Source organism: Jeotgalibaca sp. A122, assembly GCF_052266715.1.
Classification (GTDB): domain Bacteria; phylum Bacillota; class Bacilli; order Lactobacillales; family Aerococcaceae; genus Jeotgalibaca.
Genome location: NZ_JBQPRB010000003.1, coordinates 173014 through 288356 on the forward strand (window position 1 = coordinate 173014; position 115343 = coordinate 288356).

Genomic DNA, 115343 nt, shown 5'->3' on the forward strand with positions numbered 1-115343 from the left:
TCCCGCGAAGTCCTGACCAAAACGATTAAAAAACAAATCCAGATCAAAGTAAATGTCATTCCCGACAACCAAATTCCCCAAAGGCCACGCCTCATTAATTCACCCCATGAGCGTAATATCCCTAAAAACATCACTGGTTTGTTCGTGGAGAGCGATACGAATGCCGATATCCTACTGCCACTAGGCACCCATGCTTCCACTGAAGCCATCAAACAATCACTTGAAACGATCGCTGCACTCATCAAAACTTTTGAGAAATACACGGTCAAATACGAACCGACTTACGGCGCACGCATCATGGAGGCGATTCTTTATACTTACACCGCACCTTTTTTATTTGAAATAAAAGCAAAAGCCAGGGGAGAAGAAGAACGCAACGATATCCCACAGTTCCTGTTTTTGGGCGGAACAGCAGGTTCAGGGAAATCCAGTTTGTTGAAAGCATTGCGAAAAATGATAAACATCGCAACCTTCCAGGATTTCAATTCCATTGTTTCGACAGGTGCGCGTCGCAAAAAAGAAACCATCAACGTCCTGGAGAACTGGTTGATGGAAGGGAATGTGGCGCCTTTATTATTGGATGAACTTCCTGAAGATTTTTTCAGTAACCGATCCTATGGGAATGAATTGATCGTAAACACATCGAACCGTTTAGCCGCTAATCTTCAACCTTGTCCCGTCATTATCGGTACGACAAACGCCGACGGGTACACGTTGGAAGAACGAGCCCGCCGGAGAAGCTATTACCTTAAACTGGATAAAGTCTTTGACGAAGCATACCGCAAAGAATCACAGCCAGCCTATAATAAAGTTTTTTCAAAAATCGATGACCAGCTCTATCTTGATTTCATCGTGCGCTTTGCCACACGTTTGAATGACGATACACTTCGCTGGGATTATTTTCACGAACGCGGCAACTTCGACTTTTTGTACCATACGCGGGAAATCTTCAAAGACTATTATAAAATCGCTGGTCTGCAGCTACCCGAGTATTTTCCTTTAACACGGTACGATGATTCGAAAGAAACGAATGTCGAAAAATGGCGTAAACTCTACCTCGGAACGAGCAGTAAAGAATTCAAATTCGATGAATATACCGGTAACCTTCTTTTCAAGGTCGCCACTCTGGACGAAAACATCTCCCGATATGGAGCCGGAAAACCATCCGAAATCTATAAAAATGCCTTGTCCCCGAAAGTACTTGTTGGCTCCAAAGACAGTGCCGACATTGAACTCAATACCGAATTGTTCTTCCAATGGATTCAACTCGATAATCCCTTTGAGTACCAATACAAAGAGCAAGTGAAAGCATACTACCTCGAGAATCGTAACAAGATAAAAGAAGATAAAGAAACCCGCACAATCAAACTCGATCTGTCCACCTTTATGCAAGGCAAACAGATTGGGGCGATTGAACAATACAAACGCTATGTGCCAAAAGAAATTATCAAGGAAATCAAAGATGACCACTGCATGCTCTTTGATGCGAAAGGACTATACGAATGGCTGGAAATTCCGTATAAAGGACCGGGGATTTTGATGAGATTGTTCAATATGAGAGGAGAATACCAATAAACACCGAAAAAGCTAACACCGCCACCATTTTTTGCCCCACCCCCGGAAAAGAATGAAAACAATAAAGCAGCTCCCCGTGCTACACTGTTATAAACAAATGTTTGGGGGTGAATCTGATGGAAGTACATTTAGAAGCACTCAAATGGCTATTATACGAGAGCACAATCACAATCGGCGCAATAGCCAGGGCATGTCAGATGGATCGCAATTTAATCAAAGATATTCGTCAGCGTAAATTCGATTTCATGCACCTCGAACTGAAGCATGCCATTGACTTAATCGCCTATGCGGAAGCAATCAGAGGGGCGGATTATTATGCTGACCGCCGCTGGGTCGTATGTGAAGATGACCAAATGGAACTTTATGAATACGAAGAACTTTCCACGCTTCCACAACATGCGGAACTCATCTCCGAAGTCCGTTTGACCAACGAAATTGCAAACTTTGAAAAAATCAAAAACATTCGAAAAAAAATCCCCCCTGAAGAAGCGCAAACCTATGTCGACGATCGCTATCACCAAGCCAAAGAAGAGGCGTTTCGCAGTGTCGGCTTCAATGAAAAATCAGAATCATTTGATTAGCAATTCGCATGTCGCTTTCACTTTATCAAAATACTTTTGTTTATTTTTTTCCACCACTTCATCCGTCAGCTGCCGCAATAAACGCAGACGATCATGCATCGCACTGCCATCCATATACAAAACCGGCTGCTCAATCTCCAAAGCAGTTGTTTTTGTCACTATCAACAAATCAAATTGTAGCTTTTCCAAATTTTCTTTGGACAAACAATCGCCAGGCAATACCTCGAATGTATAATGACGGCTGAGTTCTGTTTGGAGAGTAGCCGTTATTGCCTTTGCATGATTCAAGGTTAAATGACTCGACACTAAAATCCGGCACGAATTAAATTTTTCCATAAAATCAAAAGCGAGATTCTCCCACCAGGACAGCTGAATATACAAAAGATAGTCCAGATCATCTTTTTGCAAGACAAGTTCGCGCTCATGACAAATCTGAATCAACATTTGCTTGGCCTCTTGGTAAAACAAGGGGATTTTTTGCTTTACGATGTCATTAAGGCCAACATTGAAAGTGGGAAATAAAAGATACCTTTTCGGGCTAAATCCCGGAGGACACAAACGATAACTTTCCATCGCATTATGGAGTTGCAAAATCAAGTAATGAAAATCTGTCTCTGGTAAATCAAACATTTGCCTCAGCGTTTCCAACCCCACCTGTAATTGCTGGATTTTGCGTTTAAAATCAGCATCTTCTTCCATCCGTAAATGAAGGTAGGGAACAGACATGAAAATGCCCCAATCAACAAATTCATTGAAATAGCGGCGCAATGTCATTTCATAAACAGGACAGAGTTCATCGGTTACGGTCATCATTTTCAAAAAAACGTGATAGATGAACTCCCGAAACTGCTCGCTTCCTTGGTGGGAAGTCGGGGGCGGGTGCCCCCTTAATCCGCGGCTCATATCCACCCCAAAGAAAAAATGATAATGATGGTATCTCATCGCAGTTTCAGGTATTTCGTAACTTTGAGCACAGCGCTCGAGAAACCGTCGCATCAATTCTTGATCCACATTTTCAAATGGCTAATCTTCCATGGTGTACTTTTCACTGAAATAAGCTGTGTAAAAATTCCGGATCAAACCTTCATGACCGACAACGCGGAAAGGTTGCGTTTCAAGTGAGAGGCCATAATCCTGAAGCGCGAGTTTGACGTTTTGAACCAGGCGACGCAATGAAGAATCACTAATATATAGATAGTCTTTCATCTCCGCATAACCCATCGTCTCATCAAAAAATACTTTTTCCAAAAATAAAAAACTGGGTGAAATCCGATACAACTTGCGCTGGAAATAGTCCAAGCCCACTGAAGAGGGCAAATTAAGAAAGACGCCCTCTGAAGACGAAACGATGGCTCCAGCCAACTCTTTCAAGGTTTCATTTATTTCAGCAAGATCATACTTAATGATACGGGCGGAAGAACCGATTGATTTTGCCAACTCACTGATGGTCAGTGGTCTATCGGCTGCATATAGATTCTCTATAATGCGATACTTTCGTTGGTCCTTAGTAGAAATAAGCCGCCACATCGAACGCTACCTCTTCATTTTTTTAAATTTATTATAGCAATATTGTTCTGGAAACGAAAGAGGGGATTGTAACAATATTTGGAAGAAAACGAATAACGTCCCGACCTCATCACGCAGAGCTCCGCAAAAAAACCCATACCTTTGCATACTAATCCCCCTAAACCGGCAAAGGTCCCTCAAAAATGCTGGACCTTTGCGTAAAAAACACAAACCTAACGCAAAGGTCGCTCCAAAACCCTATACCTTTGCGCAAACACCCCTCCATATTGTTTGCAATTGCCCCTCTAACGAACTAAACTAAAGTTGAACGTTCCGGTAAGCGCTTTCTTATTCCGGAATCAAAAAAATTAGGAGGAATCATATATGGCTACGTTCAAGAAAATGTTACTGGGCTCTCTTTCGCTGGCGACAATCGGCTTGCTTGCAGCTTGTGGGAATGACGACGGCACAAACGAATCGGCGACAAGTGGGGGCACATCTTCTGACGAAGTAACGTTCTGGTTTATGGGGGACGGGAATGAACAGGTCCAACCGATCCTGGATGCCTTTACGGAAGAAACGGGGATAGCCGTCAGTGTCCAGAGTATTCCGTGGTCGGCCGCGCATGACCGCTTGCTGACTTCCGTTGCTTCGGGGGAAGGTCCAGACGTGGTTCAAATGGGGACAACCTGGATGGCGGAATTTGTGGATGCGGGTGCCCTGATGGACATCACCGAATATACGGAATCATCAGAAGACTTGAATCCGGACAACTTCTTTGAAGGGAACGTTGCGACAACTCAAATTGATGGCGCTACTTACGCAATCCCTTGGTATACCGAAACCCGGGCCTTATATTACCGGACTGATTTATTGGAAGAAGTAGGTTACCCCGAAGCGCCACAAACATGGGATGAACTAAAAGACGCCGCGACCAAGCTATCCGAACGCGGGGACAACATGTACGGCTTCAACGTGGATGCGGCTGATCAAACCTTCGCGATGATGTTTGCCCGTCAAAATGGCTCCGAACTCCTCAACGAAAATAACGAACCGCAATTCAACCAACCGGAATTCATTGAAGCCATGGAATACCTGAACAGCTTTATCGAAGACGGCGCAGCGCCTGCGCAAGACCTTGGCCTGGACATTTCGCAAACATTCGGGGGCGAGGGAATCGTCCCGATGTTCATCAGTGGTCCGTGGATGATTTCCATCATAAATGAAAACGCACCGGACATTGAAGGCAACTGGGCAACGGCCATTCTTCCAGAAGGACCAGAAAACAACCTCTCCAACACAGGGGGTGCGAACCTGGCTATCTGGAACGAAACCGATAATGTGGACAACGCCGTTCTCCTACTGGAATTCTTGTCCAAACCTGAGAACCAACTCCTCTTCCTGGAAACATCCAGCTCTTTACCAGCCAACATGGCAGCTTGGGACGATGAAGCTTTATCAGACGAGCTAATCGCGACCTTTGGTGAACAACTGGAAAATTCCGAGCATATGCCACTCCTACCTGAGTGGGAACAAATCGCCCAAAGCTTCCTGACGTACTGGGAACAAATCACAGTGGGCGGGGCCGACATTGCGGAACAAATGGAAGCCTTTAACGAAGAAGCAACCGGAATCCTGAATTAACCACACATAGAATCTGAAGAACAAGCCCAGAAACGAGTACGAGTTAAATCGGATTCCTGCTTCTGGGCTTTTCTTTTCATTCTCGCGAACCAAGAAAAGGGTGAAGAAAATGAAATCAAAAAATAAACTGGCACCATGGGTCTTCATTACCCCCGCTATGATTCTCTTGCTTGCGTTTTCGATCTTACCAATTTTTATTGCGTTTTTCATCAGTTTTACCGACCTCAGTCTTTCCGGACTGGCGGACTTTTCCCGGATCGCATTCGTTGGCCTGGAAAATTACCAGGACGTCACGTCTGATGCCGTCTTCTTAAAGTCCATTGGCAATACGCTTTTCTACGTTGTCCTCGGGGTACCACTCATCGTGATGTTATCCTTGACCATCGCGGTTCTCATTCAAATGGGGAATGGCCGCTTCTTTGACATGATGCGCCTGTTCTTTTACTCACCGTCCATCACCAACATCGTCGCCATCGCCATTGTTTGGTCGTTTTTATTCAACCCGAACCAAAGCATCGGACTCATCAACCAAGTGCTCTCCTGGATAAACATCGGACCAATCGCCTGGCTACAAAACCCTCAAATCGCCAAAATATCCCTGGTCATCCTGGCAGTCTGGCGGGGACTTGGAATTAATATGTTGATTTTCTCCGCCGCCCTGCAAAACATTTCCCCAACGCTCTATGAAGCAGCTGATATTGACGGCGCCACCCGGTGGCAACAAATTTGGCATGTCACGATTCCGCAGCTGAAGTTCTCCACTTTCTTCGTCGTAATTACCACAATCATCGGTTGGCTCCAGTTCTTCGAGGAACCGTTTGTCATGACCGAAGGCGGTCCGTTGAACAGTACCATGAGTATCGCCTTGTTTATTTACAGGAACGGCTTCCAGTTCAACCGCTTTGGTTACGCCGCAGCCGGATCGATGATTTTATTTATCATCATCATCGTTGCGACGCTCCTGCAAATGAAAATCCAAAAACGACGGGACGAGGACACGATTTGAGAAAAGAGGAGAGAAATTATGCTTACAGTAAATAGAGGCACCAAGATTATTATCGGTGTGATACTGGGATTATGGGGCATCGTCACCATCGTTCCCTTTGTCTGGATGATTCTGTCCGCTTTCAAAACCAATCCAGAAATCGTCTCGATGGCACCGACATTATTCCCGAACGAATGGACCTTGAATAACTTCCGGGAACTTTTCCAACGCCTGAACTTCGACGTCTATCTCATAAACACCTTGATCATCACCATCTTCAGTTTCGGCGGTCTTCTCATCAACGCCATGGCCGGCTTCGGCTTTGCCAAATACGAATTCAAGGGGAAAGAATTCCTCTTCATCCTCGTCCTGGCAACGATGATGATTCCCGGTCAAGTCACGATGATTCCGGTTTACCTGATCCTGAACCAAGTCGGACTCACCAACACTTACGCCGGCATCATCCTACCCGGTCTGGCAGGCGCTTTCGGAATCTTCCTGTTCCGGCAATTCTTCGCCAACATCTCGGAAGAAATGCTGGAAGCAGCCCGTCTGGACGGCGCGAGCGAGTACTTTATCTTTTGGAAAATCGCACTCCCGCTCTCGCGACCCATCCTGGCTGTCCAAGGCATCCTGACTTTCATCGGCGGTTGGAACTCCTTCCTGTGGCCATTGATCATCGCCAACGACCAAAAATACTACACGCTCTCGGTTGGCCTGCAGCTCCTGCAAGGCCAACACGGCGCCAACTACGCCTTACAAATGGCCGGGGCCGCCTTCATGGTTATCCCGATTTTGATCATATTCTTGATTTTCCAAAAATTCATCCTGCAAGGCTTCGACATCTCAGGCGGAAAATAATAGGCGAAACCGTCCAGCTCACCGGCAACTTTTTCGCCGCCGACAAAGCCACCATCACCGGACCCATCAAGCAGATGAACGTCGCCGCCAACGACCTGACCCGCGTCGGATCCATCCTGGGCAGTACCGGGGCAGCCGATATCCGCCGTATTCAAAGCGATTTTATGAAAGAAACCGGCTTGGTATTCCGTTGTTATTTATGGCGGACGTGATTCACGGTTAACGGACAAATTTTCCGATCCCCTTGGCGTTAGCGAGTTCATGGAACCCGGACCTTATCGCAGATGGTTGACTTGGTGCGCGATGCACGGTGGGCGAAACGCTGAAGATACGCAAATGACTGAAGTTGAACTGATTAAAGAAGGAGATTGAATATGCATGTAATCGATCAAACGAAAACGCCAAAAGTAACTTTGCAAGCAGGGAACCTAAAAGCCGAATTTTTGCCTACCGGTGACTTGTATCGTCTCGGTACCGAAGAGACGATGATCAATCAAGTCTTAAGCAATCCCATCGATGGGGCCTTGAACAATCTTTACTTGCGCGTCTACCAAGAAGATGGTTCCATTTCGTACGCACCCTTGTTGGGTATCCAATCCCACAGCCAGTTTGCGCTTGGGAAGAACCAAGTAAAGTGGACTGGAGTATTTGAAGAAATCAGCTATGCCGTTATTTTCAGCTTGGCCAACTACCAAACCTGGCTGTGGTACATCAAGCTGGAAGGAAAAAAAGAAAAAATCGATGTGATTTATGCTCAGGATATCGGTTTGGCTTCCCAAGCGGCGGTTCAAACCAACGAAGCCTATACCGCGCAATATGTGGACCATAGTGCTTTTGATGGTGTGATTTGTTCAAGGCAAAATATGCCCCAGGGCGAAGGGAAGTTTCCCTATCTCCAGCAAGGTGCCTTTTCAAAAGTGGCCAGTTACAGTACCGATGGTTTCCAGTTTTTCGGCACTTCCTATAAAGAGACCAATGTGGCACAAGCGTTAACGAGAGAAAACCTCCCGTCCCAAGTTTCCCAGTATGAGTTCAGCTACACCGCTCTGCAAATAAAACCGTTCCAACTGGTGGGCAAAGAGACCGTTACTTTCTATGGCTACTTCGAGGAAAATCATCCGGAAGCCGTAACCGCACCGAAAGTGATTGAAGCCAACGGCCTCTTTCAGTCGGAAGAAATGTTCACCCCAATTAAGCAGTTGAAATGCAACCCCTTGATCGGCGAACCCTTGAAGACCATCCCTCTCACCAACGAGGAAATGGCAGCGCGTTATCCCAAGCGAATCCAGGAAGAAAATGAGGGGAACCAATGGCTCTCCTTCTTTACCGAGGACTATGTCCATGTGGTTTCTAAAGCTAAAGAGTTGCTAGTGGAGCGTCCGCATGGTCACATCCTCTTTACCGGTGGGAATCGCAAAGTGGATGAAAGCATCATGACGACAACGTGCTGGATGTATGGGGTCTTCAATGCCCAAACCTTGAGGGGTAACACCGATATGAACAAGTGGTTCACGAATACCCGGAATGCCTTGAATATTTTGAATACTTCCGGGCAGCGACTTTATGTAAAAATAAAAGACACGTACCACTTGTTGGCCATGCCTTCTGTTTTTGAGATGGGTTTTAACTATGCGAAGTGGCTTTACAAAACTTCCGAAGAAACGTTTGAAGTGACGGTTTTTTCTACTATAGGAAACAGTGAAATCCGCCTGCAACTGGAAACGAAGAGTGGGCAAGCCTACGAATATCTGGTAACTAATCAAGTGGTCATGAACCAAAAGGAATATGTAACGCCTGTCTATATGAAGCAAGACAAGCAAGCCCTCACTTTTTATGCGGATAAAAACACGCTTAATTACGACCGCTATCCGGAATTAGCTTATCAGTTGGTAGTGGAGGGAACCGAGTTCACCGTAAAAGATGAAAGCTTGTTTGTTACGGGTGCCGAACCGGGCTCTGCTTCATTGATGGTCTTGCAATTAGTAGAAACGAATCAGTTCCAAATCCGTATGCTCGGAAACGACCAAGCATCAGAAACGACCTTTGGAGAAGAAGTGCGCCAGTTTAAAGCGTACTTCAATGATTTAATGAATGGCTTCAAGTTAACAAAAGGCGAAACACTCCCGTCGGAACTGGAAAAACTGAATATCATCGCTTGGTGGTATACCCACAACATGCTCGTTCACTACTTGGTTCCCCATGGCTTGGAACAATACGGCGGGGCGGCCTGGGGAACACGCGATGTCAGCCAAGGACCGGCGGAATACTTTCTGACCATGCAACATTATGATGTCGTAAAAGAAATCATCAAGACTCTCTTTTCCCATCAATTTGTGGAGGACGGCAATTGGCCGCAATGGTTCATGTTTGATCGTTACCAAGATATTTATTTCCATGAAAGCCATGGGGACATCATTGTCTGGCCCCTGAAACTCGTCGCCGATTACTTATATCGTTCCGGTGACACGAGCATTCTTCAAGAAACAGTCCCATATATGAGTAGGGAAACCAGTACCTTCACAACCGAAACCTTTACGGTGCGTCACCATCTGGAAAAAGAAATAGACTATATCAAGAGTCATTTCCTGTGGGATACGCATTTATCCAGTTATGGGGACGGTGACTGGGATGATACTTTGCAACCACATGGCCAAAGCCTGAAGGTAAACATGGCCAGCAGTTGGACCGTGGCCTTGACCTATGAAGCCTTAACAAGATTTAGTGAAACAATAAAAGAAGTCGAGTCCGAATATGCAAAAGAACTCACTGAATTAGCGACGTATATCAAGGCTGATTACAATAAATACATCCTCTCTGATGACGTCATTCCAGGCTTTGTCTATATGCCGGAACCCGATAAGGTGGAATTCATGATTCACCCAACTGATACGAAAACAGGAATCCAGTACCGGCTCTTGCCGATGATTCAAGGAATCACGAGCGAAATATTCACGAAGGAACAAGCGATTACGCATTTCCAATTAATCAAGGAGCACCTGTCATACCCCGATGGTGTTCGTTTGATGAACCGACCGGCTACTTATCAAGGTGGCGTCAGCACGAACTTCAAGCGCGCCGAACAAGCCGCCAACTTTGGTAGGGAAGTAGGACTGCTTTACGTCCATGCCCAGATTCGCTTTATTGAATCCATGGCAAAAATAGGGAAAACCGCTGAAGTCTGGCATGGTCTGGAAGTCATCAATCCCATCAACATCCAGGATGTTGTGCCAAACGCGGCTAAACGTCAAAGCAATTCTTACTTCAGCAGTTCCGATGGTGATTTTGCATCACGTTACGAAGTAGCGGAAAACTTCGAGAAATTAAAAACGGGCGAAGTGCCCGTGAAAGGCGGTTGGCGCATTTACTCAAGTGGACCGGGGATCTATCTGAATCAATTGATTTCCAATGTACTTGGTATTTCAACTCACAATCAGGATTTAGTGATTGATCCGATTTTACCAGCTACATACAGCGGATTGACGTTACAATTTACTTATTTGGGTAAGGCTGTTACTTTTAAATTTATGCATGATGATAACGAGGTTATAGTAGTAAATGGTAAAGTAGCTAGGGGCGCCAAGTTAATGAATCCTTATAGGACTAGTGGCATGGCTGTTATGAGGGAAGAAATTGAACCGCTGCTAAACAACATGGCTAACGTAATCGAAGTATATTATTAATAGAAGCGAAGCAAGCAGATGCCAGCATTAAGGGGCATCTGCTTGCTTCGTTATGTGTATAAGGCACTCAAAAAACAAAGCTATGATTTTAGGTGAAGTAAGATTGCTTCCAGTTGGAAAGTTTAACGAAGTGGGGAGAAAAAGTAAGGAAATTATTGGATAGATGCTTTTCATACCTTATTGAGTTTTCCTATGAAGCTAACCCAGAGAGAACATTTATCATGTACTCTGAAAGTAAAATAGTAAAACCCACATAGGTGCTTAATCCTTGCCATCTTATAGAAAAAAGGATTTAAGGAAGAAAAATTATTATCATAAAATCTAACTGCACAGCAAAAATTGTTGAAAATGTGAACTCTGTTTGAACAATTTTAAAATGAAAACGTATACGAATGCATTGGAGTTAATGAACCCCAAATTAAATCAACAATATGACAAAAAAATCAATTTATCGGTGCAAAATGTGGATATAAAGTGATATTATGATATAGATATTGAAAAATTTAATAAATCCATTGTTATATTTAGTTATAAAGAAGGAAATTAATATTCTCCATTATCTGGAACGATACAAAAAGGAGGCTGATCAACTGATTATTCGGAAAAGCAACAATTATATTCTGAGTAATTCACACTTCTAAGGATTAAAAAATCTACTTTTTTGGCTTCATTAAATTGCTTAGGAGGGCTTGGCATGTATAAATTTGAAACGAGTGCTTGGGTAAAGCATTTTGATTTTATGGTTATCGATATTATCTTTTTATTATTAGCCTTTATGATTTCTTTTACTTTACGTTTTGGAGGAGTTTCGCCTTTTTCTATCCAACTTTATGCTATATTAGGTGTTCTGATGCCAATCCTGCATATTTTTATCGTCTTCTTCACGGAAGAATATTCCGGCATTTTGCGTAGGGGTTACCTAAAAGAACTCAAGGCTGTATTGAGACATAACAGCATCTTATTGGCATCAGTCGTGTTCTTTATGTTTATGACGCAACAAGCGGAAGAATATTCCCGCATTGTATTGTCCATGATGTGGGTTTTAAGTTGCCTCCTGATGTGGGGCGGACGAATTTTTTTGAAGAGAGCATTGCTACACGCTTATTCCCAAGAAAAAAATCAATCTTACTTGTTGGTAATAAGCACGCAAAATTCTGCAGAAAAAACAGTTGAACAATTGCAGAAAGCATCTTATAGCTCATATAGACTAAAAGGTTTAGCGGTTGTGGATGCGGATATACACGAAGAAGTTGTGAGTGGAATCCCGGTGATAGCCAGTCGAGAGACTGTGATGGATTACCTCCGCTTCAATACCGTCGATGGCGTCTTCATTGATGCAAATGTTTCAGAAGAGGAAATAGACCAAATAACGGAAAATTTGGTTGCTATGGGTATCACGGTTCACATCTCTTTGGATCATATTTCCAGTGAAATGCCGAACAGAGTGGTGGAAGAAATCAACGGTTATTCCGTATTGACTACAAGCATCAAGATGGCAACAACACGTCAACTGTTCATAAAACGCGTCATTGATATTTGTGGAGGTTTGGTCGGCTTAGTAGCAACAGTAATAGCTTTCGTTATTTTCGCTCCAATTATCTATATTCAGTCACCCGGTCCAATCTTTTTCTCACAGGAACGGGTGGGTCGGAATGGTAGACGTTTCCGCATCTATAAATTTCGTTCTATGTATATGGATGCTGAAGAACGCAAGAAAGAATTGATGGCTCAGAATAAAATGGATGGTTTTATGTTCAAGATGGATAACGACCCACGAATTATGCCAATCGGAAGATTCATTCGTCGCGTATCAGTTGATGAGTTGCCGCAAAGTATCAACATCCTGAAAGGTGATATGAGTCTAGTAGGGACAAGACCCCCGACAGTGGATGAATATGAAAGATACGAACTACATCATAAACGCAGACTGGCAGCGAAACCGGGACTTACTGGTATGTGGCAAGTGAGCGGTAGAAGCGATATCACAGATTTTGAAGAAGTTGTGGCTTTAGATACAGAATATATCAGTAATTTTACCTTGAGTTTATATTTTAAGATTCTGTTTAAGACAGTTGGGGTTGTACTAGGAAAAAAAGGTTCAGTGTAAGTGTCATTTTTCATTTAATTAATTTTATGCATTAATAGAATTTTGATTAGTAACGGAAGGACAATAAAATTGGCAAACATTACAGTGGTAGAGACAAGCTATGTTGGTTTATCTAATGCAATTTTGCTTTGCGCAACACAATAAAGTCAATTCTTTTGAAAGTATTGAAAAAGTTGACTTAATCATTAAAAATATCTCTCATTGTGGATAAAGAAATTTAAAAGTATCTGGTAGATAAAAAATTGAGTTTCAATGCTACCGATGAAAAAGAAATGGTATATCAAAATACGGACTTTGTAGTCATCGTTACATCAATGAACTATGACTGAGAAGAAAAATAACTGTAATACACATCTTCAGTGGAATCTATCATTGAAGATGTATTGTCGTATCAGCTGGAAGAAACGTTGCTTATCAAATCAACGATTCTTATTGGCAATACAAAACAAATCCGTGAAAATACAGAAAGTTGAGATATTTATAAAACTACTAGACGAATGTTCAATCAAAAAAATATTTCGGTATTATACATGGACTCCACTGAAGCAGTCAACTTGTTGGCCAATACGTATCTAGATTTGTGGGTAGCGTTTTTTAATGACTTAGATACGTATACTGAAATAAGAGAATTAGATACAAAATCATAGAAGACATTGGGCTGGAACCTCATATTGGAACGCATTACAATAACCATTCATTCGATTTTGGTGGCTACAGCTTACGGCTCGGAGCTATTGTTGAGACTAACCGTACATGGAAAAATCATGCAGCCAATATGGTGTTACCACACAATCCAAAAGTGGTAGGTATCTATAGCTTAGCTATGAAGTCAGGATACGATAATTTCTGTTATCCAAGGAATCTTGAAACGTATTAAAGCGCGAGGGATTGAAGTAGTTGTAGACGAGCCAGTTTTAGAAGATGAGTTGTTTTATAATTCAAAAGTAATCAGAGGTTTGGATGAATTTAAAAGGATATCCTATGACATTCTTTCCAACCGATTGTCTGAAGAGCAATCGGTTGGAAAGAAAGTATATAAGGAAATTTATTCCATAAAAATTAACGTATACAGATAGATAGCTACTTAAACTCTTTCAAGTCAGTATATTAATGAAAAATGTCGACAAGAAATTAGGAAATAAGGTGTGAAAATTTGAAGATGGGAAATGATGAGCAGAATTCTCCGAACGAACAAAAGGATATTAATAAATACAAAAAAAATATTTTCATTTTAAATAGTCATTTTGGAAAGAAAATAATCTCAGGAAAATCCACAAGTAGTATGAAAAAAATTTGTTTCGCAGCATCTTCAGGAGGGCATTTCGAACAATTGCTGATGCTAAAACCTCTAATGGACAAGTATGATGGATTTATACTAACAGAGCAGACTGCCTATGTAACAGAAACTAAAGAAGAAAAAATGTACTATCTTAAGCAAGTAAACCGGAGAGAAAAGTCTTTTATTTCTAGAATGATAGTAAATACAATCACTTCACTTAGGATATTTATAAAAGAAAAACCTGATATTGTTATTTGCACTGGGGTACTTTCTATGATTCCAATGTGCTTGATAGCAAAATGTTTTAGGAGAAAATTAATTTATATAGAATCATTTGCAAAGATTACATCGCCAACGGAAACTGGAAGGCTGCTTTATAAATTTTCGGATCAATTTTACGTACAATGGGAACAAATGTTAGAAATTTATCCAAAAGCTATTTATAAGGGTGGTATTTACTAAATATTCATGCAAGGGAGATTAAATGATATTTATTACATTAGGTTCTCAAAAATTTCAATTTAATCGTTTACTAAAAAAGGTAGATGAACTGATTGAAGATGGAACTATAAAGGACGAAGTGTTTGCTCAGATTGGCTATAGTGATTATAAAGCTTCACATTTTAAATATACTGAATTCCTAAACAGAGATGAATTTTCAAATACAATAGAAAAATGTGATATTGTAATTACTCATGGAGGTACAGGAGCAATTATTAGTGCAGTTAAGAATAAAAAAAAGGTTATTGCTATTCCAAGACTTGTAAAGTATATGGAGCATGTAGACGATCACCAATTGCAGATAATAGAACAGTTTAAAGAGATGAATTTGATTTATGGGTGTAAAGATTGCGATAATCTTGGAATAGCAATTGAAGAATTGGATAATATTAGTTTAAAAGGATATACCTCCAATAAAAAAATGATTATCAACAGTATTGATGAATATATCCAATCAATATAATAACAAGTAGTTTGTACTGTACACATAGTGTAGTGTATCATTGATATTTAGAGTAATTTAAATTTCATTTTACTTTTGACCGGAGTTTATAAATATCATTTGAGGCTATTCTTAGCGTCTTTTAAATTTATTCTTTTGTCAACGCTACACTAGTGTAAAGAGTATAGTATATTTTAAAGGGGAATACATTTTTAATGAAAAGAATACTAATCATAAATACAGTTTTATTTGGATATAATGGTATTACAAATGTATTAATGAATTATTATGAAGCTATGGATAAAAGTGAATTGTGTATAGATTTTATAGCAACCAATCGAAAAGGAATTACCATTGATAATAATATACGTAAGAGATTTGCAGGAGCGAACATTATAGAATTAAGTCATAGAAAGAAACAAACTTTAAGATATCTAAAAGAATTGTCTGAAGTGATGAAGTCGGGATATGATGTAGTTCATGTTAATGGAAATAGCGCAACAATGGCCCTAGAACTTCGAATGGCACAAAAATATAAAATTCCTATTCGAATCGCACATTCTCATAGCTGTGACGAAGGAAAATTTCATAAAATATTCAAATATATTTTTAAACATTCCTACACCAAAGCAGTTGCATGTTCAGATGTTGCAGGAGATTGGATTTATGGTAAGGATAATTTCTTAGTGTTAAATAATGCTATAGATTTAGATAAGTATGAATATAATGAAACATCTAGAGATGAATATAGAAAAATGTTAGGACTTCAGGATCAGTTTGTTGTTGGGCATGTTGGTTTATTCAATAACGGTAAAAATCAGACATTTCTCTTAGATGTATTTTATGAAATAAAAAAAATAAAACCTAATAGTGTACTATTACTTATTAGTGGTAGTGAAAAGGCGCCAGAAGAATTAGTTAATAAAATAGAACTATTGGGACTACGAGATGATGTGAAAATTTTATGCAGGCGAGATGACATAGCTTATTTGATGCAAGCAATGGATATATTCGTTTTTCCATCAAAATGGGAAGGATTGGGCCTTGCGTTAATTGAAGCACAAGCAGCTTCACTACCTTCTATTGCTTCAGCAGTAGTGCCAGAAGTTGCCAATGTTGCAGATGATTTGGTTAAGTATATATCTCTTGATGAGCATCCTAGTGTTTGGGCACAGGAATGCCTAACAATCAATACAAATTTAAGAGGAGATAATATTAATCAGATTAAATCTAAAATAAAAAAATCAGGTTATGATATTAAATACAATGCAGAGTTTTTGAAGGATATATATATGACAGAGGGGTAAAAATGAAGATATCAAAGGACTTAGATGTATTTACTGAAAATAAAAAATACCCTTTTATAACTAAGATATTTGTAATTTTAATTAATCCGTGTTTTCAGTGCGTTGCGCTCTACAGATTTTCTCATTTTCTTTATCAAATTCGTTTATTGCCATTAGCAAAAATTGTATGGTACATCAATAGACTTATATATTGCTGTGATATTGATTATAAGGCGGATTTAGCTGGAGGTTTTAGATTAGTACATGGATTAGGCGTTGTTATAGGAGCAGGTGTACAATCAAAAGGGAAATTGACTGTTTATCAAGGTGTTACTTTAGGTGGAACAGGGAAACACAGGATAGATGATAAAAATAAAAAAATATATATGCCTGTCTTAGGAAGTAACGTAACTATCTACACAGATGCGAAAGTATTTGGTCCAGTACAAATAGAAGATAATGTTGTAATTAAGGCGGGAAGTCTTGTAGTAAGGGACTTGGATTTTGAGGATAAAAGTAAAGGATAAGTGATTATATTATTATGAGAGAATGTCCCTTTGTTAGCATTGTTTTAGTTAATTATAATTCGGCAGAACATACGGTTGAATGTATAGATAGTCTTAAGAATTTAGAATATGACAATTATGAAATATTAGTTGTCGATAATGCATCTAGAAAAGAAGATTATGCCATATTAAAGGAAATTAATAATAAGAAAGTGCACATTATTAATAGCGGAGAAAACCTGGGATTTGCAGGAGGAAATAACTTAGCAATAAACTTAGCTATAAAAAAAAGCGATTATATCATGTTGTTAAATAATGATACAACAGTTGAATCCGATTTTCTAATTAAAATGTTAGAGGTATTTGAAAAAGAAACTAATATAGGAATAGTATGCCCAAAAATATATAATTATTATGATCAGAGTGTCGTGTCATATGCAGGAGGAGATATAAATACACTCAAAGGAGGCGTTTATATAGAAGGAATCAACGGAAAAAATTTAGAAATATATGATATGCCAAGAAAAATAACGTTTGCAACGGGATGTTGTATGCTTGTTCCGATTAATGTTTTTGAAACTGTTGGAGTATTACCAGAAGATTATTTTCTTTATTTTGAAGATACAGATTTCTCCATCAGAGTACTAAATGAAGGTATGTTCTTGTGGTATGAGCCACAGGCTAAAATTTACCATAAAGAGTCTGTTAGTACAGAACGTTTTTCAGCTAATTACCAGTATTATTTTGTTAGAAATAGATTCACATTTATTAAAAGAAATTTTGAATTTAAAAATAAGATTACTGCATATCCAATCTCTTTTCTGTATGTACTAAAAAAAATAGCAAAAAAGCAATTTAGTTATGAAAATTCTGGGTTAGCATTAAAGGATTTTATGATAGGGAAGATGGGAAAGAGAACCTAGGGGGGAATTTATGAAAATACTATATGCAGTAGCCTGGGGAAAATCAAAAGAAAAGACATGGTCTGGTACGGGATACTCTCTTTATAACGCGCTTAGAAAACAAGTTGATGTTGAAGATATTAATGTAGAGCTTAACCGAATGCAAAAAATGGTGATGTGTATCGAACAGTTACGATTAGTAAATGGTAAGTTACGAAGAAATAAATATGATTTTACCAAAATACAGGTTACGCTGAAAAAGAACAAGCTTGAGAAGGCTGTTAGGGAAAAAACAGAGCCCCTAATACAGATTGGAGATTTTCAAACCCAATATAAAAATCAATATATTTATCAGGATTTAAGCTTAGATAGTTTAATTGATTTTAGGGTTCATAAGCCAACGGCTTATAAATATTCCCCATTTATAACGAATTCGATAAAAAATTTACTGTGGCGAGCAAAATTTCAGAAGAAAGTTTATGATAATAGTAAGGGTATATTTACAATGAGCTACTGGTTAAGGGACCATTTGATTAAGTATACAAAAATTCCAGAAAATAAGGTTCATTATGTTGGTGCTGGGATTAACTTAGATATAAATAAAATTACAAATGAAAAAAAAACCAATAATAAAATATTATTTGTTGGCAGGGATTTCTATCGTAAAGGTGGAGATATTGTAGTTAAAGCATTTAATGAATTGAGAAAAGAAATGGACAATGTCGAACTATATATTGCTGGACCTAAAGCAAGGCCAAAAGAGATAATTGAAATGCCCGAAGGAATTATTTTTTTAGGGGATTTAAAATTTGATAAATTAAGTGATTATTTTAATAAATGTGATATTTTTTGCATGCCCTCTAGATTTGAGCCTTTTGGTTTAGTGTATATAGAGGCACTAGTTTATGGAATGCCTTGTATAGTGAGTAATGATTTTGCAATGAAAGAAGTTGTTAAAGATGGAGTAAATGGCTACTTGTTAAATAATGAAAACATTGGAGAATTAAAAGAAAAAATGCGAGATTTATTAAAAAATAAAACAATTAAAAAAAATGTGTTGGAAAGCAGAGAGCATTATATACAGGAATATTCTTGGGATACAGTAGCCACTAAAATGCTCAGAGTAATTGAAAATGATCAATTGCATACTTAGAAACTCCATCATCCCTTTTAGAAATGAGGTAAAGCATGAAATTTAAGAAAATGAATTTGACGTTATCTCAAATAATGGTTTTGGGCGCCCTAATTATAGAATTGCAATTTTTTTATATATTCCCATTGCCAAAAATATTTTGGATTGGGAATAATAGTGATAATAAAACCTATATTCTTATTATTTTGTATATGGCGTTACTGTTAATGCTATTAAAAAAAAGTTTTAAAATCAAAATTACAAAAAAAAATAAATTCCTTGCAATATACCTAATAATTCAAATAATATTATCAATCTTATTAATGTATAGAAGTATGAAAATATATAATCAATCGGCCTTTGATTTATTAATGGCTGCAGATTATTTGATGATGCCAGTAACTGCCTGTGTATTCATAAAAGCGATGAAAGATAAAGTTGGATTTGAAAAGATGATGTCAATCGTATTTAGTATGTTGCTATTTATTCAAATAATTATATTTTTACAAGGTGTTAGTTACTCTCTAATAGGGGTCATTCCTTTTAAGGGAATGTCTAGTACAGGATTGCCTAGATTTAGATATGGGCGGATAAGAGCAGAATGGTCAAGTATAAATTTTATTGGATTTACTTATAGTGTGTCGGAACTTTGGCATCATCATAAAGAGATAACTTCAAAAAAGAAAGTATATTGGATGCTTGGTTTATCAGCTATCAATTTGATTGTTTTTTGTCAAACAAGAGCAATTCTAATTGCTAGCTTACTGTCATGTATGGCTATGCTCGTTTTATCGTCTTCAAGATCAAAGAAAAAATGGATGATGATGATTGTAGCTGTAGTTTGTTCTGTTTTATTAATATCTGGTGGGGCATTAAGTAACTTTATTTCTTCATTTGATATCAACGGTGACTTGGGTGGGAGTACATCAGTAAGGTTACATGAAATAGAGTATTATTGGATGGCTTTTAAAAACAATCCTATTTTCGGGTTAGGGCTTGTGAGGCCAATCAGACCTGATTTAAAACTAGTATATGGGGGACTAGCAGGGGGAACTCCAACGGATGTAGGTCTATTAGGATTAGCAGCGGAAACGGGGCTAATAGGAATTTTATTATTCGTAATTTTATTGTTACGATTTTTCTATATAATAAAAAAAATTTGGAAGAAAAGCACATATTCACTTTTTCTTGTAGGAATAATTTCTTATATTGTGGCTACTTTACCATCTTTAATTGTTACGAATATTACAAGAATTGTTGCATTGCCGCTATGCATCGCGATTTTCGAAAGTGTTTATTATAATGTTAAATTAATGGAGAAAGCTAAAGAATTGAATGAGGTAAAGTGAATGCCAGAAATTTTCCGAAAGTTGATTACTAAAAAACATAGTATTTCTTTAAGCTCTAAGAACATTGTAAAAGTAACTTCTGGGACATTGGTTGGACAAATTATTTCTTTTGCAACATTGCCGATGTTGACTAGAATATATGGTGCTTCTATTATGGGAATATGGGCAATAATTGCATCATTAACGTTCATAATTAAGGCTTTCTCTGATTTAGGAATAGGCAATGCTATTATGGTGAGTAATGATGAAGAAGTTTTAGATTTATATAGCGTAGTCTCTACTATTTCATTGGTAATCACCATTCTCGTTTCGGGGTTGATCTTCATCTATTATAGTTTTTTTCCTAGTAATGAGGGGTTGTCAGCATTCTGGATGGCGTTGATTATTGCTGTAAATTCATGGACTGCTAAACAAGTCGATATTTGTTATGCTTGGTTGAACAGAGATAAAAATTATCAAGTATTAATGAAAAATCCAATTATTAGTCAGGTTTCAATTTTTATTTTTTCTGTTTCATTAGGATTATTAGGATTTAAGGGGTTTGGTTATTTTATTGGATCTATGGCAGGATCTTTTTTTTCTCTTCTAAATATGAAGAGATATTTGCCAACTAGAATTTTTACTATTCAAGTAAAAAAGTATAAGTATGTCCTTCATAAAAATAAGAATTTTATAAAATATCAGATGCCAAGCGATTTGTTAGGAAGAATTAAAGACTCTTTACCAACATTATTAATTAACTTTATTTTTGGGAGTGAAGCGGTTGGATATTACTCTTTAAGCATGAGAATGATTAGTACCCCTGTCAACTTGCTGGGTACTTCAGTTGGACGAGTATTCTTTTCTGATATTGCTGAAAAAAAAAGAAACGGATTAGATTATTGGGATGATATCCATAAAACTATAAATACTGCATTTAAAATATGCATAATCCCTCTAATTTTCATTTTAGCATTTGGAGATGTTTTTACTGTAATATTACTTGGTGAAGGTTGGTATGTTGCAGGACAGATGTTAAGAATTGCTACCATAATAGGACTATTTACATTTATTATGATGAGTACATTGGGAATTGATATTGTACTAGAAAAACAGAGTTATACTATTATCGCTTCAGTCGCACAAATAATTAATGGGATTTTCTCGTTTTTTATCGTTGGAAAAATATTTGATAGTCCATATATTTCATTGGTATTTAATTGTATTTTAACAATGGTAATCCAAACAGTATATTACACCGCTTTATATAAAGTAATGAATAAACCTATATGGATGTACCTGAAAAATGTTTTAACAAATTTAATTATTATTTTCTTTGGATCTTTGATTTTTAGATATATAGGCATATGGTTGGGAATCGTCGATAGTATTATTTAAATTATCATAGCATCAAATGAAAGACAGCAAATATAATTTGAGATTGTAATGGAGGGTCATGATGAAAGGAATTATTTTAGCAGGCGGAAGCGGGACGCGCCTATATCCACTGACAAAGGTTGTTTCAAAACAATTGATGCCGATTTATGATAAACCTATGATTTATTATCCAATGTCAACATTAATGTTGGCAGGCATCAAAGATATTTTGATAATTTCCACCCCAAGTGATATCGGGAAATTTGAGCAATTATTTGGAGATGGAACTGAGATTGGTATAAATATAGAATATAGTGAACAAGAAAGTCCAGATGGACTGGCACAGGCTTTCTTAATTGGTGAAAAATTTATTGGAGACGATTCCGTCTGTCTTATTTTAGGCGATAACATTTATCACGGTAGTGGATTATCTAAAATGATCCAACGGGCTGCTTCAAAAAAAGCAGGAGCGACCGTCTTCGGTTATCAGGTCCATGATCCTGAACGATTTGGTGTTGTTGAGTTTGATGAAGATATGAAAGCTATCTCTATCGAGGAAAAACCGGAAACTCCAAAAAGTAATTATGCTGTAACTGGGCTGTATTTCTATGACAATAAAGTGGTGGAGATTGCGAAGAACATCCACCCCTCATCACGTGGTGAATTAGAAATAACGGATGTCAATAGAGCTTATTTGGAAAAAGGCGAACTAGATGTTGAAGTTATGGGACGTGGTTTTGCTTGGTTAGATACAGGAACTCACGAATCTCTATTGGAAGCATCCACTTTCATTGAAACAATTGAGAAACGTCAAAATCTGAAGGTAGCCTGTTTGGAAGAGATTGCTTATCGCATGGGGTACATTACTCGGGAGCAGTTAATCGAGTTAGCGCAACCTTTGAAGAAAAATGGCTATGGCCAATATATACTTCGTTTAGCAGAATCGGAAAAAATATAGGAGGATGAGCGAGTGAACGTAATCGAAACAAATTTACAGGACGTCAAAATCATTGAAATGGCTGTCTTTGGGGACCACCGTGGCTTTTTTACGGAAAGTTACACTAAAGAAAAATTCAGCGAAGCTGGTATTGATATCAATTTTATCCAAGATAATCATTCTCTTTCCGTTGAACCAGGTGTTTTGAGAGGCATGCATTTTCAGACACCTGCTAAAGCTCAAACCAAGCTTATTCGTGCCACAACCGGTATCATTTATGATGTCTTGGTTGATATACGTATTGGTTCTCCTACTTACGGTAAATGGGAAGGGTATATTTTAAGTGAATATAACCACCGTCAACTATTGGTGCCAAAAGGTTTTGCGCATGGCTTTGTGACTTTGACTCCTAACTGCAATGTACAGTACAAAGTTGATGAGTATTACTCGAAAGAAAACGATGGCGGTATTGCTTTTGACGATTCAGCTATTGGAATAGAGTGGCCGATGCCACTGGACAAACTAGTTTTATCCGAAAAAGATAAGCACCATCCTAAGTTGGCTGAATTGGATAATCCGTTCGTTTATAATGAAATATAAGAGCTAGGAGACAAAAGAATGAAAAATATTATTGTTACTGGTGGGGCCGGTTTTATCGGATCAAATTTTGTTCATTACGTTGTGAATAACCATCCTGAAGTTCACGTTACCGTTCTTGATAAACTGACATATGCAGGAAATGAGGAAAACCTAGCGGGACTACTAGAAGAACGAATAGAACTCGTTGTAGGCGATATTACGGATGCCATGTTAGTGGATCAACTTGTAAAAGATGCAGATGCTGTTGTGCATTACGCTGCCGAATCACATAACGACAATTCACTCAATGATCCCTTTCCATTTGTTCAGACGAATATCATTGGGACGTACACGTTGATTGAAGCTTGTCGCAAATACGGCGTACGCTATCATCATGTTTCAACGGATGAAGTATATGGTGACTTGCCTTTACGTGAGGACTTACCAGGAAATGGAGAAGGACCAGGTGAGAAATTCACATCTGAAACACCATATAATCCTTCCAGTCCTTATTCATCCACGAAAGCAGGTTCTGACTTGTTGGTTAAAGCCTGGGTGCGTTCATTTGGATTAAAAGCGACGATTTCAAGCTGTTCTAATAATTATGGACCTTACCAACACATTGAAAAATTTATCCCTCGACAAATTACGAATATCATATCCGGTATTCGTCCAAAACTATATGGCGACGGTAAAAATGTCCGAGACTGGATTCATACAAATGACCATTCTTCTGCAGTATGGGCAATTTTGACAAAAGGTCGTATTGGAGAAACTTATTTAATCGGTGCTGATGGAGAAGAAAATAATAAGCATGTATTGGAATTAATTCTGGAACTTATGGATCAACCTAAAGATGCCTATGAACATGTAAAAGATCGTGCTGGGCATGATTTGCGTTATGCAATTGACTCTACCAAGTTACGCGAAGAGTTAGGGTGGACACCTCAGTTTACTAATTTCAAGGATGGCTTAGCAGACACCATAGAGTGGTATATCGCAAACAAAGACTGGTGGTCAGCTGAAAAAGAAGCAGTCGAAGCAAACTATGCAAAAAATAATCAGTAATAATTAGTTGTAAAAAGGTAGGATATTCCTACCTTTTTTTATAGGGAGGAATATATATGATTTTAATCACTGGAGCTAATGGACAGCTAGGAACTGAGTTACGTAAATTATTGGATGAGAAAAATATAGAATACAAAGCTACAAGTTCCACTGAGATGGACATTATTGATAAAAGTGCCGTAGATAAAGTATTTAATGAAGTAAAACCGACAATCGTTTTCCATTGTGCAGCTTATACAGCGGTGGACAAAGCAGAAGATGAAGGTAAAAAACTGAATACATTAATAAATGAAATAGGTACAAAAAATGTGGCTGAATCTGCGGAAGTAGCAGGAGCAATCATGTTCTATATCAGTACGGATTATGTCTTTGATGGATTAAACAAGAATAAGTATAAGGTGGATGATTCAGCTAATCCCCAAAATGAATATGGACGTGCTAAATATGCTGGGGAGCAAATTGTCCAATCAATTTCTTCAAAATACTATATCGTCCGGACATCTTGGGTATTTGGAGAATATGGAAATAACTTTGTCTACACCATGCGTCGATTAGCAGAAAATCACCCTAAATTAACTGTAGTAAATGATCAATTTGGACGCCCTACATGGACAAGAACATTAGCAGAATTTATGTTACATTTAAATGACGTTAAAGCAGAGTATGGAGTTTATCATTTATCGAATGAAAATAGCTGTACATGGTACGAATTCGCTCGTGAGATCTTGAAAGAGTCGGATGTGGAGGTGAGTCCCGTGACTTCAGAACAATATCCGCAAAAAGCTCCTCGTCCGAAACATTCTATAATGGATTTAAGTAAAGCAAAAGATACTGGGTTCATTATTCCTTCTTGGCAAGAAGCGCTAACGTCTTTCATTTCAAACATCAGTAAATAGATTTTTATAAGGATTTAACATATTTCATATGAGGTTTTAAAATAATAAAAGTAACTATTGTTTGATGAGGAGGAAGAAATGGAGAATAATCGACTTAATAAAACATTTTTTATTACTGGAGTCGCAGGTTTTATTGGATCATTTCTGTCAAAAAGATTATTAGAACAAGGGTGCCAAGTAGTAGGTATCGATAATATAAATGATTATTATGATATCAATCTTAAAAATGCCCGTTTAGATGATTTGAAACCTTTTGAAAATTTTACGTTTATCAAAGGGGATATTTCCGACAAAGAACTGCTTTTGAGAACATTCGAGGAATATAAGCCTAGTATTGTAGTGAATTTGGCTGCTCAAGCAGGTGTTAGATACTCTATTGAGAATCCAGACGTATATATTCAAAGTAATATCATTGGTTTCTTTAATATTCTGGAAGCGTGTCGATATCATCCAGTAGAACATCTTATCTATGCATCATCCAGCTCCGTTTACGGTTCCAATAAGAAAGTACCCTTCGAAGAATCTGATTTTGTAGATCATCCGGTATCTCTCTATGCAGCAACCAAAAAATCAAATGAACTCATGGCTCATACATATAGTCATCTATACAAAATTCCAACTACAGGATTAAGGTTTTTCACTGTATATGGTCCAATGGGAAGACCTGATATGGCGTACTTTGGATTTACTGATAAATATTTTAATGGTGAACACATCAGTATATTTAACAACGGTGATTTTGAGAATGATCTGTACCGGGATTTTACATATGTGGATGATATTGTTGAGGGAATCGTAAGGTTGATAGATAATCCACCTAAAGAGGAAGTTCCTAGTAAAGTCTATAATATTGGGAACAACAGTCCTGAAAAATTAATGGTGTTTATTCAAACGCTTGAAAAATGTTTGAGTAAATCATTAAATCGCGAAATAGTCTTTGATAAAAAGTTTGAACCTATCAAGCCTGGTGACGTTCCTGCCACGTATGCTTCTACAGATAAGTTACAGGCAGCGATTGCATTCAAGCCGGAAACATCCATCCAAGACGGTCTGCAGAAATTCACCGATTGGTATGTGGAATATTACAACAAAAAGTAGTTGGAGGGAAAACGTTTGTCCGAATTAATCAAAAAGTTTAAAGAGATTTATGATGATAGTGATATCCGGGCGGTCCGTTCTCCATTGCGGATTTGTCCTTTGGGAGCTCATTCTGATCACCAAGCGGGCAGAGTAACGGGAATGACCTTGGATTCCAGTGTGGACATGGTCTACTCTCCAACAGAAGATGGTTATATCCGTGTTCAAAGTCTTGATTTCCCGGATAAGGAATTGTTCCATATCAGTCATGAATCGGAATATATCCCCGGATTTTGGGGGAACTACATCCGCGGTGCTGTTTTGTCCTTGCAACAAGACCATGTCTTGAAAAAAGGATTGAATGCCATTGTCAGTGGCAAGTTGCCAATCGGGGGATTGAGCTCTTCGGCAGCGGTAACGACAGCATATTTAATGGCGTTGTGTGATGTGAATGATATTTCCGTTTCCAAGTTGGATTTGATTCAGTATAGCCACTGGGTTGAAACGAAATTCATCGGCTTGAAAAACGGTATTCTGGATCAGTCTGCCAATATCTTGAGCATGGATAACCAACTGATGATTATGGACTGTAAGACGAATGAATTCAATATGGTTCATAAGGGTGCATCTATGCCGGAATTCGAGGTCGTTGTCGTTTATTCCGGTATTTCTAAAGATTTGATTAGCACTGATTTCAATAGTCGTGTTGATGAAGTACGGGTGGCTGGTTGGTTGCTCCAGGAACTGAGTGGACAGGATTTAACGCCATTAAATCAGCTGCAGTTGCGTGATATTCCAGTCGAAGTTTATGAACAATACAAAGATCAACTTCCGGAACGATTCCGTAAACGGGCGGCACATTACTACACCGAACAAGCACGGGTGGCAAAGGGTGCAGAGTTTTGGGAACAAGGGGATTTGGAATCATTCGGACAATTGATGTTTGAGTCAGGCGAAAGTTCCTTCTATCAATATGAATCTGGTATTCCAGAAATGCAGACAATTTATTACTTGTTACGTAAATGTAAAGGTGTTTATGGTGCACGACCGAGTGGTGCGGGTTACCGTGGTGCGGTCATTGGACTAGTGGATCCAGCTTACAAAGAAGCAATCAAAGCATTTATTGATTCTGAATATCCAAAACACCATCCAGAGTATAAAGATGTCTATGCCGTGAATTTCTGCAAGACAGCTGATGGTGCAAGTTTGGTTGATGATTTAGGGATGGTGAGATAATGAAGGCAATTATTTTAGCAGCTGGTTATGCAACACGTTTGTATCCTTTGACAAAAGACCGTCCCAAACCACTATTGGAAGTGGCTGGAAAAATGATTTTAGATTTTATTGTTGAAAAAATTGATCGGGTTAAAGAAGTTGATGAAATCATAATCGTGACGAATGATAAGTTTGCTGGGCATTTCGAGGACTGGCGCGAAGTTGTCTCTTATTCCAAGTTAATAACAGTGGTGAACGATGGTACATTGACCAACGATACACGATTAGGAGCAATTGGAGATATCCAATATGTTATCGATACAGTGAATATAGAGGACGACTTGATGATTTTGGCGGGGGATAATCTTTTTGATTTCGAACTGACCGATTTTGTCGCTTATTTCAATGAAGTGGGAACAGATTGCATTACTTCATACGTAGAAGAAAATGAAGCCCAAGTGAAGCGGGCGGGAGTTGTCGAGTTGGACGACTCGCAAAAAGTTTTGTCGTTTGAAGAAAAACCTGCAGAACCACGCTCCAATTATTGCGTGCCGGCGTTTTATTTGTATACACGGGAAACTTTGCCTCTTTTCCAAAAATATTTGAACGGGGGAAATAATCCCGATGCGCCGGGACACTTCGTTCCATATTTAATTGATGAAAAAACTGTTCATGCGTTTTTGTTTGAAGGGAAGCGTTATGATATTGGGACAGTGGATAGTTATGAAAGTGTGAAAGAAATATTTGAAAATAAATAATGCGATAAAGTGTTTAAGCTCCAAATGAGGTTTCCTCATTTGGAGTTATTTTTTAGAGGATTAAGAATTTCCAAAAAAATATAAACTAAAGTTATTTTGAAAACAGTTATTTAAAAAAAGGCAGAAATATGCACTTTATTGGGGATTTCAATAGTTTTTTTCATAAACATATAGTACAATTATTAAGTGTTAGAAATACCGGTAAGAAGTTTAGGGAGGATATAATGGAAGAAGAAGAAATAAGTTTAGGCGAATTATTTGCAATTATCAAAAATAAATTAGTACTCATCATATCACTGAGTATTGCAGGGTTACTTTTATCAGCCTTGTATACTTTTTTTGTTGTCACCCCTATGTATGAATCAACTACCCAGTTATTGGTGAACCGTGCAGTCGATGAAAATGTTGGTATCCAACTGAATGATATTAATACCAACGTCCGCATGATTGATACTTATAAAGATATTATCCGTGGTCCGGTCATCCTGGAAGACGTGAAAGCGAATCTGGATACGAATTTGACGGTCAGCGAAATCAGAGAGATGGTCAATATCACCGCGAATGAAAATTCACAAGTGTTCTCATTAACCATCACATCCGAAGACCCAGTCGCTGCCGCTAATATCGCCAACGAAATAGCGACAACGTTCCAGAATAATATCAGTGATATCATGAATGTGGAAAATGTTTCCATCATTTCTGAAGCGAATGTGAATCCCAATGCTGTATCCCCAAATATTCCGATGAACCTCGTTTTAGGGGTGCTTGTGGGCATGATGTTGGGAGTAGGAATCGCCTTCTTGCAACACTTTATGGACAATACCATCAAAGGCTCGCAATTTATCAATGAGCACATCGGTTGGACTGATTTGGGAACGATTTCCGTTCTTTCCCAGGAGGACAAAGAAAGTATTGAAGAGTACCTTCAAAGTCAAACCGCAAAATCAAACAGAAGGAGCAGGGTAATATAGTGGCTAGTAAAGCAAAAAGAAATCACGTTAAAAAAGTCTCCAGTTTAATCACAGTGGCAGATCCCAGCTCAATGGTATCGGAACAATTCAAAACCTTGCGGACGAACATCCAGTTCGCGATGATTGATAAGAAAATGAAATCATTAGTGATTGCTTCGGCAGCACCGCATGCCGGTAAGTCTACCGTTGCCTCCAACTTGGCAGTGACGTTTGCCATGCAAGGGTTGAATGTCCTGTTGGTTGACACGGACTTGAGAAGACCAACGCTGCAGAAATTCTTCAATGTTCCGAATGTGATGGGTTTGACCAATCTGTTGACGAACACCGAAGCTGACATTGAGGAGTACGTTGTTAAAACGCCATCCAATGGTTTGTATCTGCTCACAAGTGGTCCGGTTCCGCCTAATCCATCTGAGCTGCTCGGTAGTGACCGTATGCAACAACTGCAAACGCAATTGGAAAATCAATTCGATTTGGTTATTTTTGACACGCCGCCATTGCTGGGTTTTACCGATGGACAGATTTTGGCTGGTAGAGCAGATGGTACCATCTTTGTCGCGCATCATGGTGTGGCCAAAAAAGAAAATATGCTGAAATCAAATGAAGTTTTGAAGATGGTTAATGCCAACGTATTGGGTGTTGTCTATAACCAAGTACCTTTAAGCGATATTGATAATAACTACTATTATTACTACTCAGAAGAAGACTAAACCAAATAGCCGCTCTCGCATCTTGAATGCGAGGGCGCTTTTTGTATTATCTGAAAAACACAGTAAATATTTAAATATTGAAACCGCAATCAAAAAACAATCATCTCTTTTTCTGATATACTTAATTTTATATTATAAAATTGTGGTTTTTGTATAATGATAAAGATAGAAAGTATATTGAAACATATAAATGAGGTGGATAGTGATGGAAGAGTATATTGAGAAATTTCGTAATGGCACACATTACATGAATATTGTTTCGGCCGTGACGAAAAATGACCTGTATCGTGTTAGTGAACTGTCTGATGAGTATTTAGACTTGGATTGTGTAAAGCTGGTTCCCGCAAGCGGAGCAGCTACCAGAATGTTCAAAGACCTGTATGCCTTTTTGGAAGATGAGAAACCAACCGAATTTATTGACCGGTTTTTTGATCAATTGGAAAACTTCGCTTTTTATGAAGATATCAAAGACAATATCGAAGAAAATAAAATCGATAAAAATACGAGTGCAGGGCGTCTGAAAATCGCCGATAACATTGTAAATAGTGAGTTAGCGTATGGCAGCCTACCTAAGGCGTTGATCAAAATGCACACGTATGAAGACAACACCACTACGCCGATTGATGAGCACATCTTTGAAGGCGAGCAGTATTTAAATCAAGACTTGGTCAAGCTACACTTTACGATTGCTGAAGACCATGAGGATCTTTTTAATCAGTATGTGAGTCAAGCGTTGCAGGAAAAAGATAATATCAATATTACCTATTCCTTTCAAAAGAGTGAGACTAACACCCCGGCAGTAGATATGGATAATCAACCTTTTTATCTAGAGAACGGTGAGATTCTTTATCGCCCAGGCGGTCATGGCGCGTTGCTAGAAAACTTAAATGATTTAGATGCTGATGTTGTCTTCATCAAGAACATCGATAATGTGTCGCACCACAGCCTGATGCAAGACACGATTGAATCAAAAAAAATCCTGGCTTCTGCGGGACTAGAGGTACAAGCGCAAATCAATTGGTATATGAATGATCTTTTAGCTGATGAGTACAATCTAGAAGATATCGCTTTGTTTATTAAAGATAGATTGAACATCACATTGAAGACTGAATTGACAAAAGACAGGGCATTGGAATTATTGAATAGACCGCTGAGGGTATGTGGAATGGTCAAGAACACCGGTGCGCCAGGTGGTGGTCCCTTCATTGTCGATAATGGCGATTACCTGGATTTGCAAATATGTGAAAAAGCGGAAATAAATTTAGCTGATAATGAACAGCAAGCAATCTTTAATGAGTCAGAATATTTCAACCCTGTTGATATTGTTTGTTTTATAAAAGACTGCAATGGTAATAAATTTGACTTGCGGAACTATGCAAACCCGGATCGCTATTTCATTACTGAAAAAACATATCAAGGCAAAAAAATAAAAGCCTTGGAACATCCTGGTTTATGGAATGGCGCCATGCACAATTGGAATACATTATTTATTGAAGTACCTTTAACAACGTTTAATCCCGTTAAAACGGTCAATGATTTGCTTGATGAAGGGCATCGTGATGTGAGTGTTGTGAGGGTCAAGAATGTGGTGAACTGATATTTGAAATTGACAATAGCTAAAATTAAACAGAAGAATATTAAACCCCATACCGCTCTTGCATATTGAATGTAAGGACGATTTTTTTATGAAAATATAAGTATTATCATTAAATTTTTTGACAATCTATGTATCAAAGCAGAATTGGATCGTATTCCAATAAAATGTATCTTTTCAATATTGATGAATAAAAATGATAAATATTGAAATCATATTCCAAAATATTTAAAAAATTGTATAATATAGTTATTGTCGTATTTTGATAATGTAATCGAGTGATGTTGACACATCAAATTAAGAACTCAAGAACGTCAAAATGTTTCCCCGCATAAGCTTTAATAACTGGATAAACATTAAGCGATAGTAATGAGAGTGAATATTTTATGTTAAAATTGTATAATCAGAACTGTAAGGAGATGAAAGTGTGAACATTATTGAAACAAACCTGAAGGATGTTAAAATCATCGAAACAACTGTTTTTGGTGACCATCGCGGCTTTTTCACTGAAAGTTATTCAAAAGAACAGTTTTTCGCTGCGGGGATTACCCACCAGTTTATCCAGGATAACCATTCCTTGTCGGTGGAACCCGGAGTTTTGCGGGGGATGCATTTTCAAACGCCCGATAAAGCGCAGACAAAGATGGTACGGGCCACCACAGGGGTCATTTATGATGTCTTGGTAGATATCCGTGTCGGCTCACCGACGTATGGTCTATGGGAAGGATATATACTGAGTGAATTTAACCACCGTCAGCTCCTCGTTCCCAAAGGTTTTGCGCATGGATTCGTGACCTTGACACCAAACTGTAACGTCCAGTATAAAGTGGATGAACTCTATTCCAAAGAAAATGACGGTGGAATTGCGTTTGATGATCCTGAAATCGGAATTATTTGGCCAATGCAAAAGGATAAATTGATTCTATCGGATAAAGATATGAAACATCCAACCTTGGGAGAACTGGAAAACCCATTTGTTTATGGAGAAATATAATCATAAGGAGATAAGACAGAATGAAGAAAATGATTGTGACGGGCGGAGCAGGATTTATCGGTTCCAATTTTGTACATTATGTTGTAAAGAATCATCCTGAAATTCATGTGACAGTATTGGATAAGCTAACCTATGCTGGAAATGAAGCGAATTTGGCGGGGTTGCCCGCTGATCGCGTTGAGCTTATAGTAGGGGATATTGCCGATGCCGAACTGGTTGATAAATTGGTAAAAGAAACAGACGCTGTTGTGCATTACGCTGCGGAATCGCATAACGATAACTCCTTGGAAGATCCGTATCCATTTCTTCAGACGAATATCATCGGAACTTACACGCTGATTGAGGCATGCCGAAAATATGATGTACGTTACCATCATGTATCGACCGATGAGGTTTACGGTGATTTACCTTTACGTGAAGACCTCCCTGGCCACGGGGAAGGACCGGGTGAAAAGTTCACAGCGGAAACGTCTTATAACCCATCAAGTCCATATTCTTCTACTAAAGCTGGATCGGATTTGTTGGTGAAGGCTTGGGTTCGTTCGTTCGGCTTGAAAGCTACTATTTCAAACTGTTCAAATAATTATGGTCCATATCAACACATCGAAAAATTCATTCCACGTCAAATTACTAATATTCTGTCGGGTATTCGTCCAAAGTTATACGGAGAAGGGAAGAATGTTCGGGACTGGATTCACACTAACGACCATTCTTCGGCAGTGTGGACAATCTTGACAAAAGGGCGCATAGGTGAAACTTACTTGATTGGTGCAGATGGTGAACAAAACAATAAGGCGGTTCTGGAATTGATTCTGGAATTGATGAACCAACCAAAAGACGCCTATGAACATGTAGTGGATCGCCCAGGGCATGATCTACGGTATGCGATTGACTCCACCAAGTTATATCAAGAATTGGGCTGGGAGCCACAATTCACGAACTTTAAGGATGGTTTAGCAGATACCATCCAATGGTATACAGATAATGCATCTTGGTGGCAAGCCGAGAAAGCGGCTGTCGAAGCCAAGTATGCCAAGAACAACCAATAAGTTTGAAAAGCAAGAGGTAGGCATAACCCTACCTCTTTTTTACAAGGGGGATAAGTATTATGATTCTAATTACAGGGGCAAACGGTCAACTCGGAACAGAATTAAGAAAATTATTGGATGAGAAAAAGCTCGCCTATGTTGCGACGGATGCATCTGAGATGGATATTACAAATAAAAGTGCGGTCGATGCCGTCTTCGAAGAAGTAAAACCGACACTCGTATACCATTGTGCCGCATATACCGCAGTCGATAAAGCGGAAGATGAAGGAAAAGAACTAAACGAGAAAATAAATGTTACGGGGACGCGCTATGTCGCGGAAGCAGCGGAAGCTGTAGGGGCGACACTTGTGTACATCAGTACAGATTATGTCTTTGATGGTACAAATCCTACCGAATACCAAATTGATGCAGAAGCAAACCCTAAAAGCGAATACGGTCGAACTAAATATGAAGGAGAACAATTAGTTCAAACTATTTGTTCCAAATATTATATTATACGCACCTCCTGGGTATTTGGAGAATTCGGCCCTAACTTCGTTTACACGATGCGTCGGTTGTCAGAAACGCATCCCAAATTGACGGTTGTAAGTGATCAAGTTGGTAGGCCGACATGGACGCGAACCTTGGCAGAGTTCCTAGTCCACGTCGTGGAAGTTAAGGCATCTTATGGTATTTATCATTTATCTAATGATAATTCCTGTTCATGGTATGAATTCGCACGTGAAATCTTAAAGGATTCCACGGTGGAAATTACCCCTGTTACGTCGGAAGAATACCCACAAAAAGCTTATCGTCCTAAACATTCGGTCATGGATTTAAGTAAAGCAAAAGAAACGGGATTCGATATACCCACCTGGCAAGAGGCATTAGAAAATATTTTGTTGAAAATCGAGCAATAATTTAAGAGATAAGTGAAGCTAGATAATAAACTGTTCCTGGATTTAATACAGGAACAGTTTTTTTGTTTGTGTCGAATTTTTGAACAAAAAAACAAAGATAACGTTTTCAAGATAACGAAATCTAATTAAGCTTTAATAAATCAAATATAATCATCATAAAATGCAATTTACTGTGCAAAATTCGGATAATAAGTGGTAAGATAATGAGGATGTTGAAGAAATTTGTTGTTAAAAAAATTAGAAAATTTGATTTGTCAATTTAAGCTAGACAAAGTAGATTCGTCTAGGTAACTCAAAAATACTTCCAGTGGCGTCTGGTATGCCAAGGAATTTCGTGGGATGTTATTTCGCTTGTTTGCAACCGATGAAACAAAGGCTTGGTCCACTTGGTTGAAGTCCATTTCTTTTGGCAACCCATCTTTTCGCAGCAATCCGTTGGAGTTTTCATTTAATGCACGCTGTGATGGCGTTCCAGGATCAGCGAAGTAAATAGCGATGTCATGTTGGTTGCTTAGGGTTTTCCAATTGGAAAATTCTTTCCCACAATCAAAGGTGATGGACTTAAATAAATGTCTGGGAATCGCTTCAAACCACTTGTTCATCGTATGCTCGATGTCACTTGCCTTCCGCCCATCGGGCTTCAAGGTGATAATGACTTTGGAGAGGCGTTCGACCAAGGTTATGACGGCACTTTTGTGATGGACACCGACAATGGTATCGCCTTCGACATGACCAAATTCTTCCTTGAATGCCGGGTAATCATTCTCCCTTTCAGCGATATTCCGCTTGAAGGCCTGTTTTCCCCGACGTTCCTGATGGCCGTTTGGTTTCCGTTTTCCCTTCATGGGTAAGGTTGTTTCATCGAATACCTTTTCCTTGAAGCGACGATAGAGCGTCCGCATGGAGCATGCGATTGGCATCTCCTGGCGACCGATGATGACATCGGGCGTCCATCCCTGTGCGACCTTTTCAGTGATGTACACCTGTTGTTCCTCGGGAAGGACAATCTTGCGCCGTCCACAACGCGCCTTGTTTTTCTTATATTGTCGGTAATAGTCCAAGGCCGTATGGCCTTTCTTCAGGAAATTGATGACGTTGTAGATTGTCATTCTGGAACGTTTTAACTGAGCGGATATTTTCGTTACAGCGATGTTTTGGCGGTAGTAAGCCTCTATCATCACCAGTTCATCCGTGGTAAGATGGGTGTAGGTCATTCGTGATCACTCCTATGTATTCTTTGGTCGGAATTACAATTTGAGTGTACCACGAATGGCTTTTTTATTTGTCTAGCTTAATTTTACAATCGACGAAATTAAACTTATTTTCCATATGATAGGTTGTTTTAAAGAGATTGGTCTATATGGAAATGGTAAATGAAAAACTGGAGGAGTAGCAGATGTATGTGTACGTGAAAAGAACTACTGATTTTATATTATCATTAATAGGCTTACTGATTCTGTCACCGGTTTTCCTGGTTTTATTCATATTGATAAAGCTGGATTCACCGGGACCCATCTTTTTTAAACAAAAGAGGGTAGGAATCAATAAGTCTTACTTTTATATATTGAAGTTCCGGACTATGCGTATAGATGCACCAAAGGACACACCGACCCACATGTTGGGAAATCCGGACCAATATATCACCCGCGTCGGCAAATTCCTACGGAAAACAAGCTTGGACGAGTTACCCCAAATCATTAACATTCTGAAAGGCGATATGGCAATCATCGGACCACGACCAGCGTTATGGAATCAGTACGATCTGATAACTGAACGCGATAAATACGGCGCTAACGATATACCCGTCGGCTTGACTGGTTGGGCGCAAATTAATGGGCGTGATGAACTGGAAATACCGTTGAAGGCTAAGCTGGACGGTGAGTACGTCCGAAGTATGGGACCGGTCATGGATATCAAGTGTTTCTTTGGAACCCTCTTTAGCGTCCTGAAATCGGACGGTGTACTTGAAGGCGGAACCGGAATGAAAATCGATAACGAAATGAAGGGACGCTCGTGATATGAAAAAAATACTCGTAACCGGAAAAAACAGTTATATTGGTGTTTCCCTAGAAAACTGGTTGAAAAAATTTCCAGAAGATTATCACGTTTCAACGGTGGATACAAGGGATAGCAATTGGGAGAACAAAGATTTCTCACCCTATGATATCGTATTTCATGTTGCGGGAATTGCGCATCAAGATACAAAAGAGGATCAAAAAGATCTTTATTACAAGATTAATCGTGATTTAACCATCGCAATAGCTAAAAAAGCCAAAGCTGAAGGTGTAAAGCAGTTTATCTTTATGAGTAGCATGATAGTCTATGGTGCAAGCAACCAAGTAGGTGAAGATAAAGCGGTGACACGTGATACAGTACCTCAACCCGTTAATTTTTATGGAAAAAGTAAACTATATGCTGAACAGGGAATTATCCCGTTACAGGAAGATGATTTTAATGTTGTAGTTCTACGACCCCCTATGATTTACGGCAAAGGTGCAAAAGGGAATTATCCAATTTTGGCCAAGTTTGCTAAAAAATCACCTCTTTTTCCTGATATTAACAATAAAAGAAGTATGTTGCACATTGATAATCTTTGCGAATTTATTCGACTGATAATTGATAATGAGGAAAAAGGAATCTTTTTCCCGCAAAATAAGGAATATGTTAAAACAAGTGAAATGGTCAAGATTATAGCAAAAGTGAATAATAACGCTATTCATCTGACAAAAATATTTAATCCCATTCTTAGAGTAATGGGACCGAAAGTGAATATTATTAATAAAGTATTCGGAAATTTATATTATTCTCTGGAATTATCGGAATACAAAGAAGACTATCGGATTAATAATTTAGAACAATCCATCATGGAGACAGAAACATGACAGAGGGGATAGGTATGAAGAAAGCTTTAGTTTTAGCATCAGTTGCTTCAATGATTGATCAGTTCAACAGGCCGAATATCATGCTTTTACAGAATCTGGGTTATGAGGTGCATGTATTAGCTAATTTTCAGGAGGCAGGAACAATTTCCAATTCTCGGGCCCAAAAGGTTATGGCTGAACTGAGAGACGAAAATATCAAAGTTTACGACGTTGACATCCACAGAAAACCATTTAATAAAGGGAATATCAACGCCTACAATCAAATCAAACAGATTATGGCTGATGAGAAATATGCACTTGTCCATTGTCATTCACCCATAGGGGGAGTATTGGCACGACTAGCAGCACGAGGACAGGATAGTAAAGTCATTTATACAGCTCATGGTTTTCATTTTTTTAAGGGAGGACCTTTATCGAGCTGGCTAATTTATTATCCTGTTGAAAGATGGTTATCCCGCTTTACAGATGTTCTTATTACCATCAATAAACAAGATTTAAAGCGTGCTAAAAATTTTAATATGAAGAATTTAGCATTCATTCCAGGGGTAGGTTTGGACACTCAGAAATTCGATATACCTGAGATTGATACCAAGCAAAAAAGAGAAGAACTTGGGCTCAAAACTTCCGATTTCGTTGTCCTTTCGGTCGGAGAACTTACGAAGAGGAAAAATCATCAAGTCATTATAAAAGCCATTCATGAAATTGCTCATGATGATATCCATTATTTAATATGTGGGCGTGGCCCGGAGAAACAAAACTTGGAAAAATTGATAGCTGAACTGGGGCTTTCAAAACAAGTACACCTCTTGGGATATCGTACCGATATTGAAGAACTCAATCAAATATCAGACGTTTTTGCCTTCCCGTCCAGAAGAGAAGGCTTAGGAATTGCGGCCTTAGAAGCAATGGCAGCAGGATTACCGATACTTACATCAGATGTACAAGGAATACCGGATTATTCCGTCACGGGAGTGACCGGCTATCTTTATGGTCCGGACGATGTTGCTGGCTACAAAGAAGGAATTACAACTCTCTATGATAATAGGCAATTGGCAAGGGAAATTGGCTTAAATAACAAGGAAGCTGTCAAGAAATATGACATTAAGAACGTTAATGTCATCATGAACACGATTTATTCAGAAATATAAAATGTAGATTTTTGGAGGATAAAATGCATAAAGTATTAGTATTGCTATCAACGTATAATGGTGAAAAATATTTATTGGAGCAACTGAACAGTCTTATTTCACAAGTGGGGGTGGAAGTCTCTATTCTTGTACGGGATGATGGCTCTACAGATGCAACGAGAAGCATCTTAGAAGAGTGGCAGGATAAAGGTTTATTGACATGGTACGAAGGTGAGAATCTTAAACCAGCAATGAGTTTTCTGGACTTGGTGAAACATGCTCCAAAAAGCGATTATTATGCTTATTGTGATCAAGATGATGTCTGGTTTGAAGATAAACTAATCACAGCTGTCACAGCGCTCGATAAATTTGATTCCCAGCAACTTAACTTGTATACATCTACATATGATGTCGTCGACGACCAACTTGGCTTTATCCAACAAAGGGATATGCATTTTGAAACACCACTAACACTACCTTCAACTATTCTTGAACGTTGTCCATCTGGGTGTACAATGGTTTTCAATTATGCTTTGAAAAATATGGTAGCCCGGAAAAAACCAGATTTCATCAGGATGCACGACTATTGGACGCTAATGATTACCGAAGCTTTTGGCGGAAATATCGTAGCTGACGCTGAATCCAGAATTCTATATCGCCAGCATGCAAACAACTCAGTGGGACATGGGAAAGGTATTAAAACAGAAATCAAGCGCTTGGTCAACAGCGCTGTAAACGGGGACAACGAAAGACAGCGACAAGCAAAATCCTTGTACGATTGTTACCATGATATATTGCCTGAGAAAAGTATTAAACAGTTAGAGAAAGTAATCAATTATCGTGATTCTTTCAAAAATAGGCTTGATCTTGCTTTCGATAAAGAATTTCGCTCGACTTCTCTTAAACCTAATATGTTATTTGTTGGTTCTGTTTTATTAGGATTGTTTTAATGAACAAAAAAGAAGAGGAGTTGCTGATTATGAACCGTGTTCAAGTATTGTTATCAACCTATAATGGTGAAAATTATCTTACTGAGCAATTGAATAGTTTACTCAACCAAAAAAATGTGGAAGTTGACATTTTGGTGAGAGATGATGGCTCCAATGATTCAACTAAAGCATTATTACAGGAATGGCAAGAAAATAAAAGGCTTAGGTGGTATACGGGGGAGAATTTGAGACCAAAAAAAAGTTTCTTGGATCTTTTAAAAAAATCATCTTCTGAATTTAGTTACTATGCCTTTTGTGACCAGGATGATTACTGGGTAGAGGAAAAATTACTCACAGCGGTTAATAAAATAGAGCAAGTAAAAGAAGACATACCCGTTCTGTATTTTTCTGAGGCCTTACTGGTGGATGAGGAATTGAATGAATTGGGGAAAAGTGATTTTGCAACGGGAGCTTTTTCTTTTGAAGAAATTTTGATCAAAAATAATGGTAGTGGTTGCACCATGGTATTTAATAAAAAACTTCGGGACTTAATTAATACTGGAAATTACGATAACTTGTCTAACGAACCACTTCATGACCATTGGATTTATATGGTTTGTCTTGCAGCAGGAGGAAAAGTTATCTATGACTCTGACTCATATATTCAGTATCGTCAACATGGAAATAATGCAGTTGGAGGGGAACGTAGTTTAACAGAAAAGATTAAATCTAGTCCCCTCTTTAATAATGAACAAAGAAGATTTAAGTGGTCTATGGAGCTATTGGATAATTACAAGGATTTCCTTACTCCGGATAGTCATGAGTTATTGGAGAAAATCAAGAATTATAATCATAACTTTTCAAGTCGTTATAAACTAGCAACTGACTCACGATTGCGTGTCGATAGCACCTTGGAAGACGCCATATTAAAATTAACAATATTATTTGGGAAATTTTAGTAAGAGGGGTCAGTTAGCGAAAAAGATAAATATATTTTTAAAACTAAGATAGAGGAGTTGTAATGATTTGGATAGACCCATTTTTTCAATAATTGTTCCAGTTTATAATACGCCGGGACGATTCTTAAGGGAATGTCTGCAAACCTTAAGAGAACAAACCCTTCCGGATATTGAAATTATCCTAATTAATGATGGATCGACTAACGAATCACCAACTATTTGTGAAGAAATTGCGGAACGTGATCCAAGAATCAAACTGGTACACCAAAGAAATAAAGGTGTTTCATCTGCAAGAAACAAGGGATTGGATATGGCCCAAGGGGATTGGGTGATTTTTGTGGACCCTGATGACTGGGTAGACGTTCGTATGTGCGAGGTGGCATATGAAGCTATCACGAAATCCAGAAGGGATATCTATATTTTCCCATATTGGCAGGATCAACTGATTCGGGAAATTGCCAAATATAAAGGGAATTCAGGAATAGATTTGGAACACGAAGAACAAATAAAAATCCAATTGGCGGTTATGGACAGTAATGATGAATATACTCCCCATTTGATTGGTTCCATTTGGTCAAAAGTTTATAATCATCAATTCTTGGAAAGTAATCACATTCGATTTAAAGAAAATCTATCCATGTCGGAGGATCTTATCTTTACACTTTACGCCTTTGAGTATGCAAAAAAAATTGGCTATATAGATTATTTATTCTACCATTATCGAACAAATCCAAATTCGGTTACAAAGAAATATCGGTCAAATATTTGGTTAAATATAGATAAGACATTGAAAGAAGCAAAAATCTTTATTGAATCATTCAATAAAGATCATGAATTTGAACAAGGATTTTATCATTTGACCACAAAGTTGTTGAAAGATAATTTGATGTTGGATTTTTTCAATGAGAACAATCCAAAAAAGTATTCTCAACGAAGAAGAGAGTTTAATAAATTAGTTAATAGTTCACCCTATTCAGAGGCTCTTCAAAATATTAATTTAGATAACTCAGCCAAGAAGAAAAAAATGAGTATCTTATTGCTAAGACACCAAAATTTCTTCCTATTATCTAAATATTATTCTTATTTACGTAAAAAAATGATCCAAACAAACAAATAAATTTTTAAAAGGAGCTTTATTATGAAGGGAATTATTTTAGCTGGTGGTAGCGGAACGAGACTATATCCATTGACGAAAGCTGTGTCCAAGCAATTGATGCCGGTTTATGATAAACCAATGATTTATTATCCTCTATCAACACTGATGTTAGCAGGAGTTAAAGAAGTTTTGATCATCTCAACACCAACTGATACAGAACGTTTTGAGCAGTTACTGGGAGATGGCTCAGATATCGGGATTCGTATTGAATACAAAATACAGGAGAGTCCTGATGGATTGGCACAGGCCTTTTTAATTGGTGAGGAATTCATTGGTGATGATTCGGTTTGTCTAATTCTGGGTGATAATATTTATCACGGCAGTGGATTGGCGCAAATGTTACAACGTGCAGCAAATAAGGAGACTGGTGCTACTGTTTTCGGGTACCATGTTCAAGATCCAGAGCGTTTTGGTGTAGTGGATTTCGATAAGGATAAAAAAGCCATCTCAATCGAAGAAAAACCTGAGAATCCTAAGAGTAATTATGCCGTGACGGGACTTTATTTTTATGATAATAAAGTGGTTGAAATCGCGAAAAATATCAAACCTTCACCTCGTGGGGAGTTAGAAATAACAGATGTAAACAAAGTTTATTTAGAAAGAAATGAGCTGAATGTTGAAATTATGGGACGTGGTTTCGCATGGTTGGACACAGGAACTCATGAATCTTTGCTTGAAGCATCAACATTTATTGAAACGATTGAAAAACGTCAAAATCTAAAAGTGGCTTGTTTAGAAGAAATTGCCTATCGTATGGGCTACATTAGCAAAGAAGATTTAATTAACTTAGCGCAACCGCTCAAGAAAAATGGGTACGGTCAATATTTATTGCGAATTTCATCCGGGAAATAAGTACTGGTACTAAGATGTTTTTTTAAGACACATGATGCAGTATAGGGGTTCAAATATAAAGTCGGTATGAAAAATTTAGAAATACAAGGTGTAATATTATGAACAATGATTTAAATAAATCAAAAGTAATCAATTCTCTTTTTTGGAAATTAATGGAGCGAGGCGGAACGCAGGGATTGCAGTTCGTTGTCCAAATAATATTGGCAAGATTACTTGAACCTGAACAATACGGGATAATTTCAATAATAACTGTCTTTATAGCTATTGCAAACGTATTTGTGCAAAGTGGATTTAACACAGCGCTTATCCAGAAAAAAGAAGTTAATGAAACCGATTATTCATCAGTATTTTATCTGAGTTTAGCGATATCGGTTGTGTTGTATATAAGCCTGTTCTTTACTGCACCGCTCATTGCTGATTTCTATAGTATGGCCCAATTGGTACCCGTGATTCGTGTGTTATCGATTACGCTAATCATTGGTACAATAACATCCATACAGAATGCAGTTATATCAAGAAATATGGAATTCAGAAAGTTGTTTACAAGTAGTTTGGGAGCCACGCTTATTTCTGCAGTAGTCGGTATTACAATGGCGTATAGCGGCTATGGAGTCTGGGCTTTAGTTGCCCAGCAATTAACGAATCAAATAGCGATTACCTTTATTTTGTGGGTGACAGTCGATTGGCGACCAAAATTATTGTTCTCATTTAAACGGGTTAAAGTGCTTTTCTCATTTAGTTCAAAATTGCTTATTTCACAGCTACTGGATACGCTCTACAATAATTTGCGTAATCTGATAATCGGGAGATTATACGCTCCTGTCATCTTAGGTTACTATAATCGAGGGGAGCAATTCCCTTCATTGATAGTAACAAATGTGGATTCTTCCATTCAGTCAGTTATGCTTCCAGCTCTATCATCACAACAAGATAATAGAAAGAGAATGAAGGATATGATGCGAAGGTCTATCGTAACAAGTTCATTTTTGGTTTTCCCAATGATGATCGGTTTGGCGGTAATTGCAAAGCCGATGGTATCAATTATTTTAACGGATAAATGGTTACCATCAGTTCCATATATCCAAATATTTTCTTTGAGTTATGCTCTGAGACCCATACATACCTCGAACCTTCAAGCTATTAACGCTTTGGGGAGAAGCGATATTTTCCTGAGACTGGAAATTGTCAAAAAAACAATGGGGATTATTGTTTTGGCAATAAGTGTTAATTACGGTGTCTATGCTATAGCGCTTGGTGCCATCCTTACTTCGGTTATTTCAAGTTTTATTAATGCTTATCCGAACCGCGCATTGCTTGATTATAGCTATCTAGATCAAGTGAAAGACATTATGCCTTCGTTTTTATTAGCATTGTCTATGGGTGTATTTATCTATGGGGTTCAATTTTTGGATATCCCCGTTCCCTTAGTTTTAATACTACAGATTTTTGCAGGAACTGTTTTTTATTTTGGAGTAGCTAAATTACTTAAAATGGAAACGTATGAATATTTATTCAAAACAATAAAAGAAGTACTAAGCAAAAGAAAAACGATGAAAAATGCGATGTGAAAAACACAATACATTTAAATTTTACTTTCAATGGAGGACATGAAATGAATATACTTTTAACTTCTGTGGGTCGACGCAGTTATTTAGTGAAATATTTCCAAGATGCTCTGGGAGAAACTGGAGAAGTTCATGTATCAAATAGCAGTTCTCTTACTCCGGCTTTTCTGTGTGCGGACAAAGCAGTAGTATCACCTTTAATTTATGAGGGGAACTATGTAACGTTCTTAAAGTCATACTGTTTAGAAAATAACATAAAAGCAATCATTTCTTTATTTGATATTGATTTGCCAATATTATCCGCAAATATACAAGCATTCGAAGAAATCGGTGTAAAAGTTATTGTGTCGAAACCCGAAGTAATCGAGATTTGCAACGACAAGTTGAAAACTTTTAATTTTTTGATCGAAAATGGCTTTAAGGCTCCTAAAACATACATTTCGCTTCCAGCCGCCATGGAAGCTCTAGAAAAAGGGGAAATCAGTTACCCTGTTATGATAAAGCCACGTTGGGGAATGGGCTCAATCGCTGTATTTGAAGCAGAGAACGACCAAGAACTGGAAGTGCTTTACAAAAAGGTATATGGTGAAATTAAAGCCAGTTATCTTAAATATGAAGCTCAAGAAAATTTAGATGAATCGATTCTCATCCAGGAAAAATTGAAGGGCGAAGAATATGGTTTGGATATAATCAACAATTTAGAAAACAAGTATGAGAATACGGTTGTCAAAAGAAAATTCGCGATGCGATCTGGTGAAACAGATTGTGCAGAAACAGTGGTCGAACCGAAGCTGGAAGAATTGGGCAAGCTCATTGGCAAGAAACTAGGACACACTGCTAACATAGACGTTGATGTATTTTTCGATGGAGAAACCCCATATATATTAGAGATGAACGCACGTTTTGGGGGAGGCTACCCATTTAGTCACATGGCTGGGGTAAATTTACCATTAGCTATTATCAAATGGCTTAAAAATGAATCAGTCGACAGTGAGTTGCTGGTAGCACAGCCGGGCTTTGTAGGGCATAAGGATATTGAGATAGTTGATATTTCAAAAATATTTAATGTCTAATCAAAAAGTGCAATAATTAGATTTCATCAGAATTGTATAAACAACATATAACAATCAGAGGTGATTCAATGGAAACTATTCAAGTTACTCGCTCCTCTATGCCATCATTTGAGGAATATACTGAAGAAATTAAAGATTTATGGGAAAGTCATTGGTTAACCAATATGGGAATAAAGCATAAACAACTGGAAGAAGGGTTAGCAGAATATCTAGATAATCCAAATATTACTTTATATACAAATGGCCATCTCGCGTTGGAAGGTGCTATAGCCGCCTTTAATCTAAGTGGCGAAGTCATTACTACCCCCTTCACCTTTGCATCCACAACTCATGCTATTGTTAGGGCAGGAGCAGAACCTGTTTTTTGTGATATTAATGCTGATGATTACACTATGGATGTCAGCAAAATAGAAAGCCTTATAACGGATAAAACGACGGCAATTGTTCCGGTCCACGTCTATGGTAACATTTGCAACTTCAAAGAAATTGAAAGAATTGCAAAAAAACATAACCTTAAAGTAATTTATGATGCAGCGCACGCGTTTGGCGTGACGGTTGATGGTTTGTCAGTGGCTAATATGGGTGATGCTTCAATGTTCAGTTTTCACGCTACCAAAGTTTTCAACACGATTGAAGGCGGAGCAGTTACCTTCCAGGATTCCACTTTAAGAAAAACCTTAAATGATCTAAAAAACTTTGGAATAACTGGCCCAGAAACGACCGAATACGTTGGTGGAAATGCAAAAATGAACGAGTTTCAAGCTGCCATGGGTATCTGCAATTTACGTCATGTTGATGAAGAAATCCAGAAAAGAAAAAATGTTGTTGAAAGATATGTAGAAAGACTGAGCAATGTCCCAGGTATCAGCCTACTCAAACCTCAAAAAGGCGTCAAAAATAACTATTCTTATTTCCCTGTCTTATTTGATAATTACAAGGAAAATCGCAATCAAATTACTGAGAAATTGAAGACTCAGAACATCATCGCGCGTAAATATTTCTATCCATTAACGAGCGAATTTGCCTGTTATGATGGAAGATTTAATGTCAAGGACACGCCGGTTGCAAAATATGTATCAGAAAGAGTTCTGACACTGCCACTCTATGCCGATTTATCGCTTGAAGATGTGGACAGAATCTGTGACATTATCCTGGATATTTAATTATTAAGGAAAGCTGATAGGTGCACTCCTTTCTTTTTCACAGAGTTTATCTAATCCCTAAAAGTTGGAAGGAATGATTTTAGTAATGGAAAGTACAATTTATCTGCTTGGATTATCATATGGTATTAAACCACGAATCATTTTGGAAACTCTATCCAGCTTTCCAATTTGGAAAGAGAGAAAATTTGTATATATTACAGACTCCTGGGAAGGAGTGGCTGTAGAATTTTGTAAAGAGAACAACATAGAAATTGTTAAAGTTGATTTTAATGATATTGAATCTGATATAGATTATTTTAAGAATAAAGACAATAAATTATTAGTTTGTATCGGTTGGAATAAAAAATTACCTTCTGGCTTTTTGTCTCTTTTTGAAAGAGCAATAAATTGCCATGGAGGTTTGTTGCCGGACTATAGAGGTGACAAAGCTTATATGCATAGCTATGCAAATATTGAAGATTCTTACGGGGCGACAATTCATTATATGAACAATAAATTAGATGATGGTAGAATTGTTTCTCAAGGAAAACTAAAACTATATGTTGAAGAAACTCCTGAAATTATACATAGAAGGATAAGCGAAATATCTGGCATGTTACTACCGGATGCCATAAAGCTGGTTGAAAGTGGATACGCAGGTGAACAGCAAATAGGGGAAGCTAGATATTTTTATAAAATGTCCAGAGAAGAAATGGAAAGAATTCGGATGGTTAATATTAAGAATATGCAGTTAAATGAACCAAAATTAACCACTGATCATAAATCATGGAGATTAAATTGAAGTTAGACGCTTGAAGAAATCTTATGTTAAGACGGTAACTCATCTTCAAAGGAGCATCGAATATGGAGAATGTATTAGTAAGTATCAGTTGTGCTACATTTAATCAGAAAGATTTTATTGCTAGAGCGATAGAAGGCTTTTTGATGCAAAAAACAAATTTTAATTTTGAAATCATTATTCATGATGATGCTTCAACCGACGGAACATCGGATATTGTAAGAGAATACGCAAAAAAATACCCAGATATAATCAAACCAATTATTCAAACAGAAAATCAATACGCCACTTTCAAACGTGTTTCATATCGCGCTTGGTCACAAGGGAAAGGTAAATACGTAGCTTTATGTGAAGGGGATGATTACTGGACAGATCCCTTGAAATTACAAAAGCAAGTCGATTTTATGGAAGCCTATCCTGAGTGTAGCATGTGTTTCCATGCAGCGGAAGTTGTTGATGTTACTAAAAAATCTGTTGTAAGTGTAACAAGACCATATAATAAAACCATGTTACTTCCTGAAGACGAGTTATATATGGGTGGGGGGAATATATGCCCTTCAGCAGCAATCTTATTCAAAAGAGAGTTCATGATGGACCCTCCAGATTTTTACTTCACTGCACCGGTAGGAGATCATCCATTGGCGATGCTATTGGCACAACAAGGAAGAATCGGTTATTTAGATGAAGTGATGTCGGTTAGAAATCTTTGGGTTCCAAATTCATGGAATACGCTCCACTTTGATGATAGTAATCAAAAAAAAGCCAAACATTTAGAAGGGATGATTTCCTTTCTTAAAGAATTTGATGCATATACAGAAAAGAGATGGGAAAAAGATATTAATAAAACTCTCATGGTATGGTATATGGGCATGTATACATTACAAGGGAAAACAAAGATCCTAAAAGACGATAATATTAAGGCTTTAATAAAAAAACAAACATTCATTACGAAAGTAAAAGTGTACGGTAGCCAATTAACTCCCGGATTATATAAAATAGCTTGCGAAGTAAAATTAAAAATCGATAAAAAATTGCATAAGGTAGAGGTTGAGGAAGCTTCGAAATTAAGATAGTTGTGATATTGCCCCCTTGTTCCTTTTTGTTATCAGAAAGAATAAACGTCACCAGTGACAGGTTGTACAACCTGTCACTGGTGACGTTTATATGTGGTGATGAAAGTTTTATACAGTGATATATTTAGATAAAGCGAGATTGAATTCGTAGTTTTTTTTGATAGTATCATCAATTATAAATCCTTGATTCAAATACATTTTAATTGCATTTGAATTACTGTTATGTGTAAACAAGGTTATTTTTTTCATTCCACTGTGCTGAGCTTTTTCTAGAAAGGCTTTTAAGAGTTTGCTACCTATTTTTTTCCCTCGATGATTTTCGGAAACAGCCAGAATGGATATATATCCAATATGATTAATATTATCATTGGTATACCCTGTAACAATTCCGATTAATTCTTCATTTTGTACCATTTTGATTACGGTACCTAAACTTAATATTTTCTTCGCATATTCGTCTAAGTCAACTTTTTGATTTAGCGAAATTGGGAAGGAATCGTTCACTTCGGTCAAAAATATTAATAATTTTTTTAATTCTTCTTTGTTATATTTCATTTGAGAAATGGATTCAATGCTTGTATCTTTCACTTTATTCCCCCTCTATTCTAATTATGATTCGTATTGATGTTGTGGTAGACAGAATATTCTTTAGATTATATCACAGGAATTAAGAAGTTGAGCATGATTAAAATTATAACACTATCTTGATGCGCAAGGGTAGGAAAGATTTGTATTAATTAAAAAACTATGCTAAATTCATTTTTAGTAGTATACTTTTGTTAGAATTAAGTTTATAAGTTTTAATTATTAACTATAAAGGAAGTGATTTGATAAGGTTCTCGTTATAATGTAGATGCTAAAGTCAGTTGCATAAGTTTATATAGTTATGTTCTTTTCATATTCAATAATGGAGGAGGATATTTATGGTAGGCAAAAAAATATTCTTTGTTTCTTCTGCAATAGCCGTTTTTCTCTACGGCGATTTTACAGTAGCAAATGCTGAAGTTGATAATTCAACCAATCCAACACAGTCTACCACATCGACTATTATAACAAGTATAAGTACCGAAGAAGCAGTACCTAAAGAATCACCCCCTAACGAAATACCACCGGAAAACCTTCCAATGAGTGAAACCCCAGAAACAAGCCTCCCTATCACCGAACCAGCCGTAATCAACCCGCCAAGTGAAGAGGCGACACAAGAAGAGGAGCCGTTAGCTGAAATACCACTGGAACACCCAATAACGAGTGAAGCCGCAGAAACAAACATTCCTATTACCGAACCAACAGTAAACGACCCACCAAACGAAGACCCGATCCAAGAAGAGAAACCACCAGCCGAAATACCACCGGAAAATTCACCGACAAGTGAAACCCCAGAAACAAAACCTCCGATAACTGAACCAACAGTAAACGACCCACCAAACGAAGACCCGATACAAGAAGAGAAACCACCAGCCGAAATACCACCGGAAAAATCACCGACAAGTGAAACCCCAGAAACAAAACCTCCGATAACTGAACCTACAGTAATCGACCCACCAAACGAAGACCCGATACAAGAAGAGAAACCACCAGCCGAAATACCACCGGAAAACTCACCGACAAGTGAAACCCCAGAAATTACTTCACCTACAACAGAAACCCAAGAGAAAAATCCCTCAACAAGTAGTCCCTCGCAAACAAAAATATCTACAACAACTGCACCAAACCTTAACCTCATATTAAGTTCTACAACTTCAAATACTTCTTCAATTTTAATCAATAGTATTGCAACAACAGAAAAAAAGATTTCACTGACTTTTGATGATGGATATGATTATCAAACATTGTATGATATATTAGCAAATCTCAAAACTTTTGGCGTAAAGGCTACGTTTTTTATGAATGGCGGTACAAATCCAGAATTATTACGTCAAATAGTAGCAGATGGGCATCAACTTGCTAATCATACCTACTCACATAAAAATGCAACCCAACTCTCCAAAGGCGAATTAACTTCTGAACTTCAATTGATGGATGAATTAATTCAAACAGAGACAGGTCTCTCATCAAAACCAATTTGGCGAGCGCCACAAGGGATGATAAATGATTCAGTTCTCCAGGTTGCTGGCGACCAAGGCTATAATTATACTATGGGATGGTCAATTGACACGAGAGATTGGGAAGGTAACAAAACAGCAATTGAACTTAGTGAATACGTGGTTGACAGAGCCCAGCCTGGAGCAATTGTACTAATGCATGCAGGGAGTGGTTCTTGGAGTACCCCAGGATCACTAGCATATATGCTCCCAAATCTACAGAATGCTGGATTTAAGTTAGTGACAGTGAATGAATTGTTGTCTTTAGGTGGACATAATGTCACAACACCACAATCACCAACAGAAGGAGTGCCCGTCACGCGTTATGACAATCATAATGTTTACGTCGATCCCGCTGGCAATGTCTATATCCGGAACACGGGCGACTACCCAGTCGTGACCTACAAAGCGACGCTGGCAGCGAACAAAAACTACACCGTCAAGAGCCTGGGCACAGGGAACGACCGTTTCCGTATCGCGGTGATGAACAAGGCGGTTACGCTGAGCCAGGCTGGTGAAGCAGTGCGTGCGGACCGCATCATCACGCTGGACAATAGCTTGTCGGAATACACCTTCCAAAACCTGGACGGGGTCGAGCTCTACGTCTACCTGAGCAACTATGCCAACCCATTGTCAGATGTATCCATCTCGCAAAAGGAAAGTGCTCCTGTCCCGACCGATCCTACCGTTGTTCCGGCAGTGAAACTGGACGACCATAATGTTTACGTCGATCCCGCTGGCAATGTCTATATCCGGAACACGGGCGACTACCCAGTCGTGACCTACAAGGCGACGCTGGCAGCGAACAAAAACTACACCGTCAAGAGCCTGGGCACAGGGAATGACCGTTTCCGTATCGCGGTGATGAACAAGGCGGTTACGCTGAGCCAGGCTGGGGAAGCAGTGCGTGCGGACCGCATCATCACGCTAGACAATAGCTTGTCGGAATATACCTTCCAAAACCTGGACGGGGTCGAGCTCTACGTCTACCTGAGCAACTATGCCAACCCATTGTCAGATGTATCCATCTCGCAAAAGGAAAGTGCTCCTGTCCCGACCGATCCTACCGTTGTTCCGGCAGTGAAACTGGACGACCATAATGTTTACGTCGATCCCGCTGGCAATGTCTATATCCGGAACACGGGCGACTACCCAGTCGTGACCTACAAGGCGACGCTGGCAGCGAACAAAAACTACACCGTCAAGAGCCTGGGCACAGGGAATGACCGTTTCCGTATCGCGGTGATGAACAAGGCGGTTACGCTGAGCCAGGCTGGGGAAGCAGTGCGTGCGGACCGCATCATCACGCTAGACAATAGCTTGTCGGAATATACCTTCCAAAACCTGGACGGGGTCGAGCTCTACGTCTACCTGAGCAACTATGCCAACCCATTGTCAGATGTCTCCATCTCGCAAAAGGAAAGTGCTCCTGTTCCGACCGATCCTACCGTTGTTCCGGCAGTGAAGCTGGACGACCATAATATTTTAGTGTCAGGTGAAGGAGACGTTTATATACAAAATACGGGCGCCTATAAGGTTGTAACCTATATGGCTGTAATAGAACCTAATAAAACCTATACAATCAAGAGCCTGGGTACAGGGAACGACCGTTTTCGTATTGCGACTATGAACAGCCCCGTTACCTTGACAAACGCTGGAGAAATAGTGCGGGCGGATAGAGTTATAAATGCAGGCGATTGGTTAACAGAATTTACATTCCAAAATAAAAATAGTGTTCGTCTATATGTTTACCTTAGTAACTATGCTAATGAATATTCAAAAGTAGAGATAACAAAGAAGGATAACCCTATAACCTATACCTTGGACGTTTCGGCGATAGAATACCCTAGTATAAACACGGGCAATAGATATCCGACTTTATTCGGAGTGAAAACTTCGAACGCTGTCAGTGGCCAACAACCTCAGACAGTAGGATGGCTCTATTACAGTGGCAATGACATACTTTACGCAGAGAAAAACCCATTAAATATTGTTAAAGTTGCCGATTGGAATCCGTCACTTGCTTATGAAGGGTATAATAGTCCTCAAAACTATTCACCTTATATTACACCTGCTGGCGATATCATTTTTGTTTTTCGTGGGGAGCAATTAATACCCCATGATTATTCAAATGTTGGAATCTTGGAAGAAGCACGTCAAAATCCAATTATCTATCCAGCTGGGAATTACGCTAGTCCATTCATAGTTGACTTTAAGAATAGAATTAAACCTACCGCATGGTTACAAAATAGTGGAATAGATTTTGTGTTTACTGAAAATTTCTTCATCTTTGCTGAGTATACGCGGCCTATACATGAAATGTCCTATGTTTGGAAGGTGACAACACCATTTGGAGATCCAGCAAATTGGAAAATCATCAAAGAATTCAAAGTTAGTGGTCAATATACCAGCGGTTTTGAGCACGCGCACATGGTTAGTTACGACCCGTTCAGTGGTGCTATTCATTTAGCCGTTGGAGATGATGCAGCATCCTCCAAGATTTATGAATCAAATGATTTAGGAGAAACTTGGACAATTGTTGTAGAAAATAGTGAGAAGTATGCACGCGTCATTAATTTTGTATACACAGAAGATAAAGTTTATTGGGGATCTGATAGTGGTTTGCCGTACATGCATTCCTTTGTATCTGTTGATAGGAATTTAGAAGGAAAACCAAACTTTGATCAAATAACTGATATGTACAACTTTGGGTATATCCCAGGTGAAAAAGCGACTTATGCTACTGTTTATTTAGAGGAACCAAATGGAATCTTGTTATTAGACAGATTTGATAGTCCAACTAATATTCCTTTGGAAATCCTGTTTTGGAGTTTTGAAACGAATAGTATGCACACAGTAGGAATTTTTAATTCCTTAAATGATAACAAACTAACTTATGGGTTCCGAAATGAGGCTGTTAGTTGGTACGGATCTGCAGCGGATAATTTGGTAATAGTTGGCTTTGGTCATTTTCCTAATGACATTGATATTCTTGATAATCGTATAGATTATAGGGTTAATAATTTAGTTCTAAAAGTCACTCGAATTACAGGGTAATTTCAGCTATTTAAATTTAAGGTTCTACAACTCCGACGATTGGGTCGATGGGTGTAGAGCCTTTTTAATTGCAGTAGAATTATCTCACATTTCAATGATAAATAATTCGTAATCTATTCTGATTAATATATGTAATTTTTTAGCGTAACGAAATTGATTGAAGAGTGAAGATAGATTTAAAACTATCTTAATAAGTCTAGTTATTTATGGTTGCTTGTTGTAAAATAAACAAAGGGTGAAATATATGAATAATAGTTGTACTCAAAACTATACAAAATTCTGTAAGGAAAGGAGATTACTAAGGAAATTTAATACATTTAAATTAACCGAAAGAGAAAATTTAGAATATTTAAAAAAGAAATATCATTTAATGAAATGAAAGGAGTGTGCGTTTTTGGAAAGAAATAAAATTTATAGGATATCTTTGGTTTATCAGCTCCTTTTTTTGGAGTATTCCTTATTAACCATAGGTATTTACTTTTTTTCCAAGAGTAAGGGGATGAACGGAATTACGCTACCCTTTGCTGGAGGAGGAGATGATGGATTTTTTTACTGGCGACAAGTCGAATCTTTTTTAAATGGCGGGCAAATCATCGATACTTCTATATATCCTAGTTTAATTAGCCGCATAGTAGCCTTTGTAGGATTCAGTGATGTTTTTGTAGTAAGAATATTTAACTTTTTTGGTTTCCTATTATTGGTTTGGGGTGCTACTTTGTTATTAAGACGGTTGTCAAAAAGCGAGAGCATTAACAAAAGATTTGATATTACTATGTTGTTGTATACAAATACAATGCTGGTAATTTTTTTAATGTTTTATTTGAGTTTATTAACAACAGTTACCTTATCAATTTATCGAGACGTGTGGATATATTTTTTCTATATTTTGTCCATTTATCTAATGAATGAGATTATGTTGAATCAGAGAACACAAATGATTTTTCTGCTAGTTCCGAGTCTCTACTTTTTAGGTGGCTTTCGGACATATGCCTTGGTTGCCTTTTTAATTGCCACAGCACTCATCATTTTTATGCAAAGTGATAGAAATCATATGAAATATATAGTAATGGCCATTATTGCCTTTTCTTTTTATTATACGTTTTTTATTGATTTTCAAGTTCCTATCGTAAATATGAGTTTGAGAAATGCTCTTGATTTTAGACAAATTGGTCTAGAAACAAATATGGGCGGAAGTAATATGAATATAAACCTAAATCAACCAAACATATTCTTGTTTTTCTTGAATTATATGTATAGTTTTTTAGGTAATTTAGTTGGACCTTTCCCATGGGGAATTAATAGCTTTACGCAAATTATGGTATTTGTTATGGAAAGTATCCCTATGATAGCCATATTGATTTATCTAGTTATTAACCGCAAACGATTAACAAAAAACGAAATACTAACGCTTACGTATTCTCTTGTATGGATGGGATTTATAGCTCTGAGTAACGATAATATAGGAACAGCAACTCGTCTACGGGCAACAGGGTGGATTCCGATGGTAGTAGTTTTTATCTCAGTAATAAACAGGAAAATATTTAAAAGCAAAAATTATCAAATGGAAATTTTGCCTGATAGTAATCAAAGAAAATGATATAAAGCTATTTTACCTTTTCACTTATTAAATAAATTGTACATGAAAGTGAATATTTATAAAGATTATATAGTTATTTTTTTTAGTTATAGTAAACTATTGGTATGGTTTATTTCAATATTGATTAAAGTATGCTTATTTATATTGAAAATTAATTTAGCTTATTAGGAGGAAAAAATGGAAGAGCGGTTTTATTTGAATGAAGTATTTTTAATACTCAGAAAAAGGGTCGGACAAATAGTTCTATTTGGAATTTTAGGTTTATTGATTGCGGGAATATTTACTTTCTTTTTTATTACACCTAAATATAGTTCAACATCCAAAATGGTTGTAAACCAGACTCAGAACACAGAGCAAACTCTAACGAATACAGATATTCAGACTAATTTAAATTTGATCAATACGTATCAAAGTATTATCAAAGAGCCAATTATCTTGGAAGATGTTATTGGAAAAGTAGATTCCAATATATCTCCACAAGAACTGAGTCAAAAACTGAGCGTTCAAACTGAAAATAATTCTTTAGTTTTTGGGGTTACTGTTAGTGACGAAAATCCCTATATGGCATCGGATTTAGCTAACGCAGTTGCGGAAACTTTCCAAGAAAAAATTGGGGATATTCTGGAAGTGGAATCAGTGACGATTTTATCCCAAGCTACTCCAAATACCAAGCCAGTCTCACCTAATGTTATCCTTAATTTAATTATCGGATTGAGTACCGGATTAATGGTAGGTATTAGTCTTGCTTTAGTGAGTGAATTGATGGATAAGCGTGTTAAAGATAACAAAATTATTGATGAAATTGGTTGGACAAATCTGGGCTCAATTTTAGAAATGTCAGCTAAGGAAATTAAAGATACAAGAATAGATAAAAAAATTGGTTTTATGCAAATGTCAACAAGTGTATCACCGTTCCGGAGAAGGGTATAGGGGGGCGCAGTAATGTTTAGAAAAAAGAAAAAAATCCAACAACTTGACCAAGAACAACGATTAGGGACGAGCCTAATTACTATCACTAAACCAAATTCAATCGTGGCCGAGCAATTCCGTACCATCCGTACAAATATTCAGTTTTCGATGATTGATAAAGATTTAAAAACAATCATTTTCACTTCTTCAGGCCCTTATGAAGGTAAGTCAACCGTAGCTGCAAATATTGCATCGGTGTTTGCTGATCAAGGTAAAAAAGTTGTCTTGATTGATGCCGATATGAGAAAGCCGACTGTCTCTAAGACCTTTAGCATTCATAATACAGAAGGTTTGAGTACCTTGATTACGTCTCGGAGTACCCGTATTGAAGATGTGGTGCAGTATGTTGATGAAGCTGGATTAGATATTATTACTAGCGGTCCGGTACCACCTAACCCTTCTGAGCTATTGAATTCAAATCGTATGAACGAAATAATTAAAGAATTAGAAGATACTTATGATTTGGTTTTGTTCGATATGCCACCGGTTGTATCAGTTACGGATGCACAAATCATGGCTACTAAAACTGATGGCGTGGTTTTTGTGGTAAGAAGAAACATTGCCCACACAGAAGACATCAAGCAAGCGAAAGAATTGTTGGACATGGTTCATGCCAACGTGTTGGGGGTTGTCTTTAACGGGGCTGAGAAGAGAACAGATCGTTCTTATTCTTACTACGGTTATGGTTATACAGATGAGGAGTGAGTCGATTGATTGATATACATTCACACATCTTGCCTGGAATTGATGATGGTGCGCGATCTTTAGAAGATTCTTTAGCAATGGCCGAATTAGCCGTTGCTGAAGGCATCACGCATATCTTGGCAACACCCCATCATATGAATGGAAAATTTAAAAATTATAAAAAAGATATCCTCGAAAAAGTTGCCGCCCTTCAAATGGAGTTGGATAACCGTAATATTGACTTGACGGTTTTCCCAGGTCAAGAAGTGCGGTTGCATGGTGAAATTCTTGAGGGGGTAAAGCGAGATGAAATTCTATTTGCAGATGAACAGAATCGTTATTTACTAATAGAATTTCCCACGATGTCGATTCCGCAATATGCTGAATCGCTTTTTTTCCAGATTATGCAAGCAGGCATCGTACCGGTCATTGTGCACCCCGAACGAAACCAGGAAATCATCGACAATCCGAATCTACTGCTTGATTTTGTCGAAAAAGGGGCATTGGCCCAGGTTACGGCAAGCAGTTATACGGGAGTCTTTGGTAAGGATATTGCTAAATTAAGCAGTCAGTTAATAGAAGCAAATCTGGTTCATGTGATGGCCTCGGATGCGCACAATACACGCGGGCGCGCTTTTAATATGAAAGAAGGATTCGCCAAGCTTGAGAAAGAGTTTGGCAAAGAAAAATCTACATTATTCCAACAAAATGCAAAAAACATCGTGAACGGTGACTTATTTACCATAGAGACTCCAAGTGAAATTCGAAAGAAAAGGAAGTTTTTTGGTTTGTTTGACTAAAGGAGGAGAGTTTATATCGTGTTAACCAGAGGACAAAAATCATTCATTCTTATGTTTGTGGATTCGGTGTGTATACTACTTTCAGCCTTATTGGCCCACTTTTTAATAGAGAGCTATATTCAACCGGCTGACATTTTTTATTATGTCATGATCGGAGTTGCGATTCTATCTTATCTCGTGCTTGGTTTAAGGTATCATGTTTTTTCAAGGATTATTCGCTATACGAGTATTTATGAAATTTATAATGCAACCAGAATCATGACCATTTCCTTTGTAATTTCAGGAATTATAGCGGCATTATTTATTCCATCAGTCAGCTATCGGTATATTTTTTTGATGTATATGTTTTGTCTAATATTTATTCCAGGAACACGTGTAATATGGCGTTTCTACCATGAATATAATAATGGTAAATATGACTCTGACACCCCTAATAATGAAAAAATTCGCACTTTGATTGTTGGTGCTGGTGATGGCGGTAATTTACTTGTTAGTAACCTCATCAGCAATCCCGGTGAAATTGAAATTGTCGGAATTGTAGATGGTGATCCAGGTAAACAGAAATCACGGATGTTTGACATTCTGGTGTTGGGGACAGAAAAAGATATCCCAGATTTAGTCAAAAAATTACAAGTCGATCAAGTGACGGTAGCAATCCCATCAGCGAAACCAGAAGAATTGGAACGTATTTTGGAATATTGTGCCCAGGTAGATGTGAAGGTCAATCAAATGCCAAATATCGAAGATGTTTTGAAAGGCAAATTAAGCGTCAATCGTTTCCGGGAAATCGATGTAGTCGATTTGTTGGGTCGTCAAGAAGTAAAACTTGATAAATCGCTGATTGAAGAACATCTGCACGGTAAAGTGGTATTGGTCAGTGGTGCGGGTGGCTCCATTGGTTCGGAAATATGCCGGCAAGTGGCGATGTTTGAACCTGAAAAATTAATTTTATTGGGACACGGTGAAAACTCTATTTATTTAATCGATAAAGAATTGAAGAACTTATATGGTAGGGCGATAGAAATCATTCCAGTCATCGCCGATGTTCAGGATCGTAACCGTATCTTTAATGTCCTTGATAAATTCAAGCCTGACCAAGTGTATCATGCGGCCGCTCATAAGCATGTGCCTTTGATGGAATACAATCCAACCGAATCGATCAAGAATAATGTTTTTGGAACAAAAAACATTGCTGAAGCTTCAAAGGCAGCCGGTGTTAAGAGTTTCGTGATGATTTCCACGGATAAGGCGGTTCGTCCAACTAACGTGATGGGTTCAACGAAACGCATTGCCGAAATGATTGTGACCGCCCTGAATGAACCAGGAAAAACAAGATTCGCGGCTGTCCGTTTCGGGAATGTGTTGGGAAGTAGGGGGAGCGTCATCCCAGTTTTCCGCGAACAAATTGCCCAGGGTGGTCCCGTTACTGTAACTGATTTCCGCATGATTCGTTATTTCATGACCATTCCGGAAGCCAGTCGTTTGGTTATCCAAGCCGGTGTTTTGGCAAAAGGTGGCGAAATCTTCATCCTGGATATGGGGGAACCTGTCAAGATAGTGGACTTAGCCAAGAAGATGGTTAAATTATGTGGCTATACTGAAAATGAAATCCCGATTCTTGAAACAGGTATTCGGCCTGGAGAGAAATTATATGAAGAGTTATTGGTGGATGGACAGTTGGCAGAAGCGCAAGTGTACGAGAAAATTTTTGTGGGGAATAGCACGAAATATGATATTGATGAAACCTTGTCTTTCGTCGAGTCATTACGTGGGAAGCCTGATGATCATATCCGGGAAGAACTTGTGGCCTTTGCCAATACACATGAATAATAAAAGAAATTGGATTCTATTTAGAATCCAATTTTTTTATTATGTTTTACGTTTTTAAATAAGCTGTTATAATTGGGTCACAATACAGCTAAAAGCAAGGGGTATACAAGACATGGAAAATAAAACAATTTTAGTAACAGGAGCTGCAGGCTTTGTGGGTTATTACCTAAGTCAAAGTCTCATGAAGTCAGGTTACAAAATTATCGGAATCGATAATATGAATGACTATTACGACGTGCATCTTAAAGAAGAGCGTTTAAGCAAAATTCAAGATAACCCTTTATTTACTTTCATCAAAATGGATTTAGCAGATAAAAAAGCCGTGGAAGAGCTATTTGAAGAATATGAACCAGAAATAGTGGTTAATTTAGCTGCTCAGGCTGGCGTTCGTTATTCAATCGAGAACCCAGATGCCTATATTCAGAGCAATATCATCGGCTTTTACAATGTACTAGAAGCATGCCGTCACCATCCAGTTGAACATCTTTTATATGCTTCATCCAGTTCAGTCTATGGTTCAAATAAAAAAGTGCCATTTGAAGAAACTGATTTTGTGGATACACCTGTTTCATTATATGCTGCTACTAAAAAGTCCAATGAGTTGATGGCACACACATACAGCCACTTATATAATATACCTGCTACAGGCTTGCGTTTCTTTACTGTCTATGGACCAATGGGGCGTCCGGACATGGCGTATTTTGGCTTTACAGATAAGTTCTTCAATAATGAACCCATCCACATTTATAATAATGGGGATTTTGAAAATGACCTATACCGTGATTTCACCTACATTGATGATATTGTAACCGGTATTGTAAAATTAATTGAAAAACCGCATCAAGGCCATACGGTCTTTAACATAGGAAATAATAATCCTGAAAAATTGATGGTATTTATCACAAGTCTCGAAAAAGCATTGAGTAACTCTTTAGGGAGAGAAGTAGCGTTCAAAAAAATCTATGAACCCATTAAACCGGGAGATGTACCTGCTACGTATGCTTCAACTGACAAACTTAAAGAAGCAATCGGGTTTAAACCGGAAACAACGATACAAGATGGGCTCCAAAAATTCACCGATTGGTACGTGGCTTACTACAATAAAAAATAAAAGGAGCGAATGTTTTGCAGAATATTCTTCATAAATTTAAAGAGAGCTACCAAGGAGACGATATCCGCGCTGTGCGTTCGCCCTTGCGCATTTGCCCGCTTGGTGCGCACTCTGATCACCAAGGTGGTCGTGTAACCGGTATGACACTGAACGCGAGCGTGGATATGGTTTATTCACCATCTGAGGATGGGTATGTTCGGGTACAAAGTATGGATTTCCCAGATAAAGAACTTTTTCATATCAATCATGATTCGGAATATATACCTGGATTCTGGGGAACATATATCCGAGGCGCTGTAATGGCATTGCGTCAAGATTATGTTTTGAAAAAAGGCCTTGATGCGATTGTGAGTGGAAAACTGCCAATTGGGGGACTCAGCTCTTCAGCAGCTGTCACAACAGCTTATTTAATGGCGCTTTGTGATGTGAATGATATCGAAGTTTCTAAAATGGACTTGATTCAGTATAGCCATTGGGTAGAAACACAGTTTATCGGACTGAAAAATGGTATTTTGGATCAATCTGCAAATATCTTGAGCATGGACAACCAGCTCATGGTAATGGACTGCTTGACGAATGAGCATGAAATGATTACCAAAGGGGCAGATATGCCGGAATTTGAAGTGGTGGTCGTTTATTCTGGTATATCGAAACAACTGATAAGTACTGATTTTAATAATCGGACCGACGAACTACGGGTAGCAGGTTGGTTATTACAAGATTTGAGTGGGATGCCTATTACACCAGCTTTAGAAAAAGTTAAGCTTCGTGAGATTCCAAGTGATGTGTTTGAGAATTATAAAGAGCAATTACCAGAACGTTTACGCAAACGTGCAGCCCATTATTATACCGAACAAAAACGGGTATCAGAAGGCGCGAAAGCGTGGGCTGCAGGTGATATCGAGAAATTTGGTCAGCTCATGTTTGAATCAGGCGAAAGTTCGTTTTATCAATATGAATCCGGTATTCCTGAAATGCAAAGTATCTTTTATATATTGAAAGAATGTAAAGGGGTTTATGGTGCCCGTCCAAGTGGAGCGGGTTACCGAGGTGCTGTTATCGGTTTAATCGATCCTAATTATAAAGAAGAAATTAAAGCAAAGATCGATTCAGTATACCCCGTGCGTCATCCCGAAATAAAAGACTTGTATGAAGTGAACTTCTGTAAAACGGCAGATGGTGCTCATTTTGTTAAAGATTTGGAGGGGATGAACGAGTGAAAGCTATTATTTTAGCAGCTGGGTATGCAACACGTCTGTATCCGTTAACGAAGGATCGGCCAAAACCCTTGTTGGAGGTTGCCGGGAAAACCATTCTTGATTTTATCGCTGAAAAAATAGAGCGTGTAACTGAAATTGATGAGATAATTATTGTAACCAATGATAAATTTTCCGGTCATTTTGAAAAGTGGCGAGAGATATGTGATTATTCGAAAAAAATCACAGTTGTCAATGATGGGACGCTAACGAACGATACCCGTTTAGGGGCAATTGGCGATATCCAGTATGTGATTGATACATTAAAAGTTCAGGATGACTTAATGATTCTCGCCGGCGACAATCTATTTGATTTTGAATTGACAGATTTTGTCAGCTACTTCAAGGAAGTTGAGACAGATTGTATTACTTCTTATTTTGAAGAAAATGATGCGCAAGTGAAACGTGCAGGTGTTGTAGAGCTCGATGGAAACCAAATGGTCCTTTCTTTCGAAGAAAAACCGGCACAACCACGTTCTCAATATTGCGTGCCAGCATTTTATTTATACAAAAAAGAAACCCTTCCCCTCTTTGAACAGTATTTAATGGAAGGAAATAATCCAGATGCACCCGGCCATTTTGTGCCATACCTGATCAGTAAAAAGCCTGCTCACGCTTTCTTATTTGAAGGAAGACGCTATGATATTGGGACTGTTGAGAGTTATGAATGGGTGAAAGGGATATTTGAAGCAAGATAAAGAGTCCCATCGCAGCTAGTTAACGAAACGGTGTTGGAGGATCATATAAGGTCAAAGTGAAATCCCATTCACTTTGGCCTTTTCCATTTTCAAAAATGATTCACCAACACCGTTTACTATAGAGCCTGAATCTATAGATTTACTTAAACTCATAAATCCTTCTTTTTTATTTAGGTAAATTCAGCTATACTGTAGAATAATGAGGTAAAGTGTCTAAATTTATCTCTTTCATACGAAAGGAAAGAGGAACCAACGGAATGGAAGAAAATCGCTCGGAGAGTTTAAGAAAGAAAAGACGGAACAGAAAGATTTTGTATGCTTTTATTGGGATATTCCTGATTGGCTACACCTTATTCTGGATAGCCTACAACGACCTTAACAGAACATCCAATAATATCTTCAATAGGCTAAATACCAATAACAAAAGAGAATCTGAAGTTATTATTGAAGCGACTCAGCCCATTTCATTTGCTTTTTTAGGAGTTGATAATGGTGCTAAAGGGCGCGATACGATCACGGGACGGTCGGATGCCATCTTGATTGGAACGGTTAACCCTAAAACACGAACAACCACAATAGCAAGCATTCCTCGTGATACATATTCCTTAATGGTAGGTTATGAACCCTATGAAGGTATTGAATATTATGATAAATTAACACATGCGTATGCCTTTGGCGAAGCGGAAATGGCAATTAATTCTATCCAAGAGCTCTTGAATATTCCAATTGATTATTATGTTGAAGTGAATATGCAGGGTTTGATTGATATAGTTGATGCACTAGGTGGCATTGAAATCACCAGTCCACTAACATTCGATTATGAAGGTAGCTATTTCAAAGAAGGAGAAACACGTGTAATCGATGGGATGGAGGCACTTGCTTTTTCACGTATGCGCAAAACGGACCCTGAAGGAGACTTTGGCAGACAGAAAAGGGAAAAAATCGTCATCAAGGCTATAATGGACAAAGCTTTGAGTTTAGGAACCATTACCAACTACGAATCCATTCTGGAAACATTGGAAAAAAACGTCAAGACGAACTTGACCTTCAAGGATATGTCGGATATGTATTTCGCTTATAGCAAATCACTGGAAAACTTTGAGACTAAAAACCTAATTGGTGAGGAACTATGGTTGGACGAGGTCTACTATCTATATGCATACCCAGAAGACCGATTGGAGCTATCTAACCTCTTACGCGAAGAACTTGAATTAGAGTCAATTACGATGGAAGAGTTAGCGTTATCCGATGTAGATTATTATAATTTTGAAACAGGTTATTTTGAAGATTACAGTGAATACTAAAAAATGAGGTGTCAAATTGGAAGAGAGACGTTCGCGTAAGGGGAATAAGAAAAAAAGAAGAGGCCTCAAAATTTTTTTGGCGGTTGTTTTGATACTATTCGTGGCCATAGGCATTTACGTGGCAGATTTTTACCGCAATATTGATAATACGACAGTGGAGATTTATGAGCCGGTCGACGAAGAAGTGGATCCAGTCAGAACGAGTTCGGCAGATTTAAGTGAAAAAGAACCTATTTCTATTTTGTTGTTGGGGGTTGATACGGGTGATTTGGGACGCGATGAAAGAGGGCGTTCTGACACAATGATGGTCGTAACCGTTAATCCCAATACAAAAAAATCGGTGCTGATGAGTATCCCGCGTGATACTTATACCGAAATCGTCGGTTATGGCACGATGGATAAATTGAACCATGCCTATGCCTTTGGTGGCAACTCGATGGCCATCAATTCGATTCAAAATTTATTGGATATTCCGATTGACTACTATGTCACAGTTAATATGGCTGGGATTCAAGAACTCGTGGACGCAGTGGGCGGAATCGATATCGTGAGCCCGATGACATTTACCATGGATGGGTATACTTTTTACGAGGGTGAATCGGTGCATTTAGACGGTCCAGCCACTTTATCTTTCGTCCGGATGCGTTATGAAGATGCATCAGGCGATACAGGGCGTCAAGCGAGACAACGTCTGGTCATTGAAGGGGTTGTGGATAAGGTCGTCAGCGCGTCAACATTGCTGAACTATCAAGACATCCTGGGATCGTTATCAAATAATGTCCAAACGAATTTCCAAATGAAAGATTATCTTGCTTTGCAAAGTAATTCTTATATGGCAGCCGCACGAAACATCGTTTCCGAACAAATCGGGGGCACTAGCGGCATTGCCGAGGATGGGATATACTATCATTATATTCCGGAAGAGGAATTGTTACGCGTGCAAAATTTATTAAGTTCTGAACTAGAGTTAGATTGATGAAGGGAGATTGATTTAATGGCAGTTTTAGTAACAGGGGGCGCTGGTTATATCGGCAGCCACACAGTGGTTGAATTATTGAATGAGGGACACGAAGTTGTCATTGTTGATGACTTTTCCAATAGTAATCCAGAGGTCTTGAACCGCATCAAAACGATAGCTAAAAAAGATTTCAAGTTTTATGAAGCGAATTTATTGGATAAAGCCGCAATCACTGAAATTTTCGAAAAAGAAACGATTGATTCCGTCATTCATTTCGCTGGCTTCAAGGCAGTAGGGGAATCAGTAGAAAAACCTGTTGAATACTATCACAACAATATTACCGGAACGTTGATGTTGCTTGAAGTCATGAAAGAACATGGCGTTAAAAATCTCGTCTTCAGTTCCTCGGCAACGGTATATGGTATGAATAACCCATCACCTTTAACAGAGAACTTGCCAACGAGTGCAACGAATCCTTATGGTTATACAAAAGTAATGATTGAGCAAATTTTGCGTGATGTTTATGTTTCCGACAATGAATGGAATATTGCGTTACTGCGTTACTTCAATCCAATTGGAGCTCACGCATCCGGTTTGATCGGGGAAGACCCTTCCGGTATCCCGAATAACTTGATGCCTTACATTACCCAAGTAGCAGTCGGAAAGTTGCCGGAATTGAGCGTTTTCGGTGATGATTATGATACACCGGATGGCACTGGCGTACGTGACTATATCCATGTCGTGGACTTGGCGAAAGGCCACTTGAAAGCTTTGGAAAGTTTCACAGACCATAAAGGCGTGGGAACATATAACTTGGGAACAGGAATTGGCTACAGTGTTCTAGACTTAGTCAAAAATTTCCAAAGAGCGAACGATATCCTTATTCCTTACCAAATCGTGGCGCGTCGTCCTGGAGACGTAGCAACGTGCTACGCCGATGCAAGCTTGGCTAAAGAAGTACTGGGCTGGTCTGCTGAGAAGAATTTGGAAGACATGTGCCGTGACTCCTGGAAATGGCAAAGCCAAAACCCTAACGGTTACGATAAATAATAGCTCTATCATTTAGGGTTTGGGTAGTCGTCTTCTCAGAAATCCCGGAGGACGGAGTGGTTGCTTGTGGCCGTGTCAAGGATGCAATGCGAAAGTAGGGACCGTTGGCGCTTCAGCGTCTACGAGCCCTTTGAGGCTTGCAAGCCCGGAGACTACAGGCTCCGGGTGGTCCCACGGCAGCACATAAGCAACCACGCAGGCCGAAGGGCATTTCCTTCACAACAATAAATAACAAAAATGCACTGAAAAGCTACTTACTTTTCAGTGCATTTTTATTTAGATAAAAGTTTGTTATAATGATAGAAAATGTATTTGAAAGGAAGTCTCTCATGCAGAAGGTTAGGAAAGCAGTTATTCCGGCAGCGGGTTTAGGTACACGTTTTTTACCAGCTACAAAAGCAATGGCAAAAGAAATGATGCCGGTTGTTGACACGCCAAGTATCCAATATGTCGTTGAGGAAGCAATCAAAAGCGGCATTGAAGAAATTCTGATTGTGACTGGTAAAGGCAAGAATGCAATAGAAGATCACTTCGATGCAAATATTACCCTTGAAAATAATTTACGTGAAAAAGGTAAAGACGCTTTACTCGAAAAAGTAAAAGCTACTAATATTCCATCTATTCATTATGTACGTCAGGCTTACCCGAAAGGCTTGGGAGATGCGATTCTACAGGCAGCACCTTTTGTTGGCAACGAACCTTTTGTGGTATTGTTGGGTGACGATATCATGCCTAACGACGTTCCTTTAACAAAACAGTTAATGGAAATCTATGATAAATACGGAAAAGGTTCAATCGCAACCATTAGAATCCCTGAAGAAAAATCCAATCGCTTTGGCGTGATTGATATGGACGGAGCATTGGGTGAGCATCTCCATTTAATCGATCATTTAGTCGAAAAACCATCGCCAGAGGAAGCACCAAGTAATTTGGGGATTGTCGGGCGTTATTTATTAACACCTGAAATTTTTGAAATTTTGAGGGAACAAGCACCGGACTCCGGTGGTGAAGTTCAACTGACAGATGCTCTGGAAACATTGAACCAGATTTCGCCCTTGATTGCCTATGAATATACCGGCAAACGTTACGATGTGGGGGACAAATATGGCATGTTGATTGCGAACATCGAATTCGGTCTGGACCATCCGGAAACAGATGAAAAGATGAAGACGTTTATTAAAGAATTGGCGACTGAACTTAAAGAAAATTAATAAACCTAACGAGAAAATTATGCTAGTATTAGCAGAAATCATTTTTAGAGAGCGAGATGTTACAGACAAATGAATATTACCATTGTAGGAACAGGCTATGTCGGTTTATCCAATGCCGTATTACTGGCACAACATAACAAAGTGGTTGCTTTAGAAATCATTGAAGAAAAAGTCGATTTAATTAACAAAAAAATCGCACCGATAGCTGATAAGGAAATCGAAGAATATCTAGCACACAAAGAACTTAATCTACTGGCAACAACCGATAAGGCAATTGCTTATGAGAAAGCTGAGTTCGTGGTTATTGCCACACCAACCAATTACGATGACAAACTGAATTTCTTCGATACGTCCAGTGTTGAATCGGTTATCGAGGATGTGCTGGAGTATCGTCCAGAAGCAACGATGATTATCAAATCTACCGTTCCGGTCGGCTATACAGCTGAAATTCGAGCAAAATATGGTGTCGATAATATTATCTTTTCACCAGAATTCTTGCGTGAAGGTAAAGCTTTGTATGATAATTTGTATCCTTCCCGTATTATTATCGGGGAAGAATCAGAACGTGCCACTAAATTTGCGGAGCTTTTGATTCAAGGAGCCGAAAAAGAAGACATCGAAGTCTTGTTCATGAATTCAACCGAAGCTGAAGCGGTTAAGCTGTTTGCGAACACTTATTTGGCCCTTCGTGTGGCGTATTTTAATGAGCTGGACACTTACGCGGAAGTAAGAGGATTGGATACTAAATCAATCATCGAGGGTGTAGGTCTGGATCCACGTATTGGTTCACACTACAATAACCCATCCTTCGGTTATGGTGGCTACTGCTTGCCGAAAGATACTAAACAACTATTGGCGAACTACGATGATGTTCCGAACAACTTGATTCAAGCCGTTGTTGAATCAAATCGGACACGCAAAGATCATATTGCGGATATGGTTATCCAAAGAAATCCAAAAGTTGTCGGTATTTACCGCCTGACCATGAAATCCGGATCAGATAACTTCCGTTCCTCGTCGATTCAAGGTATTATGAAACGCATCAAGGCTAAGGGAATCGAAGTCGTGGTTTACGAACCTGTACTGGAAGATGAAACCTTCTATAACTCACGTGTCATCCGCGATTTGGAAGAATTCAAACAAATCTCGGACGTGATCGTTTCTAATCGTAATGCGAAGGAACTGGAAAATGTACAAGATAAAGTTTATACGCGGGACTTGTTTAACGATAACTGATATTAATAAGCCTATAATTATTATTATTTGATTAATAATTATAGGCTTTCTTTTTCATTCAGCTTATGTTTGCTATAATATATCAGACTTTTATAAACAAGAAAGCTTTACATAACCGAAATATTTAGTATTTTGGAAATTCTAATCAGAGAGGTTATACAAATTGAATCCATATAAAAAACTACTCGGAAACTCAGCATTATTCGCAATTGGTAATTTAGGAAGTAAGCTGATTTCCATTATTCTGGTGCCACTGTATACTTATTATTTGACGACATCAGAATATGGGCTTGTTGATATTGTTATTTCGACAAGTAGTATGTTGTTACCCATTATATCGTTAAGTGTCTATGAAGCGGTTCTGAGATTCATAATGGATCATTCTCATGATGACGACACCATTTTAACAAACGGTGTATTTGCGACCATTGTTGGTGGCCTAATTATTTTGTTGGCATATCCTATTCTCAGTTACTTCAATGTCCTTGGAGAATTGTTGCCATTCATGGTCCTCATTCTAATGTTGCAAGCACTTCAGTCACTGTTAGCGCAATATACCCGTTCAATTGGAAATATAAAAGAATATGCATTGAATGGTATTATTATGTCTTTCGTGACTGGGGGAATGAATATACTGTTACTGGTGTACTTAGGTTGGGGAATCAACGGTTATCTAACCTCATTGGTAGTAAGTAATATTATTTCAATCCTTTATCTTGGATGGGCTTCAAGCGTCCATCGTCATATTCGCCTATCTAAATTCGATTTAGAAAAATTAAAAGATATGTTTAAGTATTCGATTCCGCTAATTCCGAATTCTTTTATGTGGTGGATTATTAATGCCTCTAACCGTTACTTTATCTATCTGTTCGTAGGAGCAAGTGCAAATGGATTGTTCGCGGTGGCGAATAAAATTCCCAGTCTCTTATCTATTTTAAACACAATATTTTTCCAGGCTTGGCAACTATCCGCAATTGAAGAATTCGGATCTAAAGATAAATCGAAACTATATTCAAATGTTTTTAATTATTTTTCATTAGTGATGTTTATGGGGACGTCTGCCATATTGATTATTTTGAAGCCTTTGATCAATATGACTGTGCAAGAAGATTTTTACGGTAGTTGGAGGCTTGTGCCATTTTTGCTGTTGGGAGTAACCTTTTCGAGCTTTTCTGGTTTCTTGGGTACTAACTATGTGGCTGCCAAAGAAACAAAAGGCGTATTCAAAACCTCCGTATTTGGTGGAATCGTAAGTGTCATCACGAATTTTATTTTCGTTCCGATATTCGGAGCGAATGGCGCAGGAATCTCTACTATGGCAAGCTTTTTTGTTATCTGGATTCTACGAGAACGGGATACAAGAAAATACATAAAAATGGACATTGATAAGAAAAGTGTTTTCAAAAACCTAGCCGTTATAGCTTTACAGATTGCTGTTTTATATATGGACCGTCCGTTAGTTCAGGAAATGATTATAGAAAGCTTGCTCTTTATAATCTTACTGTTAATTAATAAAAAATATCTCTTGGTTGTATTTAAGCTCGTGAAGCAGATGATTGAGAAAAAAAAGGGGACTGAAAATGAAGATTAGTATTGTTGTTCCAATTTTTAATGAACAGACACTGTTGCAGAGATGTGTAGAATCCATTGTGAATCAAACATATCGTAATTTGGAAATTATTTTGGTTGATGACGGCTCCACAGACAATAGTCTCTCTATTGCACGCGAGTATTTAAGTGACTCTCGCGTCTCTGTATTCCATAAACCTAATGGTGGCCTTTCAAGCACCAGAAATTATGGGATTGAAAGAGTAACCGGAGATTTTATTGGATTTGTTGACAGCGACGACTGGATTGAACTGGATATCATCGAACATTGTGTAAAAATTATCGAAAAATATCAGAGCGATATTGTCGATTTCAGAAGTATTTTTAAAAATACAGATACTGAAGAGACACCTGTCCCTGAAGAATATACTTATGAAGTCATTGAAAAAGATAAGCTTAAGTATGACTATCTCTACAAAGGGCAAACCCAAAAAATGCCTTTTTCAGTTTGCCGCAAACTTTATAAACGGGATTTGTTTGATGCAATCCGTTTCATTGAAGGGATGAAGAATGAAGACATCGTTATCAATTTCGAATTGATGGCTGTTGGTAACAAGTTGGTGCATACGAATAAAATAGGCTACAATTACTTCCAGTCTGAGGGTAGTATGACGCGAGGTGGCTTAAAGGAAAGTGATTTTGACCTCTTGAAAGCTTGTCAATATTTGACGGAGATGAGCCAAAACGACCCTGAAGATGTGAAATATCTTGTAAAAGTCAAGTATGCACGCTCGTATTTTTCTTTATTGGCCAAAATCGCCTTTTACGGTTTTGCTGATGAGAACTTGGATCAAAAAAAGGTAGTGAATGATTTAACCAAACGGCTAAGGGAAAATTATGGCTTACTTATGCAATCACCGATGCCATTGAACAGAAAATTAATGGTTACAGCCTTGAGCCTTGATATGCGCTTCCTGCAACTGCCTTTAAAAGCTTATAAAGCTCTCAAGAGGTGATGAGAATGAGGATATTGATTTATGGTGTCTCCAACAATTATGGCGGAATTGAGACCTTCTTTTTAAACCTAATTAAAAGGATTAATCCTGCAGAAATCCAGTTTGATTTTATTACTTCGTCCGAGGAACCGTGCAGCTATGAAAAAGAAATAACGGATGTTGGCGGTGAGAATTTTAGCATTATCCCCTGGGGGAAGCAACCCAAGGAACATATTGCAGCAGTAAAAAAGATTGTCCAGGGAAATAACTATGATTATGTCTGGATAAATACTGCTTCCGCTAGTAAAGTCGGGGTTTATGAACAAATTAAAGCTGCTTCTTCTGCAACTATCATTATTCACAGCCATGGTGCTTCCTTTGAATCAAAGAGAAAAGGGATTAAAAGATTTGTGTTGAAAAGCATGCATTTGTTAAATAAACGCAAACTTGCAAAAGTTGCTGATATAAAATTTGCCACTTCAAAAGAAGCGGCAAATTGGTTGTTTGGTGACGAATGGTCAAGTAACACCTGTTACTTTATCAAGAATGGTATTGATTCAATGCGTTTTACATTCGATGCAGAGAAGCGCCAAAAAATACGCAACGATTTGGCATTATCAGACCAACTTGTTTTAGGTCACGTTGGGCGTTTAGCAGAAGTAAAAAACCAATCGTTTTTATTAGATATCCTTAAAGAGATACAATTGAAGCATCGCAACTCCAAGTTAATGCTGATTGGTTCTGGACCATTGGAAGAACAGCTTAAAAAGGAAGCCGAAGCTAAAGGAATAGCGTCTGACGTCCTTTTTTTAGGTTACCAAGAAGATGCTGCTCCCTATTTGTCTGCAATGGATGCTTTCCTACTTCCTTCTATTTCAGAAGGTCTGCCAATATCCGCTGTCGAGGCACAAGCAGCTGATTTACCATGTTTTCTTTCAGATACAATAACTAAAGAAGTGGCAATAATTGAAGATGTAGTGTTTCTTTCCATCAGGGAAAGTCCCGAAAAATGGGTAGATAGCATTTTACAAAGGGCCCAAGGACGATTGAGAAAGAATCAAGCAGCCGTATTTGAGGCGAAGCGATTCAACATACAGAATACTGTTGAGAGTATTGAAGAAATATTAAAGACGAATAATCAGAAAGATTATTGAAGAAAGAGGTATTGAAATGGAATTGAATAAAAAAATTACTGTTCTAATGCCTGTTTATAATGCAGAAGCTTACTTACGCGAAAGCATTGAGAGTATCCTGGGTCAGACCTTTACCGATTTCGATCTTTTGGCAATTGATGATGGTTCAACGGATGCAAGTGCAGAAATCATTCAAAGTTTTGAGGATGAACGTGTCATTTACTTAAATAACGAACAGAATATGGGCATCGTAAAAACTTTGAACCGTGGGCTGGATTTGATTAAGAGTGACTATATTGTCCGAATGGATTCAGATGATATTTGCTTACCATCACGTTTTGAACAACAAGTTGCTTTCATGGATGCTAATCCCGAAGTAGCAGTTGCTGGTACTAGCATCAAAATTTTTAACGATTCAGGAAAGACCACGGATAAAATTGTTGAAACAGATTCAAAAAGAATACGCACGCAATTATTGTTTGAAGCTTCTATCATGCACCCGACGGTTATTCTGCGTAATGCCGTTATCCAAAAGGAACAGTATCGTTATGATGCACGTCATAAATCAACTGAGGATTTAGGAATGTGGCAGAAAATTTCCATGAAGTATGAGCTGGCTAATTTACCTTCCATCCAACTAGAGTATCGAGACAACGCTTTTGGCATTACTCGAACCTCTGAAAAAGACATGAACTCATTTGACGAAGCGCATATCGTAGTATACCGCGACTTATTCAAACAACTGTCGCTGTCATTCTCGGATGAAGAAGTCCGGGCTTATAGAGGGTTTCTATCCCGCCATTTCTCTTTCTCTGATAATGAAATGGAATCACTGGCTAATATATTGAAACGCATACGAACCAATCTAGAACCAAGTAAATTCGACTTTGACATTTTTGATGAGAAGGCAAGTAGTTTCTACCGTAATAATTGTCTAAACAAAGGGATGAGTTACCGGATGTTCAAAAAGGTCTATACAGAATATTACTCAGAAGCATTCAAGTTGATCAGAAAAGAAAAAATAAAATTCAGTTTGCAGAGATTTCTACAAATAAAATCAAGGCTACAGAAGGAGAAATAAATGAAACAGTTTATCAAAAAAATGGCCCCTGCCCCAATGTTGCGTGCATACCGCCGTTATAAAAAAAGAGATGAGATACATTATTTTAATAAACGCTACAAACAGATTGTTACACACCTATCGGAATCTAAGGATACTGAAAGAATTATCTTAATAGGGACTTCAGTATACGGAAATTTGGGTGACCAAGCTATTTCAAGCGCAGAAATTGCTTTTCTGGATAACCATTTTCCTGACCGTAAAATCATCGAAATACCCAATACTATGTATTTTTATAACAGCCAAGCTGTTAAGTCTCATGTGAAGGACTCGGATATCTTGTTAATCAATGGTGGTGGCTTTATGGGTACCCTTTGGCCTGAAGCAGAAGAGATGGCGAGAGATGTTGTCCGTCATTTCAAGAATAATCGTATTATCATCATGCCACAAACCATTTATTTTTCGAAAGATGAAAAGGGTCAACAGGAATTGCTGCGGTCTAAGGAAGTCTATCAAAACCATGCAGATTTGACTTTATTTGTACGTGACCTACCTTCATTCGAATTTGCAAATGCAAATTTGAAAGGAAAGAATTTTACAGAAATTAATTTGATGCCGGATATTGTAACTTTTATAAAGAAAGATGTGGGCCCGGAAGAACGCAATCAAATTATGTTTTGTATGCGGAATGACAAAGAAAAAATTGACAACAATGAGCAATTGATTATTATCAATAAATATCTTAGTGATAATAATAGCTTGCCTATTCAGTATCGGGATACTGTTGTAGAAGAACAAATCGATTTATATAATCGTGCAGATGCTTTAACTAAAACGTATCACGAATTCCGTAAATCAAAATTAATTATTACCGATAGACTTCATGGCATGGTTATTTCTGCAATCACTGGTACACCTTGTCTGGCATTAAATAATATCAGTGGAAAAGTTCGTGGCCAATACGAGTGGATCAAACATCTAAATTATATTTATTACGTGGAAGATGTTTCTGAAATCCCAGAAAAGTTAGCATCATTACTAAAGCTTGAAGAAACGGCTTACAACAATGAAGAACTTTTACCTTATTTCGATAAACTCGCTCAAACTATAGAGCAAGGTAGCAATAGTAATCTTTAACAGGGGGTATCAGAATGGATTATAGTTTTACACTTAAGGAATATGCGTATTTCATCAAATACAATATTAAAACAATTGTCGCAACAATGGTGGTAACGATTGGATTGATTATGGGAGGATATGTATATTCTCAATATTTCAATGCAGACTCGGCCCAAACACCACAGACCCCAACAGAGCAAGTAGTTTTTGATACGGAACAAATGCACCAATTGCTGGACGAAAATTTCGATGCGTTAACACCGGAACAACAAAATCAATTGCTCCAATTTCTGGAATCAGAATCTTACTATTTCCGTGTCTATATTGAAGATCAAAACGCTGAGCCATACAACCATTTCCGAACCTTGAAGGAAATCTTAACGACTAAAGAATTATCCACTAAAATTGAAGAAGAAATTCAAGCAGAATTCAAACCTGATTCAAAGCGGGGAGTGATCCTTGGAATCGAACCGACTACGAATATCATCACAATCAAGGTAGGGGTAGGCAATCCGGAATTAAACCAAGAAATAGCGCAAATATATTTTGATATGCTGAAATCGGATGAGTTCGACTTTATTAAAAACAAAACGGTTTATTTTATTGATACGGAACCAATGCTAACTTCTGCAGAAGATAATGAGCTCGAACCAGAAGAAATTATTAACCAAGGTCAAAGTTCCGGCATAGGAACCTTAATTGTTTTAACACTGATCAGTGTCATTGCAGGCTTTGTACTGGGTATACTAGTTAGTCTTGTAAAAAATATGTTTAGTAAGAAGATCTCATACTTGTTTGATTACAAACTCTCCGGGAAAGATTCACTTTACAAATTTGATGAAGATAAAAATGGAGATGACTTTGTCTATACAATTGTGAATCCAAAACATACTGAAAAGTTGATAGTAAGTGAAGAACCGCTTGAAAAGAACACAATAGAAAAATTGAAACAAAGTACATTGGTCGACTTGGTATTCGTAAATGATTTAGCTGAAAATGATAGTTCTATTCTTAATATGGAATTGGTAATCTTGACCAAATTAAATCAAACGAATAAGCGATGGTATTTAGAGCAGCTTAGAAAAGGTGCCATTTTGAATATCCCTGTTAAAGTGGTGCAAATTTAATTAAAGGAGCTTTCATATGAGGAACAAATACTCGGTTTTATATTCCGTATATAAAAAAGAGAAGCCTTCGATCATGAAGGCTTCTCTTGACAGTATGTTGAAACAAACTATTTTTCCAGAACAAATTGTCATAGTTGAGGATGGCGAGCTGACAGGAGAACTTTACGAACTAATTGAGGAATATCGTACTTCACACCCCACAACAATCACATCTGTTCCATTAGAAGTGAATAGTGGTCTTGGAGTGGCATTAAACGAAGGGTTGAAATACTGCAGAAATGAATTGGTTGCACGGATGGATACGGATGATATCGCCTTGCCGGAACGGTGTGAAAAGCAACTACAAGTATTCGCGCAAGATTCCCAACTATCAATCGTTGGTTCCTATGTAGATGAGTTTTATGATGATCCAGAAAAGGTAGTTTCCTCTAGAGTTGTTCCATCAAAACATGAGGATATTATCACTTTCTCGAAACGAAGAAATCCTTTTAATCATCCCAGTGTCATGTATAAAAAAACAGATGTCTTGACAGCAGGTGGGTATGGGGATTTCCGTAGGAACCAGGATTATGATCTATTCGTCCGGATGTTGGCCAAGGGATATCGTGCATTCAATATTCCCGAAGCACTCGTATTATTCCGCGCTAATCAAGATAATTTAAAACGTCGTAAAAGCTGGGAAAAAAGCAAGGGTGATATCCTGATGCGATATGGTTTATGGCGTTCCGGCTATGCCGGTTTTAAAGACTTCGCAATATCTTCCAGTGCCTTCTTATTTTCATATCTTGCCCCAAATTGGCTATTTAAAATTGTATCGGATAAATTTCTACGGAAAAAAAAGGTGAATTAAAGAGGAGGGGAAAAAGTGGGAATAGAAAATAAAATGAATGATTTGTTGAACAACAATCCTGTAATCAAAAAAGTAATTAAGCGGGTATATCAACGTTTGATGTACACTGTTTCTCCCAAGTTAAAATCTGAGGGCGAACTGGAAAGGATTTCACCCAAAGATGGGTATGAATATTTCTTTGGTTATTATGATAAATCACCATGGGATGCAACAGACAGATATATGCTAAGCTTGCGTGCTAAAAATACTTATTCCGATGTTGCGCCTTCAGAGCCAGCTGAAATTGTTATATTCGATACTCATCATCAAAACTCCTTTGAAGTTATTGGGAAAACGAAAACCTGGAATGTTCAACAAGGTTGCATGCTGCAATGGTTGGGACCGGATTATCAAACAAACATCATATATAATGATTTTAAGGATAATCAGTATTGCTCAGTTATTTATAATGTAAAAACAAAACAGGAAAGAATCTTGTCCATGCCTGTTTACAATGTTGCCCAAGACGGTTCATTTGCTCTAAGTCTAGACTTTTCAAGGTTACATCGGATGCGTAAAGGGTACGGCTACGCGAATCTGGATGAGACAACAAAAAATGAATTGTTGCCACAATCACCGGCAATTTGGAAAGTTGATTTAAAAACAGGAATATCTGAACCGCTACTAACGTATGCAGATTTTGCCAATTTTGAATCGACATCAGAAATGCAAGGAGCAGAGCATAAAGTCAATCATCTCATGTTGAATCCAAGTGGAGATAGATTTATGGTCTTGCATAGATGGTTCGTTGGAGGCCGTAAATTCACACGGCTTGTAACAGTTGGAAGTGACGGAAAAGAATTCTATAATCTTAGTGATGATGGGATGGTTTCACATTGTTTCTGGAAGAATGATAAAGAAATAATAGGCTTTCTAAAGAAGAAAAAAGAAGGTAATGGCTATTACTTGATGGAGGATCAAAGTGGCCGCTATACTCACTTATTCGAAGGAATGACTAGTGATGGGCATCCAAGTTATTCACCCAATAAAGACATCATTGTTACGGATACATATCCAGATCGTTCTCGTGTAGCAAAAGTGCTGATCGCCACAGATGGTCAAGAACTCCACACAATTGCGAAAGTATTTGCCCCATTTAAGTATGATAATGATGTAAGGTGTGATTTGCATCCGAGATGGAATCGCTCTGGAAATGCCATATGCATAGATTCTGTATATGAAGGAAGCAGGGGGCTATACCGAATCCCGGTTCCAAGAAAGTACCTACAATTAGCTGAGAAAGAAATTTAGGGGGATAAGAATGTCCAAAAGAAACAAAAATATCATTTTTACCTTGCTCCTCTTTTATGTTCTTTTCCCGTTCTCATTGGATAGTATCCATTTGCTCCAAGATTTGATGAATTTGGGTCTCTCTTTATTGGTTATTATTTTTAACATTCCGTTTCTAGAAGAAAAAGTTCAATTCTTTAATCCTAAACTTTTTTCGACATTTTTACTTGTTGCGTTTATAGGGTTGCTAGCGCTGATTTTACCATCGATTTACGGAACTTTCGATTATTCGTATTTCATGATAGTTGTGTTCTCAGCCGTCCAACAGCTAATAAAATTTACAGCATTAATGATTGTATATTTGCGAATATTTAAAGAAGAGGCAACTTTTAGTCATTATGCGATGCGGTATATCGTAGCATGCATTCTGTACTTCTTATTTACAATTTTATTCATATTAGCTCCGGGTCTAAAGGAATTTTGGATTCAACTATTGTATATTTCAGATTTGGATATTTCACAGTTACAAAAACCACAATATGTAACGAGAATTGGTATTGATGGATTTGCTGGTTTTGGTCAAACATTCAAATTTTCTTTGGGTATCCTGTTGAGCGTTTTTCTAATTGCAAAAGATTTTCTATCAAATAAAAGACGTTCTATTTTCCTTCTTGGTGCTATTCTTATGCTTTTGATGGGAACTTTATTTTACGGTAGAATTGGAAGTGTAGCAGGTTTCGTTGCGATACTGGTGTTGTTGGTCAATTTCTTCTCTTATCAGAGAACCCTTAAAACAGGTTTATCATTTATAGCCATGTCCTTCATTTTATTTCTGCTGGTGATTGTAGCAAGTCTTTTCAATGAAGCCATTCTCGTTTGGTTGGAATGGGCTTTCGAACTGATTATCACCTTCATTAATACTGGAGAATTTTCCTCGACCTCCACAGATATTTTATTCGAGAGAATGTATTTTATCCCAGATTTAAAATCCTTCCTTATCGGAAATGCACTTTATTCTGATCCAGCAGGAGGGTATTTTATGGGAACTGATGTCGGTATCTTACGCAATATCTTGTTCTTCGGATTCATTCCAACCCTGATTGTTTATCTGGTTATAGCTATGACTCTCTATGGGATTAAGGATTTCCTGACAGCTTATGGAAAATGTGGAAGAATCCTTTTAGGATTACTGGTTTTCACGTTCCTTTTATTTGAGTTCAAGGGGAGTATCTATCAAGCATTTTATCCGATTCTTGTTCCTTTCTATGGCATTCTTCTTTATGAAAATAAACGTAGTAAAAAGAGCACAACCATCATTTGATGGTTGTGCTCTTTTTGTATTAAATTGACTTGTTATTTAAAAGAAATTCCTTGTGAAAAGGGTTGTGATATAATTCTAATAGTTTTTTAAAGGAGATGATTAATAAATTGAAGCAAAAAGCTTTAGGTCTTTTTGTCGCTTTATCACTTTTTACTTTTCAAATGCCAACCGCAAATGCCACTGATGTCAATACGAATACAAATAGTTATTATACCGTTCATTCTACAACCGCTATTAACTATGAAGCCATGATTGTGAAACCCTGGTCGATTAATACGGCACCATGGGGGACTAGTGGCGCATTCCCTATTCCGAATTATTCACAATATGTGGGGAAACATGTTTCAGTTGTACAGGAAAAAGTAACTTCCAAAGCAACATATGCACTTATATATTTGAATGGAGTGGAACTTGGCTGGATTGATTCAACAGGGCTTGCTCCCTTGACGGTAAATAGTACCACTGACGTATACTACACAGCTCAGATTAACTTGCCTTGGTCCATTAACACCCAACCTTGGGGAACAAAGGGCTATCAACCGATTGCTGACTATCGTAGTTACGTTAATGCGTATGTCGAAGTTATTCAGGAAAAACAAACAGATAAGGCAACATATGCATTGCTTGTCCATAATGGAATCGAACTTGGATGGATAGACAAAGGAGCTCTCAAAGAAACCTTGTTTGTTATGGAAGAAACACCTATTAATTACGAGGCGAAAGTTCTTTATGGCTGGTCGATAAATTCGCAACCTTGGGGAACACCCAATGCGCAATTCGTTCAAAATGCAACGAAGCTGATTGGGAAAAATGTAACGGTCCTGAAAGAGGCAAAAACCGCCAAAGCTAAATATGCATTGATAGCTAATAATGGAACTGAATTAGGATGGATAGACACAGGTGCTTTATCCCCTTTGGTTGTAGAATCCTACAACGAAGTTTTATATGATGCAAAAATTACGCGGACTTGGTCTATTAACACCCAACCTTGGGGAACGGCAGGCTATGAATTAATTTCAGACTACCAAAGTTATTTGGGTAAAAGTGTTCGGGTTATCCAAGAAGCAAAAACTGGAAAAAGTAACTACGCTCTTATCACATATAATGGAACACAATTAGGATGGATTGATACAGGTGCACTCGAGACTTTTATTCCTGTTCTAAGTGAGGAAGCAATTAACTATGAAGCAACTATAGTTAATCCATGGTCAATCAACACGCAACCGTGGGGTACAATCGGCTCCTATCCATCAGCCAAAGGTGTAGAATATCTTGGCAAAAATGTATCGATTATCGCTGAAAAAGTAACACCAAAAGCAACGTATGCTTTAATCAGTTATAAAGGAAATGAATTGGGATGGATTGATACGACTGGCTTGAAACCACTAGAGGTATTATCAGCAGAAACCATCAATTATTCTGCGCAAATCGTTCATCCTTGGTCAATAACGAATGTACCGTGGGGGACAAGAGGTTATTACCATACTGCAAATGCAAATGATTACAAAGGGTTGGAATTAAAGGTTACAGAAGAAAAAATTACTGAAAAAGCTACTTATGCATATTTATCCCACAATGGAAACGGATTGGGTTGGATTGACAAAGGAGCTCTAAAAATTGTTTTGACCGTTCTTGAAACCCGGGATACAGCATATGAAGCAATCGTTGTAAAACCTTGGGCTATTCATTCGAAACCATGGGGAACGGCCGGCTCTTATTCAGTTGCAGATTCTTCGAAGTTTGTTGGTAAGCATGTTTCAATTTTACAAGAAAAAGTGACACCTAAAGGAACTTACGGTTTATTAACCCAGAATGGTGTTGAAATTGGTTGGATGGATGTGACTGGCTTAAATCCGCTTAGCGTTCAAAGCACACATGTAGTCCAATATGCTTCTAAATTAGTCAAACCATGGGCATTAACTAATGTGCCATGGGGTACATATGGATATAAAACTTCTGCCAGTTCAAGTGAATATATCGGTTCAGAAGTAGTGGTGACTGAAGAAAAAACAACTCAAAAAGCAACATATGCTTATCTGACTCATAATGGTAGAGACCTCGGTTGGATTGACAAGTCAGCATTGGATGCTTACAAAATTACAAGTCGAAAACCAACTTATTATAAAGTCAAAATTACGAAACCATGGTCAATCAATACGCAACCCTGGGGAATAGAAGGTTACAAAGCTATTCCAAATTATAGTTCCTATGTCGGTCAAGAAGTCCGAGTCATCGAAGAAGTGACAACCACTAGGGGTGTGACGTATGGTTTGTTGACTTTGAATGGTGCTGCCCTCGGTTGGATTGACCTAGGCGGAGTTTCAAGTCCAATCACTGGTAATTACACAGTATTTTTGGATATTGGTCATGGTGGATTCGATCCAGGTGCATCTTATTACGGTGTCCAAGAAAAACGGATAAATCTTGAAGTATCCTTGAAAATGCAAAAACTACTTGAGGAAAAAGGTTACAATGTCATTGTTTCTCGTACAAGTGATGTTTTTATCGATCACAAAACGGAACGCTCTAGACTAGCGAATGAAACGAATGCTGATGTATTCGTGAGCGTTCACCATAATGCAATGCCAGGAAACACGTTTGTTAATGGAATCGAAACATTTTACTACGAATACGATTCCAATTACCAACCAAAAATAAATGCTTTGATGCATAATAATTTATTTAGAATTCAAGAAAGTGCTGAACTTGCGTATTCAATTCATGAATCCTTGATAGAAAGTTCGGGTGCTTATGACCGCGGAGTACGTAGAGATACATTTGCTGTACTGCGTGAAACAGCTATACCAGCAGTTTTACTGGAGCTTGGTTTCATGAGTAACCAGGCGGAGTTAAACAGACTGACATCTCAAAACTATCAAAATACGCTGGCACAAGCTGTTGTAAATGGGATAGACAATTATTTCAAGTGATTACTAAGAGGCCAACTCCCTAAAGGGAGCTGGTCTCTTTTCAATTTTTCGACAAAAAATCTAAATCTAAATTAATAAAAGTTTAGGATTTTGATTCAAGTTAGTAAATTTGTGATATACTTTTTGTGGAAAAATATTTATCTAATATCATTATGTTTTTTTCGATATTACATGCCCAGGAGGAACAGGAAAGAATGTCATTTTACAACAAGCGTACCAGAAATGTTTTGGTCACAATGTCTAGTATAGCCATCCTATCGGCCGTAATGAATGATAGAAAAGTTCTAGCCGATACTATCACTGATGCCCCAGTAGAAGTTAGCCATCCAGTTGAAATACCAGAAGCTGAAACGAACCCTTTAGTGATAGATGATATCTATGAGGATTCTGAAATCATCAGCGGAAGTACGATTTATAATAATCAAATCATCCAGGTTTTAATAAATAATGAAATTATATATACAGACGTAATTGATGCGGAGGGCAGGTTCTCCTTGGATGTGGAGCCATTTGCGCCAGATACTGTTTTAACCATCCAGGTAATTGAATCTGTTCCGGAGGTAGAAGAGACTTTAATTGACGAAAAACCGGAAAGTGAATCAGAAGAGAGCGGCCCTTTGGCTGAAGAGACAGTGTCCGTTCTTGTTAAGACAGCGGATTCTCCTGAAGAAGCGGCTGAAATTGAAGAGCCGATAGAAATAGTCCCGGAAACATCCGAAGAAGCCGAAATATTAGAAAGTGTTTCTTCAGAATCTGAAGAAATGGCTGTCGAAGTTATTGAAGAAGCAACGAGTGAAGAAGTGATTGAACCTAGCGAGGCAGATGTCGTTGCTACCCCAGACACAACGGAGCAACCGAAAATACAACTTTTCAGCACCTTTGCCACTACTTCTACAACCACTGCTAAGACCCCATTGGGAACAGAATACCACTATGTTCGTTCTGGTGAGACGTTAAAGCTGATTGCTCAAGAATACGGGGTTACAGTTGATAAGCTGGTACTATGGAATGATATCAAGAATACCAATCTTATTTCTGTAGGACAGATTCTATCTGTAAATGGGTTCAACAATTATTCAAATATAGATAAGGAAACACGTACTTTTGCCAACACTGAGGAATTTATATCCTTTCTTGCTCCAGGTGCTCAAAAAGCTGCCACCGAAAATAATATTTATGCCTCAGTGATAATTGCACAAGCAATTCATGAATCAGGACATGGGAAAAGTGCGTTAGCAGTATCTGGAAATAATTTATTTGGTATTAAAGGTTCCTACAATGGGAACACAATTAATATGTTGACATGGGAAGACGATGGATTCGGTAATGCTTATTGGATTGTGCAACCATTCCGCCTCTATCCATCTTATGCAGAATCACTTCTTGATAATGCAGATAAGATCCGAAATGGTGTAAGTTGGGATCCTAGCTACTATCGTGGAGCTTGGGTTGAAAATACTGCTTCCCATCTCGATGCAACGGAGTGGCTGACAGGCCGTTACGCAACCGATACAAAGTACAACTTAAAAGTTAATGATACGATTGACTATTACAGTCTGACAAAGTATGATACCCACGTCAAGATCACGAATCCAATCACAAGCCAACAGAATTTAGAACGTCGAGGCATTTTAACCGGATCAGGTTATACAATATTTGAACAACCAAAAGGGTCCGCAAATAGCACAATCAACTATAGTACGAATAGTTATCTTAATCAGGAAGTAACCATAAATAAAGAAAAAATCAACGATTTAGGAACTTGGTGGCATATTTCCGTAAATGGCAAAGCTCTAGGATACGTTCTTAAACAAGCTGTTTCAGATGCCAATTATGTGATACACAGTAATACACCTACAAACTATGGAGCAACTATTAAATATGATTGGTCCATCAATACGCTTCCGTATGGTGTCGAAGGATTTGAAAAAGTGGCTACTGGGAGTGCTTATTACGACAAGGAATTGGTGGTTGTTCGAGAAGCAAAAACGGATAAAGGAACCTATGGCCTTATCAACTTAAAAGGTAAAGACATTGGCTGGATTGATACGGGTGCCTTGGATGAACTTAGAGTATTATCGACTAAAAAAGTTGATTATTATGCCGTTGTCGCAAAGCCATGGTCCATCAATACGCAACCATGGGGGACAAGAGGATATGTAACGATTGCAAATGATCAGTCATACTTAAACCGTGGTGTGAGAGTGATTGAAGAGAAAACTACCCAACGTTCAACATATGGATTAATTCAGTTGGACGGAGTGAATATTGGATGGATTGATTTAGGGGCTTTATCCCAAGGTGCCCAGATTATTTCCTCAGTAAACGTGAGTTATGCAGCAGATTTAAAGATAGCCACTCCAATATATTCTAAACCTGCTGGTCTTTCAGATGCGACTGAAATTGGAAATACAAAATCTTACCTAAACAAAACAGTCACTGCTGATTTGGAACAAGCTACATCAAGCGACACTTTTGTACGGATATCCTTGAATGGAAAAGAATTAGGTTTTGTAAAAAAATCTGATTTAAGCATCCATAATGTCTTGGAAACAAAATCAGTCAATTATGACGCAAAAATAGTTAAATCCTGGTCTATCAATACCCAGCCTTGGGGGACTCCAAATTATACCTTAGTGGATTCTGGTTCCAATTACATATGGAAAAATGCGAAAGTAACTTTGGAAAAAGTTACATCTAGAAGTACATATGCCTATATCGAAGTTGGAGGTAAAGGAATTGGCTGGATTGATAAAGGTGCTTTATCTGCCTATAACAGTGTACTAGCGACAAACAATGTTAATTATGTTGCCAAAGTCATTCACCCTTGGTCCATCAATACCCAACCTTGGGGTACATTGGGAGCGACTGAGATAACGAGTGCAAAAGGATACATAGGAAAAAATATTGACGTCATCCAAGAAAAAGTCACTGAAAAATCTTCTTACGCGCTAATTAAGCTAGATGGAAAAGAACTGGGTTGGATTGATGTTACGGGTATTGAAAAATTAGCAGTATCCTCCTCAACGCCGGTAGATTATGAAGCCAAAGTTTCTAAAGCCTGGTCCATCAATACCCAACCATGGGGGACCGAAGGATATCAGTTGGTTGATGATGGGAGCTCATACTTAGGAAAAACCGTGCGCGTTGTTGAAGAACAGACTACTCAACGAAGTACCTATGCTTTGCTACAGACAAACGGCATCAATATTGGCTGGATTGACAAAGGAGCGCTTTCTTCTTTTTACACAGTTCGCTCAACCAAGGATACGAGCTACTTGGCTGAAGTAATCCATCCTTGGTCAATTAATTCAGCGCCATGGGGGACTGCCGGTGCAACACAAGTCGCGAATGGAAGAAATTATATTGGTAAGATGGTTGAAGTCATCCAGGAAAAAACAACCGATAAATCCACATATGCCTTGATTGTCGTAGATGGTAAGGAGGTCGGTTGGATTGACAAGACAGGGATTGACCAATTGCGTGTGACTTATGAACGCGATATCCGTTATGCTGCAACAGTGACGAAATCATGGTCCATCAATACGGCCGCGTGGGGAACTGCGGGTTCCGAAGTTGTGGATAACCAAGGTACGTATGTTGGACAGGACTTTGAAATTCAAAAAGAAGTCATGACTCAAAAAGCGGTGTATGCAAAACTCCAAATTGGAGATAACGTATTGGGCTGGATCGATACTACGGGTATATCTCGTTATGTTGTATTGAGTACACGAAATGTAGACTATAATGCAAAAGTTGCGTTACCGTGGTCAATCAATACACAACCGTGGGGAACACTGCAGTACCAACCTATTGATAACTACACTTCATACGTAGGTAAGGACGTAAGGGTTATTCAAGAAAAAACAACACGAAAAGGAAGCTATGGATTGATTCAAATTGATGGTAAGAACATCGGTTGGATCGATACAGGAGCATTAAGTAAGTAATCAAGTTGCAACTATAAGGACTCGAACGATGTCGTTCGAGTCCTTATTATGTCATTGAAAAAATTAATGTTTGATTGTAAAATAAATGTAAAATTTTGGTGGTGGAAATAATCCGAACAAAATATTCAAATGTGAGAAAAATTTTTATTTCATTGTTTACCTCTGGGGTATTTGGAGCTGCTGTATCATTTTTTGTAGTGTTTATTCTTCAATATTTTCACTTCGGAAATAATTTTGAACAGGTTTCTGTTTTTATTAAAGAAAACACTAAGCTCTCCATGTTGGGTATCCTATTAGTCTTCATCATTTTTACTTGGCTAGGGTTAATTTTTAGATCTAGTGTGATAGCAGGATTTTTATTAATTGTTTTTGCATCAGTTGCTGGATTTGCTTCTAGTCAAAAACAGCAACTTCGAGGAGAACCCTTGTATCCTTCAGATATAGTATTTTTAAAAGATGCAACTTTTTTTCTTGACGTTGTAGACAAGCGGTTGTTACTGATACTTATTTTCGTCTTGCTTTTTACGATAGTTTCGATAGGATTTTATTTATTTAAAAGAAAGAGAAGCAGCACTCCGCGACCTTTGTTGCGTTTCGTAGGAATTTTAGGAACGAGTTTGCTTCTTTTCCAAGTTTATAATTTCAATCAACCCGGAAATAAAGTAAAGGCTATTTTTAATAATTATGTATCCTGGATTTCTTATAGTCAAAGTGATAATTATACAAAAAACGGTGTTGTTGCTGGGCTGCTTTACAATCTGAAGGCACCGGCCCTAGACAAACCATTGGGTTACAGCCAAGAAAGAATAGAGGAAATATATAATAAATATTCAAAAGAAGCGGATTTGGTTAATGAAAATAGGGTTGGCCTTTTGGAAGATGTAAATATCATCTACATTATGAATGAAACATTCGCGGATATTCATCGCCTGGAAGGCATCACTATTGATGGTGGGGACTCGTTAGAACTGTATCGTGATTTACCAGGACAACACGGATATGCTTTATCACAAGTGTATGGTGGGGGAACAGCGAATGTCGAATTTGAGGCCCTTACAGGTATTCCCCAAGAGCCATTAAATGGTAACATTTCGATTCCCTATATTCACTTAAGTCAACAGATAGGTCAATTACCGTCTATTACCGATTTTTTAATCGAAAGTCATCAATTAACTGCCATCCATCCGCATAACTCTACTATGTATAAGCGTTATGATAATTATAATGCAATGGGCTTTGATGAATTGATTTTTAAAGATGATATGTCCTATTCTGAAACGATTGATCGTAGTCCATATATTTCAGACCAATCATCTTATGATGAACTGATGGGGGTAATGACTGAGTCTGAAAAAAGAGATTTTATTCACCTTGTCACGATGCAAAATCATATGGCTTATACAGATAAATACGATAATGTTCAGTTTCAAGTTGATGGTACAGAAGATAATGAAGAAGTTCGTCATTATTTGAAAGGTATGTCATACAGTGATATTGCCGTTGCCGATTTGATAGACAAATTAGAAAACTTCGACGAGAAAGTGTTGCTAATTTTCTGGGGCGACCATTTGCCATCTTTGTTCAATGAGGACGTTAAGGCTTTGAATGGCTATCGTTCTATGCATGAGACCCCTCTGCTCATATATTCAAATTTTTCAGAAATATCAGATAATTTGGGGACTATCAGCCCATTTTATTTTATCAATAATGTGCTTCGCATTACTGATACAAAAATTACACCATATGTAGCATTATTGCAAAGATTGGAAAAGGCTTTACCGGCTTTTGAAAAAAACTTCTATTTGGAGAGAGAAACAGGGATAAAGAATACCAGAAAAGAATTAAAACAATCAACGCAAGTTTTATTAAACGAATTAGATTTGATATTGTACGATATAACGACCGGAAAGAATCACAGCAAAAAATTAGGATTTTACTAAAAATCAGTTTTACTTTTATAATAGAAATCTAGACGTAAGTGCGTAAGCATGCTTAGAGGAAGGGAATCTCCGTGATGGTTGAGATTCCCTTTTTTCATGTATAATAGATAACAAAAGAGCGAATTGTTTAGGAGCTGATTGGCTTGCAGAAAGATTTGATTTCCATCATCATTCCCTGTTTCAATGAGGAAGAGATGATTCCTTTATTTTACGACAAAATGAGTGGCATCATGGGAGCTACACATATGGTTGATTTTGAGTTGATTTTCGTGAATGATGGTTCAAAAGACCGGACGTTGGAAGGTTTGCGTGTTTTAACAGAGCGAGACTCGCGCGTTCGTTACCTATCATTTTCCCGAAATTTCGGTAAGGAAGCGGCTATGTATGCTGGATTAAAATATGCCAAAGGTGATTTTGTTGCAGTCATGGATGTAGATTTGCAGGATCCCCCGGAGTTGCTACCAGCTATGTATCGGATATTAAAAAATGAAAATTATGATTGCGTGGGAACAAAAAGGGTCGATCGACAAGGGGAGCCAAAGATTCGATCTTTTTTTGCGAAACTATTCTACAAAGTAATTAATCATATTTCGGATAACCACATCGTAGATGGTGCTCGGGATTACCGTTTGATGACGCGGCGGATGGTGGATGCAGTTCTAGAGATGACGGAGTACAATCGCTTTTCTAAGGGGATTTTTACCTGGGTCGGTTTCGAGACGAAGTACCTCGAATACAGCAATGTTGAGCGCCCAGCTGGGAAGACATCGTGGTCGTTTTGGGGCTTGTTCAAGTATTCGATTGACGGGATTGTAGCCTTTTCCGAGGCACCGTTGGATATCGCATCGGTGGTCGGATTTGTGACATTTGTGGTGGCCTTGTTGATGGCGGTGTTTTTCACAATCCGTACCCTAATTTTCGGGAACCCGACTTCGGGATGGACTTCCTTGGTCGTAATTGTCCTGGCGCTGGGCGGAATCCAATTGTTGTCGTTGGGGATACTTGGAAAGTATATCGGCAAAACGTTCTTGGAAACCAAGCGTCGCCCCCTTTATATTCTAAAAGAGACGGATGAGGAATTGAAACGCGATGAATAGACTTTTGAGTCAGCTGATGAAATTTGGCATTGTAGGCGTAGTCGCAACGGTAATAGACTTTGCCGTTTTAACAATTTTGACGGAGTTTTTTGGCGTTCATTATCTGACATCCGCCGCTATTGGGTTTATCGTTTCAACCCTATTCAATTACTTCGCAAGTATGCGTTATGTTTTTAACAGCCGGTTTGGAGCAAATGAAAAACACAAAGAATTAATGATATTCGTGGTATTGTCAGTAGTTGGGCTAGGTCTGAACCAGTTATTCATGTGGCTGTTTGTCGAAATAGCAGGGATTTTCTATATTTTATCGAAAGTTTTTGCCACGATGTTGGTCATGGGATGGAATTTTATATCAAGGAAAATTTGGATAGAATAGTTACGAAATACGGCGATCCCATAAATAATTAGAGAAAAACAACAGAAAATGATTCTGTTGTTTTTTTTTGAGAAAACATCCAAAAATGAACTTGTTTAAATTTGATCGGTATACTATTATTAATTAAGATAACTTTTATATACATATTGATTTATTTTCTTTAAAAATATTTCGCGATTATTTTTTTGAAATGGGGATGTCAGATGGAGAAAAAGCACGTGTACAGTATTCGGAAGTTAAAAACAGGTGTCTCGAGTGTTGCTATAGCGGCTGTTATGTTTGGTGTGAATGTTTCACAAGCGAGTGCAGTTGAATTACATGACAATACGTCTGTGGAAGAAACGCCAATAGGAGACCAGGTAATAAACGAAGAAAATGAAATTAGTGAAGAAACGACTGTGATTAATGATAGCGTTTCACAGGTTTTGCCAGTTATCGAGAGTGAGTTAACGCATGAGGTAATTGAAGACACATCATTGCAAACTGAGAGCCAGACATTGGAAGTAGAGGAAGAAATTACGGATAATGGTTTAGAAAATACTGAACGTGTCCATGAGATAGTCATCGATGCGGATATTCAAACACCATCATTAGTTGAAGAACCTTTTCAAGCTAATTTTGTGGACGATGTTTCAGGACCTGTTTTTAAGTCGGTAACACTCGACCAGACAGAATATCAGCGGGGGGATACCATAGAGGTAACGGTTGTCCTGGAGGATGAGAGTGATATCGAATCAGTATCTTTGTGGTTTGAATCCAACACTACTGATGAGTGGGGAAATCCACAATGGGCAAGTGTGTGGGTAAGCGGGTTTGAACATAATGCCGATGGAGACTACGTGGGTGTAGGATCAATGCGCATTCATGAGGCTGACAGTATGGATTTCGAAAATACGTGTTCCTATCGGTTATCAGGCGGGATGGCATATGATATTTATCTGAATTCTACGGATTTGGACAGTACATTGTTCAACAACGAGCTGACACTATATGGCGTGCCCGACGTGGCTGGTCCAGATATACTTGAAATCACAACTGATAAGGAGAACTATAAACCTGGCGAGAAGGTTGAAGTGACGGTCGTTGCAGCGTACGAGAACGGTGTAGAAAGCATTTCACTGTACTTTGAGGATGAACTGGAAGGATCAAATCGTAGCTTCAATTTGTGGTTGGATCATTTTGAACTGAATGAGCAGGGGAATTATGTTGCCAATGATGTGATTGAAATTCCTTGGAACACAGTTGATAACTCCTATAAACTAAAAAGTTACTATGCAACGGATTCTAAAGGCAATTATGTAGATCATGAATCGGGGAATATACCTGATATTGCTTTCAATGTAGTTGAAACGGGCGTAGACGATTTTGCAGGTCCCGTGGTTAAGGAGATTTCATTTGATAAAGAAACATACAAACGCGGGGAAGAAATAGCGGTTACGGTAGTCGTTACAGAAGAGAGTGACATGGATTATGTATCTCTTGATTTCCAAACGAATGAAACCGATGAATGGGGAAACCAGCAATACGAAAATGTTTCGATTTATGACTTCGCTTTGAACGAAAACGGTGACTACGTGGGTGTTGGAAAATTCCGTATCTTTGATAGTAATAAAGAGAACTACCATGAAGAAACGATTTACAGCCTTTCATATGGATACACATACGATATTTACGGGAACAGAACTGAAATCCCGGCGGATGCATTCCCCCAAACTGTTACATTATACGGCGAACCAGATGTTGAGAGTCCAGAAATCATTTCCATTAAAACCGATAAAGAAAACTATCAACCCGGCGAAAGAGCTGCTTTTACAGTAGAAGTCGCGGATCAAAGTGCAGTCGCTTACTTATCCCTGGAATTCCAAGGGGAGTTTGGTAGTTCAAATAGGACACTCACTGTTTCTTTTGATAACTTTGAAAAGATGGATTCCGGAAACTATGTCGGCCAAGCTATGCTGGATTTGCCATACTATACTGTGGATAATACCTACCGAATCGTGAATATATATGGATACGATGAATTTAATAACTATATTTATTCCGATCCTATGTCACATGCAAAATTTATCCAGGATTTCACTTTCGATATCGTCGAATCCGGTGTTACCGACCATGAGGGACCGGTTATAAAGTCTATCTCATTCAACAAGGATACCTACAAACGCGGGGAAGAAATCGAGGTCACGGTTGTTGCTACGGATGACAATGATGTTGAATATATATCTTTAGACTTTATGAATGATTCCGTTGATAGGTGGGGAAATGCATTATGGAAAAGTGTATCTGTCTCTGATTTTGAAAAGAATGAGCTAGGGGAATATGTAGTCAAGGGCACATTTCGGATTACGGAACAGTACGAAGGCAATTTCGAAATAGAATCAACTTATCAAATAGCTTCTGGTTCCATTTATGATATCTATGGGAATACGACTAACATCGATGTGAATATCTTTGATAATCAAATCACCGTCTATGGCACGCCTGATATGGTTGGTCCGGAAATCATTAGTATCACGACGGACAAGGAAAATTACAAACCAGGTGAGACAATTGCGGTCAACGTTCTAGTAGCAGATGAGACCGGCATAGACTACCTGTCGTTGAAGTTCGAAGATGAAATGGAAGAGTCAAATCGAAGCTTCTATCTGTCAGTGGATACCTTTGAAAAAGATGCGGACGGGAATTATATTGGTAAAGGGACTATGATAGTGCCGCTGTATACAATCGATAATACCTATCGACTTACAGAATTTTATGCTTATGATTCCGCTGGAAACAGCACAAATTCCGATTCAGGTGTTGTCACAATGCCGGTTGTTTCCTTCAATGTCGTGGATACGGGCACAACAGATTTAGAAAGCCCAGTCGTCAAGGTTGTTTCGACCAGTAAGGACACCTATATGCGCGGGGAAGAAGTTGCGGTCACCGTTGTTGTTACGGATGAGAGTGAAATTGAGAGATTGGAGCTTATATTTGAATCGGACGTACTGACCGAATGGGGCTATCCAGAATACGCTGGTGTCTGGATTCATGACTTTTCATTAAATGAGAACGGCGAATATGAAGGTACAGGCACGTTCAAGGTGTATGAGGAAAATATGACCTATTATTTATCTCAGAGTCAGGCGACAGACATCTATGGTAATGCCACCACAATAAGTTATGAACCATCATTTGCTTCATTCAATATGACAGAAAATCCTGATAAGACCGGTCCGGAATTGCTGACCATTATCCCAGAAAAAGCAGACTATAAGGCGCGTGAGGAGATAATTCTGACTATAAAAGTTTCCGATGAAAGCCCAGTTGACCGTGGCTATGTATACATCAATGAAAAAGGTAAGAACGAAGTATTTATGCAACAGGCATATATTTATGACTTTGTTTTGAATGAAAAGGGTGAATACGAAGGATTAGCTAGGTTCCGACTGGATGCTGCTGATAATGCTTATGAGGTCTATGGCTTGGAATTGTATGATACGTATGGTAACCATTCTTATATTGATGTGAAGGATGCTGCTGTTACCTTTAATGTTTCAGAAAATTCGGATGTCGAAGCCCCAACCTTATTGGATGTAAGCTTGGACAAAAAGTCATATAGGCCAGGAGATACAATCCAAGTCCAGATTGAGGCGTATGATGAAGGCGGTGTTAGTGGAGCTTTTGTCTTATTTACTAGCACAAATACGGATCATGCCTGGGGGAATGGAATGGTCGTATGGGTTGATAATTTCGTGAAGGCCGATGAATCAGGCTCGTATGTGGGGACTGCATATATTGATATACCAGCCGATATGGAGGAAGGGATGCATTCTCTTTACGCAGTCCAGATTTCTGACATATATGATAACTATCATGAATATACCAATAACGACCTTCCGATAGACTTGAATTTTTTCATATCTGATAATCCAGAGTATGAAGGGCGACCTGACTTAAGTGATGAAGATTTTCCATTAGGTAGTATCTATGTCGCGAATCTTGAGCTTGCTTTCGGTTCTAAACAAGCGGGTGGGGAAAATGGCATTATTGAGGTTGGTAATACATTACGGATATCTGCAACCATACCTGTCGGTAAAGAATATCATGCCGATCCGACCTTGGAATTTAATCAAATGGTCACAATTAAAGAAGGGAAAGAAGGCTCCTTCTTACATGTATTAAGTTACGCTGTCAATCAAGAAACCGGGGAATTGGGTGAAATAATAGGTGGTAAAGGTGGATCAGAAACACCAATAAATAGTGAAATTTCTGTCGGGAACATCAAGAGAACGTCGGAAATCCTGCCTTTCCAAATCGAATACATTTATGACGATGCGTTGTCGCCTGGAGAAGAAGTGGTTGTCAGCGAAGGTAAAGATGGGTTTGCAGAGATTACAACTGTTTATGAAGTACATCAAGGAACTGGAGAGATGATTAATCCCGACATTACGAGAAAAGAAACAGCTGCTATTAACAGAGTCATCAGAATCGGTCCTTCTGTGACGGAAGTTAAAACTGAAACGAGCACGCAAATTGTCACCTTTGAAGTGGAATATCGAGAAAACCCGAACTTGGACAAAGGGATGGAAAATGTCTTGGTTGAAGGTGTAGAAGGTATTCGAACGATTGTAGAAGATGTGACATATGTGGATGGTGTTGAAACAGCACGGGTTGAATCAGCTAATACAATTACGACAGCGCCGATTAACAAAGTGATTGAACGTGGCACCCGAGAAGTCGTTTACGAAGAAAAAACACGCGATGAAGTTGTCTCTTTTGAAACTGTTCGTAAGCAGAATCCTGATTTGCTTGCTGGCACCGAATATGTCTCCCAAGAAGGTGCCGACGGGGTGCGTGTCGTCGTTGAGAAAGTGACTTCCATAAATGGCATCGAAACAGATCGTCAAGTCATCTCAAATAATGTGACGACTTTACCTACTGATAAAATTATTCAGGTTGGTACGAAAGCTTTGGCAATCGAGAATACCGCAAAAATTGTTAAAACAGAGACTAGAACGGAAAGTGTGGTCTTTGAAACCGAATATCGCACTAACGCAGAATTGGAAAAGGGAACCGAAGTAGTAGTAAGACTTGGTGTCGATGGGGTGCGTACAATTGTTGAAGAGATTACGTGGCTAGCTGGTGTTGCAATAGAAAGCTTAGAAATATCCAACACGATTACGTCTCAACCGGTTAATAAAGTGATTGAGCGCGGTACCAAAGAAGTCGTTTTCGCAGAAGAGACCAGCAACGAAGCAATTCCATTTGAAGTTGTGCGTGTTAATAACTCAGATTTGCTGATAGGCACTGAACAAATGTCTCAGGAAGGTAAAGAAGGTATTCGTACAATTATTGAAAGAACGACCTATGTAAATGGCATCGAAACAGACCGTCAAGTCATCTCAAATAATGTGACGACTTTACCTACTGATAAAATTATTCAGGTTGGAGTCAAAGCTGCTGCAGTCATCAAAACAAAAGGTGACGCTGAAATATCTTCGGTACCAGTTACAAGGGACAACCAAAGAGACACTAAAGTTAAATCACCAATTAAAACGCCAATAATGGCTGTGATAGATCAAGGTATTGGCACAACAACCCACACGAACAGTTCTAACGAAGGATTGGGAGTAGTGGTGAGTTTTACCGACAACGACAACTCTATCACACAGCGAGTCACGAGTGTAGATGAAAAAATTGCAGAGACAGCCGAGACTGTAGCAGTGAATAAAGTTACGGCATCTGAAATATCGAAACCTAAACAAAAAACAAAGGTTAAAACAACTGAAGACTCAAATGAATCTTCAGAAGAAGATGTAAACGAAACGATTATCGAAGTTGCTGCTGTAACTTCGAATGAAGAACAGAGCAATAGTCCTGTAATAAAAATAATTGCTTTGGTACTGGCTCTTGTTAGTGGGGCAATCATTATTGTGCGAAAAAAGTTAAGCAATAAAAAATAATTAAACTGAATCGTATCACCTAAAAGCCGGCCTCCTTTTTGGAAGCCGGCTTTTGTGATGTTATACTGGAAATGAGGGAGGTGGGTGGATGAAGCGGGTATTGGTTGTCGTAGATGATGATAGTATGCTGGAAGACTTGGCTGAATTTGAGGTTGCTGTTTCAGCTGATGGTTTCGCTTATTTTATGTCTTTAAAAAATCGTCAGGATTACCTGGGCGTTGTGACGGTAGATGTTGCGAAACAATATACTGTTTCGGATGTCAAAGTAATGGTTGAAGCGTTGCAAGCTGATCCCTCAAAGATTTATCTGGGTTATCAACCTGATCAATCAATCGGGCGCCGCACCTTCAGCATGACTTTTTGGTTCATCCACAGCCGGCGTATACACGATGCACGGAGTGGACTTCTGGCCTTTCCAACTGAAATATTGGAAGGGTTAAAACGCCATGATTACGCACTTCATGTCTTGATTTCGGCAGTGCGCAATAAGTCAGAAATAGAAGAAATTCATTTGGAGTCGAGTTTGGGAGCTTCCAGGAGTCGCTCAACTTGGCGCGATTTATTTGTTCTTTTCCAGACTTTTTTCAAATATCTGATGTCTTCTTTCTCATCATTTTTGGTTGATATTGGTTTGTTCCAGTTGATGATTTTTTTATTGGGTCATTTAGATAGTGACTTGCGGATTTTATTAGCGACGGTTGTTTCCCGGGTGGTATCGTCAGTGGTTAATTATTCAATCAACAAATATCTCGTTTTCCAAAACCAGGACAGCCACCGGATGCCGGCCCTGAAGTATTTTGGGTTGGTGTTGGCCGAAATGCTGACTTCCGCTTTCTTGGTAGCGGTACTTTATCGTTTGACGGGCTTCCCGGAAACACCAATTAAATTATTGGTGGATTTGGTTTTATTCTTCACGGGTTATATCATCGAGAAAGTCTTTATTTTCGAAAAAAACAAATAAGTCCATTCGATTGCCAAAATGCTCTTTTTTGAGAATTTTGGCTTTTTTTATTACTTTTTGGTGACAAAAGAGGTTTTTAGTTGAGTTTAAAGGGTTCTATCCTTTATTATGCTTGGGTAGAAGGGTTGATAATATGAATAAAAATAAACGAATCGAAATATTCGATGGCATGCGCGGGCTGGCGGCAATTGTAGTATTGATATTTCACATTATTAATTGGACCCCAGCAGGCTATGCAGCCGGTAAGTTTGAATTTATTAATGAAGGTTGGCGCTGGTTCACGACCAGTCCGCTAAAAATATTATGGGCGGGAAATGAAGCGGTCGTGGTGTTTTATTTGATCGCTGGCTTCGTGATTGCCAAGCCTTATATCGAAGGGCGTGATGTCCGTTTCGGGAGCTTTGTCGAGAAGCGGTTCACGCGGTTGGTGTTGCCGTATTGGGCGATTTTGTTGGTGACATTTGGTTTGATTGTGTTGTTCGGTCATCTGAAAGACTCCATTTCCTTGAGTGGTTCTTTTAATGTCAAATGGAGTGAAGTTCCCGAAGTGGGACCGCAATTGTTAATGATGGAACACGATCTGGATACGTCGGCAGGCGCCTTTTGGAGTATCATCCTGGAATGGTGGGTGGCATTGGTCATTCCTTTTGTGGGTGTCGCCTTAAGGAAATTCCCAACCGGGGATGTGGTGGCGGTAAGCTTGGCAGTGAGCTGGGTTTTCATGAACTTCGCAGGAACGCTCGGTCGGGCGGCTTTTTACTTCCTGTTCTTCTTGGTAGGGGCTGTTTTGGCGAAACATCTGGATCAGGTTCGGACGTTTTATCGTGATCGGAAATGGGTATTGGCGAGTGCCTTGATTTTGGTGCCGTTCCAGTGGATTGTTGGTGATAGTATTGACCGCCGTACCGCTTTGTTGTTTACGGCAGCCGGTTTGGTTTTGGTAACGGTGGCCATCATTGAATCGCCATTTTGGACGCGCGTCTTTAAGTCGCCGTTGTTGTTGTTCTTGGGCCGGATTTCATTTAGTTTGTATTTGACGCATACCACTTCGATTGTGTTGTTTGTGACATTGGCTGGGCAAGTGATGGAGCCGTTGACGGCGTTACTGGTTTCGCCGGTTTTTGCAATTGGAATGGCGGTTCTTTGGTACCGCTATGTGGAAAATGGTGTATTGGCCGGGGTGACATTGCCACGGTTGGGACAACGCGTAATGGGGAAGTGAGGACTCTAAAGTGAGTTTCTCGCTTCTTTTTTTTCCAAAAAAATGGTTTTCGGGTTTTTTTGCTTATATATACATGAGGTGATAAATATGCTGTTGAAAGCTCGGAAAAAGCCGGTTGAGATGGAAGTGTTGGAAAGTTTGGAGGGAAGGGTGAGGTTGGCGCCGGATCTGGAGCGACAGCTTAGTTTTATGCGGACGGGTTTTGGTGGGGAAGTGGGGCTGGATGTTGAATTGGCCGGCTTGGATGATTGTGTGGTGCGGATTGGTGATTTTGTGCTGGCCGGGAATCAGGTGTGCCAGATCGATACGGTGTTGGTGAGTGCGGGTGGGATTTATTTGCTGGACGTCAAGAATTGGAGTGGGCGGCATACGGTCGGGGCTGGCGGGTTCGAGGGGTTGGTGAATGATCCGCTGGACCAGTTGAAACGGGCTGGGCGGTTATTTGGCCGGATGTTGGAGCGGGAGCGGATTTCGTTGCCGGTTGAAACGCGGCTGGTGTTTGTGAATCCGGGTATGACGCTTTATGGGGTGCAGGCGGAGATGCCGATTGTATTGCCGCAGCAGATTCCGGAGTATTTGGCCGGGGTAAGGCGGGCGGCGGGCGTGTTGACGGAGTGGGAGGAACGGGCGGCGCAGCGGATTGTGGCGTGTCACTCGGATGAGAATCCGTACCGGCTGAAGGTGGCATATACGTGGGATGAGGTTGGGAAGGGGATGCTATGTGCCGGGTGTCGGCGCGTGATGGTGGAGAAGAGCCATAAGTATGTGGTGTGCGGGAAGTGTGGGATGGTTGAGGCCAAAGGGGATGCTTTGAAGCGGACGAAGCGGGAATTGGACATATTATTTCCCGGGTGTGTGCCGGAAGTGGACCGGTTGTATCGGTTTTGCGGGGGGATGGTTTCGAAAAGGGGTATTTTCAAAGCGCTTCGGAACTAGAGCGGGGAAAAATGAGTTCTAGTTCCGAGATGGCGGTTGAAGTCGGAACTAGAAGCACAATTAAATCGTTTAAGTTCCGAGCAAAGAGGCAAAGTCGGAACTAGACTGAGAAAAAAATAAATCTAGTTCCGACCTAAATGTTACCGCTCCCAAATTCAGACAAAATACTTGTTCTAATCGGGCAATTTGATAGACTTAACGGGAGAGAGTTTATGAGGGGGTTTTATATAAATGGAAACAGCAGCATTATATCATCGTCCTGAGAGTGAATACTGTTATATTTATTCGCCGGGGCATGTACACGTTCGGCTGCGGACAAAAAAGGATGATGTGGCGAAAGTCGGCTTCATCAAGGGTGACCCGTTTATTTTACATTTGAACAAATGGTATGAGGAAGAGTTGGAGATGGAGAAGATTGCTTCGACTGACCTGCATGACTATTGGATGATTGATACCGATGAATACGTGAAGCGGATGGCATATGCGTTCCACGTGTATGGTTCGGATGGTTCGGACGTTATTTACAATGACCGCGGGGTGTACCCGTACATCACGGAATCATTGGAAAATTCGGGCTTGTATTTCCGCCTGCCGTATTTCCATGAGAGCGATCGCTTCAAGGCGCCGGAGTGGGTGAAAAAGACGGTGTGGTACCAAATTTTCCCGGAACGGTTCAAGAATGGAGATCCGAAAAATGACCCGGAGAATGTATTGGAGTGGGACAGTCGTGATGTATTGACGACGACTGATTTCTACGGTGGTGATATTCAGGGAATCATGGATGGCTTGGACTACTTGGAAGATTTGGGAATCAATGGCTTGTATTTGACGCCGATTTTCCGGGCACCAAGTAACCATAAGTATGATACGACCGACTACTATGAAATTGATCCGAATTTCGGGGACAAGGCGTTGTTCCGTGAGTTTGTGGAAGAAGCCCACAGACGCGGCATGCGCGTGATGTTGGATGCGGTGTTTAACCATATCGGGGCGGAATCGACGCAGTGGCGTGATGTGGCTGAGTATCAGGAAAAGTCGCGCTATAAGGATTGGTTCTTTATCAAGGAGTTCCCCGTGCCAAGTGCAGAGGAAATCCGTAATTTTCCGCCTGAGACGATTGAACATGTGGAAGATTTGCCGTATGAAACGTATGCCTATGTGCCGATGATGCCGAAAATAAATACCCATAATCCGGAAGTGCAGGAGTATTTGTTGAACATTGCGACTTACTGGATCAAGGAATTCGATATTGACGGCTGGCGTCTGGATGTGGCGAACGAGGTGGACCACGCATTTTGGCGCAAGTTTAACGATGCTTGTTTGTCCATCAAACCTGATTTATATATTTTGGGTGAAATTTGGACGTCTTCCCGTTCTTGGCTGGACGGCGAACAATTCCACGGGGTTATGAACTATTCCTTGGTGGGGAACATCATTGACTACTTTGTTGGCAAAGAAATCCCGACGCGGAAAATGGCGAACGTCTTGAATGAGCAATTGATGCAATACCGGAAACAAACACAGGAAACGATGTTCAACATGCTGGATTCCCATGATGTACCGCGGATTTTGACGATGGCAAATGGGGACATTGATTTAGTGAAAGCGACGTTGACGTTCATGTTCATGATGCACGGCACGCCGTGTATTTATTACGGAACGGAAGTCGGCATGATGGGCGGCGCCGATCCACAAAACCGTCGTTGCATGGTTTGGGATGAGGAGCAACAAGACCGGGTGATGTATGAGTTTACGAAGGAACTGATTGCCTTCCGCAAGGATTACCAACCTTTGCTGTCTTATGGCTTTTTGAAATGGGAACTGATTTTGGATGAAGAGAAAATCGTCGGCGTGAAACGTCACATGGGTGATGAAGCTTTGATCGGTTATTTCAATCAAGGCTGGAAAGATTTCACGATTGATAAAGATCCCAATACAGAAGTTGTCTTTGGACGACGCAATACTGAAACGGATGAAACGTCCATTTTGGAGCCGAACGGATTCAGTATTCATTTGGTGCGTAAATAAACAGGATGGTCAGGATTTAGGTCCTGGCCGTTTTTTGTTATACTTGATTTGAGAGGGGGCTTTTTGATGCTGGTCGAGTTGGTAGTTGAAAATTTCTATTCTTTCCGGGATGAAGAAACATTATCGTTGATGGGGACACGGATTGCGGAACACCCTGGGACGGTTTTGGAAACGGATATTTTTCCAGTCAATAAAGTGAGTGCCTTATACGGTGCGAATGCAAGCGGCAAGAGTAATTTGTTGCGGGCGATGGCTTTGATCCGGGAAGGTTTATTTGTGAAAAAGGGCCAAGAGCAGCGCTGGTTGCAAAAGATTAAGCCATTCCATCTGGATGCGGCTTCCGAACAGCAAGAAACGCTACTGGAAACGAGTTTCTTGATTGAAGAGCAACTGTATCGGTATGGCTTTTTTGTGAACCGGACGGAAATTACCGAAGAGTATTTGTTTTTGGAAAAAAATGGGAATGACCCAGAAGTTATTTTTCACCGGACGAAAGACGGCATCGAAAGCCCGTGGTGTGCAGATGAGATATTGCCACAACGATTGATGTTGGCGGATTGCATTGGCAATCACCCAGAAATGATGAAATGGTTTAAGGATATGCGGATTTTGATGCGGTCGCTGGATGCGAGTTTTTCGATTTCGATGGCGAAGTTGCATTTGAGAAAGTACAAACATAATTTGCTGACGCTGATTCAAGTGGCGGATCCCTCAATCCGCGATATTGAAATCCGGGAAGTTCCTCACGATGACGGTCCTAGCAGTGATGAATTTTTTGTCATCAAAGAAAGAAAGCGGCTGGATGGCGAGTTTGAGCCTTATAGCGAAGGGTTTGTTTTCCAGGATGTGGAGTCGGCGGGGACGGTGAAATTGTTGGCGTTGGCCGGTCCGATTATCGAGGCGTTGGAAAATGGGAGTTTGTTGATGATCGATGAGATGGACCAGAGTTTTCATACGTTGATGACGCGGTATGTGCTGGAATTGTTCCGCGGGGAGTTTAATACCAAAGGGGCGCAGTTGGTGTTTTCGACGCATGATATTTCGAATTTGCGGAGTGAGTTGTTCCGTCGTGATCAGATTTGGTTCGTTGAAAAACGAAAGGAAGGGAATAGTGCCTTGGTTTCGTTGGTTGAATTTAAGTTTGATGAACGGGAACGGAAGAATAGTTTCGAGTTTTACCAGAATTATTTGAATGGAAAATATGGCGCGGTGCCGTTTTTGCCACCAGCAGATTGGTGGGTGAACGATGGGGAAGAAGCGTAGAAGAGAGAAAAGGCAGTACGAAAGGGAAGTTGCGACGCGGCTGCCGGAGAAGACGTTTTTGATTGTGTGCGAAGGGACGAAGACGGAGCCGAATTATTTCCGGAGTTTCCCTGTTTTGTCGGCCCGGGTGGAGATTCGCGGGACGGGGCGTAATACGTTGTCGTTGGTGCATTATGCGGAAGGCTTGCTGGAAGGGCGCGAGCACGAATTTGATGAGATTTGGATTGTATTCGACAAGGATTCGTTCTCGGCGGTTTCGTTTAATAATGCCGTCTCGTATATTGAGGCACGGTATGATGAAGGTTTTCGGGCGGCGTACAGTAATGAGGCTTTTGAATTATGGTATTTGCTGCATTTTGAGTTGATCAAGAAGCCGGTGAGTCGGTTCCAGTATGGGGCGATGTTGTCGCGGCGGATGAAGAAACCTTATAAGAAGAACATGCCAAATATGTACGGAAAATTACTGGCACGACAGGAGACGGCGATTGCGAATGCGCGGCAATTATACGGCGAGCGGTCGAATTCCCCGGCCAAGGATAATCCCTCAACGACCGTTTTTCATCTTGTGGAAGAATTAAATAAACATTTACGGTTTTAAAAAAATTGTTTTTGCAATTTTTTGCTTATATATATATGAGGTGAAAAATATGTATGTGAATGCATTTATGGGAATGGAATTTATGGAGGGAAATGTGGTGGTGCTACATTTCCTGAACAGTGAGGATTTGGCTGAGGAGTATGTCTTCGAAACCGACCGCGATGCGACTAAGTTTTATATGTCGTGTTTGGGCTTCTGCGAGGAATTAGAAGAGTTCCCACCCTTGATTCAGGAGCGCCAGTTCCGGAAATTTTTGACCAATGAGTTTGGTTTTTTGAATTATCGAATTAATATTTATTAAATGGAAGGACTGTTCTGGGTGCGTGGTGCCTGGGGTGGTCTTTTTTTGGAAAAATGGTTTATAGAACGCGTCTATAAACCATTTGGGGTGAGAAATTTAGTTGAAATGGTTTAATTAGTGGTTATTAAACCATTTGGGCGTTATTTTTTGGGGCAAATGGTCTAATTAAAAGGAATTAAACCATTTCGCGAAATTCAAAGGGCTGAAATGGTTTAATTAACCGACTTTCATTATTTGCCCGACGATAATCCTATCTGATTTCAATCCATTGAGGGATTTCAGGACAGCAACCGAGGTATTATAGCGACGACTGAGGCTCCACAACGTGTCGCCGCGAACGACGAGGTGTAATTTGTGGAGTGACTTTTCCAGATCCTTTTTAAATTGCGCCATTGAGACACCCCAACTTTTCAAGTAACCATCGGGATCGACATGATTGGTGCCACCCAAGTTTTCACTCACCCAACGATGGGTCTTGATGCCTTTTCCACTACCATTCAACGATTTGGGTAAGCCGGCTTCGTCAGCCAAATGACGGAGCAGCCAGATAAAAGCGGCATAATCTTTTTCGAAAGTAGCGCGGTCATTCGTGCGGGCCAGCTCGACTTGCGCGTAACTATAGGGGTTCGCGCGGGGACCGGCTCCCCATTGGACCAATCCCGTGCGGGCGATTTGAACAATGCGGCCGCCGCCACCAACCCAATGGGAAACGAAGGCATTTTCCCAGTTTCGTTTCATATAATTCAGTTCGTTGGCCAAACTGTTTGCCCAGACATTATTGGGATTCCCCGATTCATGGGCAATGATGTAGCGCGATTCAATCAAAGGTGTTTGGGCCATCCCAATCAGTTGTTTTTCAATATTCATTTGAAATCCTCCTTATGAAAATAGCCGGGAGATTATCCCGGCCAAACGTTTTATAAAATCTCTGTAATGGTTTTTTCGATATAGCGTGCCGAATCAACTGCGCTGTATGGGTTCACGCCTTCAATTGAGAAGACATCCAGACCGACGATTGTTGCCATGGCTGGTTGAATTTCTGCGGCGGTCAAACCTTCGGACGGGTTACGCAATGTCAGATTTTTACTTTTACCATCAGATGCTTTGAATTTCAATTCCAGGGTTAATGTTTTTTCCATGAATGATTCCTCCTAATTTTTATGATTAGCCGATGCGGTGTTTCTCAGTCACGACTGCATAGGTAGCGGGGTACGTGATCAACGTTGCGACTGCTTGCTGAAAGGAGCTGATTGTGTCAGCGGCGACATTTTCTTTCAGATTATTGAAATTCTGTTTTACCTCTTTTTCGTTTTCGAAATCGTTGAAAAATAACTCTACACTTGCTTCTTGCCATTCCTTGTTCATGTCAATTCCTCCTGCGTTTTATATTTTGTAGCGGCTACACTTATAACAACGAATTGACTCCCAAAAGTGTTACCCATTTTTCAAAAATTGCGCTTTTTCCTGAATGCCTTTGCGCCACATATGAACGGTTTTACGCGACACACCACGCTTCGTTGCGATTTCTGACATGTTCAAACCACCGATGAAACGGTCCTGGATAAAGCTTTTTTCTTTCAGGGTCAATTGATTCATCAGCGCCATGAAGACATCCATAAAGGCGACATTCTCTTCAAAAGGCTGGGTGAGTAACATTTGGAAATCATCTTCTTGGTCTTCATGATCCAGCAAGTTGCGGTCGCGCCGTTTTTGGTCGAGAAAAGCCCAACGCAGCCTTTGTCCGGCATATTTCACAAATTGATAACGGTGTTCTTCTTTTAAGGCATCAACCTCGCACGTTTTGAAAGCATCAAACAGCTTGATACAGCCGAGTTGATAATAGTCGTCGAAATCCTGGGATTTTTTGTAAATGCCCATTTTCTTCAGTTCGTTATAAATGACTCCTTCGTATTGTTCCAGTAGTGCAGTAAGTTTTTCCATATTCGTGTTGCCTCCCGGTTGAATGTGGTGAACTTACTGAGGCCTCAGTTGGGTTCGGGTAAACTATAACGGGGCAAGCAGTAGCGTGACAAAGCGCTAAATATGAAACGGGCGCGGCACTTTCAACCCCGGTACATCCAATTTGGCGTAAAATAACGGTATTTTGGAAAATATAAAACATTGTGTTGAATATCTCAAAATGATTAGGGTATAATAGTTATTAATAAGAAAGGGGAAGATTTATGGCAGTTGACTTTAACTTTCATCAGTATTTCGGGAATAAAAAGCTTGAATTTATCAATAGTTTTGAAAGCCCTTACTACTGTCCGAATCCTATGCTCACCGAGAAAATGTCGGATGGTACGTATGATTATGATAGAAATAATTTTTATTTGCATTCGAGAGAAGACATGAAGGGTTATGCTGAAAATGCGTTGACGGCCTGTGATGCCCCTGTCGAAGTGGAGAAAATTATTTGTGTTATTAATCACAGTGAGTTTGATTTTAGTTGTAAAAATGAAACCTTGGTATTTTATGAGGATGGGTGCGTGGTCAAAACTACCGAGCGGTCGCGTGATTTTATGAACCGGGTTTTTAAACATGCTGGCATGTCTTACAAACATATGCGCCAAATGATGATTTATATGAACGGGAATTCGGGGCATAATTGTCCCTATGTACAGGGTAAGGTGGCATTCATGCCGATCGGTGGCCCGAGCAAGAAAGATGTTTCGTGGGTCAGTTTGAGTCACTTGCTCGAATACCGGGAACATCCCAAAGAGGGGCATATGACGCGTTTGGAGTTTTTTAACCGTCATTTTCTGGATTTGGATATTGGGGTCAAACGTTTCAAGAAACGGATGGAACCTGCTATCCACATGTATGCGGCCCAACATCGACGCTTGGTGGATACAGCGGCACAATTTGATGTGGCCATTGTGCAACGGGACGGTCGCGCCAATAAAAATGTCTTGCATAAAGGAATGGTCGAACTACCTTTGAGGCCCGTCATAAATGAATTGGTATTGGCGGAAAAGATGATGGGTGTGACTTACAACGATTGGAAAAAAGAGAATCCCTTCTTGAAGGATTGTCCTTACGCTGATGATCTGGATAAACTCTTTTCTGTTTAGAAAGGTTATTATTTGTTAATTTGGCATCCCTCACATAGAATAAAGGTAACGATAACACTTAGGAGGGATGACTGAGATGAATAGAAGGATTGAAGGTTCTTTTAGAGAGTACGGCCACTTATTAGAAGCAATCGAGGAATTAAAAGCGGGTGGTTACGAGACAAATCAACTATTGGTGGTTACGCGCAATGATCTCGATGCTGGTTTGACCGAAAAAACAGGTGTGGATGTAGTCGTCACGCGTGGTGAATCTTTATGGGATAAAATTGTTGGCTTTTTCACAGTTGATTTGGATGACGATGAAGAACCGGAAGATGAAGAGGATCTTTTTGAAAAATACGGCATCGATGAGGAAACGTACGAACGATTTGAAGAAGACCTCGAAAATGGTGAATTCCTATTGCTGGTAGATACAGCTCCTCCTGCGAAAACAGATAAACATGCGGAGTTCATGGTGCGCGATGGCATTATCAAAGCGAATGAAGAAGCAAAAGATGAAACAAATGATGAAGCGAAATTAGCAGCGCGACCTGACTGGACAGAATACGAAGAAGTTAATGGGGATATGCCACGACATTCAATTACGAAAGAATCGGAAGGAGTAAATCCAATGAAAGATGAAATTCCAAAAGATACTGAAATAACTGAAAGTGAACACCCAGCTGAAAAAGATGAAATCACGGGTGAAGAAATTGTCGTTGAATCAGAACCAGGTGATGCAACGGAAGGCGACGAAGATGTGGCTTTGGATGAGTTGCAGCATGATGACATCGAATTCCCAGATGAAGAAAAAGTTTCAACTGATCCATTTGGTGGCGAGACAGAAACAAAGGAATAGTAAAGCGAGGCGGAAATCCGGAAACGGATTTCCTTTTTTGATATAATCAATTATGCGAGGAGAGTCGGTAAATGGAAATTACGAAAATAACGGTCCAGAAAAAGCGGAAGGATCGCTTCAATATCTTCGTTGATGGCGAATATGCGTTTCCGGTTTCGGAGGCCGTTTTAATAAAATTAGGTTTGAATAAAGGGATGCAACTGACACCGGAGCGAATGGAAGAAATCGAACGCGAAAACAGTGCCTACATGGCCTATACCACTGCGGTGGATTATTTGTCGTACGGTTTGCGGAGTGAGAAGGAAGTTCGGACGAAACTGCGGGAACAGGAAATTCCCGAGATTTATATCGAGCCGACGTTGCAACGGTTGCGTGACCAGAAATATATTGATGATGTGATTTATGGGGAAAGTTATACGCGCACGGCGATGACGATAAACCGCAAAGGGCCACGTGTGATTGCGCAGGAATTGAAGTTGAAGGGCTTGGATGAACCGACGATTTTGACGGCGTTGGATCAATACCCGGAAGAGGTGCAGCTGGAAAATGCACAGGCTTTGGCGGAAAAGACGCTACGTAAGCAAAGCCGGGTGTCCTCGCGCGAAGGTGGCCAGAAGACGCGGCTTTATTTGCAACAAAAAGGTTTTGATAAGGAAATCATCCAGCAAGTGTTTGAAGAGTTGGATACGGAAAAGTCGGAAGCGGATGAGCTGGATGCGTTGCGGGTGCAGGGTGACAAAGCTTGGACGCGGTATGCGCGTAAAGAAAAAGGCCGGGAATTGGCGCAGAAAGTTCGCGCGAGTTTGTATCAAAAAGGCTTTCCGGGTGAACTAATAAATAAGTATATAGAGGAAAAGGGTATTGATGACGAATAGAGAATTATTGTTGGAAAAATATGGGGTCGAAATGTGGCCCGAAGAGAAGATTGTGGCGTTCAGGAAGGCGTTATTGGATTGGTATGACGCGAAAGGGCGTGACCATTTGCCATGGCGGTTGAACCAGGATCCGTACCGGATTTGGGTATCGGAGATCATGTTGCAACAAACACAGGTGAATACGGTGATTCCGTATTTCAATCGGTTTGTGGCGTTGTTCCCGTCGATTAAGGATTTGGCGGAAGCGGACGAGGAAGTATTGTTGAAGGCTTGGGAAGGGCTCGGCTATTATTCGCGGGTTCGGAATATGCAAGTGGCGGCGAAGCAAATCATGGCGGACTATGACGGGGTATTTCCGACTGATCCGGCCGAGATTATTAAGCTGAAGGGGATTGGCCCGTATACGTGTGGCGCGATTTCCTCGATGGCGTTTGGCTTGCCGGAGCCGGCAGTGGATGGCAATGTGATGCGCGTGTTCAGTCGCTTGTTTGAAATCGGGGACGATATTGCCAAACCGGCCACGCGGAAATTATTTGAATTGTTGGTGAGGATTGTGATCGACCCGTACCGCCCGGGGGATTTTAATCAGGCTATCATGGATTTGGGGTCCGATATTTGTGGGCCGGCAAATCCGCGACCGGAAGAGAGCCCGATTCGGGAATTTAATGCGGCTTATAAAAACGGAACGATGCATTTATATCCCTTTAAATCGAAAGCGAAAAAGCCGGTTGTGTTGGATTTGCATGGTATTGTCGTGCGCCGCGGGAATGCTTTTTTGATGGAGAAGCGACCTAGTGGGGGACTGCTGGGGGATTTCTGGACGTTTCCGCTAGTTGAAAATGGCCCGGATACAGAGGCAATCGGGACATTTTCCCATGTCTTCAGTCACCGGAAGTGGAATGTCAAGGTGCATATGGTGGACGAGGTTCCGGGGAGTGAGCTGGCGGAGAATATGAAGTGGGTGTTGGAGGAGGATTTCAGCGACTACGCGTTCGCGGTTCCGCAACAGAAGATGTGGGAGATTGTGAAAAAACACGAACGAAAATTATTTTATTAGATGGGAAACTATGCCACAAGATTTGATATTATGATATAATTATTTGTGTATTGTAATTTGGTTAGAAGGACCCACCTTTTGACCCACATAGATATAGAAAGTTGGGCACCGTGATGCATCATCCGAAAGAAGGAGAGTTCATCACTATCAAGAGTTATAAGCATGACGGCAGCCTACATCGTACCTGGCGTGACACCATGGTATTAAAAACCAGTGATCAATCCATCATTGGATGCAATGATCATACCCTTGTGACGGAAGCTGATGGCCGTCGTTGGGTAACGCGCGAACCGGCGCTGCTTTATTATCATAAGCATTACTGGTTCAACATTGTGACAATGATTCGTCAAAAAGGCATTTCATATTACTGCAATCTTGCGTCGCCGTATGTGATCGATGATGAAGCATTAAAGTATATCGACTATGACCTGGATATCAAGGTTTTTCCTGATGGTGAAAAGCGTTTATTGGATGTGGATGAGTATGAGTTACATCGGGCTCGTATGCAATATCCAAAAGAAATCGACCATATCCTGAAAGAAAACGTGAAAATTTTGGTGAGTTGGATCAACGAAGAAAAAGGTCCGTTTTCCAAAGAGTACGTAGAATTGTGGTATGAAAGATATCGTCAGCTGTCGCATCAGAAACATAACAAGTGATGGATGCGAAAATAAAAACAACCACCTGGATGAACGGGTGGTTGTTTTTTTGCTTGCGTATAAGGTGTGAGCGATGGGGTGCTTGGTGCTTGGTGCGGCGATTAGAAGAAAGTAAAGGACCCATCGCCGCATTTTCGCCTCAAGTGCGGCTTTGAGCACAAAAAAAATTTCTTAACGCCGCATTTTGGTGAAAAAAGCGGTGTTCCTGAGATTCGAAACTCCTCAACGCCGCACTTTGGGCTGTTAGTGCGGCGATACGCGATTATACATTTTCTAATCGCCGCATTTCTCGCTGAATGTTTCTTCTATGAATCTGATTCCCAGTCCAATTCTGGACTAAATGCGGCTTAATCTTATCGGAACCAAATAAAATTTGTAATTCCTGGACGGCATCTCTGACGGCTTGCTGTTTTGTCTTAGTTGATTTGCAAATTGAGCAGTAGAATTTTTTGGAAGTAGCGAGTTTCATTTTATTTTCACAGATTCTGCAAAACACGCCCCGCTCCAATTTACCGAAATCAAACGCCATCAACTGTTCGTAACGATTTATTGTTTGGTGAGATTCGTGCAAATAGCGGGCGAGTTCGTAGTGTGCGCTCGTCAAACGTTGGTGGTCCTTCGCGATATACGAAACAAACCGGTCGAGCTGACCAAACTGGATGAGAGGCATTTCCATTGTGGAACCGTGTAATTGAAACATAGGATTAACCGTCAAAATCCGTGATTGAATTTGAAAATCAAAGCCTTGGGTAAACGAGCGCAGTTGTTGCTCAGTCCGTTCCAGTTGCAGAAAGGGATTGTCGCGTGGCTGCATCTGATGGTTGTAGAAATTTCCATTTTGGTAGACAAAGGTCCCGCCGTAGTTCTTGATTTCACATAAATAGATTTGCGCGGGGGCGATAATCAATTTGTCGATTTGGCAGAAACGGTTGCCTTGCAGACACAGGTTATTAAGGATGATGCAATTGTCCAGACGCGAGTCGAATAAATCATCCGCAGCTACTTCACCTTCGTATCCATTCTGTTGATCCAAATAATTCCGTTCCTGTTCTTTAGTAAATGGCATGCGGGGATGGAGAATTTCCATCACCTGTAAATTATGTGGCTTTTTTCTCATATATATTCCTCCTTACATATATATAAGCAAAAAATGTCAAAAAGCTTTTTTTTTGTGAAAAAATATCCGTGCAAAATGGCACCATTTGTATTACTATTAAAAGGGTATTTAAATTGTAAAATATTTATATAATTAGGAGCGAGATGGATTGAAGAAAAGAGATGCATTTATCGTTGTAATTCTGGGAATTATTACGGTTGCGGTTATTTTTGTGGGTTTCCGCTATCGTCAAAACATTCAAGCTGACCTCGTAAATAAAAGTGACTATGTTGAAGTGAATCAAACAGAGTCTTTCGAGGCGCGACAAAAGAAAAAAGAAGAAGAAAAACGCGCGAAGTTTTTGTCTGCGTTTGATAAAAAACGTGAAAGTAATACTGTTGCAGATTTCTTGCAGTACGTGAAATATGCAAAAGGCGATACAAATGTGGCTTTCTACGGCGAGATTGAAGACAAGGCGCAATGGGCTGTAGATAACATGACTCAGTTAGCGACTGAGCGTGCATTCACTGAAATGCAAACAAACTTTGTCAGCACGCTGGAGTCTGAATCTGTTGGGGACCGCGTTGAAGAATTAATCAAACTTAAACCGGATGTAGTATTCTTCCACACACCGATGCCTGTTCAGGAAGTAATCTGGACCGCAGATGGTGAAGCGGTAGAGACAGACAATCTTTCAGAAGTTTTAGCTGCTTATGATGCGATGAAAGAAGAATTATCAGAAACTTTAATTGTCCTGGTTACACCAGCACCGCGCCAAGTGGATCCTGAGTCTGAAGAAGAAATTTCTTGGCACCAAGTTGAAATTGATGCACTTGTCAGCGAGAGCGAAGGGTACGAAATTCCTGTTTATAACATTCATGACCAAGTGATGGAGCACTTAACAGCTAACACATTGGAAATCGCAAGTCTGTATAACGAAGAAGGTACTTTTAAACCTGAAACGTCGGAATTGCTGAAAAATATGTTCGCTCAAAACTTGAAAACTTTAGAGATAGCTACAACAACTGCATATGTACTGGATGGTAAACCTGCAGAAGTAGATATTGTCATTGAAGTTTACTCTGAAGAAGAAGAAGAAGAAGAGTCTTCGGAAGAAATTATAGAAGTGGAATCCTCTGAAGAAATAATAGAAGAATCCGAATCAGTCGAATTGGAAGACGAATGGTATGAATCAGAAACAGAAGTTGAGGAATGGATTGAGGAATCGGTAGAAGAAACTTATGTGCCACCGGTACAAGAAACGACAACGCCTGTACAATCTGATTCAAGTTCTGAAAGTAAAAAATCTGAGTCAAATTCTAGTAGTAGTTCAGAATCCAGTTCATCAAGCAGTAGTACAAGTTCTAGCAGCTCAAGTTCCAGCAGTAGTTCAGAATCCAGCTCGAGCTCACAATCAAGTGAAATTGAAGAACCTGCATGGAGCGAACTAGAATCCGAATAACACCACCAAGCATCCCGCATATACGGGGTGCTTTTTTAATAAGCGAAAGTTTATAAGAATGTTATAAATACGTGAGAATAACCCCTTTGAGTATCAATGGAAACGCTTTTTTAGTATAATTAGGTTGAAAATAATGACGGTTTCCGTTAAAATAGCACTTCTTAAAAAACTGCTATGTCACAAACATTTGTCGTAACCTGTCAGTTTCAATAGAAAAAGGAATGAGTAGTATGGAAATGAAGAACATAGTATTCACGGACCAGATGATGAAGAACCATCCTTATGATGAAAAAACTGGTTTGTTAAATGTCACCCCTGAATTTGATTTAACTTATGCAACCGATGAAAAACTCGGATTTATTTTTTCGCCTGACATGACGATTTTTCGTGTATGGGCGCCTGCTGCCTCCAAAATAGAACTTATTTTATTTCATACCTTATACGGGGATGGAGCAGAACACATTGCGATGAATCAAGTTGCACCAGGAACTTATGAAATTGATATCAACCGTAACTTGGATAATGTGGCCTATAACTTTGGTGTTTATTATCCAGATGGAAAATATACTGAAACAGTCGATCCTTATGCAATCGCCACTACAAGTAATGGGGAACGTTCGGTGGTCGTTGATTTACTGACAACGAATCCGGAAAATTGGAGTGAAAGAATGCCGCCTTTCACAGCTACAACGGATGCCGTTATTTATGAAGCAAGCGTTCGGGACTTTACCATGTCGGAATCAAGCGGGGCAAAGAATCGCGGGAAATTTTTGGGTGTGGTGGAAAAAGGCACCAAGTCACCTAACGGACTGCCTACTGGGCTGGACTATTTGAAAGAGCTCGGGATCACGCATCTGCAGTTAATGCCGATGTACGATTTCCAGACTGTGAATGAAGAAAATCCCGAAGAGAAATATAACTGGGGGTATGATCCCCAAAACTACAATGTGCCGGAAGGTTCCTACGCGACCGATCCACGTGATCCAAAAACCCGTATTCGGGAAATGAAACAAATGGTGCAGGGATTGCATGATGCCGGCATTCGCGTGATTATGGACGTGGTTTATAACCATGTGTATGATCCCGATACACATCCATTTGAAAGGGTGGCCCCGGGTTATTATTTCCGCCGCAATGAAGATGGCAGTATGTCGAACGGAACAGGTGTGGGCAATGACACCGCTTCGGAACACGCAATGATGAAAAAATATATTTTGGACAGTGTGAAGTATTGGGCGCAGGAATACCATATCGACGGGTTCCGTTTTGATTTGATGGGCATCCATGATGTTGATACAATGAATGCTGTCCGCGATATGTTGGATGAGATAGACCCTTCCATCATCGTGTTGGGTGAGGGTTGGAATTTAAACACGAATTTACCAGAAAATAAACGCGCATCCAGTATCAATGCGCGCCAAATGCCCGGGATTGCGCATTTTAACGATGCAATGCGGACTGCAATCAAAGGTGCGGACATGGGTGGCGGTTATGATACAGGTTTTATTTCCGGAAAGCCATTTATGGAACAGTGGATTGCGATCAATCAGCAAGGTGGATTGTACTACCCGCAGGATATCGCAGGTTATCAACAACCAGATCAAATCGTTCAATATGTTGAAGCGCACGATAATCATACATTGTTCGATAAATTAGCGATAAACATGCCCCATGACGATGAGCGGACACGCACGCGCCGTCATTTGTTGGCGTCGACATTGGCGATGTTGGCACAAGGGATTCCGTTCATTCATTCCGGGCAAGAGTTCTTGCGCACAAAGCAAGGAGAAGAAAATACCTATAATCTACCGGACGAAATCAACATGATTGATTGGGAACGCCGCGATGCGAAGCAAAAAGAAGTAACTTATATGAAAGAATTGATTCGCTTGCGTAAATCTGAACCATTATTCCGGATGCAGGATACTTTGGATATTGCCAAGCATATGGAAGTTTTGCAGGCAGATTATTATCAGATTGTCTGGCAATTAGAAAACGAAACCGATTTTTACTATATTATCTTTAACGGAAATGGAGACCCACGTTACTTCAGTATTGAAGAGGGAAACTTTGAATTGTTGGTCCATGATTGTACCGTGACTTTGGATAACCCACGGATGTGGTTTGATACGGATGAAATCAAGGTTGAAGGCTTTTCGACCACGGTACTCCATAAAAAGAAATAACTTTGGTACAATAGTATTAAAAGAATAAATGGGGTGTCGCAGTGATAAAATTAGTAGCAATTGATATTGACGGAACACTTGTTAATGAGAAGAAAATCATGACTGAAAAAGTTAAAAAGACCATTCATGCTGCGATGGATCAAGGTGTAAAAATTGTCCTATGCACGGGACGTCCTATTTCCGGAATCAGGCCTTATTTAGAAGAATTAGGGATGTTTGCGGAAGATGATTTCGTGATTTCCCAAAATGGTGCGGTGATTACCCGAACGGACACAGAGGAAATTATCGAAGTTTGGCCGTTTGAAAAAAACGCTGTTGAGAAGTTGTATGATTTCGGAAAAGATTTTTCGGCTGATTTCCTGGTCATGAATGAGGAAAAGTTCTATTTGATTGTGCCTGAAAATAATCAAAAGGCTATGAGACCTGCATTGATTAGTGAGGGCGAAACCGTCAGAATGGCTGTTGATACAACGACTATTGGTGGGTTAGAAGGGGAATACGTCAAGGTCTTATTTTTCGGGGAAACCGCTGAGATTGATGAAGTTGAAGCAGCAGTTCCGAGTGAATTCCGGGATGAATTTTCGGTAACACGGAGTCAAACGTACTTATTGGAAATTGCGGCTAAAGGTATTAATAAGGGAACTGCGTTGACGAAATTGGCACAAGACCTAGGCTTTGAACGCGAAGAAGTCATGGCGATCGGTGACGGCAATAATGACTATCACATGATTAAGGTAGCTGGTTTGGGTGTGGTGATGGAAAACGGAACCGACTACCTGAAAAGTGTTGCCAAGGAACTGACCCTATCCAACGAAAATGATGGTGTTGCCCATGCGATTGAGAAGTTTGTGTTGAAATAAAATTAAAAACCGGGAGAACTTTTCTCCCGGTTTTTCTATACTTAAAAATCATCAATTTGTGATATTTGGTAGTGTTTGTTGCTCTGTCGAAAGTTGGTGACGGCTTTGTTGAACCTGATCAGTTCATCTTCATATTCCAGTATTGCACTCATCAAGTGGATACCACTGTAACCTTTTTGATGGACAAAATCGGTAACGTTACTTTGTTCTTGTGCATGTTTGAAAAAGTTGTCGAGCAGGAGTTTCCGCTCTTCTTTATTTGCTTCAAAGAACTGGACTTGTTCCGGGGCAACCCGGCCGCTGAATTTCAGCATGATTTGTTCGTGTCCGGTCATTAAGGTCTCCATCCGTTCGCGGATTGTGACCCGCATGGACTGGGGAAAGTTAAAGAAACTATTTTCGTATTCGTGCATCACCGAAAGGACGTTGTATGCAGCGCGGGTAGTTTTAATCATGCGCCGGTAAATAACGAGTTGTTTTCTTTCATCAAGTTTGTAACGTGTGAAAGGAAGGCGGCTTTCTTGCAAGAGTTCAAAGAAATAATCCATTCGTGTAAGCTGGGCACGTGCCCATTTCAAATCCTTGTCCATGATGGAAAAGTTAGTGTTTTTGCGCAAGCTCGACCGAATCCACACGAGGAATTCGCTCGTTGCATAGTCGATGATATGGTATAATTTCTCACCGTATTTAGGTGGATGGATGAAAGTATTAACCAAAAAGGCGATGATGACGCCGATGAAGGTCTCGGCTACCCGAATCGCTGCGACGCTGTAAAGGGAGCCACTTTCGTTCAGCATGATAACAATCATGGTAATGGCAGCCAAGCTGATCACGTCACCTAATTTTAAATAATTCAGGATGGCAATCAACAAGACGGTTGCCAGACCGATGATAATAACGTTGGTACCAATGGTGGTACTGATAAGTGCTGCCAAAAATCCACCGATTGCGTTGGCGACGAGTCGGTTGCGCATAGTCTGGTAAGATTTTGCGACAGAAGGTTGAGTGGAGGGTACTGCAGAAATTCCTGCGATGACACCCGCATCAGTTGCAATCAGTTGGGCAAGTATTATAGATAAGGTAACAGCAAGTCCGGTTTTAAACGCACGCGCACCTAATTTCATATGGGTTCAGCTCCGAAATTCTTTATTTAATTTGGTCATTATATCTTACATTCACTACAATTGTAAATGACCCAGTGTTTAAAGGCAACGTCTGAAGTATATAGAGTGAAAATTATGGGGGAATTTGTTATAATAATGGATAGTAAAAATGGCCTTCCTGATGGAAAGAGGGTAGAAAAAAATGACACATCCAATGGTAAGTGATTCGATAAATAAATTAAGGCATGAAAATGTCCGCATTACGCCGCAAAGGGAAGCGATTCTCGAGTTTATGGTTGAAACAGATAACCATCCAACCGCCGATG

Annotated in this window: 96 protein-coding genes (2 of these 96 only partly in view); 86 read left to right on the forward strand and 10 right to left on the reverse strand. The window is 39.4% G+C overall.

All coding sequences use genetic code 11. The features are described 5' to 3' along the window. Both ACTU7M_RS05010 and ACTU7M_RS05015 read left to right on the forward strand, forming a co-directional pair. Positions 1–1575, forward strand: the 3' portion of a protein-coding gene (locus tag ACTU7M_RS05010; RefSeq protein ID WP_443473281.1) for a hypothetical protein. The gene continues 858 nt to the left of window position 1, outside the view; 1575 of the gene's 2433 nt are visible here — the last part of the coding sequence; its start codon lies beyond the left edge, outside the window; the stop codon is at positions 1573–1575. 116 nt (positions 1576–1691) lie between these two features. After that, entirely contained in the window at positions 1692–2156 is a 465-nt protein-coding gene (locus ACTU7M_RS05015; protein WP_443473282.1) for a hypothetical protein, read from the forward strand. On the opposite strand, the gene ACTU7M_RS05020 is transcribed toward ACTU7M_RS05015, so the two are convergent. Beyond that, complete coding sequence (locus ACTU7M_RS05020; protein ID WP_443473283.1) at positions 2145–3059, reverse strand: hypothetical protein; 915 nt, start codon at positions 3057–3059, stop codon at positions 2145–2147. The two genes, ACTU7M_RS05015 and ACTU7M_RS05020, sit on opposite strands and share 12 nt — an antisense overlap. 120 nt (positions 3060–3179) lie before the next feature. Further along, positions 3180–3683, reverse strand: a complete 504-nt coding sequence (locus ACTU7M_RS05025; RefSeq protein WP_443473284.1) for a helix-turn-helix domain-containing protein — start codon at positions 3681–3683, stop codon at positions 3180–3182. A 363-nt stretch (positions 3684–4046) separates the two neighbouring features. Between ACTU7M_RS05025 and ACTU7M_RS05030 the strand changes: the two genes are divergently transcribed. The 27 genes from ACTU7M_RS05030 (at position 4047) to rfbD (ACTU7M_RS05160) (ending at position 34439) form a co-directional block, all read left to right on the forward strand. Continuing rightward, positions 4047–5306: a sugar ABC transporter substrate-binding protein gene (locus ACTU7M_RS05030; protein WP_443473285.1), complete on the forward strand. Its 1260-nt coding sequence runs from the start codon at positions 4047–4049 to the stop codon at positions 5304–5306. A 109-nt stretch (positions 5307–5415) separates the two neighbouring features. Beyond that, a complete protein-coding gene (locus ACTU7M_RS05035; RefSeq protein WP_443473286.1) occupies positions 5416–6312 on the forward strand; it encodes a carbohydrate ABC transporter permease in 897 nt (298 codons plus the stop codon). Positions 6313–6330: 18 nt separating this feature from the next. Next, the gene (locus ACTU7M_RS05040) at positions 6331–7152 is read left to right on the forward strand and encodes a carbohydrate ABC transporter permease (RefSeq protein ID WP_443473287.1); all 822 of its coding nucleotides are present in this window, start codon (positions 6331–6333) and stop codon (positions 7150–7152) included. A 74-nt stretch (positions 7153–7226) separates the two neighbouring features. Continuing rightward, positions 7227–7364: a hypothetical protein gene (locus ACTU7M_RS05045; protein ID WP_443473288.1), complete on the forward strand. Its 138-nt coding sequence runs from the start codon at positions 7227–7229 to the stop codon at positions 7362–7364. 162 nt (positions 7365–7526) lie between these two features. Beyond that, on the forward strand, positions 7527–10832 hold the full coding sequence (locus ACTU7M_RS05050) for a GH36-type glycosyl hydrolase domain-containing protein (RefSeq protein WP_443473289.1): 3306 nt from the start codon (positions 7527–7529) through the stop codon (positions 10830–10832). 694 nt (positions 10833–11526) lie between these two features. Further along, positions 11527–12939: a sugar transferase gene (locus ACTU7M_RS05055; RefSeq protein WP_443473290.1), complete on the forward strand. Its 1413-nt coding sequence runs from the start codon at positions 11527–11529 to the stop codon at positions 12937–12939. A 1159-nt stretch (positions 12940–14098) separates the two neighbouring features. Further along, on the forward strand, positions 14099–14680 hold the full coding sequence (gene pssD, locus ACTU7M_RS05060) for a PssD/Cps14F family polysaccharide biosynthesis glycosyltransferase (protein WP_443473392.1): 582 nt from the start codon (positions 14099–14101) through the stop codon (positions 14678–14680). Between the two features lie 22 nt (positions 14681–14702). After that, on the forward strand, positions 14703–15182 hold the full coding sequence (gene pssE / locus ACTU7M_RS05065; RefSeq protein ID WP_443473291.1) for a PssE/Cps14G family polysaccharide biosynthesis glycosyltransferase: 480 nt from the start codon (positions 14703–14705) through the stop codon (positions 15180–15182). 194 nt (positions 15183–15376) lie between these two features. Beyond that, positions 15377–16468 carry a glycosyltransferase gene (locus ACTU7M_RS05070; RefSeq protein ID WP_443473292.1) on the forward strand — a complete coding sequence of 364 codons (1092 nt, stop codon included), beginning with the start codon at positions 15377–15379 and terminating at the stop codon, positions 16466–16468. Between the two features lie 2 nt (positions 16469–16470). Further along, positions 16471–16974 carry a serine O-acetyltransferase gene (locus ACTU7M_RS05075; RefSeq protein ID WP_443473293.1) on the forward strand — a complete coding sequence of 168 codons (504 nt, stop codon included), beginning with the start codon at positions 16471–16473 and terminating at the stop codon, positions 16972–16974. 14 nt (positions 16975–16988) lie between these two features. Continuing rightward, a complete protein-coding gene (locus ACTU7M_RS05080; protein WP_443473294.1) occupies positions 16989–17876 on the forward strand; it encodes a glycosyltransferase family 2 protein in 888 nt (295 codons plus the stop codon). A 10-nt stretch (positions 17877–17886) separates the two neighbouring features. Next, positions 17887–19008, forward strand: a complete 1122-nt coding sequence (locus ACTU7M_RS05085; RefSeq protein WP_443473295.1) for a glycosyltransferase family 4 protein — start codon at positions 17887–17889, stop codon at positions 19006–19008. 35 nt (positions 19009–19043) lie between these two features. After that, entirely contained in the window at positions 19044–20336 is a 1293-nt protein-coding gene (locus ACTU7M_RS05090) for an O-antigen ligase family protein (protein ID WP_443473296.1), read from the forward strand. Beyond that, complete coding sequence (locus tag ACTU7M_RS05095) at positions 20337–21713, forward strand: oligosaccharide flippase family protein (protein ID WP_443473297.1); 1377 nt, start codon at positions 20337–20339, stop codon at positions 21711–21713. Between the two features lie 61 nt (positions 21714–21774). Continuing rightward, entirely contained in the window at positions 21775–22650 is an 876-nt protein-coding gene (gene rfbA, locus ACTU7M_RS05100) for a glucose-1-phosphate thymidylyltransferase RfbA (protein WP_443473298.1), read from the forward strand. Between the two features lie 12 nt (positions 22651–22662). Beyond that, on the forward strand, positions 22663–23229 hold the full coding sequence (gene rfbC / locus ACTU7M_RS05105; protein ID WP_443473299.1) for a dTDP-4-dehydrorhamnose 3,5-epimerase: 567 nt from the start codon (positions 22663–22665) through the stop codon (positions 23227–23229). 18 nt (positions 23230–23247) lie between these two features. Then, positions 23248–24276 (forward strand): dTDP-glucose 4,6-dehydratase, encoded by a 1029-nt coding sequence (gene rfbB / locus ACTU7M_RS05110; RefSeq protein WP_443473300.1) that lies wholly within the window; start codon positions 23248–23250, stop codon positions 24274–24276. A 56-nt stretch (positions 24277–24332) separates the two neighbouring features. After that, positions 24333–25172 carry a dTDP-4-dehydrorhamnose reductase gene (gene rfbD / locus ACTU7M_RS05115; RefSeq protein ID WP_443473301.1) on the forward strand — a complete coding sequence of 280 codons (840 nt, stop codon included), beginning with the start codon at positions 24333–24335 and terminating at the stop codon, positions 25170–25172. 78 nt (positions 25173–25250) lie between these two features. After that, positions 25251–26270: a GDP-mannose 4,6-dehydratase gene (locus ACTU7M_RS05120; protein WP_443473302.1), complete on the forward strand. Its 1020-nt coding sequence runs from the start codon at positions 25251–25253 to the stop codon at positions 26268–26270. A gap of 15 nt (positions 26271–26285) precedes the next feature. Continuing rightward, positions 26286–27485, forward strand: a complete 1200-nt coding sequence (locus tag ACTU7M_RS05125; protein ID WP_443473303.1) for a GHMP family kinase ATP-binding protein — start codon at positions 26286–26288, stop codon at positions 27483–27485. Next, positions 27485–28222, forward strand: coding sequence for a nucleotidyltransferase family protein (locus tag ACTU7M_RS05130; protein WP_443473304.1), 738 nt, complete (start codon positions 27485–27487; stop codon positions 28220–28222). The genes ACTU7M_RS05125 and ACTU7M_RS05130 overlap by 1 nt, the downstream gene beginning before the upstream one ends. 224 nt (positions 28223–28446) lie before the next feature. Continuing rightward, a complete protein-coding gene (locus ACTU7M_RS05135) occupies positions 28447–29193 on the forward strand; it encodes a YveK family protein (RefSeq protein WP_443473305.1) in 747 nt (248 codons plus the stop codon). Continuing rightward, entirely contained in the window at positions 29193–29903 is a 711-nt protein-coding gene (locus ACTU7M_RS05140) for a CpsD/CapB family tyrosine-protein kinase (protein ID WP_443473306.1), read from the forward strand. The genes ACTU7M_RS05135 and ACTU7M_RS05140 overlap by 1 nt, the downstream gene beginning before the upstream one ends. 205 nt (positions 29904–30108) lie before the next feature. After that, complete coding sequence (locus ACTU7M_RS05145; protein WP_443473307.1) at positions 30109–31500, forward strand: DUF4301 family protein; 1392 nt, start codon at positions 30109–30111, stop codon at positions 31498–31500. Between the two features lie 424 nt (positions 31501–31924). Continuing rightward, complete coding sequence (rfbC, locus tag ACTU7M_RS05150) at positions 31925–32491, forward strand: dTDP-4-dehydrorhamnose 3,5-epimerase (RefSeq protein ID WP_443473308.1); 567 nt, start codon at positions 31925–31927, stop codon at positions 32489–32491. A 20-nt stretch (positions 32492–32511) separates the two neighbouring features. Further along, entirely contained in the window at positions 32512–33540 is a 1029-nt protein-coding gene (gene rfbB, locus ACTU7M_RS05155) for a dTDP-glucose 4,6-dehydratase (protein WP_443473309.1), read from the forward strand. Positions 33541–33599: 59 nt separating this feature from the next. After that, the gene (gene rfbD / locus ACTU7M_RS05160) at positions 33600–34439 is read left to right on the forward strand and encodes a dTDP-4-dehydrorhamnose reductase (protein WP_443473310.1); all 840 of its coding nucleotides are present in this window, start codon (positions 33600–33602) and stop codon (positions 34437–34439) included. Positions 34440–34693: 254 nt separating this feature from the next. Here rfbD (ACTU7M_RS05160) and ACTU7M_RS05165 read toward each other — a convergent pair whose 3' ends face one another. Further along, on the reverse strand, positions 34694–35653 hold the full coding sequence (locus ACTU7M_RS05165; protein WP_443473311.1) for an IS30 family transposase: 960 nt from the start codon (positions 35651–35653) through the stop codon (positions 34694–34696). 182 nt (positions 35654–35835) lie between these two features. On the opposite strand from ACTU7M_RS05165, the gene ACTU7M_RS05170 reads away from it, so the two are divergent. The 12 genes from ACTU7M_RS05170 (at position 35836) to ACTU7M_RS05225 (ending at position 47996) form a co-directional block, all read left to right on the forward strand. Next, positions 35836–36456: a sugar transferase gene (locus tag ACTU7M_RS05170; RefSeq protein WP_443473312.1), complete on the forward strand. Its 621-nt coding sequence runs from the start codon at positions 35836–35838 to the stop codon at positions 36454–36456. Between the two features lies 1 nt (position 36457). Further along, on the forward strand, positions 36458–37321 hold the full coding sequence (locus tag ACTU7M_RS05175; RefSeq protein WP_443473313.1) for an NAD-dependent epimerase/dehydratase family protein: 864 nt from the start codon (positions 36458–36460) through the stop codon (positions 37319–37321). A 14-nt stretch (positions 37322–37335) separates the two neighbouring features. Beyond that, a complete protein-coding gene (locus ACTU7M_RS05180) occupies positions 37336–38469 on the forward strand; it encodes a glycosyltransferase family 4 protein (protein ID WP_443473314.1) in 1134 nt (377 codons plus the stop codon). 23 nt (positions 38470–38492) lie between these two features. Beyond that, a complete protein-coding gene (locus ACTU7M_RS05185) occupies positions 38493–39398 on the forward strand; it encodes a glycosyltransferase (RefSeq protein WP_443473315.1) in 906 nt (301 codons plus the stop codon). Then, positions 39398–40336 (forward strand): glycosyltransferase family 2 protein, encoded by a 939-nt coding sequence (locus ACTU7M_RS05190; protein WP_443473316.1) that lies wholly within the window; start codon positions 39398–39400, stop codon positions 40334–40336. Before ACTU7M_RS05185 ends, ACTU7M_RS05190 begins: the two co-directional genes overlap by 1 nt. A 67-nt stretch (positions 40337–40403) precedes the next feature. Further along, entirely contained in the window at positions 40404–41453 is a 1050-nt protein-coding gene (locus ACTU7M_RS05195) for a glycosyltransferase family 2 protein (RefSeq protein ID WP_443473317.1), read from the forward strand. A gap of 21 nt (positions 41454–41474) precedes the next feature. After that, positions 41475–42344: a glucose-1-phosphate thymidylyltransferase RfbA gene (gene rfbA, locus ACTU7M_RS05200; protein ID WP_443473318.1), complete on the forward strand. Its 870-nt coding sequence runs from the start codon at positions 41475–41477 to the stop codon at positions 42342–42344. A 98-nt stretch (positions 42345–42442) separates the two neighbouring features. Beyond that, positions 42443–43912: a lipopolysaccharide biosynthesis protein gene (locus tag ACTU7M_RS05205; protein WP_443473319.1), complete on the forward strand. Its 1470-nt coding sequence runs from the start codon at positions 42443–42445 to the stop codon at positions 43910–43912. 44 nt (positions 43913–43956) lie between these two features. After that, positions 43957–44982, forward strand: a complete 1026-nt coding sequence (locus ACTU7M_RS05210; protein ID WP_443473320.1) for an ATP-grasp domain-containing protein — start codon at positions 43957–43959, stop codon at positions 44980–44982. A gap of 68 nt (positions 44983–45050) precedes the next feature. After that, entirely contained in the window at positions 45051–46145 is a 1095-nt protein-coding gene (locus ACTU7M_RS05215; RefSeq protein WP_443473321.1) for a DegT/DnrJ/EryC1/StrS family aminotransferase, read from the forward strand. Between the two features lie 85 nt (positions 46146–46230). Beyond that, positions 46231–46926 carry a formyltransferase family protein gene (locus tag ACTU7M_RS05220; protein ID WP_443473322.1) on the forward strand — a complete coding sequence of 232 codons (696 nt, stop codon included), beginning with the start codon at positions 46231–46233 and terminating at the stop codon, positions 46924–46926. A gap of 62 nt (positions 46927–46988) precedes the next feature. Next, on the forward strand, positions 46989–47996 hold the full coding sequence (locus ACTU7M_RS05225) for a glycosyltransferase (RefSeq protein WP_443473323.1): 1008 nt from the start codon (positions 46989–46991) through the stop codon (positions 47994–47996). Positions 47997–48104: 108 nt separating this feature from the next. On the opposite strand, the gene ACTU7M_RS05230 is transcribed toward ACTU7M_RS05225, so the two are convergent. Further along, a complete protein-coding gene (locus ACTU7M_RS05230) occupies positions 48105–48584 on the reverse strand; it encodes a GNAT family N-acetyltransferase (protein ID WP_443473324.1) in 480 nt (159 codons plus the stop codon). A gap of 335 nt (positions 48585–48919) precedes the next feature. On the opposite strand from ACTU7M_RS05230, the gene ACTU7M_RS05235 reads away from it, so the two are divergent. From ACTU7M_RS05235 to ACTU7M_RS05410, 36 genes are all read left to right on the forward strand, one after another. Further along, positions 48920–53134 carry a polysaccharide deacetylase family protein gene (locus ACTU7M_RS05235; RefSeq protein WP_443473325.1) on the forward strand — a complete coding sequence of 1405 codons (4215 nt, stop codon included), beginning with the start codon at positions 48920–48922 and terminating at the stop codon, positions 53132–53134. Between the two features lie 394 nt (positions 53135–53528). Further along, complete coding sequence (locus ACTU7M_RS05240) at positions 53529–54731, forward strand: hypothetical protein (RefSeq protein WP_443473326.1); 1203 nt, start codon at positions 53529–53531, stop codon at positions 54729–54731. A 177-nt stretch (positions 54732–54908) separates the two neighbouring features. Continuing rightward, complete coding sequence (locus ACTU7M_RS05245; RefSeq protein ID WP_443473327.1) at positions 54909–55661, forward strand: YveK family protein; 753 nt, start codon at positions 54909–54911, stop codon at positions 55659–55661. Between the two features lie 12 nt (positions 55662–55673). Continuing rightward, positions 55674–56405, forward strand: a complete 732-nt coding sequence (locus ACTU7M_RS05250; RefSeq protein WP_443473328.1) for a CpsD/CapB family tyrosine-protein kinase — start codon at positions 55674–55676, stop codon at positions 56403–56405. Between the two features lie 5 nt (positions 56406–56410). After that, positions 56411–57184 carry a tyrosine-protein phosphatase gene (locus tag ACTU7M_RS05255; RefSeq protein WP_443473329.1) on the forward strand — a complete coding sequence of 258 codons (774 nt, stop codon included), beginning with the start codon at positions 56411–56413 and terminating at the stop codon, positions 57182–57184. A gap of 15 nt (positions 57185–57199) precedes the next feature. Then, positions 57200–59014 (forward strand): polysaccharide biosynthesis protein, encoded by a 1815-nt coding sequence (locus ACTU7M_RS05260; protein ID WP_443473393.1) that lies wholly within the window; start codon positions 57200–57202, stop codon positions 59012–59014. A 112-nt stretch (positions 59015–59126) separates the two neighbouring features. Further along, positions 59127–60125, forward strand: a complete 999-nt coding sequence (locus ACTU7M_RS05265) for an SDR family NAD(P)-dependent oxidoreductase (RefSeq protein WP_443473330.1) — start codon at positions 59127–59129, stop codon at positions 60123–60125. A 14-nt stretch (positions 60126–60139) separates the two neighbouring features. After that, entirely contained in the window at positions 60140–61345 is a 1206-nt protein-coding gene (locus ACTU7M_RS05270; RefSeq protein WP_443473331.1) for a GHMP family kinase ATP-binding protein, read from the forward strand. Beyond that, on the forward strand, positions 61342–62079 hold the full coding sequence (locus tag ACTU7M_RS05275) for a nucleotidyltransferase family protein (RefSeq protein ID WP_443473332.1): 738 nt from the start codon (positions 61342–61344) through the stop codon (positions 62077–62079). Before ACTU7M_RS05270 ends, ACTU7M_RS05275 begins: the two co-directional genes overlap by 4 nt. Before the next feature lie 257 nt (positions 62080–62336). Further along, the gene (locus ACTU7M_RS05280; protein WP_443473333.1) at positions 62337–63383 is read left to right on the forward strand and encodes an LCP family glycopolymer transferase; all 1047 of its coding nucleotides are present in this window, start codon (positions 62337–62339) and stop codon (positions 63381–63383) included. A gap of 16 nt (positions 63384–63399) precedes the next feature. Beyond that, positions 63400–64359 carry an LCP family glycopolymer transferase gene (locus ACTU7M_RS05285; RefSeq protein WP_443473334.1) on the forward strand — a complete coding sequence of 320 codons (960 nt, stop codon included), beginning with the start codon at positions 63400–63402 and terminating at the stop codon, positions 64357–64359. 18 nt (positions 64360–64377) lie between these two features. After that, positions 64378–65391, forward strand: a complete 1014-nt coding sequence (galE, locus tag ACTU7M_RS05290; RefSeq protein ID WP_443473335.1) for a UDP-glucose 4-epimerase GalE — start codon at positions 64378–64380, stop codon at positions 65389–65391. Between the two features lie 329 nt (positions 65392–65720). Next, complete coding sequence (galU, locus tag ACTU7M_RS05295) at positions 65721–66602, forward strand: UTP--glucose-1-phosphate uridylyltransferase GalU (RefSeq protein WP_443473336.1); 882 nt, start codon at positions 65721–65723, stop codon at positions 66600–66602. A gap of 69 nt (positions 66603–66671) precedes the next feature. Next, positions 66672–67838: a nucleotide sugar dehydrogenase gene (locus ACTU7M_RS05300; RefSeq protein WP_443473337.1), complete on the forward strand. Its 1167-nt coding sequence runs from the start codon at positions 66672–66674 to the stop codon at positions 67836–67838. 163 nt (positions 67839–68001) lie between these two features. Beyond that, complete coding sequence (locus ACTU7M_RS05305; protein ID WP_443473338.1) at positions 68002–69429, forward strand: lipopolysaccharide biosynthesis protein; 1428 nt, start codon at positions 68002–68004, stop codon at positions 69427–69429. Next, positions 69419–70402, forward strand: a complete 984-nt coding sequence (locus ACTU7M_RS05310; RefSeq protein WP_443473339.1) for a glycosyltransferase family 2 protein — start codon at positions 69419–69421, stop codon at positions 70400–70402. Before ACTU7M_RS05305 ends, ACTU7M_RS05310 begins: the two co-directional genes overlap by 11 nt. Positions 70403–70407: 5 nt before the next feature. Further along, a complete protein-coding gene (locus ACTU7M_RS05315; protein WP_443473340.1) occupies positions 70408–71535 on the forward strand; it encodes a glycosyltransferase in 1128 nt (375 codons plus the stop codon). Positions 71536–71551: 16 nt separating this feature from the next. Next, positions 71552–72595, forward strand: a complete 1044-nt coding sequence (locus ACTU7M_RS05320) for a glycosyltransferase family 2 protein (RefSeq protein ID WP_443473341.1) — start codon at positions 71552–71554, stop codon at positions 72593–72595. Further along, positions 72596–73711, forward strand: coding sequence for a polysaccharide pyruvyl transferase family protein (locus ACTU7M_RS05325; RefSeq protein ID WP_443473342.1), 1116 nt, complete (start codon positions 72596–72598; stop codon positions 73709–73711). Positions 73712–73725: 14 nt separating this feature from the next. Further along, positions 73726–74820 carry a hypothetical protein gene (locus ACTU7M_RS05330; protein WP_443473343.1) on the forward strand — a complete coding sequence of 365 codons (1095 nt, stop codon included), beginning with the start codon at positions 73726–73728 and terminating at the stop codon, positions 74818–74820. Between the two features lie 16 nt (positions 74821–74836). Continuing rightward, the gene (locus ACTU7M_RS05335) at positions 74837–75670 is read left to right on the forward strand and encodes a glycosyltransferase (protein WP_443473344.1); all 834 of its coding nucleotides are present in this window, start codon (positions 74837–74839) and stop codon (positions 75668–75670) included. Positions 75671–75685: 15 nt separating this feature from the next. Next, complete coding sequence (locus ACTU7M_RS05340) at positions 75686–76960, forward strand: hypothetical protein (RefSeq protein WP_443473345.1); 1275 nt, start codon at positions 75686–75688, stop codon at positions 76958–76960. A gap of 10 nt (positions 76961–76970) precedes the next feature. Beyond that, positions 76971–78260, forward strand: a complete 1290-nt coding sequence (locus ACTU7M_RS05345; RefSeq protein WP_443473346.1) for a hypothetical protein — start codon at positions 76971–76973, stop codon at positions 78258–78260. 107 nt (positions 78261–78367) lie between these two features. Beyond that, positions 78368–81190 (forward strand): GW dipeptide domain-containing protein, encoded by a 2823-nt coding sequence (locus ACTU7M_RS05350; protein ID WP_443473347.1) that lies wholly within the window; start codon positions 78368–78370, stop codon positions 81188–81190. A 194-nt stretch (positions 81191–81384) separates the two neighbouring features. Then, positions 81385–85140 carry a GW dipeptide domain-containing protein gene (locus ACTU7M_RS05355; protein WP_443473348.1) on the forward strand — a complete coding sequence of 1252 codons (3756 nt, stop codon included), beginning with the start codon at positions 81385–81387 and terminating at the stop codon, positions 85138–85140. A gap of 131 nt (positions 85141–85271) precedes the next feature. Continuing rightward, positions 85272–87080 carry an LTA synthase family protein gene (locus ACTU7M_RS05360; protein WP_443473349.1) on the forward strand — a complete coding sequence of 603 codons (1809 nt, stop codon included), beginning with the start codon at positions 85272–85274 and terminating at the stop codon, positions 87078–87080. Between the two features lie 143 nt (positions 87081–87223). Continuing rightward, the gene (locus ACTU7M_RS05365) at positions 87224–88177 is read left to right on the forward strand and encodes a glycosyltransferase family 2 protein (protein WP_443473350.1); all 954 of its coding nucleotides are present in this window, start codon (positions 87224–87226) and stop codon (positions 88175–88177) included. Next, positions 88170–88553 carry a GtrA family protein gene (locus tag ACTU7M_RS05370; RefSeq protein ID WP_443473351.1) on the forward strand — a complete coding sequence of 128 codons (384 nt, stop codon included), beginning with the start codon at positions 88170–88172 and terminating at the stop codon, positions 88551–88553. The genes ACTU7M_RS05365 and ACTU7M_RS05370 overlap by 8 nt, the downstream gene beginning before the upstream one ends. 203 nt (positions 88554–88756) lie before the next feature. Further along, on the forward strand, positions 88757–94498 hold the full coding sequence (locus ACTU7M_RS05375; protein ID WP_443473352.1) for a G5 domain-containing protein: 5742 nt from the start codon (positions 88757–88759) through the stop codon (positions 94496–94498). An 88-nt stretch (positions 94499–94586) separates the two neighbouring features. Beyond that, complete coding sequence (locus tag ACTU7M_RS05380) at positions 94587–95459, forward strand: GtrA family protein (protein WP_443473353.1); 873 nt, start codon at positions 94587–94589, stop codon at positions 95457–95459. A gap of 133 nt (positions 95460–95592) precedes the next feature. After that, complete coding sequence (locus ACTU7M_RS05385; RefSeq protein ID WP_443473354.1) at positions 95593–96681, forward strand: acyltransferase family protein; 1089 nt, start codon at positions 95593–95595, stop codon at positions 96679–96681. Between the two features lie 87 nt (positions 96682–96768). After that, positions 96769–97617, forward strand: a complete 849-nt coding sequence (locus tag ACTU7M_RS05390) for a nuclease-related domain-containing protein (protein ID WP_443473355.1) — start codon at positions 96769–96771, stop codon at positions 97615–97617. Between the two features lie 231 nt (positions 97618–97848). Beyond that, entirely contained in the window at positions 97849–99645 is a 1797-nt protein-coding gene (locus ACTU7M_RS05395) for a glycoside hydrolase family 13 protein (RefSeq protein ID WP_443473356.1), read from the forward strand. A gap of 66 nt (positions 99646–99711) precedes the next feature. After that, positions 99712–100908 (forward strand): AAA family ATPase, encoded by a 1197-nt coding sequence (locus ACTU7M_RS05400; protein WP_443473357.1) that lies wholly within the window; start codon positions 99712–99714, stop codon positions 100906–100908. Further along, positions 100892–101506: an RloB family protein gene (locus ACTU7M_RS05405; RefSeq protein WP_443473358.1), complete on the forward strand. Its 615-nt coding sequence runs from the start codon at positions 100892–100894 to the stop codon at positions 101504–101506. The genes ACTU7M_RS05400 and ACTU7M_RS05405 overlap by 17 nt, the downstream gene beginning before the upstream one ends. Positions 101507–101555: 49 nt before the next feature. Further along, complete coding sequence (locus ACTU7M_RS05410) at positions 101556–101807, forward strand: hypothetical protein (RefSeq protein ID WP_443473359.1); 252 nt, start codon at positions 101556–101558, stop codon at positions 101805–101807. Between the two features lie 216 nt (positions 101808–102023). Here the strand turns inward: ACTU7M_RS05410 and ACTU7M_RS05415 are convergent, their stop codons facing one another. From ACTU7M_RS05415 to ACTU7M_RS05430, 4 genes are all read right to left on the reverse strand, one after another. Next, positions 102024–102674, reverse strand: a complete 651-nt coding sequence (locus tag ACTU7M_RS05415) for a LysM peptidoglycan-binding domain-containing protein (protein ID WP_443473360.1) — start codon at positions 102672–102674, stop codon at positions 102024–102026. A 50-nt stretch (positions 102675–102724) separates the two neighbouring features. Continuing rightward, positions 102725–102946, reverse strand: coding sequence for a DUF2922 domain-containing protein (locus tag ACTU7M_RS05420; protein WP_443473361.1), 222 nt, complete (start codon positions 102944–102946; stop codon positions 102725–102727). Positions 102947–102971: 25 nt separating this feature from the next. Continuing rightward, positions 102972–103172: a DUF1659 domain-containing protein gene (locus ACTU7M_RS05425; protein ID WP_443473362.1), complete on the reverse strand. Its 201-nt coding sequence runs from the start codon at positions 103170–103172 to the stop codon at positions 102972–102974. Between the two features lie 69 nt (positions 103173–103241). Then, the gene (locus ACTU7M_RS05430) at positions 103242–103748 is read right to left on the reverse strand and encodes a sigma-70 family RNA polymerase sigma factor (protein WP_443473363.1); all 507 of its coding nucleotides are present in this window, start codon (positions 103746–103748) and stop codon (positions 103242–103244) included. Between the two features lie 242 nt (positions 103749–103990). On the opposite strand from ACTU7M_RS05430, the gene ACTU7M_RS05435 reads away from it, so the two are divergent. The 5 genes from ACTU7M_RS05435 to ntdP all read left to right on the forward strand — a co-directional run bounded on the left by ACTU7M_RS05435 (position 103991) and on the right by ntdP (position 108310). Next, positions 103991–104881 (forward strand): competence protein ComK, encoded by an 891-nt coding sequence (locus ACTU7M_RS05435; protein WP_443473364.1) that lies wholly within the window; start codon positions 103991–103993, stop codon positions 104879–104881. A gap of 76 nt (positions 104882–104957) precedes the next feature. Continuing rightward, the gene (locus tag ACTU7M_RS05440) at positions 104958–105719 is read left to right on the forward strand and encodes a general stress protein (protein ID WP_443473365.1); all 762 of its coding nucleotides are present in this window, start codon (positions 104958–104960) and stop codon (positions 105717–105719) included. A 71-nt stretch (positions 105720–105790) separates the two neighbouring features. Beyond that, the gene (gene recX / locus ACTU7M_RS05445) at positions 105791–106594 is read left to right on the forward strand and encodes a recombination regulator RecX (RefSeq protein ID WP_443473366.1); all 804 of its coding nucleotides are present in this window, start codon (positions 105791–105793) and stop codon (positions 106592–106594) included. Beyond that, complete coding sequence (gene mutY, locus ACTU7M_RS05450) at positions 106584–107651, forward strand: A/G-specific adenine glycosylase (RefSeq protein WP_443473367.1); 1068 nt, start codon at positions 106584–106586, stop codon at positions 107649–107651. The genes recX and mutY overlap by 11 nt, the downstream gene beginning before the upstream one ends. 113 nt (positions 107652–107764) lie before the next feature. Next, entirely contained in the window at positions 107765–108310 is a 546-nt protein-coding gene (ntdP, locus tag ACTU7M_RS05455; RefSeq protein ID WP_443473394.1) for a nucleoside tri-diphosphate phosphatase, read from the forward strand. Between the two features lie 262 nt (positions 108311–108572). On the opposite strand, the gene ACTU7M_RS05460 is transcribed toward ntdP, so the two are convergent. Then, positions 108573–109427, reverse strand: a complete 855-nt coding sequence (locus ACTU7M_RS05460) for a nuclease-related domain-containing protein (RefSeq protein WP_443473368.1) — start codon at positions 109425–109427, stop codon at positions 108573–108575. A gap of 148 nt (positions 109428–109575) precedes the next feature. On the opposite strand from ACTU7M_RS05460, the gene ACTU7M_RS05465 reads away from it, so the two are divergent. From ACTU7M_RS05465 to ACTU7M_RS05475, 3 genes are all read left to right on the forward strand, one after another. Then, complete coding sequence (locus tag ACTU7M_RS05465; RefSeq protein ID WP_443473369.1) at positions 109576–110868, forward strand: hypothetical protein; 1293 nt, start codon at positions 109576–109578, stop codon at positions 110866–110868. 230 nt (positions 110869–111098) lie between these two features. After that, complete coding sequence (pulA, locus tag ACTU7M_RS05470) at positions 111099–113054, forward strand: type I pullulanase (protein WP_443473370.1); 1956 nt, start codon at positions 111099–111101, stop codon at positions 113052–113054. A gap of 41 nt (positions 113055–113095) precedes the next feature. Beyond that, entirely contained in the window at positions 113096–113914 is an 819-nt protein-coding gene (locus ACTU7M_RS05475; RefSeq protein WP_443473371.1) for a Cof-type HAD-IIB family hydrolase, read from the forward strand. 41 nt (positions 113915–113955) lie between these two features. Here the strand turns inward: ACTU7M_RS05475 and ACTU7M_RS05480 are convergent, their stop codons facing one another. Continuing rightward, complete coding sequence (locus ACTU7M_RS05480) at positions 113956–115038, reverse strand: FUSC family protein (protein ID WP_443473372.1); 1083 nt, start codon at positions 115036–115038, stop codon at positions 113956–113958. Positions 115039–115219: 181 nt separating this feature from the next. Here ACTU7M_RS05480 and ACTU7M_RS05485 point away from each other — a divergent pair, with 181 nt between their 5' ends. After that, positions 115220–115343 carry the beginning of a Fur family transcriptional regulator gene (locus ACTU7M_RS05485; RefSeq protein WP_443473373.1) on the forward strand. It continues 311 nt past the right edge of the window, so the window shows 124 of its 435 coding nt (coding positions 1–124); its start codon is at positions 115220–115222; its stop codon lies beyond the right edge, outside the window.

Excerpts from the sequence above, each read along its gene's own strand:
- ntdP (WP_443473394.1), top strand. The coding sequence starts at position 107,765 with ATGCATCATCCGAAAGAAGGAGAGTTCATCACTATCAAGAGTTATAAG.
- ACTU7M_RS05385 (WP_443473354.1), top strand. The coding sequence starts at position 95,593 with ATGAATAAAAATAAACGAATCGAAATATTCGATGGCATGCGCGGGCTG.
- ACTU7M_RS05225 (WP_443473323.1), top strand. The coding sequence starts at position 46,989 with ATGGAGAATGTATTAGTAAGTATCAGTTGTGCTACATTTAATCAGAAA.
- ACTU7M_RS05395 (WP_443473356.1), top strand. The coding sequence starts at position 97,849 with ATGGAAACAGCAGCATTATATCATCGTCCTGAGAGTGAATACTGTTAT.
- ACTU7M_RS05210 (WP_443473320.1), top strand. The coding sequence starts at position 43,957 with ATGAATATACTTTTAACTTCTGTGGGTCGACGCAGTTATTTAGTGAAA.
- ACTU7M_RS05280 (WP_443473333.1), top strand. The coding sequence starts at position 62,337 with ATGGAAGAAAATCGCTCGGAGAGTTTAAGAAAGAAAAGACGGAACAGA.
- ACTU7M_RS05430 (WP_443473363.1), bottom strand. The coding sequence starts at position 103,748 with ATGGAAAAACTTACTGCACTACTGGAACAATACGAAGGAGTCATTTAT.
- ACTU7M_RS05070 (WP_443473292.1), top strand. The coding sequence starts at position 15,377 with ATGAAAAGAATACTAATCATAAATACAGTTTTATTTGGATATAATGGT.
- ACTU7M_RS05055 (WP_443473290.1), top strand. The coding sequence starts at position 11,527 with ATGTATAAATTTGAAACGAGTGCTTGGGTAAAGCATTTTGATTTTATG.
- ACTU7M_RS05370 (WP_443473351.1), top strand. The coding sequence starts at position 88,170 with ATGAATAGACTTTTGAGTCAGCTGATGAAATTTGGCATTGTAGGCGTA.
- rfbB (WP_443473300.1), top strand. The coding sequence starts at position 23,248 with ATGAAAAATATTATTGTTACTGGTGGGGCCGGTTTTATCGGATCAAAT.
- pssE (WP_443473291.1), top strand. The coding sequence starts at position 14,703 with ATGATATTTATTACATTAGGTTCTCAAAAATTTCAATTTAATCGTTTA.
- ACTU7M_RS05320 (WP_443473341.1), top strand. The coding sequence starts at position 71,552 with ATGGAATTGAATAAAAAAATTACTGTTCTAATGCCTGTTTATAATGCA.
- ACTU7M_RS05375 (WP_443473352.1), top strand. The coding sequence starts at position 88,757 with ATGGAGAAAAAGCACGTGTACAGTATTCGGAAGTTAAAAACAGGTGTC.
- ACTU7M_RS05205 (WP_443473319.1), top strand. The coding sequence starts at position 42,443 with ATGAACAATGATTTAAATAAATCAAAAGTAATCAATTCTCTTTTTTGG.
- ACTU7M_RS05170 (WP_443473312.1), top strand. The coding sequence starts at position 35,836 with ATGTATGTGTACGTGAAAAGAACTACTGATTTTATATTATCATTAATA.
- ACTU7M_RS05020 (WP_443473283.1), bottom strand. The coding sequence starts at position 3,059 with ATGAGCCGCGGATTAAGGGGGCACCCGCCCCCGACTTCCCACCAAGGA.
- ACTU7M_RS05030 (WP_443473285.1), top strand. The coding sequence starts at position 4,047 with ATGGCTACGTTCAAGAAAATGTTACTGGGCTCTCTTTCGCTGGCGACA.
- mutY (WP_443473367.1), top strand. The coding sequence starts at position 106,584 with ATGACGAATAGAGAATTATTGTTGGAAAAATATGGGGTCGAAATGTGG.
- rfbD (WP_443473301.1), top strand. The coding sequence starts at position 24,333 with ATGATTTTAATCACTGGAGCTAATGGACAGCTAGGAACTGAGTTACGT.
- ACTU7M_RS05175 (WP_443473313.1), top strand. The coding sequence starts at position 36,458 with ATGAAAAAAATACTCGTAACCGGAAAAAACAGTTATATTGGTGTTTCC.
- ACTU7M_RS05090 (WP_443473296.1), top strand. The coding sequence starts at position 19,044 with ATGAAATTTAAGAAAATGAATTTGACGTTATCTCAAATAATGGTTTTG.
- ACTU7M_RS05400 (WP_443473357.1), top strand. The coding sequence starts at position 99,712 with ATGCTGGTCGAGTTGGTAGTTGAAAATTTCTATTCTTTCCGGGATGAA.
- ACTU7M_RS05130 (WP_443473304.1), top strand. The coding sequence starts at position 27,485 with ATGAAGGCAATTATTTTAGCAGCTGGTTATGCAACACGTTTGTATCCT.
- ACTU7M_RS05015 (WP_443473282.1), top strand. The coding sequence starts at position 1,692 with ATGGAAGTACATTTAGAAGCACTCAAATGGCTATTATACGAGAGCACA.
- ACTU7M_RS05250 (WP_443473328.1), top strand. The coding sequence starts at position 55,674 with ATGTTTAGAAAAAAGAAAAAAATCCAACAACTTGACCAAGAACAACGA.
- ACTU7M_RS05040 (WP_443473287.1), top strand. The coding sequence starts at position 6,331 with ATGCTTACAGTAAATAGAGGCACCAAGATTATTATCGGTGTGATACTG.
- ACTU7M_RS05410 (WP_443473359.1), top strand. The coding sequence starts at position 101,556 with ATGTATGTGAATGCATTTATGGGAATGGAATTTATGGAGGGAAATGTG.
- ACTU7M_RS05440 (WP_443473365.1), top strand. The coding sequence starts at position 104,958 with ATGAATAGAAGGATTGAAGGTTCTTTTAGAGAGTACGGCCACTTATTA.
- ACTU7M_RS05075 (WP_443473293.1), top strand. The coding sequence starts at position 16,471 with ATGAAGATATCAAAGGACTTAGATGTATTTACTGAAAATAAAAAATAC.
- ACTU7M_RS05025 (WP_443473284.1), bottom strand. The coding sequence starts at position 3,683 with ATGTGGCGGCTTATTTCTACTAAGGACCAACGAAAGTATCGCATTATA.
- ACTU7M_RS05405 (WP_443473358.1), top strand. The coding sequence starts at position 100,892 with ATGGGGAAGAAGCGTAGAAGAGAGAAAAGGCAGTACGAAAGGGAAGTT.
- ACTU7M_RS05390 (WP_443473355.1), top strand. The coding sequence starts at position 96,769 with ATGCTGTTGAAAGCTCGGAAAAAGCCGGTTGAGATGGAAGTGTTGGAA.
- ACTU7M_RS05190 (WP_443473316.1), top strand. The coding sequence starts at position 39,398 with ATGAACAAAAAAGAAGAGGAGTTGCTGATTATGAACCGTGTTCAAGTA.
- ACTU7M_RS05315 (WP_443473340.1), top strand. The coding sequence starts at position 70,408 with ATGAGGATATTGATTTATGGTGTCTCCAACAATTATGGCGGAATTGAG.
- pssD (WP_443473392.1), top strand. The coding sequence starts at position 14,099 with ATGGGAAATGATGAGCAGAATTCTCCGAACGAACAAAAGGATATTAAT.
- rfbA (WP_443473318.1), top strand. The coding sequence starts at position 41,475 with ATGAAGGGAATTATTTTAGCTGGTGGTAGCGGAACGAGACTATATCCA.
- galE (WP_443473335.1), top strand. The coding sequence starts at position 64,378 with ATGGCAGTTTTAGTAACAGGGGGCGCTGGTTATATCGGCAGCCACACA.
- rfbD (WP_443473310.1), top strand. The coding sequence starts at position 33,600 with ATGATTCTAATTACAGGGGCAAACGGTCAACTCGGAACAGAATTAAGA.
- ACTU7M_RS05245 (WP_443473327.1), top strand. The coding sequence starts at position 54,909 with ATGGAAGAGCGGTTTTATTTGAATGAAGTATTTTTAATACTCAGAAAA.
- ACTU7M_RS05045 (WP_443473288.1), top strand. The coding sequence starts at position 7,227 with ATGAACGTCGCCGCCAACGACCTGACCCGCGTCGGATCCATCCTGGGC.
- ACTU7M_RS05480 (WP_443473372.1), bottom strand. The coding sequence starts at position 115,038 with ATGAAATTAGGTGCGCGTGCGTTTAAAACCGGACTTGCTGTTACCTTA.
- ACTU7M_RS05035 (WP_443473286.1), top strand. The coding sequence starts at position 5,416 with ATGAAATCAAAAAATAAACTGGCACCATGGGTCTTCATTACCCCCGCT.
- ACTU7M_RS05080 (WP_443473294.1), top strand. The coding sequence starts at position 16,989 with ATGAGAGAATGTCCCTTTGTTAGCATTGTTTTAGTTAATTATAATTCG.
- ACTU7M_RS05435 (WP_443473364.1), top strand. The coding sequence starts at position 103,991 with ATGGCAGTTGACTTTAACTTTCATCAGTATTTCGGGAATAAAAAGCTT.
- ACTU7M_RS05330 (WP_443473343.1), top strand. The coding sequence starts at position 73,726 with ATGGATTATAGTTTTACACTTAAGGAATATGCGTATTTCATCAAATAC.
- ACTU7M_RS05380 (WP_443473353.1), top strand. The coding sequence starts at position 94,587 with ATGAAGCGGGTATTGGTTGTCGTAGATGATGATAGTATGCTGGAAGAC.
- recX (WP_443473366.1), top strand. The coding sequence starts at position 105,791 with ATGGAAATTACGAAAATAACGGTCCAGAAAAAGCGGAAGGATCGCTTC.
- ACTU7M_RS05180 (WP_443473314.1), top strand. The coding sequence starts at position 37,336 with ATGAAGAAAGCTTTAGTTTTAGCATCAGTTGCTTCAATGATTGATCAG.
- ACTU7M_RS05425 (WP_443473362.1), bottom strand. The coding sequence starts at position 103,172 with ATGAACAAGGAATGGCAAGAAGCAAGTGTAGAGTTATTTTTCAACGAT.
- ACTU7M_RS05355 (WP_443473348.1), top strand. The coding sequence starts at position 81,385 with ATGTCATTTTACAACAAGCGTACCAGAAATGTTTTGGTCACAATGTCT.
- ACTU7M_RS05185 (WP_443473315.1), top strand. The coding sequence starts at position 38,493 with ATGCATAAAGTATTAGTATTGCTATCAACGTATAATGGTGAAAAATAT.
- galU (WP_443473336.1), top strand. The coding sequence starts at position 65,721 with ATGCAGAAGGTTAGGAAAGCAGTTATTCCGGCAGCGGGTTTAGGTACA.
- ACTU7M_RS05460 (WP_443473368.1), bottom strand. The coding sequence starts at position 109,427 with ATGAGAAAAAAGCCACATAATTTACAGGTGATGGAAATTCTCCATCCC.
- ACTU7M_RS05095 (WP_443473297.1), top strand. The coding sequence starts at position 20,337 with ATGCCAGAAATTTTCCGAAAGTTGATTACTAAAAAACATAGTATTTCT.
- rfbB (WP_443473309.1), top strand. The coding sequence starts at position 32,512 with ATGAAGAAAATGATTGTGACGGGCGGAGCAGGATTTATCGGTTCCAAT.
- ACTU7M_RS05220 (WP_443473322.1), top strand. The coding sequence starts at position 46,231 with ATGGAAAGTACAATTTATCTGCTTGGATTATCATATGGTATTAAACCA.
- ACTU7M_RS05345 (WP_443473346.1), top strand. The coding sequence starts at position 76,971 with ATGTCCAAAAGAAACAAAAATATCATTTTTACCTTGCTCCTCTTTTAT.
- rfbA (WP_443473298.1), top strand. The coding sequence starts at position 21,775 with ATGAAAGGAATTATTTTAGCAGGCGGAAGCGGGACGCGCCTATATCCA.
- pulA (WP_443473370.1), top strand. The coding sequence starts at position 111,099 with ATGGAAATGAAGAACATAGTATTCACGGACCAGATGATGAAGAACCAT.
- ACTU7M_RS05310 (WP_443473339.1), top strand. The coding sequence starts at position 69,419 with ATGAAGATTAGTATTGTTGTTCCAATTTTTAATGAACAGACACTGTTG.
- ACTU7M_RS05415 (WP_443473360.1), bottom strand. The coding sequence starts at position 102,674 with ATGAATATTGAAAAACAACTGATTGGGATGGCCCAAACACCTTTGATT.
- ACTU7M_RS05165 (WP_443473311.1), bottom strand. The coding sequence starts at position 35,653 with ATGACCTACACCCATCTTACCACGGATGAACTGGTGATGATAGAGGCT.
- ACTU7M_RS05335 (WP_443473344.1), top strand. The coding sequence starts at position 74,837 with ATGAGGAACAAATACTCGGTTTTATATTCCGTATATAAAAAAGAGAAG.
- ACTU7M_RS05235 (WP_443473325.1), top strand. The coding sequence starts at position 48,920 with ATGGTAGGCAAAAAAATATTCTTTGTTTCTTCTGCAATAGCCGTTTTT.
- ACTU7M_RS05135 (WP_443473305.1), top strand. The coding sequence starts at position 28,447 with ATGGAAGAAGAAGAAATAAGTTTAGGCGAATTATTTGCAATTATCAAA.
- ACTU7M_RS05265 (WP_443473330.1), top strand. The coding sequence starts at position 59,127 with ATGGAAAATAAAACAATTTTAGTAACAGGAGCTGCAGGCTTTGTGGGT.
- ACTU7M_RS05215 (WP_443473321.1), top strand. The coding sequence starts at position 45,051 with ATGGAAACTATTCAAGTTACTCGCTCCTCTATGCCATCATTTGAGGAA.
- ACTU7M_RS05325 (WP_443473342.1), top strand. The coding sequence starts at position 72,596 with ATGAAACAGTTTATCAAAAAAATGGCCCCTGCCCCAATGTTGCGTGCA.
- ACTU7M_RS05120 (WP_443473302.1), top strand. The coding sequence starts at position 25,251 with ATGGAGAATAATCGACTTAATAAAACATTTTTTATTACTGGAGTCGCA.
- ACTU7M_RS05085 (WP_443473295.1), top strand. The coding sequence starts at position 17,887 with ATGAAAATACTATATGCAGTAGCCTGGGGAAAATCAAAAGAAAAGACA.
- ACTU7M_RS05420 (WP_443473361.1), bottom strand. The coding sequence starts at position 102,946 with ATGGAAAAAACATTAACCCTGGAATTGAAATTCAAAGCATCTGATGGT.
- ACTU7M_RS05300 (WP_443473337.1), top strand. The coding sequence starts at position 66,672 with ATGAATATTACCATTGTAGGAACAGGCTATGTCGGTTTATCCAATGCC.
- ACTU7M_RS05050 (WP_443473289.1), top strand. The coding sequence starts at position 7,527 with ATGCATGTAATCGATCAAACGAAAACGCCAAAAGTAACTTTGCAAGCA.
- ACTU7M_RS05145 (WP_443473307.1), top strand. The coding sequence starts at position 30,109 with ATGGAAGAGTATATTGAGAAATTTCGTAATGGCACACATTACATGAAT.